Origin of the sequence: Acinetobacter sp. AS167, assembly GCF_037152175.1 — a bacterium.
Lineage (GTDB): Bacteria > Pseudomonadota > Gammaproteobacteria > Pseudomonadales > Moraxellaceae > Acinetobacter.
The window spans coordinates 229,884-345,226 of the sequence record NZ_JBBCMP010000003.1 but is presented as its reverse complement, the minus strand read 5'-3'; the positions used below and the strand labels follow the sequence as shown (position 1 = coordinate 345,226).

The window sequence follows — 115,343 nt, the reverse complement described above, 5'->3', positions numbered from 1 at the left end:
CAAGTTTCGCGTCTTCAGCGACCCTATATGATGTCGGTTTTAACCATTTCTTCCGTGCCAATAGCGATAGCTTTGGTGGCGATATGATCTATTACCAAGGTCATTGTGCACCAGGTATTTACGCACGTTCATTTTTAGAAGGTCGTTTGACCGAAGATCAGTTGAGTAATTTCCGTCGTGAAGTGGGTGGTCAGGGACTTTCAAGTTACCCGCATCCTTATTTAATGCCTGATTATTGGCAGTTTCCAACCGTATCGATGGGCCTTGGTCCAATCATGTCAATTTATCAAGCACATATTCAAAAATACTTGATGAATCGTGGTTTGATTAAAGAAGAGAACCGTAAGGTTTGGGCGTATCTTGGCGATGGTGAAATGGATGAACCAGAAAGTTTAGGTGCAATCTCGCTTGCGGGTCGTGAAAAATTAGACAATTTAATCTGGGTAGTGAACTGTAACTTACAGCGTCTAGATGGTCCAGTTCGTGGTAATGGTAAAATTATCCAAGAGTTGGAGTCACTATTCCGTGGTGCAGGTTGGCGTGTGATTAAAGTCGTATGGGGTCGTCATTGGGATCCTTTGCTTGACAAAGATACATCAGGTGCTTTGAAAGCCCGTATGGATGAAACGCTAGATGGTGAATACCAACGCTACCAAGTAAAAGGTGGTGCTTATACCCGTGAAAAATTCTTTGGTAAATACCCAGAAGCCGCGGAGTTGGTAAAAGGCTTAAGCGATGAAGATATTGATAATCTGAATCGCGGTGGTCATGACCCATACAAAGTATATGCTGCGTATGCCGCAGCAATGACCAGCAATGGTCAACCGACTGTAATCTTGGCGAAAACTGTCAAAGGTTATGGTTTGTCTGACGAAATTGAAGCTGTCAACAAAACCCACCAAATCAAGAAAATGCAACACGATTCATTGAAATATGTACGTGACCGTTTTAATTTACCATTCTCTGATGAGCAACTCGAAGAGCTTCCATTTTATCGTCCAGGTGAAAACTCACCTGAATTGAAATATATGAAAGCACGTCGTGAAGCTTTAGGTGGTTATTTGCCTGCACGTCGTAAAGACAGCGAAGTATTGGCGATTCCTGAGATTTCAGTATTTGATGGTGTACTTAAAGGCAGTGGTGGTAAAGAGCAATCAACTACGATGGTTATGGTGCGCTTGATTGCAGCTTTGTTAAAAGAAAAAGCCATTAAAGATCGTGTTGTGCCTATCGTGCCTGATGAAGCACGTACTTTCGGTTTAGAAGGTATGTTCCGTCAGTTGGGTATCTATGCTGCGCATGGACAAAACTATACCCCAGAAGACCAAGAACAGCTCATGAACTATCGTGAAGCAAAAGATGGTCACATGTTGCAAGAAGGGATCAATGAAGCAGGTGCAATGAGCGCTTGGTCAGCATTGGGTACCAGTTATTCAACCAATAACTTACCAATGATTCCGATGTATATGTATTACTCAATGTTTGGTTTCCAACGTATTGGGGATATTGCATGGGCAGCAGGTGACTCTCAGGCACAAGGCTTCTTGTGTGGTGCAACAGCTGGTCGTACAACATTAAATGGTGAAGGTTTACAACACCAAGATGGTCATTCTCATATCTTGGCAGGTACGATTCCAAACTGTGTAGCTTATGATCCTTGCTTTGGTTATGAGTTAGCCGTGATTGTGCATGATGCTTTACAACGTATGTATGTGAATCAGGAACGTGTGTTCTACTACTTGACTCTCATGAATGAAAATTATGATCAACCGGCATTGCCTGAAGGTGCTGAAGAAGGCATCAAACGTGGTATGTACTTGTTCAATAAAGATGAAAAAGCCACAGTTCAGTTATTGGGTTCAGGCGTGATTCTGCGTGAAGTGATTAAAGCTGGGCAAATTTTACGTGATGAATACCAAATCCATTCCAATGTATGGAGTGTAACAAGCTTCAATGAGTTGGCACGTGATGGTATGGCTGTTGAAGAATACAATCGCCTGCATCCACTTGAAGACGGTAAAGAGTCTTGGGTTTCTCAGCAATTACGTGACACGGATGGTATTGTTGTTTCAGCAACAGATCATATGCGTGCGTATAGCGAACAGATCCGCGCTTACCTTCCAGATAGCCGTCCATACGTAACTTTAGGTACAGATGGTTATGGCCGTTCAGATACACGCAGTAATTTACGTAGTTACTTTGGTGTAGATGCAGCACATATTGTGGTTGCAACATTGAAAAAACTTGCAGATGAAGGTGAAGTTGATCCACGATTAGTCAAAGATGCAATCTCTTCATTTGAACTTGATGTTGATCGTCCAGTTGCATGGTTACCGCAAGCGCATCCATCTGTACAAGAAGTTGCTGCTTATACTGAAGTGACAGAGGAGAAATAATGATGCAAGTTAAAACTCCTGATATTGGCGTTGATAAGGCCACTGTTGCAGAAATCTTGGTGAAAGTAGGGGATACCATCGCTGTTGATGACAGTATCGTTCTACTTGAGTCAGACAAAGCCTCTGTTGAAGTGCCAAGCACTTCAGCAGGTGTGGTTAAAAGTATTGCCGTTACGGAAGGTGATGAGGTTTCAGAAGGTGCTGTATTGATCGAAGTTGAATCTGCGGATGCAACAGAGACAGAAACACCCGCACAGCCTGCTCAAGAAGCTGCAAAAACTGAACCTGCTGTAGAAACTAAAGTTGAATCTGTGGCGCCTGCTGCATCTGCGACAGCTTCATCTCAAACAGTTGAAGTTCAAGTGCCAGATATTGGTGTTGAAAAAGCTTTGGTCGGCGAAGTTCTGGTTAAAGTGGGCGACGAAATTGCGGTAGATGACAGTATCGTTGTAGTGGAATCGGATAAAGCAACGGTTGAAGTTCCAAGTACCGTTGCCGGCACGGTTGAAAGTGTTGTGGTCAAAGAAGGCGATAATGTTAAAGAAGGTGTGGTGCTGATTACAGTGAAAACTGCAGGCGCTGCAACGACTTCATCGGCAGCGCCTGCTGAAGCACCTCAACAAACATCAGCAACACCGACTCAAACTGCTGCACCAGAAGCATCAGCGCCAGCTCAATCGGGTAAAGTTGAAGTTGCTGTTCCTGATCTTGGTGTAGATAAGGCAACAATTTCTGAAATCTTGGTGAGCGTAGGCGATCAAGTTGAAAAAGACCAAAGCCTTTGCGTTGCGGAGTCAGATAAAGCCTCTGTAGAAGTGCCAAGTACGGTTGCAGGTACGGTGACGGCGATCCATGTGGAATTGAATCAGTCTGTGAGTCAGGGCACTGCTTTGGTGACGATTGAAGCACAAGGTCAAACTGCACCAGCACCACAAGAAAAGCCAGCTGCTCAAGCAGTACAAACTGCATCAACACCAGTCGCAAAAACGGCAACATCAGCGCCAAAAGCTGAAGTAGCAGTTGCTCAAGCGGGTACTGAAAAGTTATCTAAAGCGCAACAAGCTGAAAATGCTAAAGTTTACGCTGGTCCTGCTGTGCGTAAGCTTGCGCGTGAACTGGGTGTGGTTTTATCACAAGTCGAGGCCTCTGGCCCTCATGAACGTGTGATGAAGGATGATGTTTTTGCTTTTGTTAAAGCCAAATTGACTGCTCCACAAGCAGCAGCTCAAACATCTGCTGCGCCAGTCGCTTCAGGTTTGCCTGCATTACCAGATTTCAGTGCATTTGGTGGTAGTGAAATTGCGCCAATGACGCGTTTACAGCAAGTGTCTGTACCGCAATTGTCATTAAACAATTTTATTCCACAAGTGACACAATTTGATTTAGCCGATATTACTGAGCTAGAAGCTTGGCGCGGTGAGTTAAAAGGGAAATTTAAGCAAGATGGTATTAGCTTAACGATCCTTGCCTTTATTGCAAAATCGGTGGCGTTCCTACTCAAAGAAGAGCCTTATTTCGCGGGTCACTTGGCAGATGATCAAAAGTCTGTGGTATTGCGTAAAGAAATTCATATGGGCATCGCTGTGGCGACACCAGATGGTTTAACTGTTCCAGTATTGCGTAATCCTGATCAAAAATCGATTAAGCAAATTGCCATTGAATTGGGAGAGCTGAGTAAGAAAGCACGTGATAAGAAACTTTCTCCGAAGGACTTACAAGGTGCAAACTTTACCATTACCAGCCTAGGTTCAATTGGCGGTACTGCATTTACACCATTGGTGAACTGGCCTCAAGTTGCGATTTTGGGTATTTCACCTGCAACGATGCAACCAGTATGGAATGGCTCAGGCTTTGATCCAAAACTGATGTTGCCATTGTCATTGTCTTATGACCATCGTGTGATTAATGGTGCAGATGCTGCGCGATTTACCAATAAATTGACCAAGTTGTTATCAGATATTCGTAACATCTTGCTTTAAGTTTTAAATCATAGAAGACCTCGCTTTAGGCGAGGTTTTTTTATGCATCTAATTTTGTTTTATCAATAATTTTCGAACCTGCTTTAAAGTTATCATTCAATATCGTCAATCTGTCAAAAAACTCAGGCACAAGAATATAATTTCTCTTAATTAATATTTTTTATTAAATCAATTATATGAAAAACAAATTATCTGATTATAAAAAAGCGTGCAATGCCACACCTTACATTCAAAGTTTAAATACTATTGCGTAAGCGATGCTTCACTTTTGGTAGGGGGATGTTAAACCTTGCGCTGCAAACAAAGCTATGCTTTGTTTTTGCTCATGTTGGGTGAGGGGTACGTCCTGTAACCCCGGCCAACGGCGACATTCATGTCGCCCCACAATAGGATAACCATCTAGGGTTCAAAATTAGTGAGGAACGAAATTGAATTTATTCTATGCGGGTATTAAAAATGCTTCGGTACGATATTTTTTGAAGTTTATCTGAGCTTTAAATTTTTTAATTTTTAAAAATTGAAAATGATCGATAAAGCGTTGTAGAATAGCTGTACTTCATTGGGGAGTAGCCGCTGTTTGTCATCTGCGAGATGATAAATGGGTGATGATCAACATAATTACTCAACAGAGTATGGTCATCATAGCAAAGAACCAATTTAGCTGAAGGTGTTTACTCAGCTATCTTTTGTTGGCAAGACCTTTGATTTATCACTCCGCGTTGAATAGGCAACTATTCATATTGGCTAGCAGGAGGGATAAGTCATCGGTAAATATTGCTAGCCAGAGACTTTGAAATGTTAAATGCCTTCCTCATCTCTTTAGTGGTTGTCGCTTTGTCCGAAATGGGCGATAAAACACAACTACTCGCATTACTTCTTGCTGCACGTTTTCGTAAACCTATTCCGATTTTAATTGCAATTTTATTGGCAACTATTGTCAATCATGGTGTATCGGCTGTGCTTGGTCAGTGGATTACCACGGTCCTTAGCCCGACAGTTTTACTTTGGATTGTATCACTTGGCTTTATTGGTATGGCTGGGTGGATGCTGATTCCAGATGAATTGGATGATGAATCTGAAAGTATTAATAAATGGCAAAAATATGGGGTCTTTGGTGCAACCTTTGTATTATTCTTCCTTGCAGAAATTGGCGATAAAACTCAAATCGCCACAGTGGCACTTGCTGCACGCTTTGACAGCATCGGTTGGGTAACCCTAGGGACCACATTGGGGATTATGTTGGTCAATGCACCTGCTGTATTTATTGGCAATAAATTGGCGGATAAATTACCTATTGCGTTGATTCATAAAATTGGAGCTGCAATCTTCTTTATTATTGGTGTCGCGGCTTTAGTTCAGCATTACTTTTTTTAAGCTCAATTCTCCTAGCTGATTGAACATCAATAAAGTCATCTATTTTTAAAGCTGAAAACCCAACTTAATGTTGGGTTTTTTACTATTTTGAGAATGATGACACAAATAATCTTTAAACTTAGGTTGTAGATTTATTGTAACTTTGAAGAAAACCTTATATGTTGTATGGGATAACTAAAGATTTATTTTAAAAAAGGTTTTGGGGTTTCTGGTATGGCTTTAGATCGCACCACATCGCAAGTTTTGTTTGATAATGGCACTCATAAATGTATAAGTTTTACCAGTTTGGTGAAAGGTGAAGGTGTACAAGCCAATCAGTTTCTTATTTTAAATAATGAACGTGCAGCAGTATTAGATCCGGGCGGTGATTTGACCTATGTGCCACTGACCATGGAGCTTAATAAATACACCCGATTACAAAATCTAGACTATGTCATGGCATCTCACCAAGACCCCGACATCATTACTTCTATGCCACGTTGGTTGGTCTATACCGATGCCAAAGTGGTCGCATCTAAATTATGGGCACGCTTTTTACCTCATTTAAATTCCGCATTTATGAGTGATCGTATGAAAGGGGGCTGGTTAGAGCGTCTGATCGAATTGCCTGACCAAGGAGGCTCTATTCCATTGGGAGAAACGCGCATTATCGTAGTTCCTGCGCATTTCCTACATTCCGTTGGAAATTTCCAGTTTTACGATCCAATTTCAAAAATTTTATTCTCAGGTGATATGGGGGCATCGATTGTTGATGATGCTTCGAAACCAATTGAAGATTTTGCAATGCACATTCCAACCATGCATGGTTTTCATCAGCGCTATATGTGTACCAATCGGGTGATCCGTTTATGGGTGAAAATGGTACGTCAAATGGATATTGAAATGATTGTGCCACAACATGGTAAGCCGTTTATTGGTAAAGAGATGATTCATCAGTTTTTAGACTGGATCGAAAATTTACAATGTGGTGTCGATTTGATGGATGAGTCCGTGTTTACCTGTCCGCAATAAAAAATTCAAAAAATATATTGAGTTTGAGTGCGACTTTTTTTAGGATTTTCTTGCCAAAATTTTAAATTGATAACGAGAATCTTAAAAAAATGTTGTCACAAATATCAGCACAGGATGCGTGCTTAAGTTGCGGGGCGTGTTGCGCCTTTTTCCGAGTCTCATTTTATTGGGCAGAAGGAGAAGCCATGCCAGCAGATTATGTCGAACCTTTGACAGCAGTGTATTCTTGTATGCAGGGCACCAATCAAAAGCAACCGCGTTGTGTGGCATTAAAAGGTGAGATTGGACAGCAAGTCAGCTGTAGTATGTATGAACAACGGAGTTCTTCATGCAAACAGGTACATGCTGGTGATTCTCAATGTGCAAAAGCAAGACAAGGCTATGGTTTGATTCCGCTGATCGAAATCGAGGTAGCTACCCCCAGCAATGATGAAGACTTTGATCAGGTATGTTAAAACTTAAGTGGAAAAATTTAGGATAGAAGAATGTTTATATTCAGTATTCTACTTGGTAAAGAGTGGATTAATCTGAATAATCAACCAGTGTAAAAGTCAGCTGTTGCGCTGTTAAATACTGTCGAGCTCCTCCCATACAGCTGCGCTTGAATATGGACAAATATATAGTCCATCCTGTTGAAAAAGCATCATCAAATGGGGCAAGCTTTTTGGATTTAAGCTATCTTGACTGCGCTACTCAATATAATCATATGTTCAGTAGGGTTTTTGATGAAAGCCTAGCTGTTACTTTAAAAGCAGAGACTGTAAGTCGACACTTTGCTGCAGTGTTAAATCCACTAAAATCTTATATTCAAAGCCTATTTTTATTTCAATAAGATACTGAAAAATAAAGTGAGATTGAGAATAAAAGAAATCCACGTAATAAAAAATGAAAATTGAACGGAAATTTGTATATAATAGCTCACGGAAATTACCAGCGAGACTGTTATGTTGACCATCGTTCAAGAAGCGCTAACCTTCGATGATGTCTTATTACTCCCTGCCTATTCTACTATCCTCCCAAAAGATGTCTCTCTAAAGACACGCCTCACACGCGGCATTCAACTGAACATCCCTATGGTTTCAGCAGCAATGGATACTGTGACTGAGTCACGTATGGCGATTGCAATGGCGCAAAACGGTGGTATTGGTATTTTACATAAAAACATGGATATTTCTGCACAAGCTGCAGAAGTTCGCCGTGTAAAAAAATTCGAAGCGGGAATGGTGAAAGATCCGATTACCGTGACACCTGAAACCACAATTCGTGATTTGATGGCAATTACGCAAGCCAACAATATCAGTGGTGTACCTGTCGTTAAAGATGGCAAAGTGGTTGGAATTGTGACTGGCCGAGATACTCGTTTTGTAACGAACTTGGAACAACCAGTAAGCAATATCATGACAGGACAAGATCGTCTTGTGACTGTTCGTGAAAATGAATCTAAAGAAAATATTCAAGCATTATTGCAAAAACACCGTATTGAAAAAGTATTGGTGGTTGATGAAAGCAATGCATTAAAAGGCTTAATTACTGTTACAGATTTCCGTAAAGCGGAATCTTATCCAAACAGCTGTAAAGATGAGTTAGGTCGTTTACGTGTTGGTGCAGCGGTGGGTACGGGTGCTGAAACTCCAAGCCGTGTTGAAGCTTTGGTTGAAGCCGGGGTCGATGCAATTGTTGTAGATACTGCACATGGTCATTCTGCGGGTGTAATTGAGCGTGTCCGTTGGGTAAAAGCAAACTTCCCTCAAGTTCAAGTCATTGGCGGTAATATTGCAACGGGTGATGCTGCTTTGGCGTTACTTGATGCTGGTGCAGATGCCGTTAAAGTGGGTATTGGTCCTGGTTCAATCTGTACTACACGTATTGTTGCTGGTATTGGTATGCCACAAATCTCTGCAATTGATAGTGTTGCTAATGCATTGAAAGATCAAATTCCATTAATTGCTGATGGCGGTATCCGTTTTTCTGGGGATATGGCGAAAGCGATTGGTGCTGGTGCAAGTACGATTATGGTGGGTTCACTCATGGCAGGTACTGAAGAAGCGCCAGGTGAAGTTGAATTTTTCCAAGGTCGCTATTACAAAGCATACCGTGGTATGGGTTCTTTGGGTGCAATGGCGGGTGCGACGGGTTCTGCAGATCGTTATTTCCAAGACTCAAAAGCGGGCGCTGAGAAGTTGGTACCTGAAGGTATTGAAGGTCGCGTACCGTACAAAGGTCCAATGGGCAATATCGTACATCAAATGATGGGTGGTTTACGTTCATCTATGGGCTATACGGGTTCTGCTACGATTGAAGACTTACGCCAAAATGCAAAATTTGTGAAAATTACTGCCGCAGGTATGCAAGAGTCACATGTGCATGATGTAACGATTACTAAAGAAGCGCCGAACTATCGTGTAGGTTAATCTTTTGTAATATTTTGATTGGAAAAAGCCGTCAGTTTATGACGGCTTTTTTATTTTGGTGTAAAGTAGTAAAAGTTAAAAATTGATTGTTATACAACACATAATAAGTGGGTAAAAAATGAGTTATTTTGGAACAGACGGGATTCGTGGAAAATTTGGTGAACTCCCAATTACCCCAGAATTTGCACTTAAACTCGGATTTGCAGCAGGAAAAGTATTAAAGCAAATTAGCCCTAAATCAAAGCCGATTGTGGTGTTAGGTAAAGATACGCGTTTGTCTGGTTATATTCTTGAAGCAGCCTTACAGGCGGGCCTCAATGCAGCTGGTGTTTATGTACACTTGCTTGGGCCACTACCGACCCCTGCAATTGCTCATTTAACCCGTGCATTGCATGCAAATTTAGGTATCGTGATTTCTGCTTCGCATAACCCTTATTTTGATAATGGCATTAAATTCTTCTCAGATGAAGGGAAAAAGCTTCCAGATACCATTCAAGATGCGATTAATCGAGAGCTTGAGAATGATATTGTTATTGAAGACACAGCAAACCTAGGTAAGAGTGTCCGTGTTAAAGATGCCAATGGTCGTTATATCGAATTTTGTAAATCGACATTCCCCTATCATTTCAACTTGCGTCATTTAAAAATTGTGGTGGATTGTGCCAATGGTGCAGCCTATAGCGTAGGCCCAGCAGTATTTCGTGAATTAGGTGCGAAAGTTATTGCACTTTTTAATGAGCCAGATGGTTTAAATATCAATAAGGATTGCGGTTCGACACATCCTGAAAATTTACAAAAAGCAGTGATTGAGCATCAAGCTGATTTAGGCATTGCTTTTGATGGTGATGCTGATCGGGTGGTTTTGGTCGATCGTTTTGGTAACTTGGTTGATGGCGACCATATCCTGTATATTTTAGCGACACAAGCGTCGCAAAAACCAGCAGGTATCGTGGGTACAGTCATGAGTAATATGGCATTAGAGTTAGCACTTGAAAAAGCCAAAGTTCCTTTTGTACGTGCTAAAGTTGGTGATCGCTATGTATTACAAAATTTAGAAGAAAATAACTGGGTGATTGGTGGTGAGCCATCTGGTCATATTCTGACTTTAGATAAGAGTACAACTGGTGATGCAATCATTGCAGCCCTCCAAGTCTTAACTGTATTGGTTGAGCAGAATAAATCTTTAGATGAATTGGTAGCAGATTTTAAAACTTTACCTAATGTTTTAGTCAATGTACGACTTGAACAAATGTTTGACCCCTTTGCAGTACCGGCATTGGTTGCAGAGTTTGATAAAGTAGAAGCTGCACTTAAAGGACGTGGACGAATTTTAATTCGTAAGTCAGGGACGGAGCCGATCATTCGTGTTATGGTGGAAGGTGATAATCTGCAAGAAGTAACTGATTTGGCAAATCATTTAGCAGATGCTGTTCGTCAAAATGCAGCTTAAAATATTGTATCGTCTGTAGAAGGTTTTGCTTCATGCGTGATGTAATTAAAGACTTAAGTGAGCTTCGTCTGACTTATCAAAAAGGTGAACTACATGAGGAGCAGGTCGATGCTCATCCTCATGAGCAGTTTCTCAATTGGTTTAATTTGGCTTTAGAAGCAAAACTACATGAACCTTATGCAATGTCGTTGGCAACCGCAAATGCACAAGGGCGACCACATGTACGTACCGTGTTATTACGTGGTGCTACGGAGGCTGGTTATGATTTTTATACCAATTATGACAGTCAAAAAGGCTTAGATTTAGCTGAAAATCCTTATGCAGAATTGCTATTCTATTGGCCTGAGCTTGAGCGACAAGTCCGTGTGGGTGGTCAAGTTCAGAAAATATCTGAACAAGAGTCTACTGATTATTATCATAAACGTCCTCGTGATAGCCAAATTGCAGCGCATATCAGCACGCCACAAAGTGGCGTGATTGAAAGTCGGGAACGTTTACAACAGCGTTTTCAAGCGTTGTATGAGCAAGTGGCTGAAAAAAATGAATTGGCTAAACCAGAATTTTGGGGAGGCTATCGTTTAGAGCCGACGTATTATGAATTCTGGCAAGGTCGCCCAAATCGCTTACATGATCGCCTCACTTATGAAAAAGTCGCTGGATCTTGGACAATACAACGTTTGATGCCATAAATGCAAAAATTACAAATTAAACAACGACCTTTGATTACACGCCCTGAAAATTTTCAGGGCGTGTTACCCTTTATTGCTGAAATTTTGGCCCGTCGAGGTGTGCAATCTGAACAAGAATTAGATTTGAAACTTAAATATTTACTTGCACCAGAAATGAAAGGTCTAGAACAAGCCATTCAAATTATTGATCAGGCCTTAGACCAACACAAAAAAATAGTGATTGTGGGTGATTATGATGCCGATGGTGCAACCAGTACCGCACTGATGATCTTGGCTTTACGAGAAATGGCCGCCAATGTTGAATACCTCGTTCCAGATCGTTTTAAGTATGGTTATGGCTTAACCCCTAAAATTGCTGATTTGGCTTTTGAAAGATATCAGCCTGATCTATTAATTACAGTCGACAATGGAATTTCCAGTCATGCCGGTGTAGCACAAGCACAATCACATGGGATGCAGGTGATCATTACTGATCATCATTTGACCACAAAAGAGCCCCCTCAGGCTGAAGCGGTTGTCAATCCCAATCAGTTAGGCTGCGAATTTCCGAGCAAGGCTTTAGCAGGTGTCGGAGTCGCATTTTACCTATTAGCAAAGTTAAGTAGCCATCGGGCAAAATTGGGTAAATCTGCCGCAAAAATGCCACAATATTTGGATTTAGTTGCTTTAGGTACCTATGCTGATGTTGCTAGTCTAGATCATAATAATCGTATCTTAGTGGATGCTGGTGTTAAAAGAATTCAGCAAAATCAATGTCGTGCTGGAATCAGTGCCTTATTAGATATTGCCGCGCGTGATCCTGCTGAGTTAAAAGCATCTGATTTAGGTTTTGTGTTAGGCCCGCGTCTTAATGCCGCAGGGCGTATGGAAACCATGGACATAGGTATTGAATGTCTTTTGGCAACCGATATTCAATCAGCTCACACTTTGGCACGCCAACTCAATGATTTAAACTTAGAACGCCGTCAAGTTGAATCGGAGATCAAACAAGAGGCTTTGGCAGAGTTGGAAAATCTACAGCTTGATCAAGACCATTTACCCGCAGCGCTGGTTATGTTTGAAGAGCATTGGCATCAAGGTGTGATTGGTATTGTAGCAGGACGTTTAAAAGAGCAATTTCATCGTCCCAGTATTGTATTTGCGGCAGATAAAGATGGAATTCATATCAAAGGTTCCGCACGTTCAATTGATGGTATTCATATTCGAGACAGTATTGAAAAGGTTGCCGAGCAATATCCTGATTTGATTAGTCATTTTGGTGGGCATGCAGCAGCAGCGGGTTTGACCATTCAAAAGCAACATTTTGAAGAATTTAAACAACGTTTTACTGAGTTGGTTGCTCAATCAGATGATGCACTATTCCAAGCGGTGTTGTGGACGGATGGTGAATTACCTGCTCAAGCATTTCAACTGCAAACTGTAGAGACTTTGGCGCAATTAGGACCGTGGGGGCAAAAGTTTCCTGCACCGGTATTTGAAGGGCGTTTTAAAGTCATCGATTATCGTTGGTTAAAAGAAGTGCATCTGAAATTGCGTTTAGCTTTGGAAAATGGCCAACCGATTGATGCGATTGCCTTTAATGTACGTGATAAATTCAATTTTGATCCCATGCAAGATAGGGTACGTATTGTTTATGAATTGGATAAAAATCAATTTAATGGCAATGTGAGTTTACAGTTAAGAATGCTGCATTTAGAGCAGTAAATTTAGAGATAAAAAACCGCTTATACAAGAGCGGTTTTTTAAAGTTTATCAATAATTAGAAGCGGTAAGCAGCGCGAAGACCGTAAACATTATCATCATCTTCAAAATCAACAGAACCTTCTAAGCTGATTTGTTGAGTAAAGAATTTTTTTGCACGAATTGTAAAGCTGTCTTCATCATTACCATCAGCACGGCTACCTGAATAAGCCAATCCGACACTGAAGGTTTTATCTAGATATAAATCTGTACCTACGCTGTAATCATCGATATCACCAAATTTTGCATCGCCTTCAAAATTCATATCATAGCGACCCACTTGAGTGACATATTTAGCGCGGATAGTTGGATCTATATCATCATTAAAATCATTATCATAGCCTGCTAAACCAACAGCAACCAAAAGACCTGGGATTGGCAAGTAACCGACTTCAGCAGAGTAAGTTGTCGTATCTAAATCATCTACATGATCGGCCTTAGCTGTTGAGCGCCCAATAGCAGCACTTGCATAAAAATCGGTATTTGGAACAAAATATTCAATACCAACACCATATGCTGTTACATCGTAGGCATCATAATCGATATAGCTAATCCCAGCACTTACGTTGCTTGCGCGATCTAGAAAGGCCGCTTCGTTTAATGGGTTGTTTTTAACTTGAACAGGGTTAAAATAATATGTTCCATCAATAGCAAAAGCAGTAGATGTATCCCCTTTATCTGGATCAACAATGCCGAGTGAACCACCAATTTCAGCTTGGTATGCATGTGCAGACCCAAAAGAAGTAGCAAGTAATGCAGCAAATAAAGTTTTCTTAAACATTGTGTGACCCTTTTGTTATAAAAATATTAATTTTTTGTTACAAATCGCATTGTATGTAAATTAAACGCCATGTCAAGACTAAAGATCTGTAAATTAAAAGTTTACTGTCAAAAAGCATAAAAACGAGAAATTGGCTAAAGCTTTAAGCAATCCGGAACAACAATGAAAATAGCCAATAGATGCTATTGAAAGACTTTACCTGTCTTTTTATATCTTAAATTTTTAAGATAAATCGATTTAAAATAATTTAATTGCTTATTTATCAAAATATTAAAATTTATTCTGTAATATAATGTTGTATTAAGACTTATTAAGATATATCTTAATAATTATAAATTGATCAATTTGAGAAAAATAAAGATGAAATTAGAGCGACATATTCATTCACAAAATGACTTTGAGCATCGTGAACAGCATACCGAACGAGGTTATGGTGGACGACGAGGTCGGTTATTTGAATCAGGTAAAATGAAGCTTTTGGTTTTACATTTGATACAGCAACAGCCAAAACATGGTTATGAAATTATTAAAGCCATCAGTGATCTAGTCGGTGGCGGCTATACTCCAAGTTCGGGCACGATCTATCCAACTCTGACCTATCTTGAAGAAATTGGCTTTCTACATGCTGAAAATACAGAAGGTGATCGTAAGCAATATCACATTACAGATGCTGGAAAATTACATTTAAAAGAGCAGCACGCGCATATCAAACACTTATTAGAGCGTTTGGAAACTCGACGCGAAATTCATGAAAATGACCAATATTTGGATATTCATCGTGCGATGGAAAACTTAAAAACATCATTGCGCTTAAAGCTCAAGGGTAAAGATTTTGATGCCGAGCAAGTTAGACAAGTCGCTGAAAAAATTGATCAAGCCGCAGTAGAAATTGGGCGTTTATAACAATGCAATAACAGGGCAATAGAAGGTTTAGGTGAGACATGAGTAGTGAGATACAACAAAAACTGCGTCAGGCAAATTTAAAAGTGACCCAAGCAAGAGTGATTGTATTCAAAGCACTGTTGGATCAAAAAGCACAACTGACAGCAAAGCAGATTTATCAGCAGTTATATGTACAAAATAAGCAGATCAGTTTATCCACTATATATCGAGTGGTGAGCGATCTAGAGAAAGTCGGTTTGATTACTCAAAATCTGCACGGTAGAGATGAAGTTAAGTATGCTTTACCTTATTTATCCGAAGTGGAGTCACTCAATATCCAATGTGCCGACCTGACCCAGATCAATAAAGCGTCTTTAATCGCCTCAGTGGAGCAGGTTTTTCAAGCGTTTGATATTGATGTTTTGGATATTAAATTTAGTACCACATGAGGGTCTGTTGCCATTTCATAAATGGCTTGCGTTGTAGGTTAAAATTGAGCATGAGACGTATACGTCGTAAAGCATGAAACGAAGAGAATAGCGAGACTATTTTCGAGTTTTATAACGAAGGCTGAGATAATTTTAGCCACAACCCTGAGCAAGAAAAAAGCACTGCTTTGTTTGCAGCGCAAGGCGCAGCAGGGGACTAGCGTGTTTTTTGCCGCTACGTCGTTACCTTGCGAAACGACGTTTCTCATCATTTAGAATGACTAAATTTCTTATCTCGCGCCTAGTATCGTTTAAAAAACACACCTAGTCGCAAACGTAGACGAATTGTCAACAGACCCTTCATTAAACAACGGCGAATATTTAACAAGTTAGAGAAATCTTATGAAACAACATCAATATCATGTGACTGTTCAACATCTTGCAGATGCGCAAGGTCATCCATCAACTTATGATGAAAATATCGAATTTAATGTGGGTAATCACGATGATATTTTCCAAATTGTAGAGCGCTTAAAAGCTGCTGATTTTTTTGATGAAGAAACCACCAAAGCATTTGCTGTAGGACTAAAACTCTTTTTAGAAGTTATAATTACCCATCGCGATCATGTGCTATTTCAAGACTTTGAACCAGCAGTTAAACAATTTATGAAAAACTTAAAGCAGAACGTCAAGAAAAATGCGTGATTTAAAACCAGAAACCAAGATCGAGAATAGAGGCCATCAACATAAACCTGCCATGATTTTTGCTGGAATTCCTAAATTACCAGCAAAATATGCCGCGTGGATTATGCCATTCATACTTTCAGCTTTAATGAGTGCCACCATTTCCATGATTAACTTATGGAAGAATGTAGGTTGGTTTGATGGATTTTTTACAAAATGGTTTAGCGTCTGGCTATTTTCATGGATGATTGCCTTTCCCACAGTATTAATTTTTTTACCTCTGGTTCGCCGTTTCACAGGATTATTTGTGGATCTTAATCCACCACCTTCTGCTTAATTCGATCAAGACTTGAACATGTCATGGTGCGACTACGAGTCTATAAACATTCCAACGTGAATATTCAATTTGGTAAAGTATTGTTTCCAAATTTTGTGATCAGAAAATGCATAACAAAAACCAAACTATTATTGTCCTATTGATAGTATTCAGCGTATTAAGATAGCTATAGGCCAATGTATATAAAACCGATAAGCTAAATAAAATGAAATTGTAGAAGTTGAAATAACGTCCTGAGCTGATGGACAAATTTAGGATAACAACATGACCAATACCAACTATACCGAGATTTCTAACTCTGACGATTGTGAAAAATACGTGAATCAGTTTATTCAAGATTTTCCAATTCGTTCAGCAGAAATAGGCAAAGGCACCGTCATTAAACGTGCATTACCAAGCCGTCAAAAACGCATGATTGGCGCATGGTGCTTTTTAGATCACGCTGGCCCAGTGGTATTTCCTCAGGGAGATGGATTGGATGTCGGACCGCATCCACATATTGGATTACAGACTTTCACTTGGATGATCGAAGGGACGATGATGCATACAGACAGCATCGGCTCTAAACAATTGATTCGTCCTAAACAAGTGAATCTGATGACTGCGGGTTATGGAATTTCCCATACAGAAGTTGCTCCCGATACTGAAACCAGAATGCATGCTGCACAGCTTTGGATTGCATTGCCTGATGATAAGATCAATATGGCACCGCAGTTTGATCATTATCCAGAATTACCAGTTGTCGAGCAGGATCATATTGAATTTACAGTTTTAGTCGGTGAATTCATGAATATCAAATCTCCTGTCAAAGTGCATACAGAATTAGTGGGGATCGATTTTTTTGCAAAAGAATCAACCAAGACACGTATTCCACTGAATCCTCATTTTGAATATGGATTTATGGCATTAGAAGGTGAAGCAACCGTCAATGGTCATGATTTAAATAGTGACAATATGGTAGTGATTGAACCTGGAATTTCTCAGATTGAGGTTGAACTACCAAAAGGCTCGCGTTTACTGTTGATAGGTGGTGAACCTTTTGAGTCGCCTATTTTACTGTGGTGGAATCTTGTGGGCAGAACACAGGAAGAACTAAAAACAGCAACAGAACAATGGGCAAATCAGGATGTCCGTTTTGGAACGATCCCTGATTATGATGGTCCACGTTTAGAAGCACCAGCATTCCCAGACAAGATGCGAGCATCGAAGTGATGTGCTGCATTGTGCATTGTAATATGGATTCAAACTAAATAATTTGCGTTAAAGGTGTATTTGACCAGCCTTTAGCGCAAGTGTTGCGTTTACAAATTTTATTTAAACTGGCATTCACTAAAAATTTAAAGATTAAAGGAAAATAAAATGGCAATTATTGCAAATGCAAAGGTAAAAACCTATCCAGAACCATGGTCAGGTGAGGTGGTGAGTGGAAAACATCAACTGATTACCGACAAACCAGAATCATTCGGTGGGCAAGACAAGGGCTTAGCGCCTTATGATTTTATTTGTTCAGGTTTAATTTCTTGTACCATGATTACTTTGCGTATGTATGCTCAACACAAAGGGCTTGATTTGGGTGAGTTTACAGTTGAAGCTGATTTTAATGCCAATAAAGAGGGGAAAGAATGGGTCGAGCGTCGCTTGTCTTTTGCGACTCCGTTGTCTGAAGCGGTGCATCAAAAAGTGTTAGACATTTGCCAAAAAACCCCAGTGACCAAGACTTTATTGCGTAGTGTGGAAATCAATACCACGATTATCTAAAAAACGGCTATGTAAAAGATATTTTGTATAAAAACAAAATATCTTTTTTTCTATCAGTAAGATTATGCAATTTTTTATTGATTATTTACAGGTGTTTACATAAATCTTGTTATAGAATTTATTTTGATTCAACGCTTTAAACTCTAAGTCGTCAAAGGAATAAAAAGCTGCCCCCGTTTCACCATCATGGCTCAACGTAATGTCATCAAATTTTTTCACTAATGTGCTGTTTGAGGTTTTTCCTATAAAGTAATCAGCGCCCCGAATGGCGATAGTTTTTCCTGTGCAATCCACAATAAGTTGTTTAATAACAGATTGATATGTTACACCTTGCTCATCTTTTATAGGATGGGCATATTTTTCATAGATAACAGCTTGCTTAAACGAATCACGAATTTTTTGATGTGCATTTACATCAATAAAGGACTCTCCCTTATTCTCAAGAGCTCCCAGTAACATAAGCTTGGGTTGATATGCATATAGATTTGAACAAATAAAGAAGAAAATTAATGGGGTAAGTGACTTCATTTTTATTCTCAGAATAACCAATATTGAAGCTAGAGTATAAACAAAGTTGATAAAAAAATGATTTAAATACAGTAATAGAATTGTTGAAAAGTTGAGATCAATTTATAGTCGAAGAATAAAAACTGAGGCAATACAATGATTACATTACATCACCTTGATCAATCTCGTTCACTCCGTATTATTTGGGCTTTAGAGGAGCTAGGGCTTGAATATCAGATTAAGTACTATAAACGCTTACCTACTTTTGCTGCACCCCCTGAGTTAAAAGCAGTTCATCCGCTTGGAAAGTCACCTGTATTGACCGATGGTGACCTGACCATTGCAGAGTCTGCTGTGATTTTAGATTATCTTCAGGCGACCTATGATACAAAAAATCAGTTTAAGCCTCAGAATCCTAAAGACTTAATGCAATATAACTACTGGATGCATTATGCCGAAGGTTCTTTAATGCCTTATCTTGTTATGACATTGGTGATGACCAATATACCAAAACATGTTCCTTTTTTAATTCGTCCTATTGCAAAGAAAATTTCAGAAGGTGTCCGTGGTGGCTTTAGCAATCCTCGTTTAAAAGAACATGCAGCCTTTTTGGAAGATTATTTTAGTCAACATGACTATGCCGCAGGTGAGTTTTCTTTTGCCGACATTCAAATGAGTTTTCCTGTGATTGCCATGCAACAACGAACCAAAAATAAAACTCCTCGACTGGCTGCGTATGCTGAACGAATTCAGCAGCGTCCTGCTTTTCAACGCGCTAAACTAAAGAGTGATGATTAAATTTTGTATATCAAGGGGATGGCTTAATGCATTTAATTTTTTTACCAGGCGCATCGGGAAGTACAGCGTTTTGGCAACCTGTTATACAGCAGCTTTCAGCCGAACATCAAAAAACAGTGATGGCCTATCCAAGTTTTGCTGGGTATCCAGAGCATCCGTATATTCATAGTTTTGACGATTTACAGGGTTATATTCTCGACCAAATTCAACAGCCCTGCATTGTGATTGCTCAATCTATGGGAGGTATTTTTGCAGTTCAAGCAGCATTACAAAAACCTGAATTGATCAACGCTTTGGTTTTGGTTGCAAGCTCTGGTGGAATTGATTTAAGCCCCTTTCAGGTTGCCGATTGGCGAGGGGATTATCAGCAAACATTTGCAGTGCCCAATTGGTTTGTCAATCATCAAGCCCATTTAGATGATTTATTATATAAAATAGCGTGCCCAGTCCTGTTGCTGTGGGGCGATGCAGATCCCATTAGCCCTGTGGGCGTGGGTAAATATTTGCATGAAAAAATCCAGCATTCCAGATTGCATATCATTGAACAAGGGGAACATGATTTGGCCAATGTACACGCAAATCAAGTGGCCAGATTAATTCACGATTTTATTTCTGATATAAAGTAAAAGATTTAAGCTGAAGTCGCACATGTCTTTTTCATTTATGTTTACCATAATGACAATTGTGCTTCATCTTGCTGATCTGTCAGTTGATACAAACCGACTCCGATTAAACGGAATTGGAAATGCTCAGGAATTTGCATTTCGCTTAATAATATTTGAATGACCTGAACCATTTCTTGTTGTGATTGAAGTGCGGTTTTAAAACTTTTACTGTGCTGTAAAACCTGAAAATTCTTGAGTTTTAACTTAACGGTGACACCGCGAGCCTGCATGTGTTTTTTTTCTAAACTGAGCCAAACACGTTCAATTAAATTGTCCCAATAGATTGAGCACTGTTCAAGGCTGAGATCATCATCAAATGTGGTTTCTTTGGAAATTTGCTGACGTTGTCGTTCAGCTTGTACTGGACGATCATCAATACCTTGGGCATATAAAAACAACTGTCTGCCATATTTGCCAAAATGATGGATCAGTATATTTTCTTCAATTTTTTGTAAATCCCCCAAAGTCTCTAAGTTTAAGCTTTTCAGTTTTTCCTGAGTGACTTTACCAACACCGGGAATTTTTTTCAGGGGTAAATCATGGATAAAATGTTGAACTTGGGTCGGTTTAATGATGCAAATGCCATTGGGTTTATTCCAGTCCGAGGCAATTTTGGCAAGAAATTTATTCGGTGCTACGCCAGCCGAAGCCGTAAGCCCTGTTTGTTGAAAAATATCAGCTCGAATTCGTTCCGCCACTTCAGTTGCACTGGGAATATTTTGTAAATTTTCAGTGACATCTAAATAAGCTTCATCTAAAGATAAAGGTTCGATCAGCGCAGTGTATTTCTGAAAAATTTCATGAATTTTTATAGAAACATCGCGATATTTTTCAAAGTTCGGTTCAATCACATAGACCTGAGGACAACGTTTTTTTGCCTGTGACATCGACATGGCAGAGCGTAACCCAAACTGACGCGCTGGGTAGGATGCAGCAGCAATCACAGCCCGAGGATGATGTGATGAAATCACTACAGGCAAGTGCTTTAATTCAGGACGGTCGAGTAGCTCTACAGATGCATAGAATGCATCCATGTCAATATGGATGATTTTTCTCATGAATTACACAGTGTTGAAACGCTGTGTGATTATTCTAACCGATCTTGATTTGTTTCTATTGATGAATTTAAATTTTGTAAAGAATATGCGACAGCTTATGTCATGAAAGATCTTGATTGCGCTTAATTCAACTTATTTTTCTGTAAAAACTGCTGCCATTGTTCTGCATCACCATAAAATACATTTAAATCGACATTTTTTTCGATGCCTTGAATTTTGCCTTGGTTGCTCTGTTGCCAAAATGTCCATGCACGTTGGTCTTTTAAATCAGGCTTATCTTTATATTCACGAATCCAAATCGGTGTATCTTTAAACTCACCTGTGAGTACCATGTTGTAAAAGATTTTAGAGGTATAAAAAATCGGTTGTTTACCGTAATGCTTTTGCAATTGATCATGCATACTTTTGATGTGTTTGATTAATTGTTCTTTGGTATAGGTGTTTATACAACTGCTGTCATATTCCAAGTCCATCACAGGGGGCAAGGCATTACTTTTATTTGGCACCGTTTTAATAAAATTCTGTGCTTGAATGTCACCATCACGACATAAACGAAAGAAGTGATAAGCCCCCACGCGCATACCACGTTCACGTGCTTCTAACCAATACTGCTGAAATTTATCATCTTGATAATCGCCACCTTCAGTGGCTTTGAGATAGACAAACTGATAGTGCTGGGGAGAGATTTTTTTCCAATCAATATCACCTTGATGATGTGATACATCGAAACCTTTAATCGGATAGGCTTCAGCCAAGGCAGTATTATTATGAACAAAAAACAAAGTCCCGAATATGACGCAGCAGAAAAGTGCGATCGCTAAAACTGAGCTATTGCGAGTGATTTTTTGCTGTTTGTGTTTTTTCGCAGCGTATTTTGACATGGTTTTTTTAAATATCCAGATGGATCAGTTTAACGTGCTTTGGTTCTAAAAAACGATGGCTGAATAAAAATTGCAACACTTAAATTTGCGCATCTTTGGGAATTTGAAAGAATATCAACGCCGTAATGATGTTAATCGCACCTAAGCAAATCAGAGTATAGTGAAATGCTTGTGTTATATGTGCTTCACTAAAATAGCCTGTAAATGCATTGAGTAAAGTACCTGCCAAAGCAATCCCAATACTCATTGATAACATCATAATCATCGATAAAAAGCTATTCCCACTACTGGCGTCCTGTTGTGGGAGATCTTTAAGCGTAAGGGTATTCATGGTCACAAACTGTAATGAGTTGAGTACACCAAAAATAAAGAAATGCACTACACCTAACCATGTCGGAGTATCTGCTGTATGTAAGGCAAAACTGGCAATACATGCACCGATCAATAAGGTATTAACCAGTAGAAATGGACGATAACCAGTACGTTGTAGAATCGGGCGAATGATGGGTTTAGAAAATAATGAACCAAGTACAATTGGGGTCATCATTACCCCAGTCATAAAAGGTTCCATTTTAAAGGCGACTTGAAGCATCAGTGGCAAAATAAAAGGAACCGCATTTCCACCAAAGCGCGCAAAGAAATTACCGAGTACACCGATGGTATAGATTTTATTTTTAAACAGTCGACTACGAAACAATGCATTTTTATGGGTATGGGCATGATAGGCATAGACCAATGCTGAGATTATCCCTGCGAAAAGTAAGCCTAAGCTCAGGCTTCTGGAGATTTCATTGCTAGCAATATTTTCAATCCCTAAAGCCATTCCCACCATTGCGATTGCCAATAGGATAAAGCCACTGAAATCAAAGGATTTTACCGATGCTTCATTTACATTGGGCATGGCTTTAAAGGTGACAAAAGTGCCTAAAATACCGATGGGTAAATTAATCAGAAAAATCCAGTGCCAAGACGCATATTCGACCAACCAACCGCCTAAGATCGGGCCCATTAATGGACCGAGTAAGCCTGCTAAGCTCATCAAACTCATTGCAGAAAGAAACTGCTCACGAGGGATGATTTTTAACATGGCGAGTCGCCCGACTGGAACCAGTAATGCGCCACCGATACCTTGAATAACTCGAAATACAATAAGCAGATTGAAGTCATTGGACAGTGCACAGCCCAATGAGGCAGCGGTAAAAATCACGATCGCTGCAAAAAAGATATTTCGTACCCCAAAGCGATCTGCCAACCAACCACTTAAAGGAATACATGCAGCAACTGCCAAGACATAGCTAATCACGATGCCATGCATTTTTAATGGATTTTCTTGCAGGCTTTCTGCCATCGCAGGCAAAGCGGTATTGATAATCGTGGTATCTAAGCCTTGCATGAAAAAGCCGATCGAAACTAAAAAAACCAATAAATAGAATTTAGGTTGGAGTTTACTGTGCGATGGCGTAGTCGTCATAGAACTTAAATAATCCCATTTTGTGAATATTTTAAAACAATCATCTGACTAAATCTGTATGAAATCGTTGCTTTATATTGAATCAGGCGCAATACCCAATTGAATGTTCAAGAAATTGCCATAAAACTGTAATCTGCTTGTCATGGAACTTACACCCGTGATGAATACATTAAGCCAAATTAAACAAAAAATGGGCTGTTTATGAACATAAAAGTTTCAGCATTGTGTTTAGCAATGCTTTCTGTGGGTTTAGTGGCATGTAATGATGATCATAAAACAACAGCGCCAACGGTTGAAGAAAGCACACCTGAAAGCATTAATTTAAGCTTACTGGGGCGTTATGAAACGGGTATTTTTGCTGAAAGTGCAGCAGAGATTCCCGCATATGATGCAACAACAAAACGGGTATTTGTGGTCAATGCTAAAAACGGTTTGGTTGATGTGTTAGATGTGTCTAAACCAGAAACGCCTGTGCATATTGGTGAGCTTTCGGCTCGTGAAGCTTTAGCTGATTCTGAAGTAAATTCAGTTGCGATTAGAAATGGCATTGTGGCACTTGCTGTTCAAGCCAAACAAAAAACAGATAAAGGTATTGTGGCTTTTTTTAATGCCAAAGATTTGAAATTGATTAGTCAAGTCGAAGTTGGTGCTTTACCTGATATGCTGACATTTAGTCCAGATGGTAAAACTGTTTTGGTGGCAAATGAGGCGGAACCGAATGATGACTATAGTATCGATCCTGAAGGTTCAATCAGCATTATTGATATTAGCAATATTCAACGACCAACCGCTAGCCTTGCCGATTTTAAAGCGTTTAATGATAAAAAAGCCGATTTGATTAAATCGGGTGTACGCATTTTTGGTCCTAAAGCGACGGTGGCTCAAGATCTAGAGCCTGAATACATCACCATCAGCAATGATGGGAAAACCGCTTGGGTGACCTTACAAGAAAATAATGCCATTGCCAAAATTGATATCGTTGCTAAAAAAGTGACTGATATTTTTCCATTAGGTTATAAAGATCATGGGCTTGCTAACAATGCACTAGATGTCAGTGATAAAGATGGAAAAATTAACATCCAAACTTGGCCAGGTTTGGTGGGGATGTATCAACCTGATTCAATTGCCCATTATCAAGCCAATGGGGCGAGTTATTTAGTCACCGCCAATGAAGGTGATTCACGTGAATGGCTAAAAGACTCAAAAGCGTACTATGCAGGAGATCAAAGCCAAGGTTTTGTTGAAGCAATTCGAATGAAACATCTGTTTAATGTCAAAGGTTTCAATAACAAAGGTGATTATCCCGCACACTTAGTCAATCTTGCAACAGGTGTAAAAGGTGCCAAACTAGATGCAACGGTTTTTGCCTATTGTGGTGCAACAGCGACTGATCCAAGCATGTGCCGTGATGATACACAATTAGGACGTTTAAACATTGCTTGGAATATGGGTTATCAAACCAACACGGATGGCTCACCAAAATTGGATGCCAATGGATTATTGACCTATAGCAAACTTTATAGCTATGGCGCGCGTTCTTTCAGTATATGGGATGCACAAGGCAAGTTAGTTTGGGATTCAGGCAGTGAGTTTGAGCGTAAAGTTGCTGAGCTATTTCCAAATTATTTTAATAGTGATCATGAAGCGGTGGCTTTTGATGACCGAAGTGACAATAAAGGGCCTGAGCCTGAAGGTTTAGCGCTGGGTACGATTGGCAAAAAAACCTTTGCCTTTATCGGCTTAGAGCGCCAAAGTGGGATAATGGTATACGATATTAGCAATCCAGAAAAGCCTGTGTTTATACAGTATTTTAATAATCGTACTTTTAAACAGGATCAGGTTTATAAAGATGCCAAAGGTCAGCCAATCTTAAACAAGGATGGCAAGCAGATTCTGATTGAGAAAAGTGATTTAGGTCCTGAAGGGCTGACGTTTGTCTCTGCCAAAGATTCACCAAATGCAAAGCCTATGTTGATAGTGGGCAATGAAGTCAGTGGCAGTACAGCAATTTATCAGATTAACTTAAAATAGCATTTTAGTGTATTCTGTTGCGAGTGAAGAGTGCTTTGGCACTCTTTTTATTGAGGCTATCCCTCAGTTTTATAAGGGATAGTTGTAGATAAGACACATAAAGTAGATGAATTATTCATCTTTATATAACATCATCAATTTTCAATAAAATTGTATTACTAATCTAAGCCTAACCATTGTCTTTGATGATAAGCGCTATCCCAGAACAACCATTCTAATTCAGCACCTTTGGTATAGGCTTTATGCATTTTCTCAAGGGTATCTGCATCGCAATGTTCTGCAATACGGTCAATCGTTGCTAAAACATTTTTAACTGCTTGGTTAAATTCTTCACCTGAATAAGTATCGATCCATGCTTGATATGGATTATTGGCAATAGATTTACTCACAATATCTTTACCAACTTCTGCATAAATCCAGAAGCAAGGCAGTAACGAAGCCAAAACCACAGGATAGCTTTCAGACCAAGCCGTCGCAGTTAAAAAAGTCGTGTAGTGATGGCAGGCAAGGGTAAGCGGGGTATTCTCAAAGTCAGCTTTGCTAATCCCAAAATCTTTCATAAATCCATCGTGTAGGCTACGTTCTACAACAATCGCTTCTTTCGCACCTTGGGTAAATTGGATGATATCGTCAGCATCAAATGCTTTTGCACCACAGACAGCCAATGCACGACCATATGCCACCAGATAATGCGCATCCTGAATCACATAATGACAAAAAGCTTCCTTGTTTAATGAGCCTGTCGCAAGTTCTTGGTTAAATGGAAGCGCTAAAGTTTTGTTATATAAAGCAAGATTACGTTGCCAAACGTCTTGAGAAAAAGACATGCCGTTTTCCTATGCAATGATTCAAGTTATAAAATGATTTCAGTTTGCAAGACTATAGCAACTCTAAATTGCTTTAGGTATTTGAATGCAGAAAATTCGATTGTATTTGCATAAAAATATGACAAAGAACTTTGGATAAATGTGAAAAAGTCGTCATAATGTGCGCATTAAAAACGCGATTTTTATTTCAGTTTTCTGATTCAAAAACTATTCTCCGTAGGTCGAATTCCCATGATGAAACATTTTGGTTTCTCAATATTTTTTACGATCGTGTGTTTGGCAATCTCTGCATATTGGGGCTTTACCCATGGTCCAAATGCAGGCGTGCAAGCCATGCTCTCTGCACTGACCATTACGGCAATTCTTGCTGTTATGGAAGTGTCTCTGTCTTTTGACAATGCTGTTGTAAATGCATCTGTACTGCGTAATTGGGATCATTTCTGGAAAATGATCTTTTTAACCGTTGGTATTTTGATTGCTGTGTTTGGTATGCGACTGGTATTTCCGGTTGTGATTGTTGCAGTCACAGCGGATATGGGCATGTTTGATGTTGTGAAAATGGCATTAAATGATCCAATTCAATACTCAGAAAAATTATTGGCACATCATGCTGAAATCGCCGCTTTTGGTGGTTCATTCTTGTTGTTGGTATTTTTAAACTTTTTCTTGGATGAAGGTAAAGATACCCATTGGTTTAAATGGATTGAAAAGCGTTTAGCCAACTTAGCCAATGTACCCGCAATGTCGGTATTCCTTGCTCTAGTTGCATTGCTGATTATGGCTGCAAATGTAGATGAAGCGAAACGCCTTGTGGTCACAATGGCAGGTATTTGGGGCATCGTGATTTATATCGGTGTACAAGTACTCAGTCATCTACTAGGTGGCGAGCCAGAAGTAGATGAAGACGGCAATGCTGTGGGTCATGATGCCAATGGTGCACCTACAGGTGTCATCAAAGCTGGTATTGGTGGCTTTATTTACCTAGAAGTATTAGATGCATCCTTTAGTTTTGACGGCGTAATCGGTGCATTTGCGATTACCTCTGATGTTGTCATTATTATGCTTGGTTTAGCTATTGGTGCGATGTTTGTTCGTTCAATGACAATCTACTTGGTCGATAAAGGTACACTTGATGCCTATATCTACCTTGAGCATGGTGCGCATTATGCCATTGGTGCTTTGGCATTTATCATGATTGCGAGTGGTACAGGTTTACATGTACCTGAAGTGGTAACGGGTTTGATTGGTGTTGCATTTATTGTTTGGGCAGTCATTGCATCAATTCAATATAACAAGCGAATTGAACAACAGAGTTAATCCTTTTTTAAGAAAAGAGATTACAATACAAGAGCACTTTAACAGTGCTCTTTTTTATGCTCAATGTTTCCACAAAGTTGCCACAATATGCGATGATGTGTTTGATAATTAGCTCGCCAGTTTTGATAAGCCAGTAGATATGATGAATCCTTTAGAACGCCGCTCGACCTTTGCATTAAGTAGTATTTTTGCTTTACGCATGTTGGGGTTGTTCATGATTATCCCTGTGTTTGCGGTGGTTGGTCAGTCCTATCAGTATGCAACACCTGCTTTGATCGGTTTAGCGGTCGGTGTCTATGGCCTCAGCCAAGCACTTCTGCAAATTCCTTTTAGCTTATGGGCAGATCGTTTTAGTCGTAAACCTTTGATTATTTTTGGCTTACTGCTGTTTGCTTTGGGTGGTGCTGTTGCGGCAATGTCTGAAACCATTTATGGGGTCATTATTGGCCGTGCGATTGCTGGAGCTGGCGCTGTATCTGCGGTTGTTATGGCTTTGCTGGCTGATGTCACCCGTGAAGAGAATCGAACCAAAGCCATGGCTGTGATGGGCATGAGTATCGGTTTGTCTTTTGTTGTAGCTTTTAGTTTAGGACCTTGGCTCACCAGTTTGGTGGGGATTTCAGGGCTATTCTGGGTAACAACAATTATGGGGTTATTGGCAATTCTCATGTTGTTTATGGTGCCTAAAACCACCCGTCATCATAAAAACTTTAAACAAGGTTATCTGCATCAGCTCAAACAAGTCTTAAAAATGGGCGATCTGAATCGTCTGCATGTTTCAGTTTTTGCGTTGCACTTATTGCTTACCGCAATGTTTGTTTATGTGCCTTCTCAATTGATCAATTTTGCTGGGATCCCTTTGGCGCAACATGGCATTGTTTACTTGCCTTTGTTGGTCATCAGTCTGTTCTTTGCATTTCCGAGCATTATTCTGGCTGAAAAATACCGTAAAATGCGCAGCATTTTTCTAACGGCAATTGCGGGAATTATAGCAGGATTAGTCATTCTGATTTTTGGTTATGAATCCAAATATGTCTTGTTGTTAGGCCTTGGATTGTTCTTTATTGCCTTTAATGTCATGGAAGCATTACTCCCATCATGGCTGTCTAAAGCAGCGCCGATTCAATCCAAAGCAACAGCGATGGGCGTCAATGCAAGTGCTCAATTTTTAGGGGCTTTTTTTGGTGGGACACTTGGTGGGCAATTAATTTTGCTCAATAATACAACAATGGGTTGGAGTGTCTTATCAGCTATTGCTATACTTTGGTTGCTCATTAGTTTTGGGCTAGCTCAACCACGATATTTAACATCAATCGTATTACGATTGCCTGAGGATAAACAAACCGATAATTGGACTTCTCAGTTGTTGTCAATTCGTGGTATTGAGGAAGTTGTGGTTATGTCTGACCAGCAAGTTGCGTATATAAAAGTTGATAAACAGCAAATTGATGATGCTGCGCGACAACATTTAACGCAGTTGTTTGGGAAAGAGGTAGCCATTTAAACATAACTCTTATAAAGTAAAACATAGAATCGAATAGGAAGATAACATCTAATGCGTGGTGTAAATAAAGTTATTTTAGTTGGTACTTTAGGTCGTGATCCTGAGACTAAAACTTTCCCAAATGGGGGTTCTCTCACTCAATTTTCAATTGCGACAAGTGAATCTTGGACAGACAAAAATTCCGGTGAAAGAAAAGAACAAACGGAATGGCATCGTATTGTATTGCACAACCGTTTAGGTGAGATTGCACAGCAGTATTTACGTAAAGGTTCAAAAGTTTATATTGAAGGTTCTTTACGTACCCGTCAGTGGACGGATCAAAATGGTCAAGAGCGCTATACCACTGAAATTCGTGGCGAACAAATGCAGATGCTTGACAACAACCGTCAACAAGGTGAAGGCGCTGCTGCTGACAATGGTGGTTATAACCAACCACGTTTCAATAACAATCAGCAAGGTGGTTTTAACAACAACCAAGGTGGTGGCGGTTATGCGAATCAAGGTAATCAAGGTGGTGGTTACGGCAATGCCAATCCACAAGGTGGCTATGGCAATGGCGGAAACAACGTAAATCAAGGTTTTCAATCGCCTAAACCTGCAGCTACACCATCAGCACCTACTGCTGCCCCTGCGGATTTAGATGATGACTTACCGTTTTAATTGATAAAACGGTCAAGCTTGATCAAAAACCCTTTGTGAAAACAAAGGGTTTTTTTTATGAACCTCATGATTTGGTTTTAGACAATCACTTTTTTGCTGAAACCCACATGGTAATCACAGCTTTAAATACCAGATCATTGTGCATGTTTTTAACCTCCACATTGACCAAATAATCACTACCTTGATTCCACTGAAAATTGCTTTCAACAGGCGTGGCAATCGCAATTAAATCAGTTTCAGCCTTCTTTAAATATTCAACCGTCATCCCTTTGGGAATCCAACGATGCGAGGAAGGCACGGTTACATCAGTCATGGTTCCGCCAGCAAGTTCAGCCATATTACACATGGCAATAGCATGGACTGTACCAATATGATTGAGAACAGCACGGTGTTTTTTGATTTTAATTTCAGCATAGTTCGCTTCAAGTCGTTCAAAAACAGGTGAGATACTGCTGAAATAAGGTGCTTTTAAGCACAATAATTTTGAAAATGTCCATTTGCCAGCAGGCTTATTTTTAAATCTATTCCACAGTTTTAGGGTTTGGCTCATTGTTGTATTCCTTATTTAGTTTACAGAATATTATTTAGTTTGCAGAATATTATTCTAATACAGAATTAAATTCTGTTGTTGGCTCGACAGACGATTTGAATCGCGTAAAATGTCATATAGAAAATGCTTAAATAAAATCAAAGGCTGTAGATGAATAATCAAAGTTTGTTGGAACGTCGTTATAGTGGGCGCCGTGCAGAATTAAAACGGGTGATTTTAACGGAAGCATTAGCTTGTTTTTTAGAACATGGGATTGAAACAACAACAATAGAAATGATCCGTGAACGTGCACAAACCAGTGTGGGGGCGATTTACCACCATTTTAAAAATAAAGAAGGTTTAGTGGCAGCCCTGTATATTTTAGCCATAGAAGACCAAGCGGAACGCCGTGATCAAGCATTATTGTCTGCACAAAGTCTACAGCAGGGTATTCAAGTGATGACAGCAAGCTATATAGATTGGGTCATGGATTATCCAGATTTTGCAAGATTTTTATATGCTGCCAATTTTAGTATTTCTAAAAGTATTCAGCGGGATCAGCTAAAACAGCAGAATCATTTACGTAATCAACACTTATTGGCTTGGATGAAGCAACAACCCGATTATGGGGTGATCAAGAACATTCCCCATGAATTATTATTGTCATTTATGGTTGGATCGACAGAAAGTTATTGTCGGGCATGGTTGTCAGGTAAAGTGAAAGCCACGCCAAAAGTTTACCAAGCAGCATTGGCACATGCGGCTTGGTGCAGTTTAGAAAGCGTATATCAGCAACAAGGCTAAATAACCAAGCTGGTTAAATTACGGATACTGTGATTAAAAAATTCGTGAGCTTTGCATATAGTGCGCTGTGACTTGATCTAAGTGATTAAGAATTGTTGCACTATTTTGAGTCTGGATTGCTGTGTCGAGTTGCTGCATATAGCCTAGCAATTGGTTTTTCGCTTTTGCTGCAAATTCAGCAGTAATGGCTTGATCTTCATAAAGTAAGACATAGTTTTTGGCAAAACCATAAATCATAAAAATCGCCGTTTTCTCAAAATCAGCCTCAGAATGAGCAATTTGAGATTCGCAGTTTATTTTCAGTTGTTTAAAAGCATCTGTACCAAAAGGAAGGTTTTGGAATTGCTCCAAAAGAATTGAGAACGTCATTTTTTAAAGTCCACTCAAAAAGAAAATCTATAGAGTAAAAGGCGAAAGGTCAAGCAAAGTTTGAAATAATATTTTCGATCAAAGCAAGGCAACAGATTGGAAAGATAAATCCATAAAACCGATTATTTTTATTAAAAACTCCAGTTTTACCGATTCAATAATATTTCGTATAGTGATTCCACAGATAAGCAATCCCTGAAATCTATTGGAGAAAGACCACATGAGTTTGATCAATACTGAAGTTAAAGCATTTAACGCAACGGCATATAAAAATGGTGAATTTATCGAAGTGTCTGAAAAAGACTTCTTGGGTAAATGGTCTGTGGTATTTTTCTATCCTGCTGACTTTACTTTTGTCTGCCCAACAGAGTTAGGCGATCTTGCAGATAACTATGCTGAATTCCAAAAAATGGGCGTAGAAATTTATTCAGTGTCTACCGATACACACTTTACCCATAAAGCATGGCATGACAACTCAGATGAAATCAAAAAGATCCAATATCCAATGGTGGGTGATCCAACTTGGGCTTTGGCAAAAAACTTTGAAGTGTTGATTGAAGCTGAAGGCCTTGCAGATCGTGGCACTTTCGTGATTGATCCTGAAGGTAAAATTCAAATTATTGAAATCAATGCCGGTGGTATTGGACGTGATGCACAAGAATTACTGCGTAAAGTGAAAGCGGCACAATATGTACACGCACACCCAGGCGAAGTATGTCCAGCAAAATGGAAAGAAGGCGATGCAACACTTGCACCTTCAATTGATCTGATCGGTAAAATCTAATCATTGCATAGAATTAAAATTGAAAAACCAGAAGTTAAACTTCTGGTTTTTATGGTTCGATTGGCTTTATAAAATATAACCATCGTGTTTAGGTGCGTAGGCACGAATACCATCGACTAAATCTTCAATCAACTTTTCCATGACTAAGCGTTGACCTTTGCGAGATGCATAAACCAACTGTACAACACCAATATTGGAACACCACTCTGGTAACAGATGGATTAAACGCCCTGAAGCAATGTCTCGTTCTACCGTTAAATAGGGAAGATCGGCAATACCTAAGCCATCGAGTACTGCATAATACGCACCCATTAAGTCATTACTTTTGACTCGAGGCTGTAATGGAATATCGATTTCTTCTCGTTGCTGAATATGATGTAAATGCCAATGATAGTGCTGTTTATCTGTACCTAATACAATGGTTGGAAATTCACAAAGTTCTGTAACATGTTGGATTTCACGATCGCCTAAAAGTTCAGGACTAATCACTAAACAGTGCGTGGTTTTAATTACATCTCTAACGATAATACTGGAGTCTTCATTGCTTGAAAAATTAGTACGAATGGCCAAATCAATATCATCATGCAGCACATCGATACGTCGACTGGTGAGTGCCAATTCAACCCGAACTTTAGGATATTTTTTTAAAAACTGATTTAGAATTGGTCGAATTTGATGTTCCATCATCACCGGTGGGCAACTAATTTTAATCAGTCCCTGTAATTCAATTTCTTGTTTTAATAAGACATTCTGAGCATTATCGGCTTGTTCAATAATCTTTGCACATTCCTCAAAAAACTCTTGTCCGAGTGGTGTGACTTTAAAATGTCGGGTTGAGCGTTGAATCAAGGTCACATTAAATTTAGCTTCTAAATCCAGAATACGTCGGCTCAGTTTAGACTTGGTGATATTACTGGCTTCACTGGCAGCACTAAATCCACCATGCTTTACCACCAGATAGAAATAATAGTAGTCATCAAAAGAGTGCACAGCTTCATCTCAAGTGTGTTGATGATTAAATAGTATCATTAATAGGAAAATATTTTAAAATTTGTACCAATAAAAGCTAGAAATGCAAAAGATTACATTTCTCGCTTAAATCATTGTCTTATTTCTGAGAAGTATTTTGAGTGTAGCTATTGATCAGGTTACGATAGTCAGGGATATGGTTACCAAATAGCGTACCTAAACCTTCAATATCATTACGCCAATCACGATGCAGCTCACAAGAGGCACCAAACCAAGTCATTAATTGCGCGCCTGCATTGCTCATACGATCCCAAGCTGAGTCACGTGTCAGCGGGTTAAATGTTCCAGAAGCATCGGTGATGACAAAGACCTCAAAATCTTCTTCTAGGGCAGAAAGTGCCGGAAATGCAACACAAACCTCGGTGACAACACCTGCGATAATCAGTTGTTTTTTGCCTGTTGCTTTTACTGCTTTGACAAAGTCTTCATTGTCCCAAGCATTGATTTGACCAGGGCGAGCGATATATGGTGCATCTGGAAAAAGTGCTTTTAACTCTGGTACCAGTGGACCATTGGGACCATCTTCAAAACTGGTGGTCAAAATGGTTGGAAGGTTAAAGTATTGAGCTGCAGCAGCCAGTGCCAGAACATTATTTTTAAACTTATCTGGGTCAATGTCACGGACTAAAGAAAGTAATCCAGTTTGATGATCGACTAACAATACCGCAGCATCATCTTTGTTTAAACGAACGTAAGGTTTTCCCATTTTTTATATCCTTGAAGTCACTAAAATTTAAATTGTGCTTAAATACAAAACAAATTATTTTGCATGGATTTCATGTTACGTGGCTTAATCATGATAATTAAGCCTATAAACTGAGATTAATAATCTCATAAATAAGATTATTGATTAAAAACTACGCTGAGCCTTGGCTGTTGAATATCCTATATTTGGGATTCAGCGTATTGGTAGATTGCTGTATTGATCACTTTAAAAAACTTAAAATGGATTCATATTAAAGCCTAGAGATAGGAGTATTGAGATGAAAAGAATTATTGGTGTATACCGCAATCAAAATATGCATTGGGTCGGTGATGGCTTTCCTGTAAAAAACTTGTTTTCTTATGATCGTTTAGGTCAAGCGATTAGTCCTTTTTTATTATTGGATTATGCAGCACCTTATACATTTGCACCTAGCCATGAACAGCACGGTGTAGGTTCACATCCACATCGTGGCTTTGAAACGGTGACCATTGCCTACCAAGGTGAAGTTACCCATAAAGACTCACATGGTGGTGGTGGAACCATTAAAACAGGTGATGTGCAATGGATGACTGCAGGCGCAGGATTGGTTCATGAAGAATTCCATTCACATGAATTCACTGAAAAAGGTGGAATCTTTGAAATGGTTCAGCTTTGGGTGAATTTACCTGCGGCAGATAAAATGACCCAACCTAAGTATCAAGCAATTTCTGCGCAAGATATTCCTGTGATTCATTTTGATGATGATGCAGGCCACTTACGTGTGGTTGCTGGGAAATATGCTGAACAACAAGGTGCTGCTTCAACCTTTAGCCCTGTCAATGTTTGGGATGGTCAGCTTAAAGCGGGTCATGAGCAAATTATTCATGTGCCAGTTGACCACAATACTTTGGTGGTTGTACTAGAAGGTGAAATGCTGCTCAATGGTACACAAAAGGTGCTCGATAGCTCGATTGTCATGTTTGAAAAAGATGGTGATGCAGCAATTCAACTTGAAGCGGTGCAAGATGCTAAGTTTTTGGTGCTTACAGGTAAACCATTGAATGAGCCAATCCAAGGCTATGGTCCATTTGTAATGAATAGCAAAGAAGAAATCGTGCAAGCGTTTAACGATTTCAATAATGGCAAATTTGGTGAAATTGTAGCGGAAGCTTAGTTGGTACTGATGAACGGTATTTGTATAACGGATACCTTTCACGTCTCAAGTCTATAAGCTCAGCCATGTATGAAATATCGAGAGAAGTCAAAAAGCGGATTTTAAAATCCGCTTTTTTTATATTTAAAATTTTTAGAACCAAAAGATTAGAAATTTAAAAAAAGAAAAGAGCTTTGCTCTTATTGAACAGAAGCTCTCTTACGCTGTAGTTTTTTCTTTAGATGAGTATGTCTTGTTTTGATTAGTTATTTTGTTGTCTGTACATCATAATTAATTAAAAATGTGAAGTAAAGCACAGTATATTTCATTTGGTTAATTTGTATCCACTGTACCTTGGCTTTTTTGAATGCAGCTATTTTACACGTCGTGCAATTGATTTACTTAAAAAGCAAATTCAAAGTAAAAAAAAGGATCTCTATTCCACACTATAGAGATCCTTTTATGCTGTAGTTTCTTTTATTGTCTGTTGTCATAATTATTTGTTTTTATTGTAAATGTGAATTGTTTATCATTTTTATGGTGTAAATAATAATTAATAAATTGGTATTTGTAAATGTTTTTTTTATAAAAAGTTAAATTATCTATATGTTTTTAACAGTATTTTTTTATATATATAAATATCAATCAAGTATAAGCAGTGTATGGCAGAAGGTTCTGGCGTAAAACGACTAAAATTGAATAAACACGGTGGACGGAGATTTTTCCTAAAAAATTTCCAACAAAAAAAGTTAAAACTGGAACTTTTTAATACCGCGATTTAATCGGCTATAGCTCATAATAAAAAAAATGGTTACGCACGGATAATAACTTTGGATATTGCAGTGATTGGTAGTGGTATGGCTGGCCTGGCCACCGCAAGAATTCTTAAAGATGCAGGTCATAACATTACCATCTTCGAAGCATTACCTGGTCGTGGTATGGATAGTCATAGCATTGAGTTTGAAGGTGGTTTAATTGATGCACCTTTGCGCGTGATGAATCAGCATTTATGGAAAAACACCCTGAGCCTTGCAACACACCTCGGCATAAAAACCTTTCCAGTGCGTACCTTTATGGCGTGTAGCTGGTTATTTGAAGATAAAACTGAAACTTGGTTAACCACATCACGTACCCGTATTGGTAATTTTCCCATTATCAATAACCGTAAAGGGCTTAAACAGTATGGTTGGCGTTTAGTGAAAGGGATGTTGCAGCTTAAAACAGCAATCTCTCAGTTTTTTAAATCTAAAAACCAAGACATTACCCTTGCTGATTTTATCAATCACCATGACATTGAAGAAGTATTTTGGCATGGTGCGGTGATGCCTGTGCTTTATACCATTTGTACTTGTGATCCTAAAACCATCGGTGAATGGCCTGCAAAACCACTCTTAATCTTTTTAAAGCAATTAACTGATGGTGATGCTTTATTGCGTTTACACGGTGGAACGCCTGCTTTTGTCGATAAATTGATTGAAGATATCGATATTCACAGTGGTTCTGAAATTACCAAAGTTGAGGAACAGGGTAACGTTGTTCTGGTTGAAAATGCACAAGGTGAGCAATTTCAATTTGACCGTGTGGTAGTAGCAACACCGACCAATAAATTAGAAAACTTTTTAAATAAACAACAATTTGCTGATGATATCGCTTTATTGCAAAAATTTAAGTTTGAACAAGGCGAGTTGGTTATGCATACCGATGCATCTGTGATGCCACCAAATCGTAAAGATTGGGCTGTATTGAGCTATATGATGGATCGCAAATTTACCAAACAACAATTCACAGTTTGGCTGAACTCGATTGAACCAAGTTTGGTGGGTAAATCTCCAGTGTTCCAAACCTGGCGTCCTGTGACCAGCATCGATCCGAAGAAAGTTATTTCCACAGTGACTTTAACCCGTGCTGTGGTGGATTCTGAAACAGTGGCTTTAAACATCGAGTTGCAAGCGCGTCATAAAGTCGCCAACCGCAAAGTATTCTATTGTGGTTCATGGTCATGTGATGGTTTGCCAATTCTTGAATCTGCAGTGACTTCTGCAATGCATATCGCAGAAATTTTTGGTGCACCATTGCCATTTGTAGGATTAAAACCTAAAGTTGAGGTGGCTCCCCAACTTGGCTATTAAAGCCCAGTGAATTCATATAAAGTTTAATGAATTCATAACTGAATAAGTGAATGATTTAAAATGAAATGGCTTCAAGCGATTCAGCAAAAACTTCCAAAACATAAATATGCAATCGATGCAAAAATGCTAGGAGATGACGCTGAATGTGCTTGGACCAACTTAGGGTATTGGGATGAGGCTACATCCTCTTACCCTCAAGCCTGTCAGCAACTTGCTGAACGTCTTGCACAAGCGGTACAGCTTAAACAACATGATCGGGTACTAGACCTAGGTTGTGGTCAAGGTGCCAGTTTAAAATACTGGTTAGAACACTACCAAATTCAAGATTTAGAAGCGGTTGAGTTACAACAACAGTGTGTCGATAAAATTCAAAAACAACTCCCGCAGATTAGGGCGATTCACTGCCAATCTTTTTTAAATTTAAATGCGCTTTTATTGACGCCACGTTTTGATGTGGTGTTGTGTATTGATGCGGCTTACCACAGCGATTTAAACTTATTTTTAAATTCAGTTGTTCCAATTTTAAATTCAAAAGGTCGTTTGGGTTTTCATACGTTGATGCTTTCAGACACAGTTTTAAATTCAAAACAAAAAATGAAATACAGATGGTTACTTAAAGCCGCTGATGTTGATTTAAAATCACTGATGACCGCGACACAAATCAATCATGCCCTGCAACAGCATGATCTTGAACAAATCGCGCTTGAAGATATATCCACAGCAGTATTGGCTGGCTTTAGTCAATATATTGCGACAAGAGCGAAAACAGAGCAAGGAGGGTTAGATCAGCTCAAAATACAAATGACCGCAAAACTTTGTCAAAGGTTATTTGAAGAGGGAATCGTTCGATATATACAGCTCAGCGCGGTCAAAACATAATTTTTATTATTTGTGATGAGATCAAGCAGATCAAAAATTATAAGAAAATGCCTAAGCCAAAAACAACAAAGCCTCACTAAAAAAGCGAGGCTAAGTAAAAATGGTGCCGGCACACGGATTCGAACTGTGGACCTACTGATTACAAGTCAGTTGCTCTACCAACTGAGCTATGCCGGCAACGTGGCGAGAATTCTACAGAATATTTATAAGATTGCAAGCCAAAAAATAAACAATTGAATAATCTTTAATATTTATAGTCTTAGCGATCGGATATTGGTTTGAAGTTGATAATGCAGTGCGGTATGAATGCTTAGATTTTTAGAGAGAAACGGATTTTACCACTTTTAATTTGTAGACAGAAAAAATAACAAAACATGGACTCGAGCTAGCTATCTCTTTGACTTATTGAAAAACAATGATCTTGGCGGAGTCTTGCTGAGCTTTCATCTAATTTCTGGATCAGCCTGCGGCTCGCCCTACTTTTGTTTCGATATGAGGAGCTAAGCTCCGCAAGGGTAACCATCTTGCGCAGCTACATCGCTGCTCACCGCAAAACTCGTCGGCCACCAGCAACTTATTCAATGAATCGTAGAAACAACACTTTATAAATGGAGTCCTGCCTCAGACAGTTGCGGATGACGTTTCCGCGTATCATATTTCATCAAGAACTTTATATTGAACTCAGGTTAACAAAGATAACTAGAGCAACGATTAGTAATCGCTTTAATCTTTCGACTAAAAAGGCTTACGGAGGGGTAAGCCTTGAGTATTTGGGGTTAAATCAATAAATCTTTATCAGTTTTGAAATATAGACTTATTTTCTCCTTAAAATATGATCCAGATCTTGTGCGCATTCTTCTAGGGTGATTGCCATATCTATTTGCATTTGGGGTTTCAATTCGTTTGCGAGTTTTCTCCATTGCTCAATCAATTGGATAGCTTTCTGAATTTTATGCTTATTTACATCTTTGGCAATAGTTGGGGTGTATCCACCACGTTTAGCATTTTTGACTTGTCTTACATAATTGGCGCTGTTATTCATTGTCACTCCCGAATAGCAGTTTTATGCTTTTAACTTGTTTGAATCGCTAATAAGTACCGCATCATGATTATCTTAAGAGAACGTTACATCTATATGATTTTTATTTTGTATTTCACCTCCTTTGAATCGTGCTAGAAGTTCTTTTCACTTGATACTAATTCAAGAAAGTTGGAATTGAAATAGTCAATTGTCTTTTTAGTTGAGTGGATATGTATCTATTTGCTTCAAAAAATAGCTCAAATATCGTATAACTAAGCTAAGTAAAAACTAGAACAATTGAGAATGAAACGATTCAGTATTTTATTATTATTTTTTTCTGTCGCACATGCTGAAGCTCCTAAAGAATGTCAGTTACTTGAACAGACCTCCGAAATGTTAATGCAGTTACGTCAAAACGGTTTATCGTTGGATGATGTTGATTTTAATCCTGAAGCATTGTCTGCAAAAGAACAGGTATTGTTAAAAGGTATGATTGACGATGCAAAGGGTGTACCGATTTATCAGATACCTTTAACCCGACAAAAAGCGATTAATGATTTTAAAATTAAGTGGCAAGAGGTGTGTCAGTCTGCGGATGTTGTGATGCCAACCGAGACGAGATAAAGGATTGTTTTAAAAAACTATAATAAGTTAATGAGTTAGGGTGTTTTGAAAAATAAACTATTATTTAAACTACTGAGCATAGTTCAGATTATAATTGATTAGTTAGCTATAAATAACTTTATAAATATTTGGTTCGATAATTAATGAATGACCTAATAACAAGATTTTTAAATAATTTTAGTCAGTGGCATGAAGTGACTCTGACAACCATTAAAGCTATTATTGCGATAGGTATAATGTGCTTAGTCGCCTATCTTCTAAGCATTGGTTATATCCCATCGGAGATTAGCTTTGGTGATACACTTGTTTTTTTACTGATCTTTGTAGCATGTTCTATTGTCTATACTGGATTAAGCATGGTGTTATTTTTCTTTGGTATATCTTTAACACCACTGGTATATCTAATTTTCACTACAGTTGATAAATATTTACCACCTCATATAAGAATTGGAAAGAAACTTCCCTTTCCAAAGATCAGCATTTTAACATTAGGAGCATCTATATACCTTCTATATAGCCTTCGAAGTTTATTGTTATTGCATTGGAAAATTAGTCTTTATATCGCTGTTACATCTGCTTTTATTGCATTGTTTTATTATGCTTTTTACATTAATCGACAGAAGATCAAAGAATTCGGCAATAAATTTGAAAACCTAAAAGATATAATTGACGATCCTGATGCTAGTGATAATCTTAAAAAATTTGCAAAAACCAAATTAAAGAGATTAGAAACACATATTAAGGGCAGTATACAAATAGCGCTTTTTCTTATTATGACCCCACTTTTACCTATGTTTTTTATCGGAGATATTGGTAAAGTGTTCTTAGAGTACACGATGCAAAAAACTGGTGTAAGTATAGAGAAAGCGACCCTATATATTAAAGCGCCTTATGCCAATTTGATTGATTTACCTAAAACGACAACTAAAGAGCTTAGTCAAAATCAAATATTTATTTTTAAAAAAGATGTAAAAGTGCTATTTCAAGGTATTGGTAAAAATACCCTAATCTCATATAAAGTTAAAAATATAGAGAAACAGATCGTAATTCCGAATGAATATATTACTGTAGAAAGGATTCAGAAAGAGGATAAATGATTTTAATAAGCTTAAACGGCTATAATTTAGGTGTTAATCAGTACGTTTAAGGTGTGGTTAAAATATTTGGGGGTAAATATGAAAATTGATGCACAAGTAAAATCGATTGAAAAATTAAAGGACTATTTCTTCCTCGTACCTGACTATCAACGTGAATACGTATGGAAAGCAGATGATCAAGTCGAGCAGTTTTTAACAGATATAGATAATGAATACGATGAAAATGCTGAACAACAAGAAAGCTATTTCATTGGTTCCATTATCATTGTTAAAAACAAAAATAAGTATGATGTAATTGATGGCCAGCAACGTCTGACCACCATTACACTCACCTTGTGTGCAATCAGAGATTTACTTTCAAATCAAGATTTGACCGAACTACAAAAGAATCATTTAAGTACGGTAAATAACTTACTGTATAGCTTTGATTTGGATACTGAAAAATACCTACTTCGTCTTGAACTTCAATACGAAGAAAGCAAGAATTTTCTAGATACGCTCATTCTGAAAGAAAAATACGAGGGTGAAAATACAGCATCCATTCAGAAAATGCGTGCTGCTTACAATCAAATTTATAATTATCTTGAAAATATTTTGCAAAAAGGCGTACCTGCCTTAACCAAATTTGCACGTTACTTCATGAGTAAAATTGATTTGGTGCTCATTGAATCTGAAGATATAGGTAGTGCACTTAAGATTTTTGAAACCATCAACCAGCGTGGTGCAAGTCTAAATGCCATGGATTTGGTCAAAAATCTGCTATTTAGACAAGCCAGTGAAAGTCAGTTTAATACCATTAAGGAGACATGGAAAAAAATTAATGAGGCTTTACTGCGCTGTGGAGAAGATGAAAATCCACTACGTTTCCTGCGTTACTTTATGATGGCACGTTATCACAACGGTATTTTGCGTGAAGATGATATCTACAATTGGATTATCACAAAATCAGGTAAGGCTATTCTGAAGTACGAGACACATCCAATTGAATTAGTCAAAGAAATTGAATTTATGGCACAACGCTATGCAGATTTAGTGAATGCGACTAAACGCTTAAGTGATGGTAGTGAATATCCACATGTGACCCATATTGGTTTTATTAACAAATATAAAGCTCGACAACATTTGGTTATGCTCTTGGCTTTATCAAAAAAAGCGGATAAAGCAGCCATTGATTATTTAGCTAAGCAAATTGAAAGCTTTTATTTTGTTACCAATACAGTGGGGATTCTAGGTAAAAGTAATGAATACTCATTCGCCAATTGGGTGGTCTCATTCCGTGGAAAAACAACGATAGATGAGATTCAACAATCTGTAGAAAAAACAATAGTACCTTATGTGCTAGAACGCTTAGATAATTTAAAATTCAAATTTTTAAATATCCGTCACGATGGTTATAACCCACAATATCGTCAGCGTTTTATTTTAGGTCAGTTAGAAAATCAGGCACGTACTCAAGCAGGTCTAACTGATTTTAATTTTAAACAAATCAGTCAATTAGAAATTGAGCACATTTTCCCTCAAACACCAAAAGACAATGTGTTATCAGAAGAGTTTTTGGATAAAACTGAATATAACAATACTATCTATAAGTTAGGCAACGTTACTTTACTTGAAAGTGTGATTAACCAAGCTATCAACAAAATGAATGACCTAACAACTAATAATTGGTTTGAGCAGAAGCAGCAAGAATATGCAAAATCTAATCTATTAACCGTGAACTTGCTGGATCACCAATTTAACATAGGCAAAAATACTGCAATTAATCGCTTTAAAGATCATAAAAATTACATTTTCGAAAAATGGTCAAAACAAGCCATCATTGACCGTCAAAAAATTATGTTAGATCTAGCCTTAGACGTATGGTGTTTCAACAATCAACGACTTGATCAATATCAATTTTTAGTAGAACACAAAGATACAGTAGATGCATAAATATTAAAGTTTAAGAAGATAAGGGTAATAAGTGAAGTCGGCAATCTGAATGGATTACACTTGCCCCTATTGCTTATCTACTTAAAAAAATGATTCAGGTTAAACATCATGAATGCGTTCACAGGTCAAACTTTTCAAATGAATCAAATTATTAACATTAAAGAGGTTATTCAATTCACAAGCATCAGTCGTGCAAAAATCTATGAAATGATCAATGCAAATTCAAAATATTATGATCCAACATTTCCTAAACCAGTTCGCTTGAGTGAATCATGTATTGGTTGGGTGGCTTTGGAAATCCATCAATGGATTGAAGATAAGATACAAATTTGATAAAGGTAGGGAGCGAAAGCTCCCTTATTTTTAGTAGATTATATACATCATCAATTACCTATCTAAATTTCGGATTAAATGTAATCCGAAATATTAATTTTTTCAGACTTTAAATACTTTTCCATTATATCGTTAGGGTCTAAATATAAGCATTCAATAGGAATAAAATTTTCCGTTAGTTTTTCTAATTTTTCTTCTTCTTTAGACTCTTCACGATAAGCCAATTTAATGCTAGATAGAAGATTGGTTATTCCAGGAAAAATGAAAATATTTTTAACTTCTTCTAGCTCAGGATAAATGAGTTTAACTGCCTTAACGTAGAAAAATTGTTTAACTAAATCAGTCCATCCTGGAGCATCGTGTGCTCCAGTAGCGGTATAATATTTACTATCTATGACCCAACAACAGTTATTATTCTTAATAAATATATCTAAGCGCATACCCTTTTGATTTGAGGTTTCACTAAACTTTGTAGGACCTGAAAATAGATATTGGGGTACTGGCAATAAAGAATTAATTTTTAGATCAACATTATGGAAAATGTTTTTAAGTAAGAATTCCCAAACGTAATGAAATTTTCGAATACCAATTACAACATCGTTCGAACCAATTTTGTGGATTTTTTCTAAATATCTAATCAATAATTGCAGCGTTCTAATTTCAAGTGACACAAAAGTTGAATGTAATCTTCGGTTTAACAAAATGATTTTTTGATATATGCCCAATTCATTAAATATAATTTTCTCTTCTAACTGATTCATTGAGACAAAGTTAAATCTTTCATCTAACCAGTGAAACTTATTAAAAATATCCAAAATAATTTCACTGTGAATGCTTGAGATTAAATCATCTTGGTAAATAGAGATTGGATATTTGTGAAGATCTAAATAGATTGGGACAGTCTCACTGGTAAAAACTGGAAATTCTCTATTCACTGTTTTAGACCAATTCGTTCGTCCCTTCTCACTATGGCTATGTGATTTAGATTTTAAGATACCTACACTAAAATATAGATCAATAATTTCAAAAATATCAGTTAAAGAAATCTCTTCAATAACTTTTCCTTGTTTATCCTCATCAAATGCTAATAAACTGGAATCAACAGAATTTTTATAAAAATGAATAACTTTTATTAAGGTTGCTATAGATTCAGTGTTTTTAGATGACGATTTTGCAGGAGAAAAGCAGTACGTACAGCCATCACAAATGATGATCCCACAAAATGAAATCTTCATTCCCTGATTAACTGAGTCAATACCGTCAAGTGACCTTAATTTATCAATCACAAAATCAGGAATTTTTTTTAAATCGACAAATTGTTTGTCTTCAAAATATTGATATTTCATTACTCTGATTCTGTCGAAACACGTTCATCAGCATCTTGCTGGGCTTTTAACATATCTATAAATTTTTCAGAGAAAATAGCTTCTCCATTGGAATAGATTTGATGTAACTGGCCGTAACTATGAATATCTCGCTTAAAAATTTCATCATTATGGCTTTTATATTTAAGAGCATCATCCCATAGATATGAGCAAATTTTACCAATTAAAGTATCCTTCACTGTATCTATTGTAAGATCACTATCTTTAATAAACCAAGGACCAATAAGTTTATCTTCTTGAACTTTTAGTTGAACTAAAACTGTATTTATTGCCTGTGCTAAAATTTTCCACTCAACCTTCGGAAGATTGGTATGATAGATAGGAATTTCTCCGCTAGCACAATTCATAAAATCTATTGGTAAATATTTAAAAATCCAACGTCGTTTGAATGCTGTATCTAAAGGAAAAACAGCCTGATCACTACTATTCATAGTTGCAATAATTGACAAATTACTAGGTATGATTAGTTGACGCTTTGATATAAATTCATTGCTTTCAAGACCAGTTACACTCATTAAAGCATCATATAAATCCTCATCTTGGATAAGGATTGGATATTCACTTTTTCCATCCTTATCTCTATCTAGTAACTGAAAAACTTCTCCAAATACGGCAGCAGTGTTTGCTCTGTTCAGTTCTTCAATAACTAGAAAGTAGTTTGTATTTGGATCAAGTAGAGCTTTTACTAAAATTTGAATAAATGGCCCTTTTCGAAAACTATAAGTAATACTTCCGCTACCGTTGTCCTTATGAGGTTTTAAGCAACCAATAAAATCAGAATACTGAGTCTCTGGATGAAAGACTGTACGAATATAATTTTCACCAACTATTTCACTAACAGATGCACTTTTTCCTGCTCCTGGTGCGCCGTAAATAATTTTGTTGTAACCCTTTCCAATTATTGTTTCTTCTTCAACTAGTTTACTAGGTTTAGTAAAGTCAACATCTAATGTAAATAAAAAATTATTTGGATTTTCTTTTTCGATGGTTAGTATTGAAATAAGCGGTAAAGAAATTCTACGTACTAAATCATTAAAAATATCTCCTGATGCTGACCTTATGTAAAAGCGCCGTTCATCATTAAAAGATGTTAAGTGAAAGGAGATTTCTTCAGGACAAGCTAAAACCTCCTGATACACAGAGTCCCAATACTCTAGAGATACTTCTTTATATTGATTAATGAATTGGTAACAGAATTCAAATTTTTCTTTTAGTAAAAATTCTAGTAAGTTTTGCTTCTTAAAATAGTAAGTATTTTGAGCCGAGAATTGGTTAAAGAAATTATTATACTCATCTATTTTATCAGTCGAGCCTATATAAAATTTAGCTTCGCCAGCACCATTAGTTTTTAATAGTTTAACTGGACGTTTAACAAAACTATCAGCCAATGGTTTAGAGATACTTAAAGAGTCGTTCATACTATCTTAGGCGTAGGGAATTTTTATTCTATCCTACACCTAACTTAAAAAAAACTAAATGAGTTCTAGTTGATTTCTTTCTACTTTTTTAGACCAATCAATCGTTAAATTAATTTGCTTAACAATGCTCATAAGAACATCTACTACAATAGAGTTACCAGCTTGTCTATAAGCTTGTGTATCTGAAACAACGATTTTAAAACTGTCACAGAACCCCATTAACCTTAAACATTCTCTAGGAGTTAATTTACGGATCCTACCTTGTGTAGTCACGTAATTATCAACGCCAGCTCTATGCATCTTTGTCATTGTTGCTAAAAGTGGTCGAGCTATTTCTAGATCAATTTGTGGTCGAGTATAGAAGCCTTTTGTCCCTGTCGCCATCACATAATTCACAAGCTTTTCTGAAAGAAAATACTTCTCTTCAATTGGTTTAGGTAGCTCTTCAAAAATGAAATCACCATGCCAATTAAATTGTTGATTAGCCTTTTGGCATAAACCGATTGAACCATTGATTTGAGTATATTGTTTATTTAGGTTCTTAGTGCTTGTAACGAAATCAATGCCTTTATCACCTAGGTAATACTTTTCAGGTGTATTTTCCAAAAGAAAATCTTGCATTTTTTTTGTCAAAACCTGAGGGGTTGGAAACTCAAACTCGGCCGCTTGGTCTAAGAATCCGATAACAAATAATCGTTCACGATTTTGAGGGATACCATAATTTTTAGAGTTTAGAACTTGGGAATACCACTTATAGCCTAAATCACTGAAAACATTTTGCATGATTGTCCAAGTATTTCCACCATCATGGCTTAATACACCTTTAACATTTTCATAGATAAAGACTTTAGGTCTAATTTCGTTAACTAAACGAGCAAATTCATAAAAAAGTGTTCCTCTAGTATCTTCAAACCCACCACGTTTACCTACCATAGAAAATGATTGGCAAGGACTTCCACCTACAAACAAATCAATATTATTTCTATATTGGTATCCATCCAAAAACCGAACATCATAATGAAAATGTTCCTGTGGGATGTTGTAATTAGATTGATAGCTTTCTTCAACAAAGTTTTTCTTTTTTTTCTTAGAATAAAGCCCATCAATATATGCTTTTTTTTCTTTAAAACTATGTAAATTTGCTAGATTTTTTTCAATTTCATCTTGTTTAATATCAATTTCGATATTTCCGTTATCACATGCAAATGCAATGTCATGAGGGATAGATAGCCGTTCTAGAGCATGTTCAATTGCTCCTATACCGCTAAACACTGTACCTAATTTCAGCATAACATCAACTTCAATTCAAATTTTAAAAATACTATATACCAGACCCAGATATATGTGTCTAGGTGTTAATTCAATTGAACGACATATTTTGTCGGTTAAATGAATGTTTACCTAAAACCTTTTAGACCTATTGAGATTAGAATTATCAAAGATGTTACGCAGCAAACCGACTTTTAGGACTAGATAGCACTATATTTTGTGTTTTATTTTTAATTGGAACACGAGATATAGTGTGCACACAAAAATCAATTATCAATATTTATTTAATAAAATAATTGAGGAATTTTGTGCTTAAGAAAAGGCATCATTTTATTTCTTAAGCTATCAATAAAATCAGCCCATTCCTGCATCATCTTTGTTAGGCACTCTAAATGCTGTGCATGGTTATATGCCTGAGACACAGTATTACCAACCCTATGCGCTAACTGAATTTCAATTGCATCGTGCATATAACCTTGCTCATGTAAGGTTATGGAAGCAAGCCCACAGAAACCATGTCCCGTCATTTTACCGTTATAACCCATTGTGCGGATAACGCAGAGTAAAGCATTACTACTCATCGGCTTTGCTGTGATTATAGAAAACGTATTGCTTGTTGCCAGTAAGTGGACGTAAGCCTTCAATTAGTTCAATTGCCTGCTTGGATAATGGAATGATGTGAGGCTGTGCCATTTTCATTTTTTCAGCAGGTATACGCCATAAATGAATTATGCCCCCAACCATATCGAGATTCTGATTATTAGAAAGACAACAAAAAAAGGCCTAAACCCTTAAGATCTAAGCCTTTCTCTACTGCATCGGCATGCAGTTTTTCAATTCTGGCGGTGAAAGAGGGATTCGAACCCTCGATACGCTATAAACGTATACACACTTTCCAGGCGTGCTCCTTAAGCCACTCGGACACTTCACCAAGGCGTGGGATAATAACCAAAAAAAAGATTTCTGCCAAGCAACAATTGATTTAGAGCAAAAAAAATTTCACAGTGATATGATTGCGCAAAAATAGTGTCTAAATTTTTGAAGACGAATCTATGCAAAGTACTGCAAAAAAAGCCGCGTTACCTGCGATCACACTCGCAGCATTAGGGGTGGTATTTGGAGACATCGGAACCAGTCCCTTGTACGCCCTACGCCAATGTTTTCTGACTGCACACATTGCCATCACCGAAGCGACCGTGCTTGGGATCTTGTCACTGATTTTCTGGTGCATGATGCTCACCATCAGCTTTAAATACGTCACCATTATCATGCGAGCAGATAACAATGGTGAGGGTGGTATCATGTCCTTGCTGGCGCTGAACTTACGATCTAATCGTATCGCAGATAATCGCAAAATCTACTTAATTGCCTTGGGATTTATTGGCGCATCGCTGTTTTTCGGTGATGGCATTATTACCCCGGCAATTTCAGTACTTTCAGCCATTGAAGGGCTGAGTATTGCAACACCTATGTTTAATAAATGGCTGATGCCTTTAGCAATCGGCATTCTTACCGCACTGTTTCTGGTGCAAAGACATGGTACGGGAACCATGGGGAAGTTTTTTGGTCCAATCACCTTAACTTGGTTTGCCTCTATCGGTCTAATCGGTATTCATAGTATTAGCCAAACTCCTTATGTTTTAAGCATGCTCAGTCCACATTGGGCACTGAACTTTATTTTTCACCAACCCTTTGTGGCTTTTTTAACCATGGGTGCGGTGATTTTGACGGTGACGGGTGGTGAAGCACTCTATGCAGATATGGGGCATTTTGGACGACTGCCGATTCGTTTAGGCTGGTTTATCATTGTGCTGCCTTGTCTGCTATTAAATTATGCAGGGCAAGGTGCGTTATTACTGCGTAATCCAAGTGCGATTGAAAACCCATTCTATTTGCTTGTACCTGAGTGGGGCTTATACCCCATGATTGCCTTAGCTACAGCGGCAGCGGTGATTGCCTCACAAGCGGTGATTACTGGTGTGTTTTCAATGGCAAACCAAGCCATTCAGCTACGCTATTTGCCAAGATTAACTGTGCATCACACTTCTGATGTGGAACAAGGTCAGATTTATTTGCCCTTTATTAACTGGATACTCTATGTCTCGATTCTTTTATTGATTGTGATTTTCCAAAACAGTGCCAATCTTGCCAATGCTTATGGTGTAGCGGTTACCATGACCATGCTATGTGATACGATTTTGATTTCAATCTTGGCCTATGGCTTTTGGCGTTGGCCAAAGTGGAAAGTGGCATTATTCGCGATCCCATTCTTAGTGATTGATAGTATTTTTATTGGGTCAACTTCATTAAAAATCATTTCAGGTGGATGGGTTCCGATCCTGATCGGTGCAATCGTATTTACTATTCTGATGACGTGGAAAACCGGGCGAGAAATTGTCTTTAACCGTTTGGAAAAAGATGCCTTGCCGTTGGATCTCTTTATTAAAAGTGTCAGTTTGAGTGATGAAACTCAGTTTGTACCCGGTCAAGCGGTATTCTTAACCGGTAACCCAAATATTGTCCCACATGCGATGTTGCACAATATCAAGCACAATAAAGTCCTGCATGAACGCAATATTATGGTGACAGTGATTACCCGTGATGTTCCGTATGTGCCAGACCAAGAAAGAATCCGTGTTGAAGTCTTAGATAAGCGCTTCCAACGGGTTTTTGTTTATTATGGCTTTAAGGATCAACCTGATATTCCAAACGCGCTAGAGTTGGCTTATAAGCAGCTTGAAGTTGAATTTGACATGATGCATATCAGCTTCTTCATCTCACGTGATCGTTTGATTCATACCGTGGGTGATGGAATGGCGCCATGGCGTGAAAAACTGTTTATTTCAATGCAACGTAATACCAGTCCGGTGAGTGATTTCTATCAAATCCCGCCAAACCGTGTGGTGGAAATGGGCAGCCAGATCGAAATCTAAATTCATATCAATCAAAAGCCAGAAGTCATTCTGGCTTTTTTTTGCCCATGGTTTTATGGGCTGGTGTATTACATTGATTCACTTTATTTTTTAGCAACGACTTCTTCTCTAACCCAGCAAGTAAGACGTTTATCATTTGTGTTATTAAGTCTGCAAAAGTAGATGGGCTGATATTGCACTGACACAGTATCAAACCCTTTAGAATGCTCAGTTTGAATGCTTTTATCATTCAATTCTCCCCAGCAAATCATGAGACATCCGCATAAAACGATCCTATACGACAAATTGTGTCGCAAGGCTGTCGAACAACACTGCACAACATGACATAATCATGATCACAAGTGCGATAAAGCATCTGTAAGATATTTGATTTTCTAGCATTTTTTATGAAATAAACAATAAATTGTTACATGGAATGTTGTTTAGTTAAGCATAAATCGTAGAAGCTTTACTCGGTTGAAGGTCGACACAATATCTTTCAGTTTATTGACTTGTTAAGCTATTTAAATTCAAAAACTTAATTTGTATCAGTTTTGAGTGGATTGTTTATTTAACCTTGTTTAGGAAGCCTTTGTTGAAAAATTCAGTAGTTAAAATGGTTTTGGGTGTTGTTGCTACTGGAAGTTTTGCGATTGCGTTTGGCCAAGAGAAAATTTTTCAGTTACTGCCGTTTACCCAAAGTAGTACCAATAACTCTGTGTGTTTAAATCAGTTCTATCGAGAGCAACCACCTGTTCTAATCAAAGAAAGTTTAAAGAAAAACAGTTATCCCTTATGTTTTAATGGGTTTAATGTGATGTATTCGGGGATTTCAAAAACGCCGTTATGGACAGCAGAATATTTATCTCCACAGCGCTTAAGTCAAAAGATTAAACGTGAAGATAATTTCCACGAAGAGCCACGTGTAAACGTTACACATCGTGCATTATTATCGGATTATCGTGGTTCAGGCTATGACCGTGGTCATATGTCACCCAATGCCGATATGCCCAATAAAGAATCACAGTTCGACAGCTTTTCTTTAGCCAATATGGTCCCGCAAGCTGCTAAAAATAACCAACAAGTTTGGCGTGAGTTAGAAGAAGCAACTCGTGCAATTGTGACCAAGCAAAAGAAAGATGTGTATGTGGTTACTGGCCCAGTCTTTTCAGGAAAAAAACTAAAAACCATTGGAAAGGGGGTGATTGTTCCAACCGCAATCTACAAAGCGATTTACTTGCCTAAACATGGGATCATTGGTGCGTACTATGCGCCAAATAATGATTCACTTCAGGTTAAAGTGGTCAGCGTATGCTATTTAGAAGAGCAGTTGGGAATGAATTTATTTCCACAACTGACCGAAGAACAAAAGCGCAATACGTATAAATTGCCTTTGAACGCAAAGCAGGTCAAGGTCAATAAAGAAATTGAATATTCACATTGGGATGCGGAAAGCCAATGTGCAGAAGAGGTCAGTCAGGATAAAATCACTGCACTGCAAAAGCACTTCCAACCCAAAAGTGGTTCAACAGCTACATCGGATATGCAATTGCCGAAAGTAGACCCTGAAACCAAAGATGCCTTGGTGAAACAATTGGTTGAAGCGTTGTTGCAATATATTTTACAAATTTTGAAATAATTCAGCGCAGATGGTGCAGTATCTTTTGAGAATCTATTTATACTGTGAATAAGATCGAAAAAAATTGAGAAAATTAAAAATGTTTAAACCGTTTGAGAATGGCACCGAATCACATTCAATTCATGATTTAACCTTAGAAAATCAAACTGACTGTGTCAGTATTTATGGCAACTTACAGATCACCAAAGATCAAGCAGGCTTAAAAGCGGCTAAGCTTTTACAAAGCTATCTCAATGATGTGGTGGCAAGTTTAGAGAAGCAAAGTGATCTACCAGAACAGCTCGCGCGTCAAAGTGAAGGCGAAATAGAAAATCCATTTCTTTAAAGACTATCCTTATTTTTAAATGATTTTCTAATCAATTGCTTTCTAAGTCATTCGCTTATAAGTAAAAAAACCTGCCGAAGCAGGATTTTTTACATTGAAAATCTATTTAGGATTGAGGCTCATTACCCACAACCTTATAAATCAGTGCCCCAATGATTGCACCGACAATTGGTGCTACCCAGAATAACCATAATTGACTCAGTGCTGCTGTTTCAGCAAATAAAGCTACAGCGGTACTACGGGCTGGATTAACTGAAGTATTGGTGACAGGGATACTAATTAAGTGAATCAAAGTAAGTGCTAAACCGATGGCAATCGGAGCAAAGCCAGCAGGTGCACGTTTGTCTGTTGAACCGAGAATAACAATTAAGAAAAAGGCGGTTAATACGATTTCAATCAATAAAGCAGAGACTAAAGAATATTTTCCAGGGGATAAATCACCAAAACCATTGCTGGCGAATCCGCCAGTTCCCGTGAATCCCGCCTGACCTTGTACGATTAAATACAAAACAAATGCGGCCAAAATACCACCGATGACTTGAGCAATAATATAAGGCGCTAAGTCTTTGGCATTAAAACGACCACCTACCCATAAGCCCACACTGACCGCAGGGTTAAAATGCCCGCCTGAGATATGCCCTAAAGCAAAAGCGCCTGTGAGTACGGTTAAACCGAATGCCAGTGCGACACCAGCAAAACCGATGCCCAGTTCTGGAAAAGCAGCGGCAAATATTGCGCTACCACATCCTCCAAACACCAGCCAAAAGGTTCCGATAAATTCTGCGAGATATTTATTCATATTGATTCCTAAATTATTTTTTTGAACGGAATGGGTTATGTGGCTATTTTTAAATAGTTGATAACCTTGGAGTGGGTACAACTTTTATTTTCTCTATAAAGATAATAGTCTAAAAATATGAAAATAAAATCACAAATAAAAAATATTCATATCAATATCGGTGAATGTTCTGATTTTTATTTTAAAAAATTATATTTTACAGAATCTTAACTTTAAGAGGCTAATCGTGGGAATGGAGGAATATGCTGTTTTTAGCTATAAATTTAATACACAATTACTTAAATTCTCGGTGCTGAATCCGCCATTGTTGTGGTGTTAAGCCTGTCCATTGTTTAAAAGCACGTTGGAAAGCACTTTGTTCTGAGTAACTGAGAAGCAGGGCAATTTCATGCAGACCTAAATGTGGATCTTGTAGATATTGAAAAGCCAATAATTGGCGGACATCCTGAACACGTTGTTGATAGGTGGTGTTCTGACTTTGTAGATGACGTTGTAACTGGCGTATCGACATATTCAACTGTTTGGCAATCGCTTCGATTTGATAATTGTTTTTTTGTAATCCCAATAAAATACTTTGTTGTAAGCGTTCATCTAACTGGGTGGCATTGGGTAAGCTTTCAAGTAAGGCCTGCGCTTGTTGCATCAGTAGTTTTTGTAGGGTTTGATCACTGCGTTTAAAGGAAATCGCAAGTGCGCTGATGGGGAAGATCAGCTCGACTTTTTCTTGTTGAAAGAGCACAGGACACTTAAAGAATGCTTGATACAGCATGCTGTTTTTAGGTTGAGGATGAATAAAATTAACCTGATACACGCTTATATCATCGGATATAAATTGTCTTAAAAACTGAATCAATACAGCCATCGCAATTTCATCAGTAATTTGAGTGGTTAAATGCGTAGGTAGATTTTCCCAGCGGACTGAGATGTGCTGTTCATCATAATATTCAACCTTGAGTGGGCTTCCATCATAAATCAATCGATGAAAATCATGGTAGCGAGTGAGCGCCTCGCCAAGGGTGTCACAAGATTGTGCAATATAGGCAATGATACCAATATGTTTGGGTTGTACATACTTAGAGATGTCTAGACCCAACGCTGGGCTTTGTACTTGCGCTTGTATGTCATCCAAAATCTCACGCCAAACGGTATATTCAAAGCGTTCAACATTTTGAACCTGTTGTAATTTGGATGAAATCTTTAGACCTTTAGCTTCACTAAAAGTATAGAGTAATTGTCCAAGCCCCCCATATACGGAGCCAGCATAGTCCTTTAATTGCATCATTTACACATCTTGTTATTGTGTGATCTACGTCAGCTGTAGTTTAAGCATCATACTATTTTAATCGAGTTTAAATAAGACAAACAAGCGCCGCTGAGTGGATTCAAGTGGATTGGTCGATACTATTTTAATTTGTCGTAATTTGTCAATGAAAACACTTTTTGATGTCAATACCTATTTCCCAGCATGTTTTATATTCACAATAAGCAAGAGGGATTAAATATGTTAAAAGGTTTTTTAGTTGGATTGGTCGTCGCAAATGGTTTTGAATGGGTTGCGCATAACTATATTTTACATGGTCAACATCGCCCAGGAAAACCACGTTTTAGTCCAGTGCCACGCAGTATGAAATCACATTGGGAACACCATCGTGAAGTTCGTAAACAGGATTTTCATGATGATGGCTATGTAGAAGGGATTTCAAATTGGCGAACCAAGAATGAAATCGTTTCTTTGGCGGTCGTCGCTGGTGCGGCAAGTTTGATTTTCTACCCAATTTCGAAAGGAATGGTTGCGGCATCTATTTATAGTGCATGTAATTATTATTATATCCATCGCCGTGCACATTTAGAGCCTGAGTGGGCGATGAAGAAAATTCCTTGGCATTATGATCACCACATGAACTCGAATCAAGATGCGAACTGGTGTGTCACCAAGCCTTGGTTTGATTACCTGATGGGGACACGGGTGATTTCTTCTGCGGATTTGCAAGAACAGAATCCTTTAGGTGTGAAATTGCCTCAGCCAATCGCAAACTGGTTATCATCCAGCATAGAAAAATATTTTCCAGCCAAATGGGTAGAGAAAAAACCACTATTGGTTGAAGAAAATACAGATAAGCTGAACGATTCTGTAGCTTAGTTTGGATGTTGTTTGGTGAGCGACATTGTGTTTTCTGATCAGTTTGAAAATTGAGTTAAACGAACGGGATGTGTGCTGTAAAAATTATAATTTGTCGTGATTGGTCAGTATTTTCGGTATCTTTGGTCAATATTACGCAATAACATCTCTGTATATTGATTGCACAGCATGTACCCACTGAAGTATTTAAAGTTTATAGGAGTCTCCAAGACTCCTTTTTTTATGCATGGAGATATACCAACAATACATAACCTGAGTTCGATATAAAACTCTTGATGAAATATGATACTCGGAAACGTCATTCGCAACTGTCTGAGGCAGGACTTCATTGATAAAGAGTTGTTTCTGCGATTCATTGAATGAGTTGCTGGTGGTCGACGAGTTTTGCGGTGAGCAGCGATGTAGCTGCGCAAGATGGTTACCCTTGCGGAGCTTAACTCCTCATATCGAAACAAAAGTAGGGCGAGCCGCAGGCTGATCCAGAAATTGGATGAAAGCTCAGCAAGACTCCGCCAAGATTATTTTTTTCAATAAGTTAAAGGTGTAATAAGGTCGAGCCCACGTTACATACGATTAAATTTATAAGCTCATGTGATCGCGTCATCTTGTACGATGAAGCAATAAAAAAATCCCCTGACGGGGATTTTTTAGATGGGCATAAGAAGCACATCACTTTAGGATTTTTGCCTTGTGAGGCTTTGGTTATTACTCAGGCTTTAAGCCTTCCGCCATTTCCAGTGATTGATCATTATCCAAAAATTTTTCACGCTGTTCTTCTAAAAACTTTTTTGCATCTGGTTCAAACACGTTTAAACGTTTTTCATTGATTAACGTGGTTTGGTGTTTTAACCATTCTTGCCAAGCTTGTTTAGAAACTGTGTCAAATAACGCTTGACCCTTTGGACCTGGAAAGGGTGCAAAGTCTAAACCTTCTAACTCTTTTTGATATTTACGGCAAAATACTTGTCGAGTCATATCAAAACTCCTTATGCATAAAGTTTTTCTAAACGGATATAAGCGCGTTCAATTGCAGTAGCAACCTGTGCTGGCGCAGTACCACCAATATGATTACGCGCATTGACAGATGCTTCAAGGGTTAATGCTTTTTCAAACACATCTGTTTGAATTAAATCTGAGAATTGTTGTAATTGCTCAAGGCTTAACTCAGAAAGATCTTTCGATTCTTGCACACCTAACGCCACGGCTTTACCTACGATTTCATGTGCATCACGGAAAGCAACGCCATTTTTTACAAGGTAATCAGCCAAGTCTGTTGCAGTAGAGAAACCACGTAAAGCCGCTTCACGCATGATTTCAATATTCGGTACAAGTGCAGGAATCATATCTGCAAAAGCCATCAATGAACCGCGCACTGTATCAATGGCATCAAACAAAGGCTCTTTGTCTTCTTGGTTATCTTTGTTATAGGCCAAAGGTTGACCTTTCATGAGGGTGAGCAGACTCATTAAGTCGCCATAGACACGGCCAGTTTTACCACGAATCAGTTCAGGAACATCTGGGTTTTTCTTTTGTGGCATGATAGATGAGCCAGTACAGAAACGGTCAGGAATATTCACAAACTTAAATTGTGCAGAAGTCCAAAGAATCATTTCTTCTGACATACGTGATAAATGCATCATGATTAAAGATGCAGCAGCATTGAATTCAATCGCAAAGTCACGATCAGATACAGCATCTAAAGAATTTTCAGCAACGGCTTCAAAGTTTAACAATTCCGCAGTATAAGCACGATCAATAGGATACGTTGTTCCAGCAAGCGCAGCTGAACCTAAAGGCATACGGTTGACACGTTTACGGCAGTCAATTAAACGCTCAGAGTCACGCACCAACATTTCAAACCACGCCATCAAATGATGACCAAAAGTCACAGGTTGTGCAGTCTGTAAATGGGTAAAGCCCGGCATGATGGTGTCAGTATTCTTCGCTGCTAAGCCCAAGATGCCTTTTTGTAATTTTTCCAGTAAAGTTAAAATCGCATCAATTTCGTCACGAACATATAAACGGATGTCTGTAGCAACTTGGTCATTACGGCTACGACCAGTATGCAATTTTTTACCTGCAATCCCGATACGTTGAGTTAAACGAGATTCGATATTCATGTGCACATCTTCTAAATCAATGCGCCATTCAAATTGACCTGCTTCAATTTCAGTTTTAATTGTGTTTAAACCATTGATAATGTCATCACGTTCTTGTTCTGTAAGGACACCAACTTTTGCTAACATAGTCGCATGTGCGATAGATCCAGCAATATCTTGTTTATAAAAACGTTGGTCAAATTGAACCGATGCAGTAAATTCAGCAACAAAAGCATCAGTAGCTTCAGAGAAACGACCGCCCCACATGCCTGAAGTTTGGGCTTGTGACGGATTAGAGGAATTAGAAGATGTGGTCATATCGGCTCAGTAGGAAAAAAAGCAGTAGAACTAAACGCAGTATAACAAATTCAGCCTCACTTGCCGAAGTAAAGCGCAATCATTCGTCAATAAAATCTGGGCGCGGTTTTTATCAGTCTTATTTTTTTAGCAAAATGGGCCATCGTAAGTATTTATTCGAATTGTTTATCTCTAGTAATGTGTTGGCTTTTTTATTAGCACTGGCAGAAGCACAATCATGGGACAATTTAAACCTTTGGCATGTTTTAGAATATATTTTATATATTAATTGGGTATTATTGGCTTTTGCGGCTTTTCAGGATGTATTTGAAAAAAGGCTATCGCAGTATACCTATTTATCTATTTCAATATTCAGTTTTATACTTTTACAGGTGATCGTGCTGTGTACAACGCTGGTTTTAAATATTATTCATTATTGGGGAACGCATTTTTCTTTACAAAATATTTCCATAACTGACATTTCACATAATCTTATTTTGCATGTCAGTTATGGGGTATTGCTGGGCGCATTTTGTTTACGTTACCTGTATATACGCGAACAAGCTGTATTACAGCAAAATAGTGAACTCAATGCGCGTATTCAGGCTATGCAAGCCCGAATTCACCCCCATTTTTTATTCAATAGTTTAAATAGTGTGGTGAGTTTAATTGCAATTGATCCTGATAAAGCTGAACAAATGCTGATTGATTTATCTAAATTGTTTAGAGCAAGTTTTCAAGAGTTAAAGTTAGTCAGCCTAAAAGAAGAAATACAATTATCTCAACAATACATTGCAATAGAGCAGATTCGTTTAGGTGATCGTTTAAATGTGGAATGGAATATCCAACAACCTTTGTTATTAGATCAGGTCAAAATTCCCTTATTAACCTTACAGCCTTTAATTGAAAATAGTATTTTTCACGGGGTAGAGAAAAAGATTATCGATGCCAAGATCGGGATACTGGTTGAAATATTGCAAAATCAAGTCAACATAGTCATTACCAACCCATTTTTACAAGATAGAATAAAAGTGCGGGAAGGGCATGGAATTGCTTTAGAAAATGTAAAACAGCGTTTAAAAGCACATTTTGGCGATTCTGTTTATTTTCGAAATTATGCAGGGAATGGATTATTTACAATGGTAATTCAATATCAGTATAAAAATAGATGATTGGGAAATTCATTAAAATAAATATGATGTATTTTGGTAAGGAGGAGCAATGGACATCCTGATTTGTGATGATGAACCGCTTGCAGTGGACCGCTTATCACGATTGGTGTCGCAACTTGGGCATCAAGTTATTGCAACAGCACAACATGGTAAACAGGCATTAGAAATGGTTCAGCAGTTTGAGCCAGATGTTGTGTTGCTCGATATTCAGATGCCAGAAATGGATGGTTTAAGCTGTGCGCAGCATTTAGCACACTTTAATCCTATGCCCGCAATTGTATTTTGTACGGCATTTGATGAACATGCTTTGCAAGCCATTCAATCTCAAGCCCAAGGATATTTATTAAAACCCATTGCCAAGGACGAATTGGAAACGGTTTTGGAGGGTGTCACTAAACTGACCCAAGCTCAATTAACTAACTTAGAAAAAAAAGAACTCATGGACGAAAAAGTGCAAAGGCAGCAAATTGCTGCAAAAACCTATCGGGGTTTGGAGCTCATTCCTGTTGAAAATATTTACTATTTTTTAGCAGATCAAAAATATGTCACTGTACGTCACAAAAATGGCAGTGTACTTATTGATGAAACGCTTAAAGATTTAGAAACAGAGTTTGCAGACCGATTTATTCGTATTCATCGTAATGCTCTAATTTCACTAGATTATTTAGACGGGTTGGAGATGGTGTCCTCTGGCCAGTACCAAGCACGATGCCGTGAATTAGAAGAACGTTTGGCCGTCAGCCGTCGACACTTACCTTTGCTACGAGAACGAATGCAGAATTTATAGTTGGATACGAACATTAAATCATTTTGATAATTCGCTTGCATTTTTGAGATTGCAGGGTAAGTTTAGAGTGTTTAAAAGTTTGGCAAAGCTGAAATGATGAAAACCTTGAAAATAGCAACGCGCCAGAGCCCACTTGCAATGTGGCAGGCTGAGCATATTCGTGATCGTTTAGAGCAATTACACGCACATGTAAAAGTAGAGTTGGTGACGTTTGTAACCCAAGGTGACAAAATTTTGGATACACCTTTAGCCAAAATAGGGGGGAAAGGGTTATTTGTCAAAGAATTAGAAGCAGCTTTAATGGATGGTCGTGCAGATTTAGCCGTTCATTCAATGAAAGATGTACCCATGCAATTACCTGAAGGTTTAGTGCTTGCAGTAATTTGTGAGCGTGAAGATCCTTTTGATGCTTTTGTTTCCAATCATTATGAAAAGTTTGAAGATTTACCACAAGGCGCAACACTTGGCACATCGAGCTTACGCCGTAAATGTCAGCTTTTAAAACAGCGTCCTGATTTAAATGTGATTGATTTACGCGGCAATGTTGGAACACGCTTATCCAAGCTGGATGCGGGTCAATATGATGCAATTATCCTTGCGAGTGCTGGTTTGAAACGATTAGCGCTCTCAGATCGTATTCGTCACACACTTGCACCAGAGATTAGTTTACCTGCTGTGGGTCAAGGTGCACTGGGCTTAGAGTGTCGCTCAGATGATCAAGAAATTTTGGATTTAATCATGCCTTTAATGCATGGTGAAACCAATGCATGTGTACGTGCTGAACGAGCTTTTAATGCTTATCTCGAAGGCGGTTGCCAAGTGCCTATCGCAGGCTTTGCTACGTTAAGTGATCAATTGTTGTCCTTAGAAGGTCGGGTTGGTAGTGCGGACGGCAAAACATTGTTATGTAGTCAAGTCAGTGGCACACCAGATCAAGCAGAGCAGTTAGGTGTGCAACTTGCACAAAACCTACTTGAACAAGGTGCTGGGGAAATACTCAAAGCACTTTATCAAGCTTAGTTTCTAGGCTTTAATGTTGTTTATTAATACTCGCCCGATTGATCGTGCTCAGCCATTAACTGAATGTCTGCGCCAATCAGGTTTTGACGTGGTTGATCTTCCATTATTGGAATTGACCCCACGTCCCTATAACAACATATTACAACAACTTTATTTACAACTTTTATCAACTCAAATTATTGTTGTAGTCAGTCCAACTGCTGTTCAAGTGGGTATGCAATATCTTCAGCAATCGGGCCTATCTCTTTTACAGATCCAACATATTCAGTGGATTGCTGTGGGCAAAAAAACTGCGCAACGACTTTCAGACTACGGTGTAGAAAGTCATGTCCCTATGGTGGAAACATCTGAAGGAATGTTGAACTTGCCCCTATTCAATACCTTAAAAGATCTAAAGAAAATAGCTTTTTGGCGTGGTGAAGGCGGTCGGCAGTTTATGATGCAACAATGTCAAGACCGTCATATTGATGTTTTAAACTTTGTCTTATATGACCGAGCATGTCCTCCAGAAACACATCAGCGATTTTTAGATTTTGTGGCTAGGGTTGACCAGTTTGAACCACCCTATTGGAGTTGTATTAGCAGTGAAGCCAGTTGGAACAATTGGCTTGTTTTAACCCGTGATCATCAAGAGATCGTGAGTGCTTGTCATTATTTGGTTCTGGGTGAGCGTTTGTATCAATTATTAAGACATGATAAAAATGCAACCCAGGCGTGTTTGAACAGCACTAAAATTTTAAATTTAGAGCCAGAAACCATTCTACAAACCATAGTGCAGTTGCAAAGGAAGTTATGAAGAAGTTTATTTATGTCTTATTGTTGATCGCTTTAGGATGGCTCATTAAATTGAGTTATAACTTCTATCATGTTTCACAACAGCTCAATGATATTCAACAAACGCTACATAAAAGTGAACAAAAGAATGCCAGTTTGAATGATCAACTGGTGGCGGTAAAACGACAAACAGATGAACCCACTCAAGAGGTAGCAAATAAAACCACCTCTGTAAAAACTTCAATTTCTGGTATTCATCCAAGTGTGGTGGTTAAACAACAGTTAGATTTGGTGCAATTTGCGATGCAACAACAACAGTTTGTTTACGCGCTTGAGCATCTTACTCAATTAAATCAGTCCTTAGATCAGTATGCGTTGGCGGATGCGGTAAAACAAAGCTTACATCAAACCATTGTGCAAGATATACAAAGCATTCAACATTTTGTGATTGAACGAAATGCCCAGCGAGATCAACTAGAGACTTTACTTAAACAAGTTGATCAAGCATTAATATCCGAGCTAAGAAATAATCAATTGAAACCAGAGCAAGATCAGTCGCAATATTTTTGGGAAAAATGGTTTCAAATTGATATTGTTGAAACAAATTCTCCAGTATTGGCAAACCGTAAATTTATTTTAAAAGAAGTTCAATTGAGATTATTGCTTGCTCAGCAGTTGTTAGTGAAAGGGCAAATTGCTGAATACCAAGAGATGCTGAATCAAATGATTCAACAATTGGATATTTTACCTGACGCTGCTAGTCAGAAGCTTAAGCAAAAAATATTAAAAATTAAGCAGACCTCGCAACCCCCGATCCCTAAACTCAATAGCTTGGCTGTCTTGGGGTAGATGGATGAAACATATTTTCCTGATCTATGCCTTTATTAGTCTCATTATTCTAGCTGTTTTAAGTGTGTTGAGTTATACCGCAGGGGCGGGTTATGTTTATGTGTTATGGCACAATATTCAAATACAAACCAATTTATGGTTCTTGACATTTGTTGGTGTTGGTATCAGTTTTTTGATGCATGTGGTGTGGTATTTCCTCAACCGTTATATCCGTAGAGAAAAGAGAAAATTAGAACAAGTACTAAATTTTACTACATTGCATCCATTTGAACAGTTTGGTGTATTGTGGTTGTTGGATGGTGAGGATGAGCAGGAGCAAGTTATACAAACTATTTTTGATCAATCTGGTTTATTAAAGCCCATTGTTCAATCTCGACAATTATTCAAACAACTTCACTATAGTGAAGCCCTGAAAGCTTTAGAAAATAGCTCTCCGTCCGCTTTTGAGTTGGCAGAAATTTTACGTATCGAAATTTATTTAGCGCAAGAAGACAGTCAACAAGCTTTAACACATCTAGAATTTTTAAATCGACATGAACTTTCGCCATGGCTAAATCAGCTTTCAGAAAGTTATAAATTATGTGTGCAAAAATTATGGGGACAGTTTGCCATACAATATCCTTGGCAATATTTACATTCGACTCAATTTGGGCAATTAGAAACTGCAACTAAACAGCAATGGTTAATACAGCTTTTAGGTTGTTATGACCAAGCAAGTTTTGAAGATATTGAACTATTACAACAAAAGTTTTTAGAGATAGAGTCACAACTTGATCAAATGCCTTATGACACAAAAGTGCTTTGGTTGAAAATTATTACTCGATTACCTGAACTTGCTCAGCAACAACAGCAGTTAGTGATTCAAATACTTAATGAAAAATTTGACCAAGATGTCTTTCATTTATGGTTTCAACAACAGTTGTTGAGACAAAATCCAGATTATGAGTATTTAGAGCAACAGATTATAAATCTTGAATCTAAGTATATGAACATTCCTGTTTTTTGCTTTGCTAAATGGCATATATATATTGCGACGCATCGTGAATACGAAGCTGATCAGCTTTTGTTATTATATCCAAATGAAATTCTAATGAATTATTTACGAATCAAATCTACTTTAAATGGAAATGATGAATTAATTCAGCAATTGAATTCAATTTTTGAAAAAGACAGCAATTATATTCAATTTAAAATTTGAGAATCTACAATGAATCCACTGATAAAATTCCCTATCGTTTATCAACAAAAGGTTGCATGGGGGGATATGGATGCTTTTGGTCATGTAAATAATGTGCTGTATTATCGCTATATTGAAAGTGCACGTATCGAATATTTCGATCGTTTGAATGTATTTGACCAAGATGTTTTAACTGTTGTTGCTTCAAGCCAATGTAAATATTTAAAACCAGTATTTTATCCCGATGTGCTACATATTGGTGCGCGGGTAGAAGAAATGAGAAATAGTGCAATACGCATGCATTATGTATTATTCAGTGAGCAACAACAGCAGATTGTTGCTGACGGAGAGGCAGTTATTGTTTTTGTCGATAAAGTAGAAATGAAAAAAGCACTAATTCCTCAACAGTTGCGAAAAGTTATAATTGATTTAGAAGCGACTGTGCATAATGATTTTGCAAACACATAAAAATTTCTCAATTATCATCATTATATTTAAAACATAAGAAAATATATTCTTTCTTATCAGGTTTATTTTACTGTTAGAAATAAGCCTTTTGATGTAATTATAATAATGTTTTTGTTGTTTTATGTGTTTATGGAGGAATATATGTATTGCTTATTGGAATAAATGAAAATACTATTGCCATGAAGTTATTTTAAATAAGTATTAAGAAATTTACGTGGAGAGTTAATGATGCCTGATATTAGTAATTTATCGGTAGAAGAGTTAAGAAAGCTAACAGCTGAAGCAGAAGCTTTAATTGAAACTAAAAAAGATCAAGCCGTTGAAGACGCTTATAATAAAATTATTGAAATTGCGCAATCTGCTGGTTTAACTTTAGAGCAGTTTATTGAATACGGCGCACAAAAGCGCAAAAAGACAACGCGTAAAGCGGTTGAGCCGCGTTATCGCAATAAAAAAGACACTTCTGAAACTTGGACTGGACGTGGTAAACAGCCACGCTGGTTGGTTGCAGAAATTGAAAAAGGTGCAAAATTAGAAGATTTCTTGATCTAATCTTCATCTAAGTGTCATTCAAAGGCCTTAAACTTAAAGAACCAAGCAAATCTGCTTGGTTTTTTTATACGAGTGAATTGGCGTTATGCAAAAATTATGCATAATGTACAAACAAGAGGGCATCATCTTGCATGGAAGAATAAATGAATGATGGTAAAGATGAATGAATAAAAAATCAAAACAGATCACGTGGTGGATTACTGGAGTGGTCGCTTTTTTAATTTTTGTACTTTTACAAGTCCCTGCAACATGGCTGATTTCTAAATTTTATAAGAACAATCAAACCTTACAAAATGTGAGTGGAAATATTTGGCAAGGACAAGCAGATTGGCATAAAGGTAATTTACGGGGTTCCGTTTCGTGGAGGACACGCCCGTGGGATCTGATATTATTACGTGTGGGTGCAAATATTGAAGTACACAGTGGGCAGACCCAACTGAATGGGGTAGTGGGCTATGGTATTGGTAAAAAAATAATAATTAATCAGATGCAAGGTCAGATTGCACCAGAAACTTTAAAGAATATTGCAAATTGGCAGTGGCCTGCAAATGCAATTCAAATTTCAGATACAAGCTTGCGTTTTAAAAAAGATACTGGATTTAGTGATGTTGACGGACAAATGCATTGGGGAGGGGGTGAGCTTCGATATACTTTTGGACAACGTCAAGATCAAATGAATATCCCATCTTTAAAAGCGCAAGTTAAAGATGAGGCGGGTAAACTGATTTTTGATATACAAGATCAACGTAGTCAGAAAATGGCCAATATCAGTTTAGATCCAACCATGATGTTAGATGTGCAGTTAACACAACGGATGTTGCTCAATGTGCCTTCCTACGATGGAAAGGCAGGTTTGGATAGTTTTGTAATTAGTTCAAGACAACCGCTCATTCAAGGTGGTTTCTGATGAATATAAAAGAACAGTTTGAAAATATTTCTTGGAAAAAAACAGAGCATCTTGCACCTGTTGTTTTATTTCTTTTAATTTTAGCATTGTGTTGGAAACTGGCCTCGATTTTTTGGTGGGTGGTTGCGCCACCACAAGTCATGCAACCCGAGCAAGTGAATCTAGGTTCACAACAAGTTCAAGTTCCAAATATTTCAAGCTTTTCATTATTTGAGGAAGTTGGATCTAGTACGACAGCGGATGACAGTATTCCGATGGTCTTACAAGGTGTAGTCGTCAGTTATCCAGCACGGTTTTCATCCGCAGTAATTAAAGTTAAAGAAACAGCAGATCGTTATGCGGTCGGTGACACAATCGAGGGTACTAGTTACCAGTTATCCGAAGTATATTGGGATCATATTGTTTTAAGTCAAAGTGGAAATAACAGTAAAGAGTTGCGTTTTACAGGGCTGGATAGTTTGTATCAGCCTATGCCAGGGCAATCTACAGATCAAAATACTAGTCCGCCAGCAAGTACTCCTGCACCATCGCAACCACAAAACTCAAGCCAAAATGCTTTGGGGCAAGCGATTGATAGGATGAATGAAAATCGGGACGAATACCTAAAGAACATGGGGGTTAACGCAAGTGGCGGTCAAGGCTATGAAGTGACAGATCAAACCCCCGCAGCGCTCCGAAATAAACTGGGATTAAGATCTGGAGATCGCATTCTTTCGCTCAATGGACAATCAGTTGGTCAAGGACAGAGTGATGTTCAGCTGCTAGAACAAGCAAAGCGGGATGGCAAAGTAAAAATTGAAATTAAGCGTGGTGATCAGGTGATGACCATTCAGCAAAGTTTGTAAGTGGCTAGGACTACAAATAAAATTAGGAAAGATAATAAGTTATGGCTTTTTTGAATCACAATCGACCACTTTGGGCTTTAGTTGCAGCGGCACCAATGCTGGTTGCAGTTAGTACAGCTACACATGCACAGACGTGGAAAATTAACTTACGCGATGCTGATCTCACTGCTTTTATCAATGAAGTTGCAGATATTACGGGCAAAAATTTTGCGGTCGATCCCCGTGTACGTGGCAATGTCACGGTTATTTCAAATAAACCTCTAAATAAAAATGAAGTTTATGACCTATTTTTAGGGGTGCTGAATGTCAATGGTGTAGTGGCTATTCCATCGGGGAATACCATTCGTTTGGTACCAGACAGTAATGTCAAAAATTCTGGTGTACCTTATGATCCACGGAATAATGCACGTGGAGATCAGGTTGTGACACGTGTGATTTGGTTGGAAAATACCAACCCCAATGATTTGATCCCAGCATTACGTCCATTAATGCCACAATTTGCGCATTTGGCAGCAATACAGGGCACCAATGCGTTAATTGTGTCAGATCGTGCAGCAAATATTTATCAACTTGAAACCATTGTTCGGAACTTGGATGGTACTGGGCAAAATGATATTGAAGCTGTTCCTTTACAACAGAGTCAAGCTGAAGAAATCATTAAGCAATTGGATGCAATGAGTTCGACAGGTGCATCCAAAGATTTTGCTGGGGCTCGGGTTCGTATTATCGCTGATGCGCGAACCAACCGTATTTTGATTAAAGGGGATACAGGTACACGTAAACGTATCCGTAACATGATTGAAATGTTGGATGTCCCGTCTGCTGATCGTTTAGGTGGGCTTAAAGTCTTTAAATTAAAATATGCTAGTGCAAAGAATTTATCTGAGATTTTGCAAGGTTTGGTGACTGGTCAGGCAGTCAATTCTAGTTCAAATAATTCTTCTAATAGTAGTTCTAACAACAGCAATAGCAACAGTTTTAACAATAATAACAATTCATCATCGAATACCGGCTCAAGCACTGGAAGTAGTATTTCAACACCAGCAATTAATTTAAACAGCAACTCAAATAACAATAATCAAAATAACATCACCAGTTTTAATGCCAATGGTGTGAGCATTATTGCAGATGGCGCTCAAAATGCGCTGGTGGTTAAAGCTGAGCCACAACTGATGCGCGAAATAGAGGCTGCCATCCAACAGCTTGATGTACGTCGTCAACAAGTTTTGATTGAAGCGACGATTATTGAAATACAAGGCAATGATGCAGATCAGCTTGGTGTGCAATGGGCAATGGGTGATTTAAGTAGTGGTGTGGGTTTAATTAATTTTGATAATTTGGGTACGAGTTTATCAAAATTGGCTGCAGGTTATTTAACAGGCGGTGCTTCTAGTTTAGGTGCACTCGGTGCAGGAACTTCACTTATTGTTGGGGATTATAAAGAAGGTGCAGACGGTTCACGCAGATTATATGGTGCGATGATTCAGGCTTTAAAAGAGCGTACAAAATCCAACCTCTTGTCTACACCATCTATTCTTACCATGGACAATGAAGAAGCATATATTGTCGTCGGTGAAAATGTTCCATTTGTTACTGGCTCAGTCAGTACTGGGACAGGTGGCACCGTCAATCCATATACCTCAATTGAGCGTAAGGATGTGGGGGTGACGTTAAAGGTAATTCCGCATATTGGAGAGGGCGGTTCGATTCGTTTAGAAGTTGAACAAGAAGTCTCAGGCGTTAAGTCAAGTAAAGGGCAAGCTCAAGATTTAGTGACCAGCAAGCGTTCAATCAAAACTACTGTAACCGCAGATCATGGGCAAACCGTGGTGTTAGGTGGCTTGATTTCTGATGATACTGTTCTTGGTCGTCAGTCTGTGCCATTGTTAGGTGATATCCCAGGCTTAGGCCGGTTATTTAGATCGGATGCAAAGTCGAACATAAAGCGGAATTTACTGGTGTTTATCCATCCAACCATCGTGGGTGGGGGTGCCGATATACGCCGTATATCTCAACAACGTTATGATCAGCTGTATAGCCTGCAATTGGCGATGGATAAAGATGGTAATTTTGCTAAGCTCCCTGCCAATGTTGATGATGTTTTTCAGCAACGATTGCCGTTTAGCTCGACACCAAGTTCGCAACCTAAGCTGGTACAACCGCAACCGACAGCACAACCTTCAAGTCAGTATCAAAAGGTGCCTACAGGAGCCAAGACAAGTGCAGTACAAGGTAATGCTGTGACTACACCCGTTGCAGAAGAACCAAATGATATCCGTAAGCAGTAGCATTGTGGGCTTCGCGTAACAAGTGCTTCTAATCACTTGCTTTATTTGATATTTAAAATAGTTTGTTAAAGTATTGTGGTGTGTTCTGTTGTGGCATGAACAAAATAAAGCTTGGTTTTGCGCTGATTTAGTACTGTAGAAATGTCATGCTAAGATAGACTTGAATTAGAATGGGAAGATAATCATGACTTGGAAATTACAAGCAATTACAGGTGAGTTAGAAGGGCAGGAAGTCACGATCGATCGTGATATGCTAGTTGGTCGCCATCAAGATGCAGACCTGTTATTACAAGCTGCGGAAATTTCACGTCGCCATGCTGCATTCTTATTAAAAGAAGATGCGCTTTGGGTTCAAGATCTAAAGTCATCTAATGGTACATTTGTGAATGATATCCGTATCGATCAAGATAAACTGTTGATGGATGGTGATATTGTTCAATTTGCCAGTGTTAAATTTAATGTACTTGCACCGGTAAAACCTGTTGTTCTGCAAACTGAACATGCAGCGCCTGAGGATGAAGTTCAACCCGTTGTAGCTTCGCTAGAAACGCCAGTTCAACAACCAGCAGAGGCTGTGGCGACTGCTGAAATCAAACCAGCTACCCCCGTAGAACGTACAGTGGCAGATCAGATGAATGAACAGGGTATGCCTGAGCTTTCAGAACGAGATAGCAGTGTTCAAATCAACCGTGAAGGTATGCCCTCTGGTGTAGCAATCCCTAAACCTGCCCCAATTCCAGAAGGTGTGGATATTCATGCGGCTACACAGCTCAAAGTAGAGCAGGTTAAAGCACCTGAATTTGTGGCAGACGAACATGTTGAAACCCAGAAAAATGCAAAGTTAGGTTTGGCAACACTGGTGATTTTGATCATTTTGGCAATTATTGCATGGCTATTGTTCAAATAATTTGCAAATGCGCTACACTCAAGGCATGCAATCGCATGCCTTTGTTTTTTGTATTTTCGTTTTTAAATTTAAAACTCGATTTAGGTGTAAATCATGAATGTGGCAAAGCTAGACCAACGCGAACTGATTTTATTTGATTTGGATGGGACCTTGGTTGATTCAGCATTTGATTTATATCGTGCCATGAATTTAAGTCTAGCGCGTTTGAACTTACCCCACGTCACTGAACAACAGGTTCGGGTTTGGATTGGTAAAGGCACTTCATTATTTTGTGAAAGTACATTGAAGTATTTAAAAGGTGAAGTGGATCCTGTACTGCATCAACAGCTTTTGGATACATTCTTGGAAATTTACAATGCAGAGCCTTGTGTCGATACCAAGCCATTCTCTGGAATTTTAGAATTTTTAGAATGGGGAATTAAAAACAATAAGAAATTGATTTGTGTGACCAATAAACCAGAACAACCCGCACGAAAAATTCTAGAAGACTTGCAAATGGATCACTATTTTGTCGATGTAATAGGTGGTGATCGTTTTGAAGTGCGTAAACCACATCCAAAACCATTATTGTATTGTGTTGAAACTTATCAGTCATCAACTGACAAAACCTTGATGATCGGCGATTCAAGTAATGATGTGGAGGCTGCACGCCGTGCAGAGGTTGATTGTATTGTGGTCAGCTATGGTTATAATCACGGTGAAGATATTCAACTCTGTCAGCCACAACAAGTAGTGGATGATTTAACAGAGCTTTTGGCTTAATACCTGTATATTTAAATTGTTGCGAAAAAAAGGGAAGAGGAATGAATAGCAAACGCACTTTTCGATGGCGTCACTAAGTGAAATGCAGAGACATCCATACTTAGTATTATCGAAAATAGAGAGAATTCCTGATGACAACCTTAGCGCAGTTTGAACAATTAAAATCAGCGGGTTATAACCTTATCCCCGTATATCGCCAACGCTTAGCCGATACGGATACGCCATTATCTGTATTTGCACGTTTAAAACAGCATCAACAAGCTTATCTTTTTGAATCTGTTGAAGGTGGCGAAAACTGGGCAAGATATTCAATTATTGGACTGGGTGAGTCAATCGTATTTTCCTGTAATGCAGGACAGCTCACGATAAAATCGGTAGATGGCTCGATAGATACCCAGCCATGCGCAGATCCATTTCAATATATCCGCGATTTTCAAGCGCAGTTTAAAGTACCCACACAACAAGATTTACCTGCACTGCCTAATTTTACCGGCGGCTTGGTGGGTTATTTTGGTTATGACGCAGTACGCTATATTGAGCCACGGTTAAAGAATGTGCCTGAGGCAGATCCAGTTGGACTACCTGATTTATGGATGATGTTATCTAAAACCGTCATTGTGTTTGATAACTTAAAAGATACTTTGTTTTTAATTGTGCATGCAGATGTTAATGATACAGAGGCTTATGCCAAGGCTCAGCAACAGCTGGATGAGATTGAGGCATTATTGGCTATGCCAATTAGCTTGGTTGCCAAAAAACATAGCGCTCCGCATTTTGAGTCACTGACTGGACACGACAAATTCCTTGAATCGATCGAGAAAGTTAAAGAATACATTCGTGCTGGTGATGTAATGCAGGTTGTCCCTGGGCATCGTATGGTGTCGGATTTTGATGGTGAGCCCTTACAGGTTTATCGTGCATTACGACATCTCAATCCATCACCGTATTTATTTTTGGTGCAAGGGCAGACCCTTTTGGATCAAAAGCCGTTCCATATCGTCGGTTCTTCACCGGAAATTCTTTCTCGACTGGAAAATGGGATCGCGACTGTACGTCCGCTTGCAGGTACACGTCCACGAGGAAAAACCAAAGAAGAAGATTTGGCACTTGAAAAAGATTTACTTTCCGATGAAAAAGAGATTGCGGAACATTTAATGCTGATTGATTTAGGTCGTAATGATGTGGGGCGTGTCTCGAAAATCGGTAAAGTGCAAGTGACTGATCAAATGGTGATCGAACGTTATTCACATGTCATGCATATTGTTTCCAATGTACAAGGTGAAGTGCTGGATGATGTCGATGCTTTGGATGTTTTTAAGGCAACTTTTCCAGCAGGGACGCTTTCAGGTGCGCCAAAAATTCGTGCAATGGAAATTATTGACGAAGTTGAGCCAGTAAAACGTGGAATTTTTGGTGGTGCAGTGGGTTATTTGGGTTGGCATGGTGAAATGGACATGTCGATTGCGATCAGAACCTGTGTTATTCGTGAAAATAAAGTCTATGTACAGGCTGGCGCAGGCTTGGTTGTCGATTCAAATCCTGAATCAGAGTGGAATGAAACCCAAATAAAAGCTCGCGCAGTGATCAAAGCGGTTGAATTATCGTCAAACGGATTGATTTTATGAGTTTTTGAGGTTTTTTTTGCAAAAAACACTTGCAAGGATTCTGAGTTTTGCTAAACTGCACACCGTTCCGATACGAAACGTACGAAACACTAAGAAACGCCGGCATAGCTCAGTTGGTAGAGCAACTGACTTGTAATCAGTAGGTCCACAGTTCGAATCCGTGTGCCGGCACCATCTTAAGGTTTTGTGTTATAATGTTGAAGAACGACACTGAAAGTAAGTGTAAAGGTGAGATTCCCGAGCGGTCAAAGGGAGCAGACTGTAACTCTGCCACGAAAGTTTCGAAGGTTCGAATCCTTCTCTCACCACCATTACTTCGATAAGTGGTTAATTACCAACATTAAGCGGGAGTAGCTCAGTTGGTAGAGCGGTAGCCTTCCAAGCTACATGTCGCGAGTTCGACCCTCGTCTCCCGCTCCATCGAAGATGATGCTCTTATAGCTCAGTGGTAGAGCACTCCCTTGGTAAGGGAGAGGTCTCGAGTTCAAATCTCGATAAGAGCTCCAGATACAATTTGGTAGATTATTCTACACCAGTTTCTCAAAAGCAGGCTTATTAGTCTGCTTTTCAAGTATTAGGTGTCTAGTTTTTTAGACGATTGTCGATGCTGAGTTGTTTAACTCGTGTTCGACATAAACGAGGAAGAGCAAATGGCTAAGGCTAAGTTTGAACGTAATAAGCCACACGTAAACGTGGGTACAATTGGTCACGTCGACCATGGTAAAACAACTTTAACTGCTGCAATTGCAACAATTTGTGCAAAAACTTACGGCGGTGAAGCTAAAGACTACGCAGCAATCGATTCTGCACCAGAAGAAAAAGCACGTGGTATTACAATTAATACTTCACATGTAGAATACGATTCTCCAATTCGTCACTACGCTCACGTGGACTGCCCAGGTCACGCCGATTATGTTAAAAACATGATCACTGGTGCTGCTCAGATGGATGGTGCGATCCTTGTATGTGCTGCGACTGATGGTCCAATGCCACAAACACGTGAACACATCCTTCTTTCTCGCCAAGTAGGCGTACCTTATATTCTTGTATTCCTTAACAAGTGTGACCTTGTTGATGATGAAGAATTACTTGAATTAGTAGAAATGGAAGTTCGTGAACTTCTATCTACTTATGACTTCCCAGGTGATGACACGCCTATCATCCGTGGTTCAGCACTTGCTGCACTTAATGGTGATGCTGGTCAATATGGCGAATCAGCTGTACTTTCACTTGTTGAAGCGCTTGACTCTTATATCCCAGAACCAGAACGTGCTATCGATAAAGCATTCTTGATGCCAATCGAAGATGTATTCTCTATTTCTGGTCGTGGTACAGTGGTAACGGGTCGTGTAGAGTCTGGTATCGTTAAAGTCGGCGAAGAAGTTGAAATCGTTGGTATTAAAGATACAGTTAAAACAACTGTAACTGGCGTAGAAATGTTCCGTAAACTTCTTGACGAAGGTCGTGCGGGCGAGAACTGTGGTGTTCTTTTACGTGGTACTAAGCGTGAAGACGTACAACGTGGTCAAGTACTTGCTAAACCAGGTACAATCAAGCCGCACACTAAATTCGACGCAGAAGTATATGTACTTTCTAAAGAAGAAGGTGGTCGTCATACTCCGTTCCTTAACGGTTACCGTCCACAGTTCTACTTCCGTACAACTGATGTAACTGGTGCAATCCAATTACAAGACGGCGTTGAAATGGTTATGCCAGGTGACAACGTTGAAATGTCAGTAGAACTTATCCACCCAATCGCAATGGACCCAGGTCTACGTTTTGCGATCCGTGAAGGTGGTCGTACAGTTGGTGCTGGTGTAGTTGCTAAAGTAACTGCATAACCGCTAATATGTTTATTCTAACCGAGAGTTTAGGCTCTCGGTTTGTTTATAGGTCAGTAGTTCAATTGGTAGAGCGTCGGTCTCCAAAACCGAATGTTGGGGGTTCGAGTCCCTCCTGACCTGCCATTTTTTAAATAAAAAACTTGATGTCGGCTAAACTGGTCATATAATAAGTCGCGAAACCTACGACGAGTACAAAAATGTCGAATGATAAATCACGTGACGCAATGGGCGGCGCGGCAATTCCTCAAAGCAACAATTCTGCTGAAATGGTGAAGACAAGTTCTCCATTTGATTTTATTTTGTGGATCATTGCATTGGCTTTATTTGGCGGTGCGTTGATGACAAATCAATATCTTCCAGCGTATTGGGCACCTGCAAATAGTGTCTGGGTGCGTATTGGGGTAATTTTAGCTTGTATCATCGTAGCTTTAGGTTTATTATACGCCACCCATCAAGGCAAAGGCTTTGTTCGTTTGCTTAAAGACTCTCGTATCGAATTGCGTCGAGTTACATGGCCTACGAAACATGAAACAGTAACCACTTCATGGCAAGTTCTCCTCGTTGTTGTAGTTGCCGCAATTATTTTGTGGTGTTTTGACTATATCATCGGTTGGTTTATGAAGTTTATTATCGGGTAAGAGAGCTATGAAACGTTGGTACATTATTCATGCCTATTCAGGTTATGAAAAACAAGTGATGCGTTCACTTAATGATCGAATCCAGCGTAGCGCTGTTGCTGATAGTTTTGGTGAAGTCCTTGTTCCTACCGAAGAAGTGGTAGAGATGAAGGATGGTAAGAAACGTAAATCAGAGCGTAAATTCTTTCCTGGCTACGTGTTAGTCGAAATGGAAATGAATGATGAAACTTGGCACATTGTTAAAGAATGTCCAAAAGTATTAGGTTTCATCGGTGGTACAGCTGAAAAGCCAGCACCAATTACGCAAAAAGAAGCTGATGCGATTCTTGCACGTGTACACAACAAAGGCGAAGCACCTCGTCCTAAGACGATGTTTGAGCCGGGTGAAGAATTACTTGTTACTGACGGTCCATTCACAGACTTTAAAGGTGTGGTGGAAGAAGTTCAGTACGAAAAATCACGTTTAACGTTGACGATTAATGTATTTAATCGACCAACTCAAGTTGAATTGGAATTTCGCCAAGTCGAAAAAACAATTTAATTTGCACTGTTTGAAAGCGCCCGATTTGTTATGGATCGGGCATTGTTGTTGTAACGGTATCGTTACTTGAAATGTTGGGGAGCTCTAAAAGGCGTTTGTACCCAGAGGTAATTTGAAATGGCTAAGAAGATTGACGGCTATATCAAGCTGCAAGTTCCAGCTGGTAAAGCGAATCCATCTCCACCGATTGGTCCTGCACTAGGTCAACGTGGTGTTAACATCATGGCATTCTGTAAAGAATTCAATGCTGCGACACAAAAAGTTGAACAAGGTCTTCCAATTCCTGTAGTGATCACTGTGTACAACGATAAGTCGTTCACATTCATCATGAAAACTCCACCTGCTGCGATTCTTCTTAAGAAAGCTGCTGGTATCCAAAAGGGTTCTGCTGTACCAAACAAGACTAAAGTTGGTAAGTTGACTCGCGCTCAGTTAGAAGAAATTGCGACTACTAAAGAACCAGATTTAACTGGTGCTGATTTAGACGCACGTGTACGTACCATTGCTGGTTCTGCGCGTTCTATGGGCTTGGAAGTGGAGCTATAAGACATGGCAAAGTTAACTAAACGTCAAAAAGCCATTGCTGCAGCTATTGAAGCAAACAAAGTTTACACTTTGGAAGAAGCAGTACAAGTTCTTAGCAGCCTACCTGCTGCAAAATTCAAAGAATCTTTGGATGTTGCGGTAAATCTAGGTGTTGATCCTCGTAAATCTGACCAAGTTGTTCGTGGCGCGACTACACTTCCTGCAGGTACTGGTAAAACTGTACGTGTTGCTGTGTTTGCTCAAGGCGCTGCTGCTGAAGCTGCTAAAGCTGAAGGCGCGGACATCGTTGGTTTTGATGATCTTGCTGAAAGCATTCAAGCGGGTAACTTAGATTTCGACGTTGTGATTGCTGCTCCAGATGCAATGCGTGTTGTTGGTAAGTTGGGTACGATCCTTGGTCCACGTGGCTTAATGCCAAACCCTAAAGTGGGTACTGTAACTCCTGACGTAGCAACTGCAGTTAAAAATGCAAAAGCTGGTCAAGCACGTTACCGTGTAGACAAAGCGGGTATCATCCATGCTGCGATCGGTCAAGTAGGTTTCACTGCTGAAGCTGTTCGTTCAAACGTTGAAGCGCTTATCGCTGACCTTAAGAAAGCAAAACCTGCGACTTCTAAAGGTATCTACATCCAAAAGATCACTTTGAGCTCAACTATGGGTCCTGGTCTTGTTGTTGATGTACAAAACGTTTCTAAATAATTATTTTTCAATAATTATATTGAGATAAAAGAATTTTAAAGTCCTGAGTGAAATTTGAAGTGTTACTTCAAATTTTACGCAAGAAAGAGTGATGACTTCTATTGAGGTTGAGCTTTTCTTCTTGTGGATTGATAAAGCATTGCTTTGTTAATCATCAGGCGGACTTTGAATTGATAGATGTAAATTTATCAGCGTCAAAGACCTCAGGCGAGGGGAGTCTTCGGATTCGCTTCTTAAAATACCAGTCTGAGTAGACGCGGTGGTGTGATTGATTCCTCCTCCGCGTGTAAGTCAAGAGATTGATTTACGAATTGGGAGTGCAGTCCGTGGATTGCATAAATCACCGTTAGGAGGTTTTACAATGGCTCTTCTTATCGAAGACAAAAAACAGATCGTTGCGGAAGTAAATGAAGTTGCTTCTACCGCGTTTGCTGCTGTTGTTGCTGACTACCAAGGTTTAACAGTTGAACAATTGACTACACTTCGTGTTGAAGCTCGTAAGTTAGGTGTTAAGACACGTATCGTGCGTAACACTTTGGCTAAACGTGCTTTCGAAGGTACTCAATTTGATATCTTAGACGAAAACCTTGTTGGTCCAACTATTCTAGCTTTTTCAACTTCTGAAGATGACATGGGCGCAGCTGCTCGCTTGTTTGAAGAATTTGCTAAAACTAACAAAGCATTTGAACTTAAAGCTGCTGCATTTGACGGCAAACTTTATCAAGGTGCTGAAGTTAGCGTTATCGCGAATCTTCCGAACCAAGAAAAAGCACTTACTATGCTTGCCAATGTTCTTCAAGCTCCTATTTCGAAATTGGGTCGCCTTATTACAGCGCTCAAAGAGAAAAACGAGTCAGAAGCTGCATAAGCTTAATAAATTTCACACACCATTCAATATCCATTTGGAGTTATTCTCATGGCTTTAACTAACGAAGAAATCTTAAACGCAGTTGCTGAAAAAACTGTTCTTGAACTTGTTGAACTTATCTCTGCTTTCGAAGAGAAATTCAATGTATCAGCTGCTGCTGTAGCTGTAGCTGCAGGTCCTGCTGTTGCTGCTGCTGAAGAGCAATCAGAATTCAATGTTGAATTGACTTCTTTCGGTGCTAACAAAGTTGCTGTAATTAAAGCAGTACGTGAAGTTACTGGTCTTGGCTTGAAAGAAGCTAAAGACTTAGTTGAAGGCGCTCCTTCAAATCTTAAAGAAGGCGTTTCTAAAGAAGAAGCTGAAGAACTTAAGAAAAAACTTGAAGAAACTGGTGCTACAGTTACTGTTAAGTAATTTCGCTAGGGGTCGAATTTTAATTTGACCCCAAAAATTGGCTGATGGCTCTTGGGTCATCAGCCTTTTTGCGTTACAATAACCGGCTCGATTTTAGATTGATTGGTAGAAAAACCATCAATTTTTAAAATAAATAAACATAATCAAACGCTTACCAATATTTTTCCACTTTAAAAATATTGTTAAGCGTTTTGTACCACTGAAATTTGCAGCATTTGTATAAAAGTGGTGGTCATATCGACCTGCGTAATTCCTTCTAAGTTCGTTCTGCAGGCGGACTTAGTTTACTTTCCGAGGACTCCAGATGGCATACTCATATACCGAAAAGAAACGGATCCGTAAGAATTTTGGTAAATTGCCCCAAGTCATGCATGCTCCGTACCTGCTCTCGATTCAAGTCGACTCGTACAGAACATTCTTGCAAGATGGCAAAACTCCAAAAAATCGCGAAGATATCGGTCTCCAAGCTGCATTTCGTTCAGTTTTTCCTATTGAAAGTTATTCGGGCAATGCTGCTTTAGAATTCGTTGAGTATAGTCTTGGTAAACCAGAGTTTGATGTTCGCGAATGTATTCTTCGTGGCTCAACCTTTGCGGCACCAATGCGCGTTAAAATTCGTTTGATCATCAAAGATCGTGAAACGAAATCTATTAAAGACGTACGTGAACAAGAAGTGTACATGGGTGAAATGCCACTCATGACTGAGAATGGTACCTTTGTCATCAATGGTACTGAGCGTGTAATCGTATCTCAATTACACCGTTCACCAGGCGTATTCTTTGACCATGATAAAGGTAAAACGCATTCAAGCGGTAAAGTGCTTTATTCAGCACGTATTATTCCTTATCGTGGTTCATGGTTAGATTTTGAGTTTGATGCTAAAGATTTAGTCTTTGTACGTATTGACCGTCGTCGCAAATTGCTTGCGACTGTTGTGTTACGTGCATTGAGCTATAGCAATGAACAAATTCTGAATATGTTCTACGAAAAAGTACCTGTATATCTTGATATGGGTAGCTATCAGATTGACCTTGTGCCTGAACGTCTTCGTGGTGAAATGGCTCAATTTGATATCGTGGACAATGATGGTAAAGCCATTGTTGAACAAGGTAAACGTATTAATGCTCGCCATGTACGTCAAATGGAAGCTGCTGGTTTAACTAAACTTCCAGTTCCAGATGAATATTTGTATGAGCGTATTACTGCTGAAGATATCGTGCTTAAAGATGGTGAAGTGATTACTGCTAACACTGTATTAAGTCATGAGATTTTGGTCAGAATTGCTGAAGGTGGTATTAAACAATTTAATATCCTGTTCACCAATGACATCGATCGCGGTTCTTTTGTTGCTGACACCTTACGTGCAGATACAACATCTGGCCGTGAAGAAGCACTTGTAGAAATCTACAAAGTGATGCGTCCAGGTGAGCCACCAACGAAAGAAGCGGCTGAAAACTTATTCAATAACTTATTCTTCTCTACAGAGCGTTATGATTTATCGCCTGTGGGTCGTATGAAGTTTAACCGTCGTTTGGGTCGTCCTTACGAAGTGGGTACAGATCAGAAGTCTCGTGAAGTAGAAGGTATTCTTTCTAACGATGACATTATCGATGTACTGAAAACATTGGTAGAAATTCGTAACGGTAAAGGTGAAGTCGACGATATCGATCACTTGGGTAACCGTCGCGTACGTTCTGTTGGTGAAATGACAGAAAACCAATTCCGTGTTGGTTTGGTTCGTGTTGAGCGTGCTGTTAAAGAGCGTTTAAACCAAGCTGAAACAGATAACTTGTCTCCACAAGATTTGATCAATGCGAAACCAGTTGCTGCTGCAATCAAAGAATTCTTTGGTTCAAGCCAATTGTCACAGTTTATGGATCAAAACAACCCATTGTCAGAAATTACACACAAACGTCGTGTATCTGCGCTTGGGCCTGGTGGTTTGACACGTGAACGTGCGGGCTTTGAGGTACGTGACGTACATCAAACTCACTATGGTCGTGTATGTCCAATTGAAACGCCTGAAGGACCAAACATTGGTTTGATCAACTCGCTTTCTGTTTATGCAAAAGCGAACAACTTCGGTTTCTTGGAAACACCATACCGTCGCGTTGTTGATGGTCGTGTAACAGATGATGTTGAATATTTATCTGCAATTGAAGAAGTTGGTACTGTGATTGCACAGGCCGATTCTGCATTGGATAAAGATGGACATTTAACTGAAGACTTCGTTTCAGTACGTCACCAAGGTGACTTCGTTCGTATGCCGCCTGAAAAAGTGACGCATATGGATGTATCGGCTCAACAGGTTGTCTCTGTCGCTGCATCTCTTATTCCATTCCTTGAACACGATGATGCTAACCGTGCCTTGATGGGTTCAAACATGCAACGTCAGGCTGTTCCTACATTGCTTGCTGATAAACCACTTGTGGGTACCGGCATGGAAGCAAACGTAGCGCACGACTCTGGTGTATGTGTGATTGCGAAACGTGGTGGACGCATTGAGTTTGTAGATGCATCACGTGTGGTTATTCGTGTCAATGAAGATGAAATGATCGCGGGTGAAGCAGGTGTAGATATCTACAACTTGATCAAATACACGCGTTCAAACCAAAATACATGTATTAACCAAAAAGTGCTTGTGAGCATGGGCGATAAAGTCGGTCGTGGTGACGTTCTTGCTGATGGTCCATCAACTGATGGTGGTGAATTAGCACTAGGTCAGAACATGCGTGTCGCGTTCATGACTTGGAATGGTTATAACTACGAAGACTCGATTTTATTATCTGAACGTGTTCTTCAAGAAGATCGTTTAACTTCAATTCATATTCAAGAATTATCATGTGTTGCACGTGATACGAAGTTAGGTGCGGAAGAAATCACTGCCGATATTCCTAACGTAGGTGAAGCAGCGTTATCTAAACTTGATGAATCAGGTATTGTTTATATCGGTGCTGAAGTTGCAGCGGGTGATATTCTTGTTGGTAAAGTGACACCTAAAGGTGAAACACAATTAACTCCTGAAGAAAAATTACTTCGTGCAATCTTTGGTGAGAAAGCGGCAGACGTTAAAGATTCATCTTTACGTGTTTCTTCAAGCGTTAAAGGTACAGTCATCGACGTTCAAGTGTTTACACGTGACGGTATCGAGAAAGATGAACGTGCTCAAGCGATTGAGAAAGCGCAACTTGATGCTTACCGTAAAGACTTGAAAGAAGAATTCAAAATTTTCGAAGAAGCTGCTCGTGAACGTATTATCCGTTTGTTAAAAGGCCAAGAGTCGAATGGCGGCGGTACTACGAAGCGTGGTGATAAGCTATCTGAAGATGTATTGTCTGGTTTAGAGCTTGTTGATCTTTTAGAAGTTCAACCAACAGATGAAGGTATTGCTGAACGCTTAACTCAAATTCAAGTGTTCTTGAAAGAGAAGAGCTACGAGATCGATGAGAAATTTGCTGAGAAAAAACGCAAACTTTCTACAGGTGATGAGCTTACAACAGGTGTCTTGAAAGTTGTTAAAGTTTACTTAGCTGTAAAACGTCGTATCCAGCCTGGTGATAAGATGGCGGGTCGTCACGGTAACAAAGGTGTTGTATCAAACATCTTGCCTGTTGAAGACATGCCGCATGACATCCATGGTGTTCCAGTTGATGTCGTACTTAACCCATTGGGTGTACCATCACGTATGAACGTGGGGCAGATTCTTGAAACTCACTTAGGTATGGCTGCAAAAGGTCTTGGCGATAAGATCGACAAGATGATGAAAGAGCAACGTACTGTTCTTGAGCTTCGTGATTTCTTAGACAAGATTTATAACAAAGTTGGTGGCGAGCAAGAAGATCTTGATAGCTTGACCGATGAAGAAATCTTGGTGTTATCAGGTAACTTGCGTAAAGGTGTTCCTTTAGCTACGCCAGTATTTGATGGTGCAGAAGAGAGTCAGATCAAAGAGTTGCTTGAGCTTGGTGGTATCTCACGTACAGGTCAAACAGTATTGTATGACGGACGTACAGGTGAGCGTTTTGACCGCCCAGTAACTGTTGGTTATATGTATATGCTCAAGTTGAACCATTTGGTTGATGACAAGATGCATGCGCGTTCTACTGGTTCTTATTCACTTGTAACTCAACAACCGCTTGGTGGTAAAGCACAATTCGGTGGTCAGCGTTTCGGTGAGATGGAAGTCTGGGCACTAGAAGCTTATGGTGCTGCTTATACACTTCAAGAAATGCTTACTGTGAAGTCGGATGACGTTGAAGGTCGTACTCGCATCTATAAGAATATTGTAGATGGTAACCATTATATGGATCCGGGTATGCCTGAATCGTTTAACGTATTGACCAAAGAGATCCGTTCTTTAGGTATCAACATTGAACTGAAAAATGGTGACTAAATCCCCCCCATTCCCCCTTTGTTAAAGGGGGGAATGTCCCTTCTTTAAGAAAGAGGGGGTAGGGGAGATGCCAAATCTCAGTGAAAAAACAATATTTGTGACCCAGTCGTAGCCTGAAAAGCGCTTCGACACACGGAGAAAAAAATTGAAAGACTTGCTCGATATCATGCGCAAAAAGACGGATTCAGATGGTCACGCTCCAGTAGAGTTTGACCGTATCCGTATTGGTCTTGCGTCACCAGAAATGATTAAGTCATGGTCTCACGGTGAAGTTAAAAAGCCAGAAACCATTAACTATCGTACGTTTAAACCAGAACGTGATGGTTTATTCTGTGCCAAAATCTTTGGTCCAGTAAAAGATTACGAATGCTTGTGTGGTAAATACAAGCGTATGAAATATAAAGGCGTCATTTGTGAAAAATGTGGCGTTGAAGTAACAACTGCAAAAGTTCGTCGTGAGCGTATGGGTCACATCGAGCTTGCTTCTCCAGTTGCGCATATTTGGTTTTTGAAATCATTACCAAGCCGTATCGGTTTATTACTTGATATGACTTTACGTGATATCGAACGTGTATTGTACTTCGAATCTTATGTGGTCACTGATCCTGGCATGACGCCAATGGAAAAGTACCAACTTCTTAACGATGAAGAATACTTCACAGCGTTAGAAGAACATGGTGATGAATTCAGCGCGAAAATGGGTGCAGAAGCAGTTCAAGATTTGTTGAAAGACATCGATCTTGAAGCTGAAATTTCTCGTTTACGTGAAGAAATTCCGAACACGACTTCAGAAACGAAGCTTAAAAAAGCCTCTAAACGTTTGAAGTTGATGGAAGCGTTCAAAGAGTCGAACAACAAGCCTGAATGGATGGTGATGAATGTACTTCCTGTACTTCCACCTGATCTTCGTCCGTTGGTACCGCTTGAAGGTGGTCGTTTTGCGACTTCTGACTTGAACGATCTTTATCGTCGTGTGATCAACCGTAACAACCGTTTAAAACGTCTTCTTGACCTTGCTGCACCAGACATTATCGTACGTAACGAAAAACGTATGTTACAAGAGTCTGTGGATGCGTTATTGGACAATGGTCGTCGTGGTCGTGCAATTACTGGTTCGAACAAACGTCCGCTTAAATCTTTGGCAGATATGATCAAAGGTAAGCAAGGTCGTTTCCGTCAAAACTTACTTGGTAAGCGTGTCGATTATTCTGGTCGTTCGGTAATTACTGTAGGTCCAACTTTACGTTTACACCAATGTGGTCTTCCAAAGAAAATGGCTCTTGAATTATTCAAGCCTTTTATCTTTGCTAAGCTACAAGCTTCTGGCCAAGCAACAACCATTAAAGCTGCGAAGAAAATGGTTGAGCGTGAAACCCCTGAAGTTTGGGACGTTCTTGCATCTGTAATTCGTCAACATCCAGTCATGTTGAACCGTGCGCCAACACTTCACCGTTTAGGTCTTCAAGCATTTGAACCTATCTTAATTGAAGGTAAAGCGATCCGTTTACATCCACTCGTTTGTGCTGCGTTTAACGCCGACTTCGATGGTGACCAAATGGCGGTTCACGTTCCATTAACACTTGAAGCTCAATTAGAAGCTCGTGCGTTAATGATGTCGACTAACAATATCTTGTCACCTGCAAATGGTGAGCCGATCATTGTACCTTCTCAGGACGTTGTCTTGGGCTTGTATTACATCACACGTGATGCAATCAATGCCAAAGGTGAAGGCATGGTGTTTGCGGATACTCATGAAGTAAACCGTGCACTTGCAACTGGTCAAGTTGACTTACATGCGCGTGTAAAAGCACGTGTGCACCAAACAGTGATTGATGAAAACGGTAACCGTGAGCATCAAACAATTGTTGTAGATACGACGCCTGGTCGTTGCTTACTTTGGGAAGTTGTGCCTGAAGGTATGGATTTCCAACAAATCAACGTTGAGATGACGAAAAAGAACATCTCTAAATTGATTAACTCTTGCTACCGTAAATTAGGTTTGAAAGATACTGTTATCTTTGCTGACCAATTGATGTACTTGGGCTTCCGTCAAGCAACACGTTCAGGTGTTTCTGTGGGTATGGAAGACATGTTGATTCCACCACAAAAACAAGCAATTATCGAAAAAGCAGAAGTTGAAGTTCGTGAAATTGAACAACAATTTGAGCAAGGTTTCGTAACGGCAGGTGAGCGTTACAACAAAGTTGTCGATATTTGGGCGCGTACCAACGACCAAGTTGCGAAAGCGATGATGGATAACTTGTCCTTCACAACTGTTAAAAATAAACAGGGCGAAGACGAGAAGCAAAAATCATTCAACAGTATCTACATGATGTCTGACTCAGGTGCCCGTGGTTCGGCAGCTCAGATTCGTCAGCTTGCGGGTATGCGTGGTTTGATGGCGAAACCAGATGGTTCGATTATTGAAACGCCGATTAAAGCGAACTTCCGTGAAGGCTTGACAGTACTTCAATACTTCATTTCAACACATGGTGCACGTAAAGGTTTGGCCGATACAGCACTTAAAACTGCGAACTCTGGTTACTTGACTCGTCGTCTTGTAGACGTAGCACAAGACTTGGTTATTACAGAGCCAGATTGCGGTACGCTTGAAGGTCTTGTAATGACTCCGTTCATTCAAGGTGGCGACGTTATTGAGCCATTAAGTGTACGTGTATTAGGACGTGTAACTGCTGAAGACGTGAAAAAAGCGGGTTCAGATGAAGTTGTTCTTCCACGTAACACATTGATTGATGAAAAAATCGCTGCATATATTGAAGATGCTGGTGTTGATGAAGTTAAAGTACGTTCAGTTGTAAACTGTGCTTCCACTTTCGGTGTATGTGCGAAATGTTATGGTCGTGACTTGGCTCGCGGTCACTTGGTAAATCCAGGTGAATCTGTTGGTGTTATGGCTGCACAATCAATTGGTGAACCTGGTACACAGTTAACCATGCGTACATTCCACGTGGGTGGTGCTGCAAGCCGAACATCTGCTGCAAATAGCGTACAAGTACGTAATAAAGGTACGGTTCGTTTTCATAACGTTAAAACTGTTCAACATGCTAAAGGCCATTTGGTATCTGTTTCACGTTCAGGTGAGATCGGTATTGCAGATGACTTAGGTCGCGAACGTGAACGTTATAAACTTCCATACGGTGCGTCTATCTTGATTAAAGATGGTCAACCTGTAGAAGGCGGCGGTATTGTTGCGACTTGGGATCCGCATACACATCCATTGGTGACAGAAGTTGCTGGTAAAGCACGCTTCAGCCAAATTTCGGATGGCGTAACTGCAACATCTAAAACTGATGATGCAACGGGTATGACGACTGTTGAAATCTTACCTGTAACAGCGCGTCCTGCTTCTGGTAAAGATTTGCGTCCTGCAATCGTGTTGGATACAACAGATGGCGGCGAACAGTTCTACTTCTTGCCACAGAACACGATCGTTACTGTTCGTGATGGTGAAACGATTGGTGTTGGTGACGTTATTGGTCGTGTACCACAAGAAACTTCACGTACTCGTGATATTACCGGTGGTCTACCACGTGTAGCTGATTTGTTCGAAGCACGTAAGCCGAAAGAACATGCAATTCTTGCTGAAATCTCAGGTGTTGTAAGCTTTGGTAAAGAAACCAAAGGTAAGAACCGTTTAGTGATTACACCAGATGATGGCTCTGAAATTTATGAAGAGTTGATTCCAAAATGGCGTACCATTAACGTGTTTGAAGGTGAGCATGTTAACCGTGGTGAAACCATTTCTGATGGTCCACAAAATCCACATGACATCTTACGTTTGAAAGGTGAAGTTGCATTAACCAACTACATCGTGAACGAAGTTCAAGACGTTTACCGCTTACAAGGTGTAAAAATCAACGATAAGCATATTGAAGTAATCGTTCGTCAAATGTTGCGTAAAGTAGACATTACCGACGGTGGCGATACAAGCTTTATCAAAGGTGAACAAGTGGATTACATCCGCGTTGTGGGTGAAAACCAAGCAGTATTGGCTCAGAACAAATTCCCTGCGAAGTATGAACGTCAATTGATGGGTATTACGAAAGCATCGCTTTCTACTGATTCGTTCATCTCTGCTGCATCGTTCCAGGAAACAACACGTGTGTTAACTGAAGCTGCTGTAACAGGGAAAGAAGATGAGTTACGTGGTTTGAAAGAAAACGTTGTTGTAGGTCGCTTGATTCCAGCTGGTACTGGTCTTGCATACCATTTAGAACGTCGTCGTCAAGAAGCAGAAGCTGCAGAGCATGAGCTTGTAAATGACTTCTCTGAAGTTGATCAAGCATTCTCTCAAGCTTTAAATGAAGATACTTTCTAAGTTAAACAGCTTTTGAAATGAAGAAGACGCCTTAGGGCGTCTTTTTTTATATACTGAGTAGACTCAAGTCATAAGCATTTAAAATGGCAATAAAAATTAGACATACATTGATGGTTTTACTGGCAGTCATGTTGGTTCCCGCCTGTTTGTTGATGTTTTTACCAGCTCAGCCAGAAATGAATTGGCAGCATAATGTATTTCAATTCATCACAGAAAAATTAAAGGTTCAAACGGGAATGTTTGGCCCCTTGGGTTTTTATACAGTATCGATTACTGCATATTTTTCGCTATTGAGCAGCATCTGGGCCGTTTTTTTATTTTGCATGATTTGGCAAGAAGAGCGTGAAACTGCACCTCAAACAACCACTCAGACAATGCAATTTAAGTTGTTGGATGGGGTAATTATGGTTGTATGTGTTATTGGATTTATCTGGTTTAGTTTTTCGATGATGCAATGGCATTTCGCGAAACAAGATATGACCATAGGTTTAGGTCGAAATGGTTATTTATTCCAATCCTTGTATCACTATCAACTTGGTGTTGTCTTTGCTGAACTCTTTTTTATGCTTTTCTTGGTATTCAGCCAGCTGGCAATCTTAATGCTTGTTTATGCAAGTTATCATTTTCTCAAAGAAAAATTTAAACGAATAGAATGATGCTTTTAGTTTTAAAAATCTTGTGATTAAGTTAATGCTTTATGAGGACATCGTCATTCAATGATAATTTCTTATTAACATGAATGTTATTTAAATTCGACTGTGCATCTTTGATAATTAAAGACTACAAATAGCAACATGAAAATTTAATTTAATCCATAAATTAGTGTTTTCATAAAATCAGTTGTAATTAATTGCATTTGTAAGTTCAGATAGAAAGGATGAATAACATGAAAAAAATAGTAATGACTATGATGTGTGTGAGTTTACCTATTGTGATGCTTACAGGTTGTGAAAACATGTCAGCAAATGATAAGCGTATTACTTCCGCGGCACTTGGTGGTGCTGTTGGTGGTGGTATAGGTAATCATGCTGGTAATGGTGTGGGTGCTGCTGTTGGTGCAGGTGGTGGTGCTGCTGTAGGAAGCAAAGCCAACAATGGTTCAAACCGTAATGCAACATATAGTGGTATAGGTGCAGGTATTGGCTCAGTCATTGGTAAAGGTGTACTCGGCGGTGATGCCGGCGCTGCCATTGGTGGTGCGATCGGTGGTGGTGCTGGTGCTGCAATTGAGCAAAATAAATAGTCGTTAAAACCAAATCAAAATAAGCGCAACGTTTATAACGTCATGCGCTTATTTTTTTATCAATATCTAATTTTAGAAGAGTTCGGCATCTCTTCACTATTACATAATTTATTGACTATTTGGCTTTAAAATGGCTCATTCAAACAGACTTTAGCGTTTTAATGGGTGAGGGTTTTTACGACGGATATACACCGTTTTTTGTACTTCAGCAATTCTTAAGCCCGAGTCGTCAAAAATATTCACTGTATAGTTACGATAGACTGGACTATAGTTTTCGGCCAAGTTCTTCACATGTTCGATTTCAATCGCATCTAAACGGATATCTGCATAAACCGTACTGCGACCAGGGGAAAGGAAATTGATGTTTGCGGTTTTGTCCCAAACCATATATTTCGGGCCCAAATGATGCATTAAAAGAAGCATATAAAATGGATCAACCATTGAATACAAACTACCGCCAAAGTGCACGCCAACAATATTTTGATTGCTATGCGTCAGTGGCATTTTGACCCGAACGTGATAGTTTTTTAGATCAATTTTTTCGATTTCAATCCCTGCACCTTTATATGGAGAAAAATGATTCAACATAAATTTGGAAACAAATGGGATTGTCTGTAGTTTTTTGATTAGCGCATTCATGGTCAATTCTAGTTATCGATTTTTAAACCATAATAAAGAACAGAATGGAATGTGGCATTGATCTAAATGCCCTTTACAACGAAATCACAGCCAATGGTAAAACAATAAAAGGTGACTCAATGCAAGTGCAAACTTATTGGATATCCACCCAAGACAAACAAAAACTTTATGCAAAAACATGGGGTAATGCTGAAAACCCTGCGTTGGTTTTGGTGCATGGCTATCCCGATAATCAAGAAGTTTGGGAACCGATTATTGAACAATTGATCTCAAAATTTTACATCATTACTTATGATGTACGTGGGGCAGGGCAGTCTTCTGTACCAAAACGAATTCGTGATTATGCTTTAGCACGCTTATCTTTGGATTTAGAGTGCATGGTAAATGAGCTACTGCCCAATCGTAATTTTCATCTTGCAGCGCATGATTGGGGCTCGATTCAGTCGTGGGAATCTGTGACTGAACCTAAATTTAAAAATCGTATTTTGTCTTATACCACTATGTCTGGACCTTGTTTAGATCATGCGGCTTTTTGGATGCGTGAACAGTTTTTACATGAAAAGCCTAAATTTTTTAAGCAGTTATTTAAATCTTGGTATATCGTTGCATTCCAGTTACCATTTCTTGCCCCGACCGTTTGGCATTTTTTTAGCCCACAACGCTGGGGCGCAATTTTAACGCAACTTGAGAAAAAGAAAGGCTTACCCTTAAACCAAAATATTGCAAAAGATGGTGAACATGGTATCGGACTATACCGTGCTAACTTTCTTCCACGTTTAACTCGTCCACGTGAGCGTTATGCAGTATGTCCTGTACAGGCGGTTGTACTGTTAAGAGATAAATTTGTAAGTCCAGAATTGATTGATGAAGTGCCTAAATGGGCAACAGATTTTGAACGTGTAGAAGTTGATGCAAACCATTGGGCAGTACTTAGTCAACCACAAGAGATTGCACAATATATTGAAACATTTGCACTCAAAAATAGTGAGAGTTGATTCGCTTAAAGTGATGTGAGCTCTTATAAAAATAGGCCATGTTTTCAAATGGCCTATTCATTTTATGACCAGTTCGACTAAATTACAGCTTCATTGAAGTGAATCTGATAAAATATCGGCTTTCAAATTTTCGTAAATTTCTCCATGAATGCTGTCGTTATTGCGATTGCCGTGATGTTTATCTTGTCACTGGCACGAGTTTCTGTTGTTTTAACATTGGTTATTTCAGCAATTATAGGTGGGTTGGTTGCAGGTTTAAGCTTGTCAGATACTGTTACAGCATTTAATGCGGGCTTGGGTGATGGTGCAGAAGTTGCCTTGGCCTATGCGGTATTAGGCGCTTTCGCTTTGGCACTTTCAAAGTCAGGCTTGCCTGATTTATTGGCCTATAAACTGATCGGCTTACTCGGTATGGAAGCCACGCAGAAACAAGCAACCAAAGTAAAATTCTTATTATTGGGTATTTTACTGATTGCCGCGATTTGTTCACAAAATTTAATTCCTGTGCATATTGCGTTTATTCCTGTGCTTGTTCCACCGCTCTTAAAAGTGATGAATCACTTGAAACTCGACCGTCGTGCCGCAGCATGTGTACTGACCTTAGGTTTAGTCGGCACATATATCTTCTTGCCTGTAGGCTTTGGTGCAATTTTTCTTGAACAAATTCTGATGGGGAATATCAACAAAATTGGCGCTGCTTATCATCTGCATGTTGAAAGAAGCATGATGCCTATGGGGATGGCTATTCCTGTATTGGGTATGGTGATTGGTACTTTATTTGCCGTTTTTGTCAGTTATCGTAAACCGCGTATTTATGTTGATCGTAATGTTGCACCAATTACCACGATTGATTTAGATAAACCACTTCGTGCGGTAAATGTTGAGGTATTAAAAGCTGATGGCATAGCCTTAGAGCAAGAAGCCAAGCAAGAAGCCCCTGTGATTGCCAAGAAAACTATTCTTATGGCATTGCTGGCAATCATTTTAACCCTGATCTCTCAATTGTATTCAGGCTCAATGATCCTTGGCGGATTAGTGGGCTTTTCTGTCTTATCTGCCGCAGGGATTTTTAAATGGCAAGAAGCGGATGATGTTTTTGTACAAGGGATGCGTATGATGGCATTGGTCGGTTTTATCATGATCTCTGCTGCGGGGTTTGCATCCGTGATGACCCATACTGGGGATATTAATCAGTTGGTCAACGGTGTTGTTCATTTGATTGGTGACAATAAAGCGCTAGCTGCTTTCTTGATGTTATTTATTGGTTTATTTGTAACGATTGGAATTGGTTCATCATTTTCAAGTGTGCCTGTACTTGCAGTCATTTATGTTCCTTTATGTGTACAATTCGGCTTCTCTCCACTTGCAACCGTTGCTCTGATTGGTACTGCGGCAGCATTAGGAGATGCGGGTTCACCAGCTTCAGATTCGACCTTGGGGCCTACTGCTGGTTTGGGCGTAGATGGGCAACATGATCATATTTGGGATACGGTTGTTCCAACATTTATCCATTTTAATATTCCATTATTGGTGTTTGGTTGGATTGCTGCGATGGTGCTGTAGCGTTTATTTTTTTAGTTAAGGCTGTTTATGATGAGATCTAAACAGCCTTTTTTATATCTGTTCGACTAAAATCATTTAAATAGATGGGTTGATATTCTTTGTAAAAATGGGAGTATTCTAGTTTTTGATATTTAAACAGCAGGAAAAATCTTAAATAATATGCCTGAATTAAGATCAGCAGATCAAGATTATCAATTATCTAAGCCTAAATAATAAGGTGAGTGGGGATTTGGCTGATCAAAGAGATACATATAAAGGTGAGTTATAAACCTTTGTGATCATACTGCCTCAATTCATAAAAATACTTCAGGATCACTGCATAGAGATACCTGATGGTAATAAGATATCATTGTAATTATTGGAAAAAGTAAATATGAATATATGTGAATTAGTGAGTTATATTGAAGTTGGTATGACCAAACCTGTTGTAGTAGATAGAGTTTTATTAGAAGAGTATGGGAATTATATGAGAGTAATTGGTTTTTTGGACAAAGAACAAATATTAATATCCTACTTTTATTATGATGAAAGTGATGAGGATACAGGGATAGATATTAATCTTAAATATGAATCATTAGATAAAGCGATACAGTCAATTGAACAGTTTTTAGGGGTTTCAATAGATGGATGGGAAAATTTTAATCGAACAGGATATTATCCAGAACCTTTGGAGAACTGTGTTGAAAATAAATGGAATAATTTAGTAAATGATATTAAGCAAGGTACTATGATTCCAAAAGGTTATAATGAAATTCGTTTGTATATATAAATTACTATATTTTTTTATTGATTAAAATACTTTAATTCTTTTATCTTAAAATGAACTGTTTATCTTTAAACAATATGATTTAGACTATGTAACATAACTTTATATTGATGTTTTATTGACAGTATAGGTTGATTTAATTTCCTAATTTATAAAAATAACAAAAAACCAATTTTTCGATGAACTCTCTGTTTTCAATACACTTTTATCTTTCTCGATAAAAAATTCAGAGATGCCAATCTGATTGGCTGAATCTATCATCTAGGACATGGAGGCAAGATTTTTCTCTGAAGATACAGCCCTGAAAATGAGGTTTAAATTTATTTTATAGATATTATTAATTTATAATAAAGAATCCATTTTATATTAAATTTCACTCAATAATCCTGATTAATTTGGTTGGGTTTTAAAACCAACTGTTTTGATATGATTAAAATAAATTTTATTGTATAACAGTTACTTGAAAATATATATTAATTCTTAATTTAAATAAATGTTGCAATATTATTAATACCTATGTTTAATGTTTATTAATAACAACGCTGGGGTATTTATAATGTTAAAGCAAACTGCTCTTATTGCATTAATGGCAATTTCTTCTGCTTCATTTGCAGATTGGCAAGTCAAGGTTGGTGGTTCGGTGATTGCACCAACACAAGACACCAAAGTTGCTGGTGTTGGTACTGTGAAAGCAGACCATGAATATGCTTTTACGCCTTCTGTAGAATATATCTTTGGTGAAACACCTTTCTCTGCGGAAGTTTTATTAGCTACACCAATTAGCCACGATGTGAAATTAGATGGTGAAAAAGCAGTTAACCTTAAACACTTACCACCAACTGTAACGTTTAAATATAACTTCAAAAACTCTACACGTTTTACACCATATATTGGTGTTGGTGGTACAGCATTCCTTGCATGGGATGAGGAATCATCTGGGGCATTGGCGGGCACTAAGGTTAAAGTTAAAGATGATTTTGGTTTTGCTGGTCAAATCGGTTTTAACTTCCAACCTGCTGATGCAAAAAACTGGGGTGTTTTCTTTGATGCCCGTTATGCTCAATTAAGCCCAGAAGTGACTGTTAAAGCGGGTAATACTACTGCTGCAAAATTTGATTTAGATATTGATCCAGTTATCTATACTTTGGGTTATAGCTATAGATTCTAAGTTCGCTTTAGACTCATAAAAAACTCGGTAAATTTACCGAGTTTTTTTATTTTTACAGAGCCTTATATATTGAAACAAGAAGCAATAAAAAATAGTTATTTTTAGCTATATAAGCGCTGATTAAATCCATTTAATCTATCAGAACATCAATAAGACTTTGACATGATATGAAAAATTTAATTTTTATAATATTGGTAGGGTTAAGTAGCAGCACAATAGCCAATGCAGCAAGTTTTAATTGTGAGCATGCTCAGACCAAAAGCGAACATGCCATTTGTGAGCATCGCAGTTTAAACGATGCAGATGTCAAAATGGCGACCACCTATACCATTATCCGTAAACTTGTTCCGATGGGAACACGGGGTGTGATACAGGATCAGCAAGTGAAATGGTTACAACTGCGCAATCAATGTCAGGACAATCTACGTTGTTTAACCGATGCGTATCAGATGCGCCAGCAAAAACTAGAGATTTATATGAATCGAGTTTACCAACAAGGTCCATTTTAAAAAAAATTAAATTTGCCTATTGAAATATGCTTAAACCACTCCATTTCTAATGCATTCAATAAAAAAGCGTTATGAATTTACGGAGTGATTTTATGAGTGAACAGAACGTACAACACAGTTCAAAAAAGCATAGCTTTCAAGCAGAAGTGGCTCAGCTTTTACATTTAGTGACGCATTCACTTTATTCTAACCCTGAAATTTTCCTACGCGAGCTGATTTCAAATGCTTCAGATGCATGTGATAAGTTACGTTTTGAAGGAATTAACCATCCTGAATATTATGAGAATGATCCAGACTTACATGTTCGTGTAAGCCTAGATAAAGATGCGAAAACAATCACCATCTCAGACAACGGTATTGGTTTAAGCCAACAAGAAGCAATTGATAACTTAGGAACGATTGCTAAATCAGGCACCAAAGACTTTATGTCAAAGTTATCTGGTGACCAAAAAGCTGATGCACAACTGATTGGCCAGTTTGGTGTAGGTTTTTATTCTGGTTTTATCGTTGCTGATAAAATTACCGTTGAATCTCGCCGTGCAGGTTTAGATGCATCAGAAGGTGTACGTTGGATCAGTGGTGGTACGGGTGACTTTGAAGTCGAACAAATTGAGAAGGCTTCACGTGGAACGTCGATTATTTTACATTTACGTGATGACGCACTGGATTATTTAGAATCTTATAAAGTTAAACAAATTATCAATAAATACTCAGACCATATCAGCTTACCTATCGAAATGCAGAAGGAAGTTTGGCAGGAAGAAGAAGCAGCTGAAGGTGAAGAGAAAAAACCAGGTCATTATGTTAAAACAGATGAATGGGAAGCGATTAACTCAGCAAGTGCCTTGTGGACACGTAGCAAAGGCGAAATTACTGAAGAGCAGTATGTAGAATTCTATAAGAATTTAACTCATGACTTTGATGCACCATTGGCTTGGGCACATAACCGAGTTGAAGGCAGTACTGAATATACCCAATTGCTTTATATTCCAAGTAAAGCACCAAGTAATATTTTCACGCGTGAAGCTAAAGCAGGCATCAAACTTTATGTAAAACGTGTATTTATTATGGATGATGCAGATAATCTGATTCCAAATTATCTACGTTTTGTACAAGGTGTGGTGGATAGTGCTGATCTGCCGCTTAATGTAAGCCGTGAGATTCTACAAGAAAGCCGTGATGTGAAAACCATCCGTGAAGGTAATGCACGTCGTGTATTGACAACATTGGATGCTTTAGCAAAATCAGAAGATCAAGCTGATCAAGACAAATTTAAAACTTTCTATGCTGAATTTGGTTCAGTGATCAAGGAAGGTTTAGGTGAAGACTTTGGTAATCGTGAACGTATTCTAAAACTTTTACGCTTCTCTACTTCGAGCAATGATGAGGTATCAACATCATTGGAAGCTTATAAAGCACGTATGAAAGAAGGGCAAAAAGCTATCTATTATGTGACTGCCGATAGCTTAGCGGCTGCGAAAAACTCTCCGCAACTTGAATTATTCCGTAAAAAAGACATTGAAGTTTTGCTTATGGCAGATCGTGTTGATGAATGGGCGATGGAGTTTGTGCATGACTTTGATGGCACTCCTATGCAAAATGTTGCAAAGGGTGCAGTCGATCTTGGTGATTTACAAGATGCGGAAGAGAAAAAAGCACTCGAAGCTGCCGCAGAACAGTTTAAACCTGTGGTTGAAAAACTCTCTGATTCATTAAAAGCCAAGACCAAAGAAGTGCGTGTGACAACGCGTTTAGTGGACTCACCAGCATGTCTAGTGACCAGCGATGGTGAGCTTTCGCCGCAGTTAATTCGTATGTTAAAACAAGCGGGTCAGGCTGTACCTGAATCTAAACCAATTCTGGAAATTAACCCTGAACATCCTTTAGTAAAAAAACTTGAAAGTTCAGCCCAGTTTGATGATTTAGCCAATGTGATCTTTGATCAGGCAGTAATTGCTGAGGGTGGTTTACCTGATGATCCTGCTGAATATGTAAAACGTATTAACAATTTATTGCTTAAATAAGTCGTAATTTGTTTTAACAGAGCCTATCTTTAAGATAGGCTTTTTTATATAAACACATTCAATGAATAATTTTAAAAGAATTCAATGTATAGGTTGTTTTGTATTGCTCAGTTTAGCTACAACAGTTGTGATGGCATATGAACTTCCACCAGTTGAAAAGCGTAATGCAAATACCACAGATATTTCAGTACATAACGCCATGTTCTTAAGACAAAATACACAGGCTGCTGTGATGGGTATATTGAAAAAAAATGGCCAGAACTATGAACTTGCTGCTAGCGATGGGAAAGGGGGAATGGCGTTACCGATAGCGGTACATCCAAGCCTTAAAATAGACGATGCTTTAGTCGATAAAGAAGTTAGGGCGATTGGGCGAATGACTTATGAAACAATGTATATGCCCAATTCTAGCGACTTTGGTCCCGCTTATAGTTTTACTTTTGAATTGTTTTCAATTGCCCCATTGAATTAAAAGGGTGGGGCAGGCATTTTACCAACATCAGTGGATAAGTCGAAACTTATCCACAGTTCAGCTTACAGATTCAGCTTATGCTTAAAATAACGCTTCTAAACGTACCAAAGCGCTTGGGAAATGGCTACGATCTTCACGACGATCATTAAAATAATTTAAGTCGCCTTGTACGTAAAACCATTCACGCCAAACAGGTTGTCGCCAAGAAACAAAAGGCCCCCAACTGTTGAGCTTAAGGTCATTATTATTATAATAACCGCCAGTATAGATACCATAGTTAAAGCGATTATTTTTGAAGAACTGATGTTGTCGATAAGTACGGTTATCCCAAGTTAAATCATCGTCTTGTTCATCTGCATACGTCACATAGAATTGGTTGGAAATAAAGGGCTGATTGGGGCGAGCATGGGTCAGCTCTAAGTTGGTTCTCAAATAGTTTTCACTGTCGATCCCATAGCGGTAAATCTGTTCCGCATGAAAAGTAAAATCATTCCCCAGTTTCCAATCCTTTTGAGCCTTTAAACGTGCATAGATATCATCACCTGAACGAATACCAAGGTCTGCATCTAAGTCAAAAGGTAAGCGTTTAGAAAGCTGTGACCAACGTAAAGCAATCGAGCTGTTATCATCACGAATTTGTTTACCATCCACTCGTTTATCTGGATCGCCATCAGCATGATTATTGTTGATCGCTATATTATTTGTAATTTCATCATCTAATGAATCATCACCAAAGACCACACTTAAACGGTTTTCAAGTGTGGGTAATTTAACTTTTCCTCGGATACGAGGATTGACATCATAACCATCATGCTTATTCCATTGATTATCAACAATGATCCGCAACGTTGCTGACGCTGGATGTGCAGGATCAGTTTTTCCAAACCAGTTGTCCATTTTATTGGCTGTACGGTCTGCCCAATTGCTAATCTTTTTCTGCTTTTTGTCGGCCCAAGTTTGATCTTCTGTTGCATCCGTTGGGGGAACAATAACTTGATTAGATTGTTCTGGGAAAATGGTCGGTGTTGAGTCAACAATTTTTGGAATATAGTTGAGCAAGCCCATCTCATTTTCTTTGGCGCTGGCTAAAGAAGGTTGCTGATCGACTTTCCCCGTTTTAGCATTCGCTTCAAGACTGCTATTTACTTCTGCAAACGCAGTGTTCCCAAAAAAACCGCCTAATATTAAGACATAAGGTAGTTTTGAGAAGATTGATATTTTATTCATATGCCCACTTCTTAAACTTTGAGTCATTCAGTACTTCATTTTCGATATAACTATGCCTTAAAAAAACACTAAATTTCAATGGAATCGCTATTTTAAGTACAAAAAACATAAATTTATTTAAAATGAAGCGTATTCTATCCACATTATCGCGAATCAAAGCGTGACTTAAGCTATTTTTTAATAAATAAGCGCTTTTATTATCCAAAGCTCAATTGTGGTAAAGCTTTTACGCTAAAAATTCTTTGGAGACAAAATCTACACTTATCCAAGAATAGATAAGCGATTTTAAATATAGTCAAACTGCATAATTATTCATGCAAGTGATTTGCTTCAAGTCATTGATTAGACATGAAGCATGTATCTTTTATGAACTTTTTAAAAACTATGGGTTATCAATTCATTTTTTGTGCTTTTGAATCATAAATAGTTGCCCTACAGTGTGGCGACATGGATGTCGCCGTTGGGCGGGGGGATATGAGCAAAAATAAAGCACTGCTTTGTTTGCAGCGCAAGAGCCCTGTTAAACGAAAGATTTTTGTCATCTTTTCATCTCTGAAAAGTGAGGCATCGCCTACGCAAAGGTATTTAAGCTTTGAATGTAAGGTACGGCATTGCAAGCTTTTTATAATCAAACAAATTATTTCCTAAGGCAATTGATTTAGTTGAAAATATTAATCAAGAGAAATTATATTCTTGTGTATGAGTTTTTGACAGGTTGACTATAGTAGCAATGCACTTTTGAAAAGCGAGAATGAAGAAAAATTATACGCTGTTGTGGATAACTTTAATTTTATCCTCAAAGCCTATTTTATTGCGGCATAAACAAAAACACCTCCAAAAGAGGAGGTATTGTGTCTTAAAAAATAAGAAAATTAAAAAAGAAACTACAGCGCATGAATTTCGTGGGAACGAAAAATATTTATTGATCTTAGTCTAAGAAAAAGGTAATGAATAGTTGCTTTTCTGCAACGCTGTATTGCAAAAATGGCACGTAAAATTTAAAAAATGACTCATTAAAAATAAGACATAGAAATCATTCAGTATATTTTTTATGATCTGTTTGGGTTGGTTTTTTAATCATTTTCTTAAATATTATTATGCTTATTGAATACTGAAGAAACTCCTTCAAGGAATTTCTCCAGTAGCTGATTTTATTTGTTGGGAACTTCACAAGACTCATCAGCACAAACAGGGCCATCCTGTTGCTCGATTTCAGCATCATTCGCAGTTTCAAGGGCTTTTTCTAACACTTGTACAAAGACTTCACGTGGTTGAGCACCCGCTAAAGCCACACGTTGATCAAAGACAAAGAATGGTACGCCTGTTACTTTTAATTGTTCATGAGCAACTTGTTCATCGAATTTTACAAAGTCAGCATATTCTTCAGAGTCTAGAACGTCATCAACTTCTATTGGATTTAAGCCAATACGAGATGCGACATCTTCAATTGTTTCCCGTTCACCAATCGGTAAACCTTGAGTCATATAGCTATAGAAAAAAGCTTCTTCTGCTTCTGAACCTAAACCCTTACTTTGTGCAAGGTGAATGATCCGATGGGCGTTAAAGGTATTTCCTGAGTTGGCATTTTCCCAGTTAAATTGGATGCCTTCTTCTTTTGCCATTGCTGCAATATTGCGTTGCATATCTTCGACTTCAGGGATACTACGCCCATATTTTTGCGCAAGACGTTCAGAGTTTGAAACTTCTTGACGCGTAGTTGCTTCAGGATCAAGTTCAAAACTGTGCCAATGGACTTCAAGCTCAATACCTGCTTGTTCAGCAGCAGCTTCTAAACGTTTTTTACCGATATAGCAAAAAGGGCAAACCACATCTGACCAAATATCTACGCGCATGGGAAATCTCTACAATCTAATTCTGGATTATGATGGGGTTTGTTTGCATAAATTTAAAGTGAAACTTTTAAGCAGTCTTATTTTAAGGTGATTCAACAAAGGTTATTTATTGTTATTTTGCATAATTAATATACAAAAAAGAGTCGCTTAGGATATTCTAAGTAATCTATAAGGATGTTCGGAGTTTGGTATGCGTCGACTTTTGATTGTTTTCGGTATCATCTTTCTGGCTGTTATTGGATTTTTCTACTATGACCATACTTCAATAAAGAATGAAGACGCCAATCGCCAAGCATTTGATTTGGTGATGACTGAAAAAATGCGGCAACTTTCTGAACAAGCCCAAGACCGTTCTAAACCCGTAAATATTGATATTCATGATAATCGGCTCAAAGGTGATTACAAAACCTTGTCTGAGTTTTTATTGAAATATTGGGCCAAGAATGTTGATACACGGAACACTTATTTAAATCAGCTCGCAGCGGCCAAATGGGATCATTTTTTAGATGTAAATCGTTTGGATGCAGACCGTAAACAGAACTATGTAGAAACAACACAGATGCTGGTGACTGTACGACAAGCAATGCAGCAATATCAGCAAAAAAATAGACAAAATAAAACCGAGGCTTTAAACGAATTAAAAAAAATAGATTTGCGCAAGGACCTCAAGAAACCCTTACAGGATAAGCTCGAACAGAATGTTGAACTTGACTCTGAAAATACCCTAATCCTAAATGAGCTACAAATTTTAGGTAAAGCTGAAACCATGTTTGATTTGTTAAAAAAATATGAGTGGCAGAAGCAGGGTAATCAAATTTTGTTTAAAGACGATGCTCAAGTGAAACAGTTTAACCAGTTGTTTCAGGATGTGCTGAAATTGAATAGCCAAATCAATCAGAAAAAAGAGCAAAATGCGGAAGTATTAGAAGAAGCCTTGTAAATTTTAGAAGTAGATGAATGAAAAATATAAAAATATGTTTGCTTTTTACAATGTTTATACTGCTATTGCTGGGTGGGATTGGCTATGTCTACCAGACGCCAATTCTCGTTCAGCAAGATTGTAAAAGCGTTGCTTTATATCGCTATCATTTTGGTGTTTATCAAATTGATCAAGACACAATTCTGGATGCCGATACTTATAAAAAGGTTTATGGATGGAAGCATTTTTTAGGCTTATCCCCTATTTTATGTGCTGAACAAATTGAGTATGACCAATGTGTCGTGGAGGAAAAGCAAGCGGCTTTAAATACTGAGCAGGGAAAAAAGCAATGGAGCCTTGTGCGGGACAATTTATATATCAATCCTCAACGAGAATTGGCTTTAAAGTTTCCTTATGCAAATCGTTGTAGCATGTTTCTATCTGAACATGTTCTGCCCAGCAAAAGCCTGTCGATCATGGGTGAGCGTTTTTATCGACATTTGGGTTTTGGTGGTGAAGATGGGCCTTCTTTGAATGACACTATAGATTTAGCGAGCTTTAAGCAGTTAAACCCTTCTAATTTGTATAAAGATAAACGGCATGTTTATCACTACTTTAGCATGCTGGATGGGGGCATGTTTTCGATTTTAGAGGGTGCAGATGCCAGTAGTTTTGAACTACTCGGAGATTGCTACGCAAAAGACAAGCAGCATATTTATGAAGAACGTTTTGGCGAACTTGAGGGTGCAGATTATGCAAGTTTTAAAACCAAATCTGATATGGGATGCGTTGCACAGGATAAAAATGGCTATTGGTTTTGGAATAATCGAAAAGCTTGGAAAGATATGAATAGTGAAGAAAAAGAGCGGGTCCAGGCGCTTCAATAAGATTGATCTCGATTAACGCTTGGTTTCTTCAACTTTTCCTTGCATTAAAAAAGATGTTAATAGGCTTTGAGATTTTTTGAGTTTGACTAATTTTTCTGAAATATGTTCTAACTCTATTTTTAATGTTTCTTTGGCAACAGGGCATAAGGTAAATTTTTCCTCACCCAAATCGAAACATGGCAATAATAATTTAATGTCTTTTAAATGCATGCCGGCATCATTGAGAACTTTAATTTTTTGAATATCCTCGATGTTTGCTTGATTATAAGCTCGATAGTGATTCGCTGTTCGTTGCGGGCGAATTAATCCTAGCTCTTCGTAATAACGTAACATACGCGGGCTTACTTGAGTTATCTCAGCAACTTTAGCAAGATTCATAATAGACCTCTTATAAACTAAAACGGACCAGTTGGAAAAAAAATTATTGGTGGCTCTATTTAAGCTGTTGAATGAGCAAAACCTATTTAATCTTTATTTCAGAATTTTAACAGTATTTACCGTTTATCTGAGCTTTAGTGAATCTCGCTATAATTTGTTATAGCCTGTTTAATAGACAATATTAAATGTATTGAATCATTTTATTGAATATATACGATGATTTATTTTTTAGGTGAAATGTATGAACTTTATCAAAGTTTCGATACTTGTAACTGCTCTTTCTGTTTGGTTACCCACTGTACAGGCAGAAGAAGTTGCCTCATTGCCTACGATTAAAGTGATGGCGGATTCTGAACTGCGTCAAGAAGCTGTAGGTGTTGTTCCTTATCAAGAAGATAAAGATGTACGTAAGGCGTTACAGCATCAGATCATTAAAAAAGATAATGAGATCCAAAATTATGTGATTGGCGATAATTTTAATACGCTTGATATACAGCCCAAAGCCTCTGAACCGAATATAAATCAAATTTCTTCACCATTACTTAGAGAGTATGTTTTAGCTGTGGCTGCTGGTTTGCAGTCTTCTGACCCGACATCAGGTTTGTTTACCATGATGGAACCACTTTCGATGGGTATGAATCGCGAGAAAGCTTTAGAAGCAGTTCGTAATGGAACTTTTAAGTTGAATATCGATGCTGACCGTTTACAGCTAATGTTTGGGGATAAATGGAAGAAATAGATAAATATAACATGAGTTTTTTATAGGTAATTTATTACTTTCTTTACTCTTCTTAAGAGAGATAAAGCACATAGGTGAATAAAGTTAAAGATAAGAAAAATTATATAATTTGGGGATATGCTTTTTAATACTTGTTAGCAGGTGAATATATATTTATTGTCTAGATAGTGTACTAATATTAAAGAAGAATCACAAAATTTGAGATATTAATAGTTGGGCACCTATTATAGTGCCCAATAAATAACAAAATTGCATTTATACGAGTATTTTATGATTAATTTCTTCAAGAATATGCTGGATATGTCGATTTGTATCGATGGTTATCCACGTTTCATGACCTCCTGAGGTTCTTTCTCGGTTACTTACTTTTTTAATTTCAGAATCTGCCCAACTAGAGGGGTCATCCTCAAAATATGTTGAATTAACTATTTTAGTCGCTAATGTATGCATTTGAGAAAAGTTGTGATCAATTTTAATCATATGCCCACGTGCGATATAATAATGATTATCTGTGGTATAACGAATCTTTCCATTTGCATTATCGCCAGCCGGAATATTTTCTTTACCGCTTGGCGCTTTAACACCATAATCACTATATTTGAATGAATAATTTGGAAAGATTTTTATTAAATTTTGCCAAATTAAAGACTCTTTCCTCAATAATAGACCACAACTGTCAGGTTCTTCTACCGCCTTATCAATAGTTTCGGGGATGCTTGAACCGCTTATGACGATAGATAAAGGACTTAATTTACAAAGAGTTTCAGCAATTCTCTGTGTTTTATCAAATAATTCCGGAAGTGATTTTTTAACAATACTTTTTAAATCTACTAAAAGTAAACATTTTTGTGGTATCGCTTTAATACCAGACAGAATATCTTCTATTTGCTCTAAAAAATAATCTGGGTCATCACTATCATCTAATGCTTCACCATCCAAACGGATAATAAAATATGGGGCATTTTTAAACTCAATTTTTGATAAAGTTGTTCGATAAGTGGAGTCTAGGCTATTGAACCATCTATCGTATCCAATAATAGGTACGACATTAATACTTAGCTGGATTAAAGAGTTATAACTATATTCAAATACATGTCGACCATTTTCTAAAGTCTGGTCATTTGTACTGTAGTAATAAGTATCAATAGCTATCAAAGAAATATTGGTAGTCCTGATTAAATTTTCTAAAGATTTAATTTTTTTATTAATAAAAATTTCTTTAGATGTTTTTTTCCAATCCCCTACAGGAATTTCAAAAATTGGCATAATATGCTTTTTAACACTATCGTTGAGATGTTTTAAAGCAGTAAATTCACCGCGTTTTGCGGGGAAAATAGGAAAATAAGTATGTAGGGGATTCATGTAATCACTCCATATGGGTTAATTCCGCATTAAAAAATTTTTTCACTTCATTTTGTCCTAAAAGATCATTAAAGATAGTGTAATCATTTAGTTCACTTCTTAGACGACCTGCGATAATTGCAGGATGGATTCTTAGCTCTTTTGCTAAAGAATATATATTGTCTCTAGTTGGGGTTAAGAAAGCATCACTTGTTTTCCAAATGCCCCTTGGTATGAAAGCTTCTCTAGCTAATCTATTAGCTTCCGCTTCTTTTTTATCTAGAGAGTTATATTCGAGATCATCAATGAATGTGTCATTATCATCTAAATGTTTCATTACATGAGCTAATTCATGTAGTAAGGTAAACCAAAAATTATCGAGTCTGTCGTAACGTAGAGATAGCGCAATAATTGGTTTTCCATCAGAATCTTTCAAACAAGCCCCATCCACACGAGTACCTTTTAAATGGGGTTCTATAACAACAGAGATTCCAATATCTTCGATATGTTGAACAGCTAATACGGGTCCATTTTCCAACCAGCTTAGTTGGGCTATTTCTCTTAAAAAATCTCTAGTGACTAACTCTTTTTTAAAAACTTTAGTAGAATATTTATGTGATCTACTTTTTTGAACCACTCCAGATAACCAGGCATGTAAAGCAAATTTTGTATTTGGGGAATATGCTTCACCATTTAAGTTTCTCTTATATGAAGTAGATGAAAAATTTAAACCACTTTTGTTTAAATATTCGCCAACTATTTCTGCGATTTTTTCTTTGTTTGGAATTTTAATCCATCCTCTACTTTCCATTTCTTTGATTGGAAATTTTTTCCAATCAATTTCTGAATTAGAAGAAGATCTTGCATGTGTTGGTGAAATTAAAGTTTCAACAGGTATATTTAAACCTATAGAGATAGCTCTAATCATTTCAACAGTTAATTTTCGTTTTCCATTTAACACTTCTGAAACACGACTTGTTGTCCCAAAATAAGGAGCTAGATCAGCTTGTTTAAGATTTAATTCCTTCATACGGAAAGTAATTGCATTGATTGGATCAGGAATATCTAGCTGAAAGTGTTTTGTTTCATAATCTTGAATTAATAAACATAATAGGTCTAAATGATCTTTGGCAGTTTGATCTTTAGATGTATCGACATCTATTAAAGCTTCAACTTGTTCTAAGTAAGCCTTGTATTGCTCGATTGTCCGGATGACTTTAATCTCTATAGACATTAATCAGAACTCTTAACTTCTTTAATAATAACGATTTCATTAGTGAGACATATTTTAAGAATCACATATAAATTGGTATCCAAAATGGAAATTTTATAAAGATTATTTTGGAGGTGCTCCATGCGAGGGTACATTCTAAAAATGTCATCGGGTTGGCGCCATGAAGTTTGTGAGACTTCATTTTCAAAAATAGAAATCCACTTAAGTGCTATTTCAGATAAATGGTTTCTATTGATTCTCCCCAGTAATCTCATACAACCCTTAAAGATAAGTTCCCAATTTGGGAATATAGTAAAACAAAATTCCCAATTTGGGAATAATTTTATGAATAAAAAAATCCCCGCATTAAGCGGGGATTTTATATCTTAGTATTTAATTAAGAATTAAACACGTTCGATAATTGTCGCGATACCTTGACCAAGACCGATACACATGGTTGCAAGACCGATTTGCGTATCTTGTTGTTCCATCACGTTCAACAATGTAGTGGTGATACGTGCGCCAGAACAACCCAATGGGTGACCCAATGCAATCGCACCGCCGTTTAAGTTGATCTTGTCTTGCTTGTCATAGATGTTCAAGCCTTTCATTACAGAAAGACCTTGAGCAGCAAATGCTTCGTTTAACTCGATGGTTTGGATGTCTTCCATCGTTAAGCCAGCACGTTTAAGCGCTTTCTGTGTTGCAGGAACAGGACCATAACCCATGATCGCAGCATCACAGCCTGCAATCGCCATAGAGCGAATCACAGCACGTGGCTTAAGACCTAAAGCTTGAGCACGTTCAGCCGACATCAACAACATTGCTGATGCACCATCAGACAATGCAGAAGAAGTCGCAGCAGTCACAGTACCACCTTTAGGGTCAAATACTGGACGTAACGCTTTGAATGCTTCAAGGTTTGCATCTGGACGAATTACTTCGTCGATGTCGCAAAGGATTTTGAAGCCATTGGCATCATGACCTTCAACACCCACGATTTCGTTTTTGAAACGGCCTTCCTGAGTTGCAGCCCAAGCGCGACGATGAGATTCAACACCAAACGCATCTTGTTCGTCACGGCTAATGCCGTTCATACGACCTAACATTTCAGCAGTTAAGCCCATCATGTTAGATGCTTTCGCATAATGCTTAGATGCTTCTGGGTTAAGATCGATGCCATGCATCATACCAACGTGACCCATATGCTCTACACCACCGATGATGAATACATCACCTTGGTTGGTTGCAATTTGCGCCGCAGCAGTATGGATTGACTGCATAGAAGAACCACAGAGGCGGTTTACAGTTTGACCACCAACAGTCTTCGGCAAGTCAGCCAATAACACGATGTTACGGCCAATGTTCATACCTTGTTCTAGGGTTTGGTTCACACAACCCCAGATCAAATCTTCAACTTCATTTACATCAAACTGGTTACGAGCAACTAAAGCACGAACCAATTCAGCAGATAAGCTGTCAGCACGTACATTGCGGAACATACCGTTTTTGGTTTTACCCATTGCAGAACGTACGCCATCAACGATGACAACGTCACGTGGATTTAAAGTAGCCATTCACGTTGCTCCTTAACCGTAGAATTTTTTGTTGTTTGCAGCCATGTCACGCAACATTTGTGGCGCTTCATAAGCCTTACCTAAGTGTGCATATTTGTCGCAAAGCGCAACATATTCAGCAACACCTGTTTGGTCGATGTAACGCGCTGGACCACCACGGAATGGAGGGAAACCTACACCCATGATCATTGCCATATCTGCTTCAGAAGCAGTAGAAACAATGTTGTCCTCTAAGCAACGAACAGTCTCGTTACAGAACGCGAGCATCATACGGTCAATAATTTCTTGAGCATCAAACTCGTGCTTTTCAGTTGTTGCCATCGTTGCAACAAGCTCATACGCAGTTGGATCAATAGATTTCGCTTTCTTACCTTTACGATCAAGCTCGTATTTGTAGAAACCGATGTCATTTTTTTGACCAAGACGTTTGTTTTCGTACATGATTTCGATCGCGCCTTTATAGTCAGGCTTCATGCGGTCTGGGAAACCTTCAGCCATAACTTCAGCACCATGCACACCAGTGTCGATACCCACAACGTCGATCAAATAAGCAGGTCCCATAGGCCAGCCGAATTTTTCCATGACTTTGTCAACTTGTTGGAAGTCTGCGCCATCTTTAAGCAGAAGGTCAAACGCACCAAAGTAAGGGAACAATACACGGTTTACAAGGAAGCCAGGACAATCGTTTACAACGATTGGTGTTTTACCCATTTTTTGAGCAAGAACAACAGTTGTCGCAATTGCTTCTTCAGATGTTTTCTCACCACGGATCACTTCAACCAAAGGCATCATGTGAACTGGGTTAAAGAAGTGCATGCCTACGAAGTTTTCAGGACGAGTCAATGCATTTGCAAGACGCGTGATTGAAATCGTAGAAGTATTTGAAGCAATGATCGTATTTTCACGAACTTTTGCTTCTGTATCACGTAACACAGCTTCCTTGATTTTAGGATTTTCTGTGACTGCTTCAATCACGATGTCGACTTCTTTAAACTCGTCATAGCTTAAAGTAGGACGGATACGTGCAAGTGTTTCACCCATTTTTGCAGGTGTCATCTTTTTACGTTCAACTTGTTTAGTCAATAAGCCATTTGCTTCAGACATACCTAAAGCAAGCTGTGGGTTACCGATGTCTTTCATGATGATTGGTGTGCCTTTGCTTGCCGCTTGGTAAGCAATACCGCCACCCATAATACCCGCGCCTAAAACAGCTGCTTGGTTAACCGGATGAGCACCTTTCTCATGTTTTTTAGATGCTTTTTTTACAACTTGGTCATTGATGAATAAACCGATCAATGCGCCAGCTTGTGGTGTAATAGCAGCTTTAGCAAACGCTTCGGCTTCAATTTTTAACGCTTCATCACGTTTTTGGCTTACACCAGCTTGAAGTGAATCAAGAAGAAGTTTTGGTGCTGGGTATTGAGCTGGGTTTGCTTTCGCAAGGACTACACCTTTAGATGAGTTAAACGCCATCATTTGTTCAAGCATGTCTAATTTAACAGGCTCTAATTTTTCTTGACGTTTTGCTTTCCAGTCTAAACGACCAGAGATTGCTTGTTTAACAAGATCAATCGCAGCTTCTTGGAGTTTGTCAGCCGCAACCACTGCATCTACAGCACCGTCTTTCAGTGCAGCATCTGGACGTTTGTTTGCTGAAGTCGCGATCCACTCAACCGCATTGTCAATACCAATCAAACGGCTTAGACGAACAGTACCACCGAAACCAGGAATGATCCCCAGTTTAACTTCTGGTAAGCCAACTGTTGCAGCATTTGACATTACGCGGTAGTCACATACCAAACACATTTCAAAACCGCCGCCCAATGCAATACCATTGATCGCAGCAACTTTAGGAATCTCTAGATCTTCAAAAGCGTTAAAAATCTCGTGAACAGGCATTGCCCATTCTACAATTGCACTTTCACCTTGCTTAAAATTTTCACCAAACTCAGTGATGTCTGCACCAACGATAAATGTTGATTTACCAGAGGTTACGATTAGACCTTTCACTTCACTGTTATTTTTTACAGCTTCAATAGCAGCTTTAAAGTCTTCAATCGTTGCACGGTTGAATTTGTTAACCGACTCACCTTGTAAGTCAAAGCGGAATTCTGCAATTCCGTCCGAAAGCAATTGGACGGTAATGGCATTGCCAGCGTGGATCATGCCCTGATCTCCTTTTTTGGAGGACTTCTTAAGTTGATGTTTTGAAGTGTGTATGCAATTCCCGCACACATTTCGACTTCACTAATCTTACGATAACTATATCTAAAAATAACCTAACAAGTTGTATCAAGCCGTGACGCAAGGGTCATCAATTTTTTTGTTGCAGAAACTTATCCATTTATGTGTTGAATAGGTAGTTATTTCAAATGATGTAATGAAGCATATGTTTAAATTAATTTTTTTAATCATAAGATAAGACTTTTATATCGAAAAAGAACATTGTAATAGACTGGTTTTACCAATGAATTTTTAGTCATTTTGGTCAATTGAGTGTTTTATTAAACAATTTTAAGCTGTGTAAGGTAGTTTATAAAGTTTAGGCTTTAATGCGATTGGCTTTTTGATTTATAGATTTGTTATAATTTGTAGAAACATTCTCCCTTTTTGAGATTTAAAATTCTATCAGCACATGTTGCTTGATTAACCTGATTAATGAAAAGAGTGCTGTATGATTAAATGGATCATATTGGCGATTTTTGTGATTTCTGCTTTGTATATCCAAAATCGCGGTAAAGTGCGACATTCGTTTTATCGTCAATTTTTTGACCATTCAACGATACTCGCACCAATTAACTTTCTCATGTATATGTTTTCAAAAGTGCCGAATCAACCGTATATCGACACGCAACATTTTAAAGATTTAAAAGTGTTAGATGAAAACTGGGAAATGATTCGTGAAGAGGCGCAAGCGTTATATGCCAAAGGTGGAATTAAGGCTTCAAGTACATATGATGATTTAGGCTTTAATTCATTTTTTAAAACAGGTTGGAAGCGTTTTTACCTAAAATGGTATGATTCAGCGCATCCATCAGCAACAGAACTCTGTCCAAAAACAACTGAATTGCTGAAAAATTTGCCAACTATCAAGGCGGCAATGTTTACGGAGCTTGCACCTGATAGTCGATTAGTACGCCATCGTGATCCTTATGCCGGTTCATTGCGTTATCATTTGGGGCTCATTACGCCAAATGATGATCGTTGCTTTATTGATGTAGATGGTCAGCGTTATTCATGGCGTGATGGTGAAAGTGTGGTTTTTGATGAAACTTATATTCATTATGCAGAAAATACTACAGACCAAAATCGTATTATCTTTTTTGCTGATGTAGAGCGCCCATTAAAAACAAGATTTATGCAGCGCTTTAATCACTGGTTCGGTAAAAAAGTGATGACTGCTGCCAGCTCTCCAAATGAAGCAGGGGATCAAACAGGAGGGTTAAACAAAGTTTTTGGTTATGTGTATCAAATTCGTATTAAAGCCAAAGCCTTGAAAAAATCCAATCGTCAGTTGTATTACTTTTTAAAGTGGTTCTTGATGTTAGGGATTTTCTTCCTGATTTTTATTCGACCATATATGTCACAGATCATTGCATTTTTTGAAAAAATGATTTGATTTGAAGCGCCCGTCAGGGCGTTTTTTAATAACAAATTTTGACTTGAGTTTAACGCTCGATTTTTTTAATTTACTTTCATAATTTATAAAAGTGCTGGAAAACACAAAATGTTTAAAAATTTAGCCTCAGAAATGATGGGTATGAGTGATATTGGAACAATTATTGAACCGCATGATTTCAATAAAACAGATATTGATGATTATATTTTTCATGAAGATAACGAGAAAATTTTCTTTGTAATCAAAAGTAAAACAGATGAATATTGCTTTACTAATGTCGCCTTTATGCATCTCGATGGTAAAAGTGCAATCAGTAAAAAGCGCATGTTGTACCGCTATTTGTACAAACATAATCCTGTGAAAAATGTTCTTTTAGAAACAGCAGGTACCGTGGATTTAGATGCTGAAATTAAGTTCCAGTTAGGTGATCAGCACTTCTCTATTGATATTGATAAAAAGCAAATAGAGAAAATTCGTGATCTATATAAAGCATTATTCACCATTGGTGAGACCTGCAAAGAAATCAATCGTAAACGTAATGTGCTATTACAAAGTACTGACAATGTTCAGAAAATGTTTAACTTGCGAGAGCTCAGTGAGCAGGCAATTTTAAATTTACCTGAAATCATTAACCAGACTGCACAACAAGTTGAAGACTATGCGAATCAGCGTATTCGACAAATCGAAAATTATGATTTTTCTGAAATTTTTGATCGTTATTTGAAAAATTGATTTTTTAGAAATTTAGTCAAGAATTAAAACGCTCGTAAGGGCGTTTTCTATTATGTAAATCAATGATTTTATAGTCATGTTTTAGTCAGAATTCAGGTAAAATAGTATTTTGTATGGGGGAACTTTGAAGCACATTATGCAAAAATTTCATACTAAAATTGATTGGTGGATTTTAGGCTTTATAATCGCGATGACAGGCCTACTCATTCAGTTACTCTTTACCATGTATGCTAAGGGCACAATGGTTGAATATCCTGAGCATTCGGTCGTTTATATTTTAACCATTGCGGTGATTTGGTGGCCAGTTTTAAATACACGTTATATCATTCAAGATGAAATACTGACGATTCATAGTCTATTCTTAAAATGGCGTATTCCATTGGCAAATATTCAGAAAATAAGTAAAACTAATAATTCGATTTCATCACCTGCATTATCTTTAGATCGTTTGAAAATTGAATATATCAAGGATGGGAAAATTAAACAGGTCCTTGTTTCTCCAAGAGATCAGCAGGCTTTCAGTAAGGTTGTAAATAATCCTTTTTTTGATTCTTGCACATAAATATACCAAACAAAACATTTCCGATATGAAGGTTTAATAGCGGAAAAATACAATATGAATGGCAGAAAGCTTTTGGTTAATAGTACTTCTACAGAAGGAGCTGCATAATATTATCTGACTAGAGAGGGAGTTCTTATATTTATGCTCCTTGGTCATTGGATGAAATATTTTTTAGTGGATGAGTAACATTTGATACTGAAGAACTCAAATATTTATAGAGTGGTTATATTTCTCGAAATTTTGGTTTTATTTCATTTCTATAAGAAAGTTGATGTTTTATGTGAATCGATCACAAAAGATATTCATAATCTAATCTGTCAGATCAACAGTAATACGATTGTTTAGATTTTAGTTGCAATATTAAGGATAAGTTGCTTATCTATCAGTCATTTGAAAAATAAAAATCAAGATCTTATTCAATAGAAAGAAAAAGTAATTCACTCAAGTAGACTTGAAAAATGCATGATCTAACTACATCATCCATTTATAGTCCAAATTTAAAAGCCTACTGTGAACGAAAACGCACGTGAAAATATCGAAAAGATTCTAGCCAATATGACGACGCTACCTGGTGTGTATAAAATGCTGGGAAAAGATGGTGAATTATTATATGTCGGAAAAGCCAAAAATCTAAAAAATCGCGTACTGAGTTATTTTGTAAAAACCATTGAACACCCGAAAACACAGGCTTTGGTTGCACGTATTTATAATATTGAAACTCTCGTAGTCCGTTCTGAAACTGAAGCCTTATTACTCGAACAGAATCTGATAAAACTGCATCGCCCACCGTATAACATTATGTTGCGCGATGATAAATCTTATGTCTATATTTTTGTCTCCGCAGATAAACCTTATCCGCGGATTGCTTCAGGACGAGGCAAAGGCAAACATCAAGTAGGTAAGTTTTTTGGACCCTATCCAAGTGCTTATAATGCAAGAGACACACTTTTAGTACTACAAAAACTATTTAATGTCCGGCAATGTGAAAACAGCTATTTCTCACAGCGTAAACGTCCATGTTTACAATATCAGATTAAACGTTGTACTGCGCCTTGTGTGGGTTTGATTTCACCTGAAGCCTATAATGAGGATGTACAAAATTCGATTCGTTTTTTAAATGGTGATACCAAAGAGCTGAACCAAGAATTGATCCAAAAAATGGAACAGGCAGCAGAAAATCTAGAATTTGAAAAAGCAGTTTTTTTTCGGGATCGTATGGCCTTACTCCGTGATGTACAAGCACAACAAGCCATTTATAAAGTCAAAGGTGAAGCTGATATTCTTGCGATTGCCTATCAAGCGGGTGTGACATGTGTACAGATTATGCATGTACGTAATGGGAAAATGCTGGGCGGGAAAAGTTATTTTCCAGATATGTTGGATGATGATTTGAGTCAAATGCTGTCTGATTTTATCGCCAATTTCTATTTCCAAGTTGCAGACGAGGTTCCAGCCGAACTCATTGTTAATGTAAATGTTACAGATCGAAAAGAATTGGAAGAAGCTTTACATCAGCAATTTGAAAAGAAAATTCAGATTAAACATAATGTTCGAGAAACTCGTGCTGAATGGCTGGAATTGGCTGAGATGAATGTTCAGCATGCGATTAAAGGAAAACTAGCCAATCATTTAGAATTAAATGAACGCTTTCATCAACTAGAACAAGTCTGTGGTCGTCCTATAGATCGTATTGAATGCTTTGATATTTCTCATACGATGGGCGAAGCGACCATTGCATCATGTGTAGTTTTTGATGCAGGCGGAGCACGTAAGCGAGATTATCGTCAATTTGCAATTGAAGATATTACAGGTGGTGATGATTATGCCGCGATGCGGCAAGCGTTAACACGCCGTTATAAAAAAGCCATGTTACCCGATTTATTACTGATTGACGGGGGCAAAGGGCAACTTCATATGGCGATGGATGTTATGCAAGAGCTTGGCTTAGATGCATTTATGGTGGGTGTATCCAAAGGTGAAGGACGTAAACCCGGTTTAGAAACACTACATTTTACCGACGGCACTAAGATTCAGCTTCCCGAAGACCATAAAGCACTGCATTTGATTCAGCAAGTCCGTGATGAAGCGCATCGTTTTGCAATCACCAAGCATCGTGCTAAGCGAGATAAACGTCGTGGAGGATCGGTACTTGAGGCTATTCCGGGCTTAGGTCCAAAACGTCGTCGTGATTTACTGACTCATTTTGGTGGGATTCAGGGGGTACTTAAAGCTTCTGAACATGATTTAAAAAATGTTCCAGGTTTGGGTGATGTTATGGCACGAATGATTTATAAAGTGTTGCATGAATAACGTCGTTATTGTTCTCGATGATGAGTAGCATTTGCCAAAACAACCATTGACGCATGAGTCACTGATCATTTTCATCTCGCGTCAAATATGAAACAGTACAGCAAAGATCGAAAAATTGGACGGATCATGTCATTAGAATCACTATTTCAGCAGATTGAACAAGAAGAGTGGATTGATATTCCTCAAGGGTGGTTGCAGGGGCGCACGATCTTTGGCGGTCTTGTAGCGGGTATGTTGGTTTATAAAGCAATTGCAACCATTCACGATCCAGTTAAAAAGTTGTTGAGTTGTAGTGTCACTTTTGCTGGGCCTGTTGAAGAAACACCAGTGAAATTAACTGCTGAAATCTTGAGACAGGGTAAATCAGTCACTACAATTGAAGTCAGACTGTGGCAGAATGAGGCTGTGCAAAGTATTTTAATTGCAAGTTTTGGTAGCCAACGCGATTCTAAAATTCAAGTATCTTTAGAGCCTCAAGCCCCTGATTTTCCGCCACTTGACCAGATTAATATTGTCCCTAAATATTTACCCTTTCCTGAGTGTGTAAAGAACTTCCAGCTGGCATGGACTGAAGGGAATTATCCAATGTCAGGCAGTAAGCAGCCTGATTTTTCAGGTTGGTGTCGTTTTGACCCTGAGCTACATGCCAATCGAGCAATGAATGTTTCAGATATCATGACCTTAATGGATGTTTGGCCACCTGGTGTATTGCCGATGTTTAAATTGCCAGCACCTGCAAGTACACTAACTTGGCATGTGACGTTTATCCATCCTTTACAAAATCAGTTGAATGATTGGTTTAAGTATAAAGTGTTTACAGACTTTGCTGAGCATGGATATGCAACTGAACATGCCTATCTTTGGGATGAACAAAATCGACTCATTGCGATTGCAAGACAGACGGTTACGGTATTTACCTAGTCGACAGTTTAATGTGAATCGTTTAAAGTACTAAGGAAATAGAGCTTTACTCTAAATTATTATTTACCTTCATTCGGGTAAGTAGGGGACTCACTGGCGGTGTCTATGACTACAGGTCGTATCCTGAATATTCCAAATATCTTGACGCTTGCTCGAATCGCGTTAATTCCTGTTTTTTTAATTATTGCCTATTGGCCACCTGCAATTGGAGTGGCTGGACATACAGGTGGTATGACGCGTCATATTATCTTGACTGCAATTTTTGTTGTTGCTGCAGTCACAGATTGGTTTGATGGTTATCTAGCAAGAACTTTAAATCAGACCTCAGCTTTTGGGCGGTTTTTAGATCCAGTTGCAGATAAATTAATGGTGGCAGCAGCACTGATTGTGTTAGTGCAGTGGCAACCATCAATCACTATGGCATTTGCTGCAATTGTGATTATTTCACGTGAAATTACAGTTTCAGCACTACGTGAATGGATGGCTGAATTAGGTGCGCGTACCAATGTAGCAGTCTCCACGGTAGGTAAATATAAAACAGCCTTTCAGATGATTGCGATCACGGTGTTTTTATTAAATTGGCAACCGCTTGAAATATTGGCTTATGCTTTGTTATATACCGCTGTCATTTTGACACTCTGGTCGATGTTTATTTATTTAAAAGCAGCGTGGCCATATTTAAAACAGCCTTAATCTGCGCAATATAATGCAGTATATAGATCAAAGCCTTTCTCTCGTGAAAGGCTTTTTTTGCGCTTGAAAGTTAGTACAATAGAAAGATTGATGAAAACCAATACAAATCGCTAAACATCATCTTGTGCTATATTGAAAATTAATCAAATTACAAGAAACACTGTAACTGGAATATTGAGAAACACGTCATTGCAGGTGCAGGTAAAATTAAGGAATATACATGGCAGCATTGCTTTATTTATCGAATCAAAATTTGTATTTATTGGATGGAAATAAAAGTATTACGGTTCATTGCCAATCCATTGACTTATATAAAAAGAATTTAGTTGAGATTCAACAACGTAAAGATTGGAAAACCAAAGGTACGGGTGCACAGTTCATGCGAACATCTTCACAAGATGATGAGGTGGATTTAACCCATATTTTCCCAACAGATGTAGCTCTGACCGCTGATCATAAAATGATTTATACTGCTTGTTTGCAAGAAGGCACTTCGATCAACATCAAATCATTGACAGATTTACAAGAAACCGAAGGCTTAGTGTTAAGAAAGAATGATTTTGTGGTGCAGGACATGGCTTATGATGAGTCCAAAAAGCGTTTAGCACTATCTGTTAACACACAGGGCTATGAACGACATATTTGTATTCTACCTTTAGACGCCAATCGAACACAGTATTTGACCGAAGGAGATTGTCAGGATTCAAATCCATGTTTTGATCCACGAGATACCATGCAGTTATATTATGATTCGTGTGGTTTAGCCTATGGTGAATACCGTATTGCCTATAGTCCCAAAGAAATTTTTCATTTGGATATGGCAACAGGCGCGTTGCAAACAATCGCTTCAGATCCAAAGTTTGATTTCTTTAAACCAAAAATGGATGGGCTGGGTAATTTGTATTTTATTAAACGCCCCTATTCCCGTGATGGTTCTCCTCAATCTCCCTTAACGACATTTAAAGATATTATTGTTGCTCCTTTTAAAATTATTCGTGCGATTGTAGGGTGGTTAGATTTCTTTACTCAACGCTATACAGGTGAATCATTAAAAACAACGTCTGGAAATAATCCAGCCAAATCGCAGCAAAAGTCAGAAGAAGAACTATTTGTTGAAGGTAATTTGATTAAGGCTCAGCAAAATTTAGAACGTAATCAGAAGGCGGGCGAAAAATATCCTGGGATGATTCCAAATTCGTGGGAGTTGATCAAAATGACAGCTTCTGGTGAAATGATTGTATTAAAAAAAGGTGTGATGAGTTTTGCTTTAAAAGACAATTCTATTTTT

General features: G+C 38.4%; 102 protein-coding genes, 7 tRNA genes, 1 pseudogene and 1 riboswitch (2 of these 111 cut by a window edge). Of the genes and pseudogenes, 81 read left to right on the top strand and 29 right to left on the bottom strand.

The annotated features are described in order from the left end of the window. From aceE to recJ, 9 genes are all read left to right on the top strand, one after another. Positions 1 to 2,396: the 3' portion of a pyruvate dehydrogenase (acetyl-transferring), homodimeric type gene (aceE, locus tag WFN33_RS08055; RefSeq protein WP_336952451.1), read on the top strand. 313 nt of this gene lie to the left of the window's left edge; 2,396 of the gene's 2,709 nt are visible here — the last part of the coding sequence; the start codon falls outside the window, past its left edge; its stop codon occupies positions 2,394 to 2,396. After that, positions 2,396 to 4,375 carry a 2-oxo acid dehydrogenase subunit E2 gene (locus WFN33_RS08050; protein WP_336952449.1) on the top strand — a complete coding sequence of 660 codons (1,980 nt, stop codon included), beginning with the start codon at positions 2,396 to 2,398 and terminating at the stop codon, positions 4,373 to 4,375. Before aceE ends, WFN33_RS08050 begins: the two co-directional genes overlap by 1 nt. A 549-nt stretch (positions 4,376 to 4,924) precedes the next feature. Further along, a riboswitch (yybP-ykoY riboswitch) is annotated at positions 4,925 to 5,082 on the top strand. A gap of 88 nt (positions 5,083 to 5,170) precedes the next feature. Beyond that, a complete protein-coding gene (locus tag WFN33_RS08045; protein ID WP_336952447.1) occupies positions 5,171 to 5,749 on the top strand; it encodes a TMEM165/GDT1 family protein in 579 nt (192 codons plus the stop codon). 213 nt (positions 5,750 to 5,962) lie between these two features. Then, a complete protein-coding gene (locus tag WFN33_RS08040; protein WP_004718609.1) occupies positions 5,963 to 6,760 on the top strand; it encodes an MBL fold metallo-hydrolase in 798 nt (265 codons plus the stop codon). Positions 6,761 to 6,849: 89 nt separating this feature from the next. After that, positions 6,850 to 7,215, top strand: coding sequence for a YkgJ family cysteine cluster protein (locus WFN33_RS08035; protein ID WP_336952445.1), 366 nt, complete (start codon positions 6,850 to 6,852; stop codon positions 7,213 to 7,215). 489 nt (positions 7,216 to 7,704) lie between these two features. Beyond that, positions 7,705 to 9,171 carry an IMP dehydrogenase gene (gene guaB, locus WFN33_RS08030; RefSeq protein WP_004718605.1) on the top strand — a complete coding sequence of 489 codons (1,467 nt, stop codon included), beginning with the start codon at positions 7,705 to 7,707 and terminating at the stop codon, positions 9,169 to 9,171. 118 nt (positions 9,172 to 9,289) lie between these two features. After that, positions 9,290 to 10,621 carry a phosphoglucosamine mutase gene (gene glmM, locus WFN33_RS08025; RefSeq protein WP_336952444.1) on the top strand — a complete coding sequence of 444 codons (1,332 nt, stop codon included), beginning with the start codon at positions 9,290 to 9,292 and terminating at the stop codon, positions 10,619 to 10,621. 32 nt (positions 10,622 to 10,653) lie between these two features. Continuing rightward, entirely contained in the window at positions 10,654 to 11,310 is a 657-nt protein-coding gene (pdxH, locus tag WFN33_RS08020) for a pyridoxamine 5'-phosphate oxidase (RefSeq protein WP_336952442.1), read from the top strand. Then, entirely contained in the window at positions 11,311 to 13,014 is a 1,704-nt protein-coding gene (gene recJ / locus WFN33_RS08015) for a single-stranded-DNA-specific exonuclease RecJ (RefSeq protein WP_336952440.1), read from the top strand. Positions 13,015 to 13,069: 55 nt separating this feature from the next. Here recJ and WFN33_RS08010 read toward each other — a convergent pair whose 3' ends face one another. Continuing rightward, positions 13,070 to 13,831, bottom strand: a complete 762-nt coding sequence (locus WFN33_RS08010) for a putative porin (RefSeq protein ID WP_336952438.1) — start codon at positions 13,829 to 13,831, stop codon at positions 13,070 to 13,072. 360 nt (positions 13,832 to 14,191) lie between these two features. On the opposite strand from WFN33_RS08010, the gene WFN33_RS08005 reads away from it, so the two are divergent. The 6 genes from WFN33_RS08005 (at position 14,192) to WFN33_RS07980 (ending at position 17,920) form a co-directional block, all read left to right on the top strand. After that, complete coding sequence (locus WFN33_RS08005; RefSeq protein ID WP_336952436.1) at positions 14,192 to 14,734, top strand: PadR family transcriptional regulator; 543 nt, start codon at positions 14,192 to 14,194, stop codon at positions 14,732 to 14,734. Between the two features lie 38 nt (positions 14,735 to 14,772). Beyond that, a complete protein-coding gene (locus tag WFN33_RS08000; protein WP_336952434.1) occupies positions 14,773 to 15,162 on the top strand; it encodes a Fur family transcriptional regulator in 390 nt (129 codons plus the stop codon). A 381-nt stretch (positions 15,163 to 15,543) separates the two neighbouring features. Beyond that, positions 15,544 to 15,846, top strand: a complete 303-nt coding sequence (locus tag WFN33_RS07995) for a DUF3861 domain-containing protein (protein WP_336952432.1) — start codon at positions 15,544 to 15,546, stop codon at positions 15,844 to 15,846. After that, positions 15,839 to 16,162 carry a DUF2798 domain-containing protein gene (locus tag WFN33_RS07990; protein ID WP_419326949.1) on the top strand — a complete coding sequence of 108 codons (324 nt, stop codon included), beginning with the start codon at positions 15,839 to 15,841 and terminating at the stop codon, positions 16,160 to 16,162. The genes WFN33_RS07995 and WFN33_RS07990 overlap by 8 nt, the downstream gene beginning before the upstream one ends. A 264-nt stretch (positions 16,163 to 16,426) precedes the next feature. After that, positions 16,427 to 17,374, top strand: coding sequence for a pirin family protein (locus WFN33_RS07985; RefSeq protein WP_336952430.1), 948 nt, complete (start codon positions 16,427 to 16,429; stop codon positions 17,372 to 17,374). Between the two features lie 147 nt (positions 17,375 to 17,521). Continuing rightward, positions 17,522 to 17,920 (top strand): OsmC family protein, encoded by a 399-nt coding sequence (locus tag WFN33_RS07980; protein ID WP_336952428.1) that lies wholly within the window; start codon positions 17,522 to 17,524, stop codon positions 17,918 to 17,920. 81 nt (positions 17,921 to 18,001) lie between these two features. Here WFN33_RS07980 and WFN33_RS07975 read toward each other — a convergent pair whose 3' ends face one another. After that, on the bottom strand, positions 18,002 to 18,448 hold the full coding sequence (locus tag WFN33_RS07975) for a surface-adhesin E family protein (RefSeq protein ID WP_336952426.1): 447 nt from the start codon (positions 18,446 to 18,448) through the stop codon (positions 18,002 to 18,004). Between the two features lie 135 nt (positions 18,449 to 18,583). Here WFN33_RS07975 and WFN33_RS07970 point away from each other — a divergent pair, with 135 nt between their 5' ends. Together WFN33_RS07970 and WFN33_RS07965 are read left to right on the top strand one after the other, a co-directional pair. Further along, positions 18,584 to 19,225, top strand: a complete 642-nt coding sequence (locus WFN33_RS07970) for a glutathione S-transferase family protein (RefSeq protein ID WP_336952424.1) — start codon at positions 18,584 to 18,586, stop codon at positions 19,223 to 19,225. Between the two features lie 26 nt (positions 19,226 to 19,251). Beyond that, positions 19,252 to 19,851, top strand: a complete 600-nt coding sequence (locus WFN33_RS07965) for an alpha/beta fold hydrolase (protein ID WP_336952421.1) — start codon at positions 19,252 to 19,254, stop codon at positions 19,849 to 19,851. Positions 19,852 to 19,892: 41 nt separating this feature from the next. Here the strand turns inward: WFN33_RS07965 and dinB are convergent, their stop codons facing one another. From dinB to mdtD, 3 genes are all read right to left on the bottom strand, one after another. After that, positions 19,893 to 20,948, bottom strand: a complete 1,056-nt coding sequence (gene dinB, locus WFN33_RS07960; protein WP_336952419.1) for a DNA polymerase IV — start codon at positions 20,946 to 20,948, stop codon at positions 19,893 to 19,895. 122 nt (positions 20,949 to 21,070) lie between these two features. After that, a complete protein-coding gene (locus WFN33_RS07955) occupies positions 21,071 to 21,829 on the bottom strand; it encodes a glycoside hydrolase family 25 protein (protein WP_336952417.1) in 759 nt (252 codons plus the stop codon). A gap of 79 nt (positions 21,830 to 21,908) precedes the next feature. Next, positions 21,909 to 23,300 carry a multidrug transporter subunit MdtD gene (gene mdtD, locus WFN33_RS07950; RefSeq protein ID WP_336952415.1) on the bottom strand — a complete coding sequence of 464 codons (1,392 nt, stop codon included), beginning with the start codon at positions 23,298 to 23,300 and terminating at the stop codon, positions 21,909 to 21,911. 201 nt (positions 23,301 to 23,501) lie between these two features. Between mdtD and WFN33_RS07945 the strand changes: the two genes are divergently transcribed. Next, positions 23,502 to 25,331, top strand: coding sequence for a choice-of-anchor I family protein (locus WFN33_RS07945; RefSeq protein WP_336952414.1), 1,830 nt, complete (start codon positions 23,502 to 23,504; stop codon positions 25,329 to 25,331). 158 nt (positions 25,332 to 25,489) lie between these two features. On the opposite strand, the gene tenA is transcribed toward WFN33_RS07945, so the two are convergent. Further along, positions 25,490 to 26,158: a thiaminase II gene (tenA, locus tag WFN33_RS07940; RefSeq protein ID WP_336952413.1), complete on the bottom strand. Its 669-nt coding sequence runs from the start codon at positions 26,156 to 26,158 to the stop codon at positions 25,490 to 25,492. Between the two features lie 234 nt (positions 26,159 to 26,392). On the opposite strand from tenA, the gene WFN33_RS07935 reads away from it, so the two are divergent. The 3 genes from WFN33_RS07935 (at position 26,393) to ssb (ending at position 29,639) form a co-directional block, all read left to right on the top strand. Beyond that, a complete protein-coding gene (locus WFN33_RS07935; protein WP_171066888.1) occupies positions 26,393 to 27,475 on the top strand; it encodes a DUF475 domain-containing protein in 1,083 nt (360 codons plus the stop codon). Between the two features lie 139 nt (positions 27,476 to 27,614). Then, a complete protein-coding gene (locus tag WFN33_RS07930; RefSeq protein WP_336952412.1) occupies positions 27,615 to 28,979 on the top strand; it encodes an MFS transporter in 1,365 nt (454 codons plus the stop codon). Positions 28,980 to 29,030: 51 nt separating this feature from the next. Further along, complete coding sequence (gene ssb, locus WFN33_RS07925) at positions 29,031 to 29,639, top strand: single-stranded DNA-binding protein (protein ID WP_105713882.1); 609 nt, start codon at positions 29,031 to 29,033, stop codon at positions 29,637 to 29,639. A gap of 85 nt (positions 29,640 to 29,724) precedes the next feature. On the opposite strand, the gene WFN33_RS07920 is transcribed toward ssb, so the two are convergent. Continuing rightward, positions 29,725 to 30,189 (bottom strand): hotdog fold domain-containing protein, encoded by a 465-nt coding sequence (locus WFN33_RS07920; RefSeq protein WP_336952411.1) that lies wholly within the window; start codon positions 30,187 to 30,189, stop codon positions 29,725 to 29,727. 150 nt (positions 30,190 to 30,339) lie between these two features. On the opposite strand from WFN33_RS07920, the gene WFN33_RS07915 reads away from it, so the two are divergent. After that, complete coding sequence (locus WFN33_RS07915; protein ID WP_336952410.1) at positions 30,340 to 30,972, top strand: TetR/AcrR family transcriptional regulator; 633 nt, start codon at positions 30,340 to 30,342, stop codon at positions 30,970 to 30,972. Between the two features lie 33 nt (positions 30,973 to 31,005). Here the strand turns inward: WFN33_RS07915 and WFN33_RS07910 are convergent, their stop codons facing one another. Next, complete coding sequence (locus WFN33_RS07910; protein ID WP_336952409.1) at positions 31,006 to 31,341, bottom strand: hypothetical protein; 336 nt, start codon at positions 31,339 to 31,341, stop codon at positions 31,006 to 31,008. Between the two features lie 220 nt (positions 31,342 to 31,561). On the opposite strand from WFN33_RS07910, the gene ahpC reads away from it, so the two are divergent. Further along, positions 31,562 to 32,125 (top strand): alkyl hydroperoxide reductase subunit C, encoded by a 564-nt coding sequence (gene ahpC, locus WFN33_RS07905; RefSeq protein ID WP_004718560.1) that lies wholly within the window; start codon positions 31,562 to 31,564, stop codon positions 32,123 to 32,125. A 66-nt stretch (positions 32,126 to 32,191) separates the two neighbouring features. Here the strand turns inward: ahpC and WFN33_RS07900 are convergent, their stop codons facing one another. Both WFN33_RS07900 and ycaC read right to left on the bottom strand, forming a co-directional pair. After that, a complete protein-coding gene (locus tag WFN33_RS07900; RefSeq protein WP_004718559.1) occupies positions 32,192 to 33,115 on the bottom strand; it encodes a LysR substrate-binding domain-containing protein in 924 nt (307 codons plus the stop codon). A gap of 118 nt (positions 33,116 to 33,233) precedes the next feature. Continuing rightward, positions 33,234 to 33,860, bottom strand: coding sequence for an isochorismate family cysteine hydrolase YcaC (ycaC, locus tag WFN33_RS07895; protein WP_004818434.1), 627 nt, complete (start codon positions 33,858 to 33,860; stop codon positions 33,234 to 33,236). Between the two features lie 277 nt (positions 33,861 to 34,137). On the opposite strand from ycaC, the gene WFN33_RS07890 reads away from it, so the two are divergent. The 3 genes from WFN33_RS07890 (at position 34,138) to WFN33_RS07880 (ending at position 38,000) form a co-directional block, all read left to right on the top strand. Continuing rightward, positions 34,138 to 35,013 (top strand): pirin family protein, encoded by an 876-nt coding sequence (locus WFN33_RS07890; RefSeq protein WP_105713878.1) that lies wholly within the window; start codon positions 34,138 to 34,140, stop codon positions 35,011 to 35,013. An 809-nt stretch (positions 35,014 to 35,822) separates the two neighbouring features. Further along, entirely contained in the window at positions 35,823 to 37,121 is a 1,299-nt protein-coding gene (locus tag WFN33_RS07885) for an FAD-dependent oxidoreductase (RefSeq protein ID WP_336952407.1), read from the top strand. A 60-nt stretch (positions 37,122 to 37,181) separates the two neighbouring features. After that, a complete protein-coding gene (locus tag WFN33_RS07880; protein WP_336952406.1) occupies positions 37,182 to 38,000 on the top strand; it encodes an SAM-dependent methyltransferase in 819 nt (272 codons plus the stop codon). Positions 38,001 to 38,101: 101 nt separating this feature from the next. On the opposite strand, the gene WFN33_RS07875 is transcribed toward WFN33_RS07880, so the two are convergent. Further along, positions 38,102 to 38,177 (bottom strand) — tRNA-Thr (locus WFN33_RS07875). 637 nt (positions 38,178 to 38,814) lie between these two features. After that, positions 38,815 to 39,042, bottom strand: a complete 228-nt coding sequence (locus tag WFN33_RS07870) for a hypothetical protein (RefSeq protein ID WP_004718547.1) — start codon at positions 39,040 to 39,042, stop codon at positions 38,815 to 38,817. 282 nt (positions 39,043 to 39,324) lie between these two features. Here WFN33_RS07870 and WFN33_RS07865 point away from each other — a divergent pair, with 282 nt between their 5' ends. From WFN33_RS07865 to WFN33_RS07850, 4 genes are all read left to right on the top strand, one after another. Beyond that, positions 39,325 to 39,645 carry a hypothetical protein gene (locus WFN33_RS07865; RefSeq protein WP_336952404.1) on the top strand — a complete coding sequence of 107 codons (321 nt, stop codon included), beginning with the start codon at positions 39,325 to 39,327 and terminating at the stop codon, positions 39,643 to 39,645. 143 nt (positions 39,646 to 39,788) lie between these two features. Then, the gene (locus WFN33_RS07860) at positions 39,789 to 40,742 is read left to right on the top strand and encodes a hypothetical protein (protein ID WP_336952402.1); all 954 of its coding nucleotides are present in this window, start codon (positions 39,789 to 39,791) and stop codon (positions 40,740 to 40,742) included. Positions 40,743 to 40,820: 78 nt separating this feature from the next. After that, positions 40,821 to 42,674, top strand: coding sequence for a DUF262 domain-containing protein (locus tag WFN33_RS07855; protein WP_336952400.1), 1,854 nt, complete (start codon positions 40,821 to 40,823; stop codon positions 42,672 to 42,674). Between the two features lie 108 nt (positions 42,675 to 42,782). After that, positions 42,783 to 43,007 carry a helix-turn-helix transcriptional regulator gene (locus tag WFN33_RS07850; protein ID WP_336952399.1) on the top strand — a complete coding sequence of 75 codons (225 nt, stop codon included), beginning with the start codon at positions 42,783 to 42,785 and terminating at the stop codon, positions 43,005 to 43,007. Positions 43,008 to 43,081: 74 nt separating this feature from the next. On the opposite strand, the gene WFN33_RS07845 is transcribed toward WFN33_RS07850, so the two are convergent. The 5 genes and pseudogenes from WFN33_RS07845 to WFN33_RS07825 all read right to left on the bottom strand — a co-directional run bounded on the left by WFN33_RS07845 (position 43,082) and on the right by WFN33_RS07825 (position 48,010). After that, positions 43,082 to 44,353 (bottom strand): LlaJI family restriction endonuclease, encoded by a 1,272-nt coding sequence (locus WFN33_RS07845; RefSeq protein WP_336952398.1) that lies wholly within the window; start codon positions 44,351 to 44,353, stop codon positions 43,082 to 43,084. Then, complete coding sequence (locus WFN33_RS07840; RefSeq protein ID WP_336952397.1) at positions 44,353 to 45,810, bottom strand: McrB family protein; 1,458 nt, start codon at positions 45,808 to 45,810, stop codon at positions 44,353 to 44,355. The genes WFN33_RS07845 and WFN33_RS07840 overlap by 1 nt, the downstream gene beginning before the upstream one ends. A gap of 54 nt (positions 45,811 to 45,864) precedes the next feature. Beyond that, the gene (locus WFN33_RS07835; protein WP_336952396.1) at positions 45,865 to 47,100 is read right to left on the bottom strand and encodes a DNA cytosine methyltransferase; all 1,236 of its coding nucleotides are present in this window, start codon (positions 47,098 to 47,100) and stop codon (positions 45,865 to 45,867) included. 263 nt (positions 47,101 to 47,363) lie between these two features. Then, positions 47,364 to 47,805 (bottom strand): annotated as a pseudogene (locus WFN33_RS07830) (tyrosine-type recombinase/integrase); the annotation flags it as partial. Between the two features lie 114 nt (positions 47,806 to 47,919). Beyond that, positions 47,920 to 48,010, bottom strand: a tRNA-Ser gene (locus WFN33_RS07825). Positions 48,011 to 48,131: 121 nt separating this feature from the next. Between WFN33_RS07825 and WFN33_RS07820 the strand changes: the two genes are divergently transcribed. From WFN33_RS07820 to WFN33_RS07810, 3 genes are all read left to right on the top strand, one after another. Then, positions 48,132 to 50,012 carry a potassium transporter Kup gene (locus WFN33_RS07820; RefSeq protein WP_004718533.1) on the top strand — a complete coding sequence of 627 codons (1,881 nt, stop codon included), beginning with the start codon at positions 48,132 to 48,134 and terminating at the stop codon, positions 50,010 to 50,012. Between the two features lie 595 nt (positions 50,013 to 50,607). Next, positions 50,608 to 51,630, top strand: coding sequence for a DNA/RNA non-specific endonuclease (locus WFN33_RS07815; protein WP_336952592.1), 1,023 nt, complete (start codon positions 50,608 to 50,610; stop codon positions 51,628 to 51,630). A gap of 79 nt (positions 51,631 to 51,709) precedes the next feature. Beyond that, positions 51,710 to 51,955 (top strand): hypothetical protein, encoded by a 246-nt coding sequence (locus tag WFN33_RS07810; protein ID WP_151802451.1) that lies wholly within the window; start codon positions 51,710 to 51,712, stop codon positions 51,953 to 51,955. 106 nt (positions 51,956 to 52,061) lie between these two features. Here WFN33_RS07810 and aqpZ read toward each other — a convergent pair whose 3' ends face one another. Together aqpZ and WFN33_RS07800 are read right to left on the bottom strand one after the other, a co-directional pair. Continuing rightward, positions 52,062 to 52,754 carry an aquaporin Z gene (gene aqpZ, locus WFN33_RS07805; RefSeq protein ID WP_004718527.1) on the bottom strand — a complete coding sequence of 231 codons (693 nt, stop codon included), beginning with the start codon at positions 52,752 to 52,754 and terminating at the stop codon, positions 52,062 to 52,064. A gap of 274 nt (positions 52,755 to 53,028) precedes the next feature. Further along, positions 53,029 to 54,036: an AraC family transcriptional regulator gene (locus tag WFN33_RS07800; protein WP_336952395.1), complete on the bottom strand. Its 1,008-nt coding sequence runs from the start codon at positions 54,034 to 54,036 to the stop codon at positions 53,029 to 53,031. A 219-nt stretch (positions 54,037 to 54,255) separates the two neighbouring features. Between WFN33_RS07800 and WFN33_RS07795 the strand changes: the two genes are divergently transcribed. Then, complete coding sequence (locus WFN33_RS07795; RefSeq protein ID WP_336952394.1) at positions 54,256 to 54,894, top strand: sterol desaturase family protein; 639 nt, start codon at positions 54,256 to 54,258, stop codon at positions 54,892 to 54,894. 705 nt (positions 54,895 to 55,599) lie between these two features. On the opposite strand, the gene WFN33_RS07790 is transcribed toward WFN33_RS07795, so the two are convergent. After that, a complete protein-coding gene (locus WFN33_RS07790) occupies positions 55,600 to 55,869 on the bottom strand; it encodes an oxidative damage protection protein (protein ID WP_336952393.1) in 270 nt (89 codons plus the stop codon). An 11-nt stretch (positions 55,870 to 55,880) separates the two neighbouring features. After that, complete coding sequence (gene argH, locus WFN33_RS07785) at positions 55,881 to 57,311, bottom strand: argininosuccinate lyase (protein ID WP_336952392.1); 1,431 nt, start codon at positions 57,309 to 57,311, stop codon at positions 55,881 to 55,883. Here argH and WFN33_RS07780 point away from each other — a divergent pair. The 30 genes from WFN33_RS07780 to WFN33_RS07635 all read left to right on the top strand — a co-directional run bounded on the left by WFN33_RS07780 (position 57,302) and on the right by WFN33_RS07635 (position 86,948). Further along, positions 57,302 to 58,462 (top strand): sensor histidine kinase, encoded by a 1,161-nt coding sequence (locus WFN33_RS07780; protein ID WP_442892780.1) that lies wholly within the window; start codon positions 57,302 to 57,304, stop codon positions 58,460 to 58,462. The two genes, argH and WFN33_RS07780, sit on opposite strands and share 10 nt — an antisense overlap. A 49-nt stretch (positions 58,463 to 58,511) precedes the next feature. Then, entirely contained in the window at positions 58,512 to 59,249 is a 738-nt protein-coding gene (locus WFN33_RS07775) for a LytR/AlgR family response regulator transcription factor (protein ID WP_336952391.1), read from the top strand. Between the two features lie 96 nt (positions 59,250 to 59,345). Then, positions 59,346 to 60,269 (top strand): hydroxymethylbilane synthase, encoded by a 924-nt coding sequence (hemC, locus tag WFN33_RS07770; protein WP_336952588.1) that lies wholly within the window; start codon positions 59,346 to 59,348, stop codon positions 60,267 to 60,269. Positions 60,270 to 60,282: 13 nt separating this feature from the next. After that, on the top strand, positions 60,283 to 61,065 hold the full coding sequence (locus WFN33_RS07765) for a uroporphyrinogen-III synthase (protein WP_336952390.1): 783 nt from the start codon (positions 60,283 to 60,285) through the stop codon (positions 61,063 to 61,065). Further along, positions 61,062 to 61,892 carry a hypothetical protein gene (locus WFN33_RS07760; protein ID WP_336952389.1) on the top strand — a complete coding sequence of 277 codons (831 nt, stop codon included), beginning with the start codon at positions 61,062 to 61,064 and terminating at the stop codon, positions 61,890 to 61,892. Before WFN33_RS07765 ends, WFN33_RS07760 begins: the two co-directional genes overlap by 4 nt. A gap of 4 nt (positions 61,893 to 61,896) precedes the next feature. Further along, the gene (locus WFN33_RS07755) at positions 61,897 to 63,090 is read left to right on the top strand and encodes a heme biosynthesis protein HemY (RefSeq protein WP_336952388.1); all 1,194 of its coding nucleotides are present in this window, start codon (positions 61,897 to 61,899) and stop codon (positions 63,088 to 63,090) included. A 9-nt stretch (positions 63,091 to 63,099) separates the two neighbouring features. Further along, on the top strand, positions 63,100 to 63,537 hold the full coding sequence (locus WFN33_RS07750) for an acyl-CoA thioesterase (protein ID WP_336952387.1): 438 nt from the start codon (positions 63,100 to 63,102) through the stop codon (positions 63,535 to 63,537). Positions 63,538 to 63,762: 225 nt separating this feature from the next. Beyond that, the gene (locus WFN33_RS07745; RefSeq protein WP_336952386.1) at positions 63,763 to 64,089 is read left to right on the top strand and encodes an H-NS histone family protein; all 327 of its coding nucleotides are present in this window, start codon (positions 63,763 to 63,765) and stop codon (positions 64,087 to 64,089) included. 163 nt (positions 64,090 to 64,252) lie between these two features. Further along, positions 64,253 to 64,996, top strand: a complete 744-nt coding sequence (gene gspN / locus WFN33_RS07740) for a type II secretion system protein N (protein WP_336952385.1) — start codon at positions 64,253 to 64,255, stop codon at positions 64,994 to 64,996. After that, positions 64,996 to 65,841, top strand: coding sequence for a type II secretion system protein N (locus WFN33_RS07735; protein ID WP_336952384.1), 846 nt, complete (start codon positions 64,996 to 64,998; stop codon positions 65,839 to 65,841). The genes gspN and WFN33_RS07735 overlap by 1 nt, the downstream gene beginning before the upstream one ends. Positions 65,842 to 65,882: 41 nt before the next feature. Continuing rightward, positions 65,883 to 68,129 (top strand): type II secretion system secretin GspD, encoded by a 2,247-nt coding sequence (gene gspD, locus WFN33_RS07730; protein WP_336952383.1) that lies wholly within the window; start codon positions 65,883 to 65,885, stop codon positions 68,127 to 68,129. Positions 68,130 to 68,313: 184 nt separating this feature from the next. Next, positions 68,314 to 69,036: an FHA domain-containing protein gene (locus WFN33_RS07725; protein WP_336952382.1), complete on the top strand. Its 723-nt coding sequence runs from the start codon at positions 68,314 to 68,316 to the stop codon at positions 69,034 to 69,036. Positions 69,037 to 69,129: 93 nt separating this feature from the next. Further along, positions 69,130 to 69,798: an HAD-IA family hydrolase gene (locus WFN33_RS07720; protein WP_336952381.1), complete on the top strand. Its 669-nt coding sequence runs from the start codon at positions 69,130 to 69,132 to the stop codon at positions 69,796 to 69,798. Positions 69,799 to 69,929: 131 nt separating this feature from the next. Further along, positions 69,930 to 71,423 (top strand): anthranilate synthase component I, encoded by a 1,494-nt coding sequence (gene trpE / locus WFN33_RS07715; RefSeq protein WP_336952379.1) that lies wholly within the window; start codon positions 69,930 to 69,932, stop codon positions 71,421 to 71,423. A 98-nt stretch (positions 71,424 to 71,521) separates the two neighbouring features. After that, a tRNA-Thr gene (locus tag WFN33_RS07710) sits at positions 71,522 to 71,597 on the top strand. Positions 71,598 to 71,650: 53 nt separating this feature from the next. Next, positions 71,651 to 71,734, top strand: a tRNA-Tyr gene (locus WFN33_RS07705). Between the two features lie 33 nt (positions 71,735 to 71,767). Further along, positions 71,768 to 71,843: transfer RNA gene (locus tag WFN33_RS07700), tRNA-Gly, on the top strand. 11 nt (positions 71,844 to 71,854) lie between these two features. Beyond that, positions 71,855 to 71,929, top strand: a tRNA-Thr gene (locus WFN33_RS07695). Between the two features lie 144 nt (positions 71,930 to 72,073). Then, positions 72,074 to 73,264, top strand: coding sequence for an elongation factor Tu (tuf, locus tag WFN33_RS07690; protein ID WP_004723653.1), 1,191 nt, complete (start codon positions 72,074 to 72,076; stop codon positions 73,262 to 73,264). 50 nt (positions 73,265 to 73,314) lie between these two features. Next, positions 73,315 to 73,390, top strand: a tRNA-Trp gene (locus tag WFN33_RS07685). A gap of 74 nt (positions 73,391 to 73,464) precedes the next feature. After that, the gene (gene secE, locus WFN33_RS07680; protein ID WP_004718489.1) at positions 73,465 to 73,905 is read left to right on the top strand and encodes a preprotein translocase subunit SecE; all 441 of its coding nucleotides are present in this window, start codon (positions 73,465 to 73,467) and stop codon (positions 73,903 to 73,905) included. A 7-nt stretch (positions 73,906 to 73,912) separates the two neighbouring features. Beyond that, positions 73,913 to 74,446 (top strand): transcription termination/antitermination protein NusG, encoded by a 534-nt coding sequence (gene nusG / locus WFN33_RS07675; protein WP_004718486.1) that lies wholly within the window; start codon positions 73,913 to 73,915, stop codon positions 74,444 to 74,446. 117 nt (positions 74,447 to 74,563) lie between these two features. Further along, positions 74,564 to 74,992: a 50S ribosomal protein L11 gene (gene rplK / locus WFN33_RS07670; protein ID WP_004718484.1), complete on the top strand. Its 429-nt coding sequence runs from the start codon at positions 74,564 to 74,566 to the stop codon at positions 74,990 to 74,992. A gap of 3 nt (positions 74,993 to 74,995) precedes the next feature. After that, entirely contained in the window at positions 74,996 to 75,691 is a 696-nt protein-coding gene (gene rplA / locus WFN33_RS07665; RefSeq protein ID WP_004718482.1) for a 50S ribosomal protein L1, read from the top strand. Positions 75,692 to 76,052: 361 nt separating this feature from the next. After that, complete coding sequence (gene rplJ / locus WFN33_RS07660; protein ID WP_336952377.1) at positions 76,053 to 76,559, top strand: 50S ribosomal protein L10; 507 nt, start codon at positions 76,053 to 76,055, stop codon at positions 76,557 to 76,559. A 48-nt stretch (positions 76,560 to 76,607) separates the two neighbouring features. Continuing rightward, positions 76,608 to 76,973, top strand: a complete 366-nt coding sequence (gene rplL / locus WFN33_RS07655) for a 50S ribosomal protein L7/L12 (RefSeq protein WP_004818508.1) — start codon at positions 76,608 to 76,610, stop codon at positions 76,971 to 76,973. Positions 76,974 to 77,277: 304 nt separating this feature from the next. Further along, on the top strand, positions 77,278 to 81,366 hold the full coding sequence (rpoB, locus tag WFN33_RS07650) for a DNA-directed RNA polymerase subunit beta (RefSeq protein ID WP_004718475.1): 4,089 nt from the start codon (positions 77,278 to 77,280) through the stop codon (positions 81,364 to 81,366). Between the two features lie 145 nt (positions 81,367 to 81,511). Then, entirely contained in the window at positions 81,512 to 85,705 is a 4,194-nt protein-coding gene (gene rpoC / locus WFN33_RS07645; RefSeq protein WP_336952374.1) for a DNA-directed RNA polymerase subunit beta', read from the top strand. Positions 85,706 to 85,788: 83 nt separating this feature from the next. Further along, positions 85,789 to 86,361, top strand: coding sequence for a hypothetical protein (locus WFN33_RS07640; RefSeq protein WP_336952372.1), 573 nt, complete (start codon positions 85,789 to 85,791; stop codon positions 86,359 to 86,361). Between the two features lie 230 nt (positions 86,362 to 86,591). Further along, positions 86,592 to 86,948: a DNA transfer protein p32 gene (locus tag WFN33_RS07635; RefSeq protein WP_336952370.1), complete on the top strand. Its 357-nt coding sequence runs from the start codon at positions 86,592 to 86,594 to the stop codon at positions 86,946 to 86,948. Positions 86,949 to 87,098: 150 nt separating this feature from the next. Here the strand turns inward: WFN33_RS07635 and WFN33_RS07630 are convergent, their stop codons facing one another. Further along, on the bottom strand, positions 87,099 to 87,587 hold the full coding sequence (locus WFN33_RS07630) for a PaaI family thioesterase (protein ID WP_336952368.1): 489 nt from the start codon (positions 87,585 to 87,587) through the stop codon (positions 87,099 to 87,101). A 119-nt stretch (positions 87,588 to 87,706) separates the two neighbouring features. On the opposite strand from WFN33_RS07630, the gene WFN33_RS07625 reads away from it, so the two are divergent. The 7 genes from WFN33_RS07625 to WFN33_RS07595 all read left to right on the top strand — a co-directional run bounded on the left by WFN33_RS07625 (position 87,707) and on the right by WFN33_RS07595 (position 95,084). After that, positions 87,707 to 88,582, top strand: a complete 876-nt coding sequence (locus WFN33_RS07625; protein ID WP_336952586.1) for an alpha/beta fold hydrolase — start codon at positions 87,707 to 87,709, stop codon at positions 88,580 to 88,582. A 144-nt stretch (positions 88,583 to 88,726) separates the two neighbouring features. Beyond that, positions 88,727 to 90,145, top strand: coding sequence for a Na+/H+ antiporter family protein (locus tag WFN33_RS07620; RefSeq protein WP_004818515.1), 1,419 nt, complete (start codon positions 88,727 to 88,729; stop codon positions 90,143 to 90,145). Positions 90,146 to 90,518: 373 nt separating this feature from the next. Beyond that, positions 90,519 to 90,914: a hypothetical protein gene (locus WFN33_RS07615; RefSeq protein WP_336952366.1), complete on the top strand. Its 396-nt coding sequence runs from the start codon at positions 90,519 to 90,521 to the stop codon at positions 90,912 to 90,914. Positions 90,915 to 91,467: 553 nt separating this feature from the next. Continuing rightward, the gene (locus tag WFN33_RS07610; protein WP_034617314.1) at positions 91,468 to 92,079 is read left to right on the top strand and encodes an OmpW/AlkL family protein; all 612 of its coding nucleotides are present in this window, start codon (positions 91,468 to 91,470) and stop codon (positions 92,077 to 92,079) included. 167 nt (positions 92,080 to 92,246) lie between these two features. Further along, positions 92,247 to 92,588 (top strand): lysozyme inhibitor LprI family protein, encoded by a 342-nt coding sequence (locus tag WFN33_RS07605; RefSeq protein WP_336952364.1) that lies wholly within the window; start codon positions 92,247 to 92,249, stop codon positions 92,586 to 92,588. 92 nt (positions 92,589 to 92,680) lie between these two features. Next, positions 92,681 to 94,612, top strand: a complete 1,932-nt coding sequence (gene htpG, locus WFN33_RS07600; protein WP_336952363.1) for a molecular chaperone HtpG — start codon at positions 92,681 to 92,683, stop codon at positions 94,610 to 94,612. A gap of 61 nt (positions 94,613 to 94,673) precedes the next feature. After that, positions 94,674 to 95,084 carry a hypothetical protein gene (locus tag WFN33_RS07595; RefSeq protein WP_336952362.1) on the top strand — a complete coding sequence of 137 codons (411 nt, stop codon included), beginning with the start codon at positions 94,674 to 94,676 and terminating at the stop codon, positions 95,082 to 95,084. Between the two features lie 81 nt (positions 95,085 to 95,165). Here the strand turns inward: WFN33_RS07595 and WFN33_RS07590 are convergent, their stop codons facing one another. Both WFN33_RS07590 and WFN33_RS07585 read right to left on the bottom strand, forming a co-directional pair. Next, a complete protein-coding gene (locus WFN33_RS07590; protein WP_336952361.1) occupies positions 95,166 to 96,311 on the bottom strand; it encodes a hypothetical protein in 1,146 nt (381 codons plus the stop codon). A 1,151-nt stretch (positions 96,312 to 97,462) separates the two neighbouring features. After that, on the bottom strand, positions 97,463 to 98,164 hold the full coding sequence (locus WFN33_RS07585) for a DsbA family oxidoreductase (RefSeq protein WP_336952359.1): 702 nt from the start codon (positions 98,162 to 98,164) through the stop codon (positions 97,463 to 97,465). 190 nt (positions 98,165 to 98,354) lie between these two features. On the opposite strand from WFN33_RS07585, the gene WFN33_RS07580 reads away from it, so the two are divergent. Next, a complete protein-coding gene (locus WFN33_RS07580) occupies positions 98,355 to 99,104 on the top strand; it encodes a hypothetical protein (protein ID WP_336952357.1) in 750 nt (249 codons plus the stop codon). Positions 99,105 to 99,154: 50 nt separating this feature from the next. Continuing rightward, positions 99,155 to 99,970, top strand: coding sequence for a DKNYY domain-containing protein (locus WFN33_RS07575; protein ID WP_336952355.1), 816 nt, complete (start codon positions 99,155 to 99,157; stop codon positions 99,968 to 99,970). A 12-nt stretch (positions 99,971 to 99,982) separates the two neighbouring features. Here the strand turns inward: WFN33_RS07575 and WFN33_RS07570 are convergent, their stop codons facing one another. Next, positions 99,983 to 100,348 (bottom strand): MerR family transcriptional regulator, encoded by a 366-nt coding sequence (locus WFN33_RS07570; protein WP_336952354.1) that lies wholly within the window; start codon positions 100,346 to 100,348, stop codon positions 99,983 to 99,985. 241 nt (positions 100,349 to 100,589) lie between these two features. Between WFN33_RS07570 and WFN33_RS07565 the strand changes: the two genes are divergently transcribed. Continuing rightward, on the top strand, positions 100,590 to 101,087 hold the full coding sequence (locus WFN33_RS07565) for a hypothetical protein (protein ID WP_336952352.1): 498 nt from the start codon (positions 100,590 to 100,592) through the stop codon (positions 101,085 to 101,087). Positions 101,088 to 101,342: 255 nt separating this feature from the next. Here WFN33_RS07565 and WFN33_RS07560 read toward each other — a convergent pair whose 3' ends face one another. From WFN33_RS07560 to fadB, 4 genes are all read right to left on the bottom strand, one after another. Then, a complete protein-coding gene (locus WFN33_RS07560) occupies positions 101,343 to 102,449 on the bottom strand; it encodes a beta family protein (RefSeq protein WP_244014707.1) in 1,107 nt (368 codons plus the stop codon). Between the two features lie 4 nt (positions 102,450 to 102,453). Next, complete coding sequence (locus tag WFN33_RS07555; protein ID WP_336952351.1) at positions 102,454 to 103,662, bottom strand: ImmA/IrrE family metallo-endopeptidase; 1,209 nt, start codon at positions 103,660 to 103,662, stop codon at positions 102,454 to 102,456. A gap of 383 nt (positions 103,663 to 104,045) precedes the next feature. Next, positions 104,046 to 105,218 (bottom strand): acetyl-CoA C-acyltransferase FadA, encoded by a 1,173-nt coding sequence (gene fadA, locus WFN33_RS07550; RefSeq protein WP_004718442.1) that lies wholly within the window; start codon positions 105,216 to 105,218, stop codon positions 104,046 to 104,048. 12 nt (positions 105,219 to 105,230) lie between these two features. Continuing rightward, positions 105,231 to 107,384 (bottom strand): fatty acid oxidation complex subunit alpha FadB, encoded by a 2,154-nt coding sequence (fadB, locus tag WFN33_RS07545; RefSeq protein ID WP_004818537.1) that lies wholly within the window; start codon positions 107,382 to 107,384, stop codon positions 105,231 to 105,233. Between the two features lie 508 nt (positions 107,385 to 107,892). On the opposite strand from fadB, the gene lpxO reads away from it, so the two are divergent. The 7 genes from lpxO to WFN33_RS07510 form a co-directional block, all read left to right on the top strand. Further along, complete coding sequence (lpxO, locus tag WFN33_RS07540) at positions 107,893 to 108,837, top strand: lipid A hydroxylase LpxO (RefSeq protein WP_336952350.1); 945 nt, start codon at positions 107,893 to 107,895, stop codon at positions 108,835 to 108,837. 108 nt (positions 108,838 to 108,945) lie between these two features. Further along, positions 108,946 to 109,569 carry a PH domain-containing protein gene (locus WFN33_RS07535; protein WP_336952349.1) on the top strand — a complete coding sequence of 208 codons (624 nt, stop codon included), beginning with the start codon at positions 108,946 to 108,948 and terminating at the stop codon, positions 109,567 to 109,569. Positions 109,570 to 109,705: 136 nt separating this feature from the next. Next, complete coding sequence (locus WFN33_RS07530; protein ID WP_336952348.1) at positions 109,706 to 110,131, top strand: PH domain-containing protein; 426 nt, start codon at positions 109,706 to 109,708, stop codon at positions 110,129 to 110,131. A gap of 510 nt (positions 110,132 to 110,641) precedes the next feature. Beyond that, positions 110,642 to 112,441: an excinuclease ABC subunit UvrC gene (uvrC, locus tag WFN33_RS07525; RefSeq protein ID WP_336952347.1), complete on the top strand. Its 1,800-nt coding sequence runs from the start codon at positions 110,642 to 110,644 to the stop codon at positions 112,439 to 112,441. Between the two features lie 126 nt (positions 112,442 to 112,567). Next, positions 112,568 to 113,362: a thioesterase family protein gene (locus tag WFN33_RS07520; RefSeq protein WP_336952346.1), complete on the top strand. Its 795-nt coding sequence runs from the start codon at positions 112,568 to 112,570 to the stop codon at positions 113,360 to 113,362. Positions 113,363 to 113,467: 105 nt separating this feature from the next. Continuing rightward, positions 113,468 to 114,055 carry a CDP-diacylglycerol--glycerol-3-phosphate 3-phosphatidyltransferase gene (pgsA, locus tag WFN33_RS07515; protein ID WP_004718416.1) on the top strand — a complete coding sequence of 196 codons (588 nt, stop codon included), beginning with the start codon at positions 113,468 to 113,470 and terminating at the stop codon, positions 114,053 to 114,055. Between the two features lie 220 nt (positions 114,056 to 114,275). Beyond that, positions 114,276 to 115,343, top strand: partial view of a hypothetical protein gene (locus tag WFN33_RS07510; RefSeq protein ID WP_336952345.1) — the 5' portion only. The gene runs 93 nt beyond the window's last position; only the first 1,068 of its 1,161 coding nucleotides appear in the window; its start codon is at positions 114,276 to 114,278; its stop codon lies off the right edge, out of view.

Excerpts from the sequence above, each read along its gene's own strand:
- WFN33_RS07795 (WP_336952394.1), top strand. The coding sequence starts at position 54,256 with ATGTTAAAAGGTTTTTTAGTTGGATTGGTCGTCGCAAATGGTTTTGAA.
- pgsA (WP_004718416.1), top strand. The coding sequence starts at position 113,468 with ATGACTACAGGTCGTATCCTGAATATTCCAAATATCTTGACGCTTGCT.
- fadB (WP_004818537.1), bottom strand. The coding sequence starts at position 107,384 with ATGATCCACGCTGGCAATGCCATTACCGTCCAATTGCTTTCGGACGGA.
- WFN33_RS07910 (WP_336952409.1), bottom strand. The coding sequence starts at position 31,341 with ATGACGTTCTCAATTCTTTTGGAGCAATTCCAAAACCTTCCTTTTGGT.
- WFN33_RS07635 (WP_336952370.1), top strand. The coding sequence starts at position 86,592 with ATGAAAAAAATAGTAATGACTATGATGTGTGTGAGTTTACCTATTGTG.
- glmM (WP_336952444.1), top strand. The coding sequence starts at position 9,290 with ATGAGTTATTTTGGAACAGACGGGATTCGTGGAAAATTTGGTGAACTC.
- WFN33_RS07620 (WP_004818515.1), top strand. The coding sequence starts at position 88,727 with ATGAATGCTGTCGTTATTGCGATTGCCGTGATGTTTATCTTGTCACTG.
- WFN33_RS07760 (WP_336952389.1), top strand. The coding sequence starts at position 61,062 with ATGAAGAAGTTTATTTATGTCTTATTGTTGATCGCTTTAGGATGGCTC.
- WFN33_RS07965 (WP_336952421.1), top strand. The coding sequence starts at position 19,252 with ATGCATTTAATTTTTTTACCAGGCGCATCGGGAAGTACAGCGTTTTGG.
- WFN33_RS07935 (WP_171066888.1), top strand. The coding sequence starts at position 26,393 with ATGAAACATTTTGGTTTCTCAATATTTTTTACGATCGTGTGTTTGGCA.
- WFN33_RS07625 (WP_336952586.1), top strand. The coding sequence starts at position 87,707 with ATGCAAGTGCAAACTTATTGGATATCCACCCAAGACAAACAAAAACTT.
- WFN33_RS07880 (WP_336952406.1), top strand. The coding sequence starts at position 37,182 with ATGAAATGGCTTCAAGCGATTCAGCAAAAACTTCCAAAACATAAATAT.
- WFN33_RS07980 (WP_336952428.1), top strand. The coding sequence starts at position 17,522 with ATGGCAATTATTGCAAATGCAAAGGTAAAAACCTATCCAGAACCATGG.
- WFN33_RS07535 (WP_336952349.1), top strand. The coding sequence starts at position 108,946 with ATGTTTAAAAATTTAGCCTCAGAAATGATGGGTATGAGTGATATTGGA.
- ycaC (WP_004818434.1), bottom strand. The coding sequence starts at position 33,860 with ATGGGAAAACCTTACGTTCGTTTAAACAAAGATGATGCTGCGGTATTG.
- WFN33_RS07585 (WP_336952359.1), bottom strand. The coding sequence starts at position 98,164 with ATGCGCGTAGATATTTGGTCAGATGTGGTTTGCCCTTTTTGCTATATC.
- WFN33_RS07765 (WP_336952390.1), top strand. The coding sequence starts at position 60,283 with ATGTTGTTTATTAATACTCGCCCGATTGATCGTGCTCAGCCATTAACT.
- WFN33_RS07890 (WP_105713878.1), top strand. The coding sequence starts at position 34,138 with ATGAAAAGAATTATTGGTGTATACCGCAATCAAAATATGCATTGGGTC.
- WFN33_RS07725 (WP_336952382.1), top strand. The coding sequence starts at position 68,314 with ATGACTTGGAAATTACAAGCAATTACAGGTGAGTTAGAAGGGCAGGAA.
- secE (WP_004718489.1), top strand. The coding sequence starts at position 73,465 with ATGTCGAATGATAAATCACGTGACGCAATGGGCGGCGCGGCAATTCCT.
- WFN33_RS07575 (WP_336952355.1), top strand. The coding sequence starts at position 99,155 with ATGTTTATACTGCTATTGCTGGGTGGGATTGGCTATGTCTACCAGACG.
- WFN33_RS07915 (WP_336952410.1), top strand. The coding sequence starts at position 30,340 with ATGAATAATCAAAGTTTGTTGGAACGTCGTTATAGTGGGCGCCGTGCA.
- rplA (WP_004718482.1), top strand. The coding sequence starts at position 74,996 with ATGGCAAAGTTAACTAAACGTCAAAAAGCCATTGCTGCAGCTATTGAA.
- WFN33_RS07775 (WP_336952391.1), top strand. The coding sequence starts at position 58,512 with ATGGACATCCTGATTTGTGATGATGAACCGCTTGCAGTGGACCGCTTA.
- WFN33_RS07720 (WP_336952381.1), top strand. The coding sequence starts at position 69,130 with ATGAATGTGGCAAAGCTAGACCAACGCGAACTGATTTTATTTGATTTG.
- WFN33_RS07835 (WP_336952396.1), bottom strand. The coding sequence starts at position 47,100 with ATGCTGAAATTAGGTACAGTGTTTAGCGGTATAGGAGCAATTGAACAT.
- WFN33_RS07945 (WP_336952414.1), top strand. The coding sequence starts at position 23,502 with ATGAACATAAAAGTTTCAGCATTGTGTTTAGCAATGCTTTCTGTGGGT.
- rplL (WP_004818508.1), top strand. The coding sequence starts at position 76,608 with ATGGCTTTAACTAACGAAGAAATCTTAAACGCAGTTGCTGAAAAAACT.
- trpE (WP_336952379.1), top strand. The coding sequence starts at position 69,930 with ATGACAACCTTAGCGCAGTTTGAACAATTAAAATCAGCGGGTTATAAC.
- WFN33_RS07570 (WP_336952354.1), bottom strand. The coding sequence starts at position 100,348 with ATGAATCTTGCTAAAGTTGCTGAGATAACTCAAGTAAGCCCGCGTATG.
- WFN33_RS07970 (WP_336952424.1), top strand. The coding sequence starts at position 18,584 with ATGATTACATTACATCACCTTGATCAATCTCGTTCACTCCGTATTATT.
- argH (WP_336952392.1), bottom strand. The coding sequence starts at position 57,311 with ATGACCACATCTTCTAATTCCTCTAATCCGTCACAAGCCCAAACTTCA.
- WFN33_RS07995 (WP_336952432.1), top strand. The coding sequence starts at position 15,544 with ATGAAACAACATCAATATCATGTGACTGTTCAACATCTTGCAGATGCG.
- WFN33_RS07565 (WP_336952352.1), top strand. The coding sequence starts at position 100,590 with ATGAACTTTATCAAAGTTTCGATACTTGTAACTGCTCTTTCTGTTTGG.
- WFN33_RS08035 (WP_336952445.1), top strand. The coding sequence starts at position 6,850 with ATGTTGTCACAAATATCAGCACAGGATGCGTGCTTAAGTTGCGGGGCG.
- WFN33_RS07555 (WP_336952351.1), bottom strand. The coding sequence starts at position 103,662 with ATGTCTATAGAGATTAAAGTCATCCGGACAATCGAGCAATACAAGGCT.
- WFN33_RS07780 (WP_442892780.1), top strand. The coding sequence starts at position 57,302 with ATGTGGTCATATCGGCTCAGTAGGAAAAAAAGCAGTAGAACTAAACGC.
- ahpC (WP_004718560.1), top strand. The coding sequence starts at position 31,562 with ATGAGTTTGATCAATACTGAAGTTAAAGCATTTAACGCAACGGCATAT.
- rplJ (WP_336952377.1), top strand. The coding sequence starts at position 76,053 with ATGGCTCTTCTTATCGAAGACAAAAAACAGATCGTTGCGGAAGTAAAT.
- WFN33_RS07755 (WP_336952388.1), top strand. The coding sequence starts at position 61,897 with ATGAAACATATTTTCCTGATCTATGCCTTTATTAGTCTCATTATTCTA.
- gspD (WP_336952383.1), top strand. The coding sequence starts at position 65,883 with ATGGCTTTTTTGAATCACAATCGACCACTTTGGGCTTTAGTTGCAGCG.
- WFN33_RS07860 (WP_336952402.1), top strand. The coding sequence starts at position 39,789 with ATGAATGACCTAATAACAAGATTTTTAAATAATTTTAGTCAGTGGCAT.
- mdtD (WP_336952415.1), bottom strand. The coding sequence starts at position 23,300 with ATGACGACTACGCCATCGCACAGTAAACTCCAACCTAAATTCTATTTA.
- WFN33_RS07590 (WP_336952361.1), bottom strand. The coding sequence starts at position 96,311 with ATGAATAAAATATCAATCTTCTCAAAACTACCTTATGTCTTAATATTA.
- ssb (WP_105713882.1), top strand. The coding sequence starts at position 29,031 with ATGCGTGGTGTAAATAAAGTTATTTTAGTTGGTACTTTAGGTCGTGAT.
- WFN33_RS07850 (WP_336952399.1), top strand. The coding sequence starts at position 42,783 with ATGAATGCGTTCACAGGTCAAACTTTTCAAATGAATCAAATTATTAAC.
- aqpZ (WP_004718527.1), bottom strand. The coding sequence starts at position 52,754 with ATGAATAAATATCTCGCAGAATTTATCGGAACCTTTTGGCTGGTGTTT.
- rplK (WP_004718484.1), top strand. The coding sequence starts at position 74,564 with ATGGCTAAGAAGATTGACGGCTATATCAAGCTGCAAGTTCCAGCTGGT.
- fadA (WP_004718442.1), bottom strand. The coding sequence starts at position 105,218 with ATGGCTACTTTAAATCCACGTGACGTTGTCATCGTTGATGGCGTACGT.
- WFN33_RS07750 (WP_336952387.1), top strand. The coding sequence starts at position 63,100 with ATGAATCCACTGATAAAATTCCCTATCGTTTATCAACAAAAGGTTGCA.
- WFN33_RS08050 (WP_336952449.1), top strand. The coding sequence starts at position 2,396 with ATGATGCAAGTTAAAACTCCTGATATTGGCGTTGATAAGGCCACTGTT.
- WFN33_RS07975 (WP_336952426.1), bottom strand. The coding sequence starts at position 18,448 with ATGAAGTCACTTACCCCATTAATTTTCTTCTTTATTTGTTCAAATCTA.
- WFN33_RS08045 (WP_336952447.1), top strand. The coding sequence starts at position 5,171 with ATGTTAAATGCCTTCCTCATCTCTTTAGTGGTTGTCGCTTTGTCCGAA.
- WFN33_RS07920 (WP_336952411.1), bottom strand. The coding sequence starts at position 30,189 with ATGAGCCAAACCCTAAAACTGTGGAATAGATTTAAAAATAAGCCTGCT.
- WFN33_RS07735 (WP_336952384.1), top strand. The coding sequence starts at position 64,996 with ATGAATATAAAAGAACAGTTTGAAAATATTTCTTGGAAAAAAACAGAG.
- WFN33_RS07815 (WP_336952592.1), top strand. The coding sequence starts at position 50,608 with ATGGTTTTGGGTGTTGTTGCTACTGGAAGTTTTGCGATTGCGTTTGGC.
- tenA (WP_336952413.1), bottom strand. The coding sequence starts at position 26,158 with ATGTCTTTTTCTCAAGACGTTTGGCAACGTAATCTTGCTTTATATAAC.
- tuf (WP_004723653.1), top strand. The coding sequence starts at position 72,074 with ATGGCTAAGGCTAAGTTTGAACGTAATAAGCCACACGTAAACGTGGGT.
- WFN33_RS07790 (WP_336952393.1), bottom strand. The coding sequence starts at position 55,869 with ATGACTCGACAAGTATTTTGCCGTAAATATCAAAAAGAGTTAGAAGGT.
- lpxO (WP_336952350.1), top strand. The coding sequence starts at position 107,893 with ATGATTAAATGGATCATATTGGCGATTTTTGTGATTTCTGCTTTGTAT.
- dinB (WP_336952419.1), bottom strand. The coding sequence starts at position 20,948 with ATGAGAAAAATCATCCATATTGACATGGATGCATTCTATGCATCTGTA.
- WFN33_RS08000 (WP_336952434.1), top strand. The coding sequence starts at position 14,773 with ATGAGTAGTGAGATACAACAAAAACTGCGTCAGGCAAATTTAAAAGTG.
- WFN33_RS07840 (WP_336952397.1), bottom strand. The coding sequence starts at position 45,810 with ATGAACGACTCTTTAAGTATCTCTAAACCATTGGCTGATAGTTTTGTT.
- WFN33_RS07530 (WP_336952348.1), top strand. The coding sequence starts at position 109,706 with ATGCAAAAATTTCATACTAAAATTGATTGGTGGATTTTAGGCTTTATA.
- htpG (WP_336952363.1), top strand. The coding sequence starts at position 92,681 with ATGAGTGAACAGAACGTACAACACAGTTCAAAAAAGCATAGCTTTCAA.
- WFN33_RS07615 (WP_336952366.1), top strand. The coding sequence starts at position 90,519 with ATGAATATATGTGAATTAGTGAGTTATATTGAAGTTGGTATGACCAAA.
- WFN33_RS07800 (WP_336952395.1), bottom strand. The coding sequence starts at position 54,036 with ATGATGCAATTAAAGGACTATGCTGGCTCCGTATATGGGGGGCTTGGA.
- WFN33_RS07955 (WP_336952417.1), bottom strand. The coding sequence starts at position 21,829 with ATGTCAAAATACGCTGCGAAAAAACACAAACAGCAAAAAATCACTCGC.
- WFN33_RS07855 (WP_336952400.1), top strand. The coding sequence starts at position 40,821 with ATGAAAATTGATGCACAAGTAAAATCGATTGAAAAATTAAAGGACTAT.
- recJ (WP_336952440.1), top strand. The coding sequence starts at position 11,311 with ATGCAAAAATTACAAATTAAACAACGACCTTTGATTACACGCCCTGAA.
- WFN33_RS07990 (WP_419326949.1), top strand. The coding sequence starts at position 15,839 with ATGCGTGATTTAAAACCAGAAACCAAGATCGAGAATAGAGGCCATCAA.
- hemC (WP_336952588.1), top strand. The coding sequence starts at position 59,346 with ATGAAAACCTTGAAAATAGCAACGCGCCAGAGCCCACTTGCAATGTGG.
- WFN33_RS07580 (WP_336952357.1), top strand. The coding sequence starts at position 98,355 with ATGCGTCGACTTTTGATTGTTTTCGGTATCATCTTTCTGGCTGTTATT.
- WFN33_RS07745 (WP_336952386.1), top strand. The coding sequence starts at position 63,763 with ATGATGCCTGATATTAGTAATTTATCGGTAGAAGAGTTAAGAAAGCTA.
- WFN33_RS07930 (WP_336952412.1), top strand. The coding sequence starts at position 27,615 with ATGATGAATCCTTTAGAACGCCGCTCGACCTTTGCATTAAGTAGTATT.
- WFN33_RS07520 (WP_336952346.1), top strand. The coding sequence starts at position 112,568 with ATGTCATTAGAATCACTATTTCAGCAGATTGAACAAGAAGAGTGGATT.
- WFN33_RS07630 (WP_336952368.1), bottom strand. The coding sequence starts at position 87,587 with ATGAATGCGCTAATCAAAAAACTACAGACAATCCCATTTGTTTCCAAA.
- WFN33_RS07640 (WP_336952372.1), top strand. The coding sequence starts at position 85,789 with ATGGCAATAAAAATTAGACATACATTGATGGTTTTACTGGCAGTCATG.
- WFN33_RS07810 (WP_151802451.1), top strand. The coding sequence starts at position 51,710 with ATGTTTAAACCGTTTGAGAATGGCACCGAATCACATTCAATTCATGAT.
- WFN33_RS08005 (WP_336952436.1), top strand. The coding sequence starts at position 14,192 with ATGAAATTAGAGCGACATATTCATTCACAAAATGACTTTGAGCATCGT.
- WFN33_RS07605 (WP_336952364.1), top strand. The coding sequence starts at position 92,247 with ATGAAAAATTTAATTTTTATAATATTGGTAGGGTTAAGTAGCAGCACA.
- WFN33_RS07595 (WP_336952362.1), top strand. The coding sequence starts at position 94,674 with ATGAATAATTTTAAAAGAATTCAATGTATAGGTTGTTTTGTATTGCTC.
- WFN33_RS07560 (WP_244014707.1), bottom strand. The coding sequence starts at position 102,449 with ATGAATCCCCTACATACTTATTTTCCTATTTTCCCCGCAAAACGCGGT.
- rpoB (WP_004718475.1), top strand. The coding sequence starts at position 77,278 with ATGGCATACTCATATACCGAAAAGAAACGGATCCGTAAGAATTTTGGT.
- gspN (WP_336952385.1), top strand. The coding sequence starts at position 64,253 with ATGAATAAAAAATCAAAACAGATCACGTGGTGGATTACTGGAGTGGTC.
- WFN33_RS08010 (WP_336952438.1), bottom strand. The coding sequence starts at position 13,831 with ATGTTTAAGAAAACTTTATTTGCTGCATTACTTGCTACTTCTTTTGGG.
- WFN33_RS07865 (WP_336952404.1), top strand. The coding sequence starts at position 39,325 with ATGAAACGATTCAGTATTTTATTATTATTTTTTTCTGTCGCACATGCT.
- WFN33_RS07845 (WP_336952398.1), bottom strand. The coding sequence starts at position 44,353 with ATGAAATATCAATATTTTGAAGACAAACAATTTGTCGATTTAAAAAAA.
- WFN33_RS08040 (WP_004718609.1), top strand. The coding sequence starts at position 5,963 with ATGGCTTTAGATCGCACCACATCGCAAGTTTTGTTTGATAATGGCACT.
- WFN33_RS07820 (WP_004718533.1), top strand. The coding sequence starts at position 48,132 with ATGCAAAGTACTGCAAAAAAAGCCGCGTTACCTGCGATCACACTCGCA.
- WFN33_RS07985 (WP_336952430.1), top strand. The coding sequence starts at position 16,427 with ATGACCAATACCAACTATACCGAGATTTCTAACTCTGACGATTGTGAA.
- guaB (WP_004718605.1), top strand. The coding sequence starts at position 7,705 with ATGTTGACCATCGTTCAAGAAGCGCTAACCTTCGATGATGTCTTATTA.
- WFN33_RS07610 (WP_034617314.1), top strand. The coding sequence starts at position 91,468 with ATGTTAAAGCAAACTGCTCTTATTGCATTAATGGCAATTTCTTCTGCT.
- pdxH (WP_336952442.1), top strand. The coding sequence starts at position 10,654 with ATGCGTGATGTAATTAAAGACTTAAGTGAGCTTCGTCTGACTTATCAA.
- WFN33_RS07870 (WP_004718547.1), bottom strand. The coding sequence starts at position 39,042 with ATGAATAACAGCGCCAATTATGTAAGACAAGTCAAAAATGCTAAACGT.
- nusG (WP_004718486.1), top strand. The coding sequence starts at position 73,913 with ATGAAACGTTGGTACATTATTCATGCCTATTCAGGTTATGAAAAACAA.